Origin of the sequence: Actinocrispum sp. NPDC049592 (assembly GCF_040675465.1) — a bacterium.
Classification (GTDB): Bacteria; Actinomycetota; Actinomycetes; order Mycobacteriales; family Pseudonocardiaceae; genus Kibdelosporangium.
This window is the reverse complement of sequence record NZ_JBFAPA010000016.1, coordinates 171889-287231: the sequence shown is the minus strand read 5'-3', so window position 1 is coordinate 287231 and position 115343 is coordinate 171889. Positions and strand designations below refer to the sequence as shown.

At 68.4% G+C, this 115343-nt stretch carries 99 protein-coding genes, 1 tRNA gene and 1 riboswitch (2 of these 101 only partly in view); of the genes, 55 read left to right on the top strand and 45 right to left on the bottom strand.

From position 1 onward, the window contains the following. The 4 genes from AB0J95_RS34810 to AB0J95_RS34795 form a co-directional block, all read right to left on the bottom strand. A protein-coding gene (locus AB0J95_RS34810) for a discoidin domain-containing protein (RefSeq protein ID WP_364767708.1) crosses the window boundary here: on the bottom strand, positions 1 to 716 show its 5' end (the start). It extends 1492 nt beyond the left edge of the window; the window shows 716 of its 2208 coding nt (coding positions 1-716); its start codon is at positions 714 to 716; its stop codon lies off the left edge, out of view. 814 nt (positions 717 to 1530) lie between these two features. Beyond that, positions 1531 to 2115: a dihydrofolate reductase family protein gene (locus AB0J95_RS34805; protein WP_364767705.1), complete on the bottom strand. Its 585-nt coding sequence runs from the start codon at positions 2113 to 2115 to the stop codon at positions 1531 to 1533. A 68-nt stretch (positions 2116 to 2183) separates the two neighbouring features. After that, positions 2184 to 3179 carry a LacI family DNA-binding transcriptional regulator gene (locus AB0J95_RS34800; protein ID WP_364767702.1) on the bottom strand — a complete coding sequence of 332 codons (996 nt, stop codon included), beginning with the start codon at positions 3177 to 3179 and terminating at the stop codon, positions 2184 to 2186. A 66-nt stretch (positions 3180 to 3245) separates the two neighbouring features. Continuing rightward, positions 3246 to 3890, bottom strand: coding sequence for a winged helix-turn-helix transcriptional regulator (locus AB0J95_RS34795; RefSeq protein ID WP_364767699.1), 645 nt, complete (start codon positions 3888 to 3890; stop codon positions 3246 to 3248). A gap of 83 nt (positions 3891 to 3973) precedes the next feature. Between AB0J95_RS34795 and AB0J95_RS34790 the strand changes: the two genes are divergently transcribed. Together AB0J95_RS34790 and AB0J95_RS34785 are read left to right on the top strand one after the other, a co-directional pair. Further along, positions 3974 to 4480 (top strand): pyridoxamine 5'-phosphate oxidase family protein, encoded by a 507-nt coding sequence (locus AB0J95_RS34790; protein WP_364767696.1) that lies wholly within the window; start codon positions 3974 to 3976, stop codon positions 4478 to 4480. 1 nt (position 4481) lies between these two features. Continuing rightward, entirely contained in the window at positions 4482 to 5168 is a 687-nt protein-coding gene (locus tag AB0J95_RS34785; protein ID WP_364767693.1) for an alpha/beta hydrolase, read from the top strand. Here AB0J95_RS34785 and yidC read toward each other — a convergent pair. The 3 genes from yidC to AB0J95_RS34770 all read right to left on the bottom strand — a co-directional run bounded on the left by yidC (position 5153) and on the right by AB0J95_RS34770 (position 6641). Further along, on the bottom strand, positions 5153 to 5782 hold the full coding sequence (gene yidC, locus AB0J95_RS34780) for a membrane protein insertase YidC (protein ID WP_364767690.1): 630 nt from the start codon (positions 5780 to 5782) through the stop codon (positions 5153 to 5155). The two genes, AB0J95_RS34785 and yidC, sit on opposite strands and share 16 nt — an antisense overlap. A 62-nt stretch (positions 5783 to 5844) precedes the next feature. Then, positions 5845 to 6138 (bottom strand): DUF6412 domain-containing protein, encoded by a 294-nt coding sequence (locus tag AB0J95_RS34775; RefSeq protein WP_364767687.1) that lies wholly within the window; start codon positions 6136 to 6138, stop codon positions 5845 to 5847. A gap of 14 nt (positions 6139 to 6152) precedes the next feature. Further along, the gene (locus AB0J95_RS34770; RefSeq protein WP_364767684.1) at positions 6153 to 6641 is read right to left on the bottom strand and encodes a DUF2000 domain-containing protein; all 489 of its coding nucleotides are present in this window, start codon (positions 6639 to 6641) and stop codon (positions 6153 to 6155) included. Positions 6642 to 6720: 79 nt separating this feature from the next. On the opposite strand from AB0J95_RS34770, the gene AB0J95_RS34765 reads away from it, so the two are divergent. Together AB0J95_RS34765 and AB0J95_RS34760 are read left to right on the top strand one after the other, a co-directional pair. Then, a complete protein-coding gene (locus AB0J95_RS34765; protein WP_364767681.1) occupies positions 6721 to 7182 on the top strand; it encodes an Lrp/AsnC family transcriptional regulator in 462 nt (153 codons plus the stop codon). Positions 7183 to 7223: 41 nt separating this feature from the next. Next, positions 7224 to 7676 carry a PaaI family thioesterase gene (locus tag AB0J95_RS34760; protein WP_364767678.1) on the top strand — a complete coding sequence of 151 codons (453 nt, stop codon included), beginning with the start codon at positions 7224 to 7226 and terminating at the stop codon, positions 7674 to 7676. Positions 7677 to 7682: 6 nt separating this feature from the next. On the opposite strand, the gene AB0J95_RS34755 is transcribed toward AB0J95_RS34760, so the two are convergent. Further along, the gene (locus AB0J95_RS34755; protein ID WP_364767675.1) at positions 7683 to 8186 is read right to left on the bottom strand and encodes a DinB family protein; all 504 of its coding nucleotides are present in this window, start codon (positions 8184 to 8186) and stop codon (positions 7683 to 7685) included. A 126-nt stretch (positions 8187 to 8312) separates the two neighbouring features. On the opposite strand from AB0J95_RS34755, the gene AB0J95_RS34750 reads away from it, so the two are divergent. Next, positions 8313 to 8945 carry a class I SAM-dependent methyltransferase gene (locus AB0J95_RS34750; protein WP_364767672.1) on the top strand — a complete coding sequence of 211 codons (633 nt, stop codon included), beginning with the start codon at positions 8313 to 8315 and terminating at the stop codon, positions 8943 to 8945. On the opposite strand, the gene AB0J95_RS34745 is transcribed toward AB0J95_RS34750, so the two are convergent. Together AB0J95_RS34745 and AB0J95_RS34740 are read right to left on the bottom strand one after the other, a co-directional pair. After that, complete coding sequence (locus AB0J95_RS34745) at positions 8926 to 9363, bottom strand: YdeI/OmpD-associated family protein (protein WP_364767669.1); 438 nt, start codon at positions 9361 to 9363, stop codon at positions 8926 to 8928. The genes AB0J95_RS34750 and AB0J95_RS34745 overlap by 20 nt on opposite strands. Beyond that, positions 9363 to 9974, bottom strand: a complete 612-nt coding sequence (locus tag AB0J95_RS34740; RefSeq protein ID WP_364767666.1) for a DUF998 domain-containing protein — start codon at positions 9972 to 9974, stop codon at positions 9363 to 9365. The genes AB0J95_RS34745 and AB0J95_RS34740 overlap by 1 nt, the downstream gene beginning before the upstream one ends. Before the next feature lie 660 nt (positions 9975 to 10634). On the opposite strand from AB0J95_RS34740, the gene AB0J95_RS34735 reads away from it, so the two are divergent. Next, positions 10635 to 11276, top strand: a complete 642-nt coding sequence (locus AB0J95_RS34735; RefSeq protein ID WP_364767663.1) for a TetR/AcrR family transcriptional regulator — start codon at positions 10635 to 10637, stop codon at positions 11274 to 11276. On the opposite strand, the gene AB0J95_RS34730 is transcribed toward AB0J95_RS34735, so the two are convergent. After that, positions 11248 to 11811: a helix-turn-helix domain-containing protein gene (locus tag AB0J95_RS34730; RefSeq protein ID WP_364767660.1), complete on the bottom strand. Its 564-nt coding sequence runs from the start codon at positions 11809 to 11811 to the stop codon at positions 11248 to 11250. The two genes, AB0J95_RS34735 and AB0J95_RS34730, sit on opposite strands and share 29 nt — an antisense overlap. Before the next feature lie 158 nt (positions 11812 to 11969). Here AB0J95_RS34730 and AB0J95_RS34725 point away from each other — a divergent pair, with 158 nt between their 5' ends. From AB0J95_RS34725 to AB0J95_RS34700, 6 genes are all read left to right on the top strand, one after another. Beyond that, positions 11970 to 13070 carry a glutamate--cysteine ligase gene (locus AB0J95_RS34725; RefSeq protein WP_364767657.1) on the top strand — a complete coding sequence of 367 codons (1101 nt, stop codon included), beginning with the start codon at positions 11970 to 11972 and terminating at the stop codon, positions 13068 to 13070. A 105-nt stretch (positions 13071 to 13175) separates the two neighbouring features. Continuing rightward, positions 13176 to 13994, top strand: coding sequence for a TIM barrel protein (locus AB0J95_RS34720; RefSeq protein WP_364767654.1), 819 nt, complete (start codon positions 13176 to 13178; stop codon positions 13992 to 13994). Positions 13995 to 14012: 18 nt separating this feature from the next. After that, the gene (locus tag AB0J95_RS34715) at positions 14013 to 14888 is read left to right on the top strand and encodes a 2-hydroxy-3-oxopropionate reductase (RefSeq protein ID WP_364767651.1); all 876 of its coding nucleotides are present in this window, start codon (positions 14013 to 14015) and stop codon (positions 14886 to 14888) included. Positions 14889 to 14899: 11 nt separating this feature from the next. Further along, positions 14900 to 16615 (top strand): glyoxylate carboligase, encoded by a 1716-nt coding sequence (gene gcl, locus AB0J95_RS34710; protein WP_364767649.1) that lies wholly within the window; start codon positions 14900 to 14902, stop codon positions 16613 to 16615. 338 nt (positions 16616 to 16953) lie between these two features. Next, positions 16954 to 17020 (top strand) — tRNA-OTHER (locus tag AB0J95_RS34705). Positions 17021 to 17217: 197 nt separating this feature from the next. Next, positions 17218 to 18816 (top strand): TROVE domain-containing protein, encoded by a 1599-nt coding sequence (locus tag AB0J95_RS34700; RefSeq protein ID WP_364767646.1) that lies wholly within the window; start codon positions 17218 to 17220, stop codon positions 18814 to 18816. A 12-nt stretch (positions 18817 to 18828) separates the two neighbouring features. Here AB0J95_RS34700 and AB0J95_RS34695 read toward each other — a convergent pair whose 3' ends face one another. The 7 genes from AB0J95_RS34695 to AB0J95_RS34665 form a co-directional block, all read right to left on the bottom strand. After that, entirely contained in the window at positions 18829 to 19338 is a 510-nt protein-coding gene (locus AB0J95_RS34695) for an isoprenylcysteine carboxylmethyltransferase family protein (protein WP_364767643.1), read from the bottom strand. 68 nt (positions 19339 to 19406) lie between these two features. Continuing rightward, positions 19407 to 19589: a hypothetical protein gene (locus tag AB0J95_RS34690; RefSeq protein ID WP_364767640.1), complete on the bottom strand. Its 183-nt coding sequence runs from the start codon at positions 19587 to 19589 to the stop codon at positions 19407 to 19409. A 65-nt stretch (positions 19590 to 19654) separates the two neighbouring features. Beyond that, positions 19655 to 20521, bottom strand: coding sequence for a DMT family transporter (locus AB0J95_RS34685; protein ID WP_364767637.1), 867 nt, complete (start codon positions 20519 to 20521; stop codon positions 19655 to 19657). Positions 20522 to 20832: 311 nt separating this feature from the next. Then, entirely contained in the window at positions 20833 to 23502 is a 2670-nt protein-coding gene (locus AB0J95_RS34680; RefSeq protein WP_364767634.1) for an FtsX-like permease family protein, read from the bottom strand. Continuing rightward, positions 23499 to 24215 (bottom strand): ABC transporter ATP-binding protein, encoded by a 717-nt coding sequence (locus AB0J95_RS34675; RefSeq protein ID WP_364767631.1) that lies wholly within the window; start codon positions 24213 to 24215, stop codon positions 23499 to 23501. The genes AB0J95_RS34680 and AB0J95_RS34675 overlap by 4 nt, the downstream gene beginning before the upstream one ends. Continuing rightward, entirely contained in the window at positions 24212 to 24781 is a 570-nt protein-coding gene (locus tag AB0J95_RS34670) for a PadR family transcriptional regulator (RefSeq protein ID WP_364767628.1), read from the bottom strand. The genes AB0J95_RS34675 and AB0J95_RS34670 overlap by 4 nt, the downstream gene beginning before the upstream one ends. Before the next feature lie 45 nt (positions 24782 to 24826). Next, a complete protein-coding gene (locus AB0J95_RS34665; RefSeq protein ID WP_364767625.1) occupies positions 24827 to 25897 on the bottom strand; it encodes a M20 family metallopeptidase in 1071 nt (356 codons plus the stop codon). Positions 25898 to 26004: 107 nt separating this feature from the next. Between AB0J95_RS34665 and AB0J95_RS34660 the strand changes: the two genes are divergently transcribed. From AB0J95_RS34660 to AB0J95_RS34650, 3 genes are read left to right on the top strand one after another with little or no spacing between them, the layout of a single operon-like run. Then, entirely contained in the window at positions 26005 to 26571 is a 567-nt protein-coding gene (locus tag AB0J95_RS34660) for a (2Fe-2S)-binding protein (RefSeq protein ID WP_364767622.1), read from the top strand. Beyond that, complete coding sequence (locus tag AB0J95_RS34655; protein WP_364767619.1) at positions 26571 to 27539, top strand: xanthine dehydrogenase family protein subunit M; 969 nt, start codon at positions 26571 to 26573, stop codon at positions 27537 to 27539. Before AB0J95_RS34660 ends, AB0J95_RS34655 begins: the two co-directional genes overlap by 1 nt. Continuing rightward, entirely contained in the window at positions 27536 to 29698 is a 2163-nt protein-coding gene (locus tag AB0J95_RS34650; RefSeq protein ID WP_364767616.1) for a xanthine dehydrogenase family protein molybdopterin-binding subunit, read from the top strand. The genes AB0J95_RS34655 and AB0J95_RS34650 overlap by 4 nt, the downstream gene beginning before the upstream one ends. A gap of 62 nt (positions 29699 to 29760) precedes the next feature. Here AB0J95_RS34650 and AB0J95_RS34645 read toward each other — a convergent pair whose 3' ends face one another. The 6 genes from AB0J95_RS34645 to AB0J95_RS34620 form a co-directional block, all read right to left on the bottom strand. Next, the gene (locus AB0J95_RS34645) at positions 29761 to 32430 is read right to left on the bottom strand and encodes an exo 1,3/1,4-beta-D-glucan glucohydrolase (protein ID WP_364767613.1); all 2670 of its coding nucleotides are present in this window, start codon (positions 32428 to 32430) and stop codon (positions 29761 to 29763) included. A 143-nt stretch (positions 32431 to 32573) separates the two neighbouring features. Next, complete coding sequence (locus tag AB0J95_RS34640) at positions 32574 to 33911, bottom strand: sulfite exporter TauE/SafE family protein (RefSeq protein WP_364767610.1); 1338 nt, start codon at positions 33909 to 33911, stop codon at positions 32574 to 32576. After that, complete coding sequence (locus AB0J95_RS34635) at positions 33908 to 35077, bottom strand: tetratricopeptide repeat protein (protein ID WP_364767607.1); 1170 nt, start codon at positions 35075 to 35077, stop codon at positions 33908 to 33910. The genes AB0J95_RS34640 and AB0J95_RS34635 overlap by 4 nt, the downstream gene beginning before the upstream one ends. Positions 35078 to 35169: 92 nt before the next feature. Next, a complete protein-coding gene (locus tag AB0J95_RS34630; RefSeq protein ID WP_364767604.1) occupies positions 35170 to 36747 on the bottom strand; it encodes a DUF4331 domain-containing protein in 1578 nt (525 codons plus the stop codon). 84 nt (positions 36748 to 36831) lie between these two features. Then, positions 36832 to 37740 carry a hypothetical protein gene (locus AB0J95_RS34625; RefSeq protein WP_364767601.1) on the bottom strand — a complete coding sequence of 303 codons (909 nt, stop codon included), beginning with the start codon at positions 37738 to 37740 and terminating at the stop codon, positions 36832 to 36834. Positions 37741 to 37755: 15 nt separating this feature from the next. Further along, positions 37756 to 37974 (bottom strand): hypothetical protein, encoded by a 219-nt coding sequence (locus AB0J95_RS34620; protein ID WP_364767598.1) that lies wholly within the window; start codon positions 37972 to 37974, stop codon positions 37756 to 37758. A 127-nt stretch (positions 37975 to 38101) separates the two neighbouring features. Here AB0J95_RS34620 and AB0J95_RS34615 point away from each other — a divergent pair, with 127 nt between their 5' ends. Genes AB0J95_RS34615 through AB0J95_RS34605 form a run of 3 tightly spaced genes read left to right on the top strand, consistent with a single transcriptional unit; the run spans position 38102 to position 41300 of the window. Beyond that, on the top strand, positions 38102 to 38794 hold the full coding sequence (locus tag AB0J95_RS34615; protein ID WP_364767595.1) for a hypothetical protein: 693 nt from the start codon (positions 38102 to 38104) through the stop codon (positions 38792 to 38794). Next, positions 38791 to 39594, top strand: coding sequence for a hypothetical protein (locus AB0J95_RS34610; RefSeq protein ID WP_364767592.1), 804 nt, complete (start codon positions 38791 to 38793; stop codon positions 39592 to 39594). Before AB0J95_RS34615 ends, AB0J95_RS34610 begins: the two co-directional genes overlap by 4 nt. Then, complete coding sequence (locus tag AB0J95_RS34605) at positions 39591 to 41300, top strand: serine/threonine-protein kinase (RefSeq protein WP_364767589.1); 1710 nt, start codon at positions 39591 to 39593, stop codon at positions 41298 to 41300. The genes AB0J95_RS34610 and AB0J95_RS34605 overlap by 4 nt, the downstream gene beginning before the upstream one ends. On the opposite strand, the gene AB0J95_RS34600 is transcribed toward AB0J95_RS34605, so the two are convergent. Then, the gene (locus AB0J95_RS34600) at positions 41260 to 42384 is read right to left on the bottom strand and encodes an MAB_1171c family putative transporter (protein WP_364767587.1); all 1125 of its coding nucleotides are present in this window, start codon (positions 42382 to 42384) and stop codon (positions 41260 to 41262) included. The two genes, AB0J95_RS34605 and AB0J95_RS34600, sit on opposite strands and share 41 nt — an antisense overlap. Before the next feature lie 31 nt (positions 42385 to 42415). On the opposite strand from AB0J95_RS34600, the gene AB0J95_RS34595 reads away from it, so the two are divergent. Continuing rightward, the gene (locus AB0J95_RS34595) at positions 42416 to 43039 is read left to right on the top strand and encodes a hypothetical protein (protein WP_364767585.1); all 624 of its coding nucleotides are present in this window, start codon (positions 42416 to 42418) and stop codon (positions 43037 to 43039) included. A 57-nt stretch (positions 43040 to 43096) separates the two neighbouring features. Next, positions 43097 to 43447 carry a fibronectin type III domain-containing protein gene (locus AB0J95_RS34590; RefSeq protein ID WP_364767582.1) on the top strand — a complete coding sequence of 117 codons (351 nt, stop codon included), beginning with the start codon at positions 43097 to 43099 and terminating at the stop codon, positions 43445 to 43447. On the opposite strand, the gene AB0J95_RS34585 is transcribed toward AB0J95_RS34590, so the two are convergent. Together AB0J95_RS34585 and AB0J95_RS34580 are read right to left on the bottom strand one after the other, a co-directional pair. Continuing rightward, complete coding sequence (locus AB0J95_RS34585; RefSeq protein ID WP_364767579.1) at positions 43444 to 44676, bottom strand: enolase C-terminal domain-like protein; 1233 nt, start codon at positions 44674 to 44676, stop codon at positions 43444 to 43446. The genes AB0J95_RS34590 and AB0J95_RS34585 overlap by 4 nt on opposite strands. Further along, on the bottom strand, positions 44673 to 45785 hold the full coding sequence (locus AB0J95_RS34580) for a GntR family transcriptional regulator (protein ID WP_364767576.1): 1113 nt from the start codon (positions 45783 to 45785) through the stop codon (positions 44673 to 44675). Before AB0J95_RS34580 ends, AB0J95_RS34585 begins: the two co-directional genes overlap by 4 nt. Before the next feature lie 85 nt (positions 45786 to 45870). Here AB0J95_RS34580 and AB0J95_RS34575 point away from each other — a divergent pair, with 85 nt between their 5' ends. From AB0J95_RS34575 to AB0J95_RS34555, 5 genes are read left to right on the top strand one after another with little or no spacing between them, the layout of a single operon-like run. After that, the gene (locus tag AB0J95_RS34575) at positions 45871 to 47244 is read left to right on the top strand and encodes an extracellular solute-binding protein (protein WP_364767573.1); all 1374 of its coding nucleotides are present in this window, start codon (positions 45871 to 45873) and stop codon (positions 47242 to 47244) included. After that, positions 47235 to 48140: a sugar ABC transporter permease gene (locus AB0J95_RS34570; RefSeq protein ID WP_364767570.1), complete on the top strand. Its 906-nt coding sequence runs from the start codon at positions 47235 to 47237 to the stop codon at positions 48138 to 48140. Before AB0J95_RS34575 ends, AB0J95_RS34570 begins: the two co-directional genes overlap by 10 nt. Continuing rightward, positions 48137 to 48949, top strand: a complete 813-nt coding sequence (locus AB0J95_RS34565; RefSeq protein WP_364767567.1) for a carbohydrate ABC transporter permease — start codon at positions 48137 to 48139, stop codon at positions 48947 to 48949. The genes AB0J95_RS34570 and AB0J95_RS34565 overlap by 4 nt, the downstream gene beginning before the upstream one ends. Beyond that, a complete protein-coding gene (locus AB0J95_RS34560) occupies positions 48946 to 49758 on the top strand; it encodes an NAD(P)-dependent oxidoreductase (RefSeq protein WP_364767564.1) in 813 nt (270 codons plus the stop codon). The genes AB0J95_RS34565 and AB0J95_RS34560 overlap by 4 nt, the downstream gene beginning before the upstream one ends. 34 nt (positions 49759 to 49792) lie before the next feature. Then, positions 49793 to 50386, top strand: coding sequence for a GNAT family N-acetyltransferase (locus AB0J95_RS34555; RefSeq protein WP_364767561.1), 594 nt, complete (start codon positions 49793 to 49795; stop codon positions 50384 to 50386). Here the strand turns inward: AB0J95_RS34555 and AB0J95_RS34550 are convergent. Next, entirely contained in the window at positions 50383 to 51561 is a 1179-nt protein-coding gene (locus tag AB0J95_RS34550) for a serine/threonine-protein kinase (RefSeq protein WP_364767558.1), read from the bottom strand. The two genes, AB0J95_RS34555 and AB0J95_RS34550, sit on opposite strands and share 4 nt — an antisense overlap. Before the next feature lie 226 nt (positions 51562 to 51787). On the opposite strand from AB0J95_RS34550, the gene AB0J95_RS34545 reads away from it, so the two are divergent. Together AB0J95_RS34545 and AB0J95_RS34540 are read left to right on the top strand one after the other, a co-directional pair. Beyond that, complete coding sequence (locus AB0J95_RS34545; RefSeq protein ID WP_364767814.1) at positions 51788 to 52423, top strand: hypothetical protein; 636 nt, start codon at positions 51788 to 51790, stop codon at positions 52421 to 52423. After that, positions 52324 to 52650, top strand: coding sequence for an HNH endonuclease signature motif containing protein (locus AB0J95_RS34540; RefSeq protein WP_364767555.1), 327 nt, complete (start codon positions 52324 to 52326; stop codon positions 52648 to 52650). Before AB0J95_RS34545 ends, AB0J95_RS34540 begins: the two co-directional genes overlap by 100 nt. Positions 52651 to 52822: 172 nt before the next feature. On the opposite strand, the gene AB0J95_RS34535 is transcribed toward AB0J95_RS34540, so the two are convergent. Then, positions 52823 to 53797, bottom strand: a complete 975-nt coding sequence (locus tag AB0J95_RS34535; RefSeq protein WP_364767552.1) for a 2-dehydropantoate 2-reductase — start codon at positions 53795 to 53797, stop codon at positions 52823 to 52825. Between the two features lie 121 nt (positions 53798 to 53918). On the opposite strand from AB0J95_RS34535, the gene AB0J95_RS34530 reads away from it, so the two are divergent. The 8 genes from AB0J95_RS34530 (at position 53919) to AB0J95_RS34495 (ending at position 64299) form a co-directional block, all read left to right on the top strand. Beyond that, positions 53919 to 55595, top strand: a complete 1677-nt coding sequence (locus AB0J95_RS34530; RefSeq protein WP_364767550.1) for a SelB C-terminal domain-containing protein — start codon at positions 53919 to 53921, stop codon at positions 55593 to 55595. Beyond that, positions 55592 to 55837, top strand: a complete 246-nt coding sequence (locus AB0J95_RS34525) for a DUF6457 domain-containing protein (RefSeq protein WP_364767547.1) — start codon at positions 55592 to 55594, stop codon at positions 55835 to 55837. Before AB0J95_RS34530 ends, AB0J95_RS34525 begins: the two co-directional genes overlap by 4 nt. A 125-nt stretch (positions 55838 to 55962) precedes the next feature. Further along, complete coding sequence (locus AB0J95_RS34520; RefSeq protein ID WP_364767544.1) at positions 55963 to 57687, top strand: thiamine pyrophosphate-binding protein; 1725 nt, start codon at positions 55963 to 55965, stop codon at positions 57685 to 57687. Positions 57688 to 57698: 11 nt separating this feature from the next. Further along, positions 57699 to 58928: a formyl-CoA transferase gene (frc, locus tag AB0J95_RS34515; protein ID WP_364767542.1), complete on the top strand. Its 1230-nt coding sequence runs from the start codon at positions 57699 to 57701 to the stop codon at positions 58926 to 58928. 81 nt (positions 58929 to 59009) lie between these two features. Further along, positions 59010 to 61139 carry an acetate--CoA ligase family protein gene (locus AB0J95_RS34510; protein WP_364767539.1) on the top strand — a complete coding sequence of 710 codons (2130 nt, stop codon included), beginning with the start codon at positions 59010 to 59012 and terminating at the stop codon, positions 61137 to 61139. Between the two features lie 231 nt (positions 61140 to 61370). Beyond that, positions 61371 to 62777: an Nramp family divalent metal transporter gene (locus tag AB0J95_RS34505; protein ID WP_364767536.1), complete on the top strand. Its 1407-nt coding sequence runs from the start codon at positions 61371 to 61373 to the stop codon at positions 62775 to 62777. Continuing rightward, on the top strand, positions 62774 to 63319 hold the full coding sequence (locus AB0J95_RS34500; protein ID WP_364767533.1) for a hypothetical protein: 546 nt from the start codon (positions 62774 to 62776) through the stop codon (positions 63317 to 63319). The genes AB0J95_RS34505 and AB0J95_RS34500 overlap by 4 nt, the downstream gene beginning before the upstream one ends. Then, positions 63316 to 64299, top strand: coding sequence for a TerC family protein (locus AB0J95_RS34495; RefSeq protein ID WP_364767530.1), 984 nt, complete (start codon positions 63316 to 63318; stop codon positions 64297 to 64299). Before AB0J95_RS34500 ends, AB0J95_RS34495 begins: the two co-directional genes overlap by 4 nt. A gap of 22 nt (positions 64300 to 64321) precedes the next feature. Here the strand turns inward: AB0J95_RS34495 and AB0J95_RS34490 are convergent, their stop codons facing one another. Together AB0J95_RS34490 and AB0J95_RS34485 are read right to left on the bottom strand one after the other, a co-directional pair. Beyond that, complete coding sequence (locus AB0J95_RS34490) at positions 64322 to 64498, bottom strand: hypothetical protein (protein WP_364767527.1); 177 nt, start codon at positions 64496 to 64498, stop codon at positions 64322 to 64324. A gap of 109 nt (positions 64499 to 64607) precedes the next feature. Beyond that, on the bottom strand, positions 64608 to 67328 hold the full coding sequence (locus tag AB0J95_RS34485) for a BTAD domain-containing putative transcriptional regulator (RefSeq protein ID WP_364767524.1): 2721 nt from the start codon (positions 67326 to 67328) through the stop codon (positions 64608 to 64610). 460 nt (positions 67329 to 67788) lie between these two features. On the opposite strand from AB0J95_RS34485, the gene AB0J95_RS34480 reads away from it, so the two are divergent. Continuing rightward, on the top strand, positions 67789 to 69159 hold the full coding sequence (locus tag AB0J95_RS34480; protein ID WP_364767521.1) for an OFA family MFS transporter: 1371 nt from the start codon (positions 67789 to 67791) through the stop codon (positions 69157 to 69159). Positions 69160 to 69222: 63 nt separating this feature from the next. Here AB0J95_RS34480 and AB0J95_RS34475 read toward each other — a convergent pair whose 3' ends face one another. Together AB0J95_RS34475 and AB0J95_RS34470 are read right to left on the bottom strand one after the other, a co-directional pair. Further along, a complete protein-coding gene (locus tag AB0J95_RS34475; RefSeq protein ID WP_364767518.1) occupies positions 69223 to 69966 on the bottom strand; it encodes a GntR family transcriptional regulator in 744 nt (247 codons plus the stop codon). Further along, the gene (locus AB0J95_RS34470) at positions 69963 to 71300 is read right to left on the bottom strand and encodes an MFS transporter (RefSeq protein WP_364767515.1); all 1338 of its coding nucleotides are present in this window, start codon (positions 71298 to 71300) and stop codon (positions 69963 to 69965) included. Before AB0J95_RS34470 ends, AB0J95_RS34475 begins: the two co-directional genes overlap by 4 nt. A gap of 50 nt (positions 71301 to 71350) precedes the next feature. Between AB0J95_RS34470 and sucC the strand changes: the two genes are divergently transcribed. From sucC to AB0J95_RS34430, 8 genes are all read left to right on the top strand, one after another. After that, entirely contained in the window at positions 71351 to 72526 is a 1176-nt protein-coding gene (gene sucC, locus AB0J95_RS34465) for an ADP-forming succinate--CoA ligase subunit beta (RefSeq protein ID WP_364767513.1), read from the top strand. Between the two features lies 1 nt (position 72527). Continuing rightward, positions 72528 to 73406 (top strand): succinate--CoA ligase subunit alpha, encoded by an 879-nt coding sequence (gene sucD, locus AB0J95_RS34460; protein ID WP_364767510.1) that lies wholly within the window; start codon positions 72528 to 72530, stop codon positions 73404 to 73406. A 9-nt stretch (positions 73407 to 73415) separates the two neighbouring features. Further along, positions 73416 to 74945: an aldehyde dehydrogenase family protein gene (locus AB0J95_RS34455; RefSeq protein WP_364767507.1), complete on the top strand. Its 1530-nt coding sequence runs from the start codon at positions 73416 to 73418 to the stop codon at positions 74943 to 74945. A 44-nt stretch (positions 74946 to 74989) separates the two neighbouring features. Beyond that, positions 74990 to 75586 (top strand): hypothetical protein, encoded by a 597-nt coding sequence (locus AB0J95_RS34450; protein ID WP_364767504.1) that lies wholly within the window; start codon positions 74990 to 74992, stop codon positions 75584 to 75586. Between the two features lie 39 nt (positions 75587 to 75625). Continuing rightward, positions 75626 to 76795 (top strand): precorrin-6y C5,15-methyltransferase (decarboxylating) subunit CbiE, encoded by a 1170-nt coding sequence (gene cbiE, locus AB0J95_RS34445; protein ID WP_364767501.1) that lies wholly within the window; start codon positions 75626 to 75628, stop codon positions 76793 to 76795. Then, complete coding sequence (gene cobM, locus AB0J95_RS34440) at positions 76792 to 77532, top strand: precorrin-4 C(11)-methyltransferase (RefSeq protein ID WP_364767498.1); 741 nt, start codon at positions 76792 to 76794, stop codon at positions 77530 to 77532. Before cbiE ends, cobM begins: the two co-directional genes overlap by 4 nt. 92 nt (positions 77533 to 77624) lie before the next feature. Continuing rightward, on the top strand, positions 77625 to 77780 hold the full coding sequence (locus AB0J95_RS34435; RefSeq protein ID WP_364767495.1) for a hypothetical protein: 156 nt from the start codon (positions 77625 to 77627) through the stop codon (positions 77778 to 77780). Further along, positions 77758 to 78519 carry a cobalt-precorrin-6A reductase gene (locus AB0J95_RS34430; RefSeq protein ID WP_364767493.1) on the top strand — a complete coding sequence of 254 codons (762 nt, stop codon included), beginning with the start codon at positions 77758 to 77760 and terminating at the stop codon, positions 78517 to 78519. The genes AB0J95_RS34435 and AB0J95_RS34430 overlap by 23 nt, the downstream gene beginning before the upstream one ends. Here the strand turns inward: AB0J95_RS34430 and AB0J95_RS34425 are convergent. Genes AB0J95_RS34425 through AB0J95_RS34415 form a run of 3 tightly spaced genes read right to left on the bottom strand, consistent with a single transcriptional unit; the run spans position 78491 to position 81638 of the window. Further along, positions 78491 to 79972: a precorrin-2 C(20)-methyltransferase gene (locus AB0J95_RS34425; protein ID WP_364767811.1), complete on the bottom strand. Its 1482-nt coding sequence runs from the start codon at positions 79970 to 79972 to the stop codon at positions 78491 to 78493. The two genes, AB0J95_RS34430 and AB0J95_RS34425, sit on opposite strands and share 29 nt — an antisense overlap. Before the next feature lie 5 nt (positions 79973 to 79977). Next, the gene (locus AB0J95_RS34420; protein ID WP_364767490.1) at positions 79978 to 80604 is read right to left on the bottom strand and encodes a precorrin-8X methylmutase; all 627 of its coding nucleotides are present in this window, start codon (positions 80602 to 80604) and stop codon (positions 79978 to 79980) included. Further along, positions 80601 to 81638: a hypothetical protein gene (locus tag AB0J95_RS34415; protein ID WP_364767487.1), complete on the bottom strand. Its 1038-nt coding sequence runs from the start codon at positions 81636 to 81638 to the stop codon at positions 80601 to 80603. Before AB0J95_RS34415 ends, AB0J95_RS34420 begins: the two co-directional genes overlap by 4 nt. Before the next feature lie 54 nt (positions 81639 to 81692). Further along, a riboswitch (cobalamin riboswitch) is annotated at positions 81693 to 81760 on the top strand. Between the two features lie 55 nt (positions 81761 to 81815). On the opposite strand from AB0J95_RS34415, the gene cobN reads away from it, so the two are divergent. The 6 genes from cobN to AB0J95_RS34385 all read left to right on the top strand — a co-directional run bounded on the left by cobN (position 81816) and on the right by AB0J95_RS34385 (position 93189). Beyond that, the gene (cobN, locus tag AB0J95_RS34410) at positions 81816 to 85394 is read left to right on the top strand and encodes a cobaltochelatase subunit CobN (protein WP_364767484.1); all 3579 of its coding nucleotides are present in this window, start codon (positions 81816 to 81818) and stop codon (positions 85392 to 85394) included. Positions 85395 to 85477: 83 nt separating this feature from the next. Next, entirely contained in the window at positions 85478 to 87115 is a 1638-nt protein-coding gene (locus AB0J95_RS34405; RefSeq protein ID WP_364767481.1) for a serine protease, read from the top strand. Next, positions 87112 to 89343 carry a tetratricopeptide repeat protein gene (locus AB0J95_RS34400; RefSeq protein ID WP_364767478.1) on the top strand — a complete coding sequence of 744 codons (2232 nt, stop codon included), beginning with the start codon at positions 87112 to 87114 and terminating at the stop codon, positions 89341 to 89343. The genes AB0J95_RS34405 and AB0J95_RS34400 overlap by 4 nt, the downstream gene beginning before the upstream one ends. Then, positions 89340 to 90767, top strand: coding sequence for a VWA domain-containing protein (locus tag AB0J95_RS34395; RefSeq protein WP_364767475.1), 1428 nt, complete (start codon positions 89340 to 89342; stop codon positions 90765 to 90767). The genes AB0J95_RS34400 and AB0J95_RS34395 overlap by 4 nt, the downstream gene beginning before the upstream one ends. Then, the gene (locus AB0J95_RS34390) at positions 90764 to 91909 is read left to right on the top strand and encodes a hypothetical protein (RefSeq protein ID WP_364767472.1); all 1146 of its coding nucleotides are present in this window, start codon (positions 90764 to 90766) and stop codon (positions 91907 to 91909) included. The genes AB0J95_RS34395 and AB0J95_RS34390 overlap by 4 nt, the downstream gene beginning before the upstream one ends. Further along, positions 91906 to 93189: an ABC transporter substrate-binding protein gene (locus AB0J95_RS34385; protein WP_364767469.1), complete on the top strand. Its 1284-nt coding sequence runs from the start codon at positions 91906 to 91908 to the stop codon at positions 93187 to 93189. Before AB0J95_RS34390 ends, AB0J95_RS34385 begins: the two co-directional genes overlap by 4 nt. A 3-nt stretch (positions 93190 to 93192) precedes the next feature. Here AB0J95_RS34385 and AB0J95_RS34380 read toward each other — a convergent pair whose 3' ends face one another. Further along, positions 93193 to 94629, bottom strand: coding sequence for a phenylacetate--CoA ligase family protein (locus AB0J95_RS34380; protein WP_364767466.1), 1437 nt, complete (start codon positions 94627 to 94629; stop codon positions 93193 to 93195). Positions 94630 to 94657: 28 nt separating this feature from the next. Between AB0J95_RS34380 and AB0J95_RS34375 the strand changes: the two genes are divergently transcribed. Beyond that, positions 94658 to 96400, top strand: a complete 1743-nt coding sequence (locus AB0J95_RS34375; protein ID WP_364767463.1) for an Hsp70 family protein — start codon at positions 94658 to 94660, stop codon at positions 96398 to 96400. On the opposite strand, the gene AB0J95_RS34370 is transcribed toward AB0J95_RS34375, so the two are convergent. Continuing rightward, positions 96397 to 97848, bottom strand: a complete 1452-nt coding sequence (locus AB0J95_RS34370; RefSeq protein ID WP_364767460.1) for a glutamate synthase subunit beta — start codon at positions 97846 to 97848, stop codon at positions 96397 to 96399. The two genes, AB0J95_RS34375 and AB0J95_RS34370, sit on opposite strands and share 4 nt — an antisense overlap. Further along, positions 97841 to 102334: a glutamate synthase large subunit gene (gltB, locus tag AB0J95_RS34365; RefSeq protein ID WP_364767457.1), complete on the bottom strand. Its 4494-nt coding sequence runs from the start codon at positions 102332 to 102334 to the stop codon at positions 97841 to 97843. Before gltB ends, AB0J95_RS34370 begins: the two co-directional genes overlap by 8 nt. Before the next feature lie 459 nt (positions 102335 to 102793). Here gltB and AB0J95_RS34360 point away from each other — a divergent pair, with 459 nt between their 5' ends. Next, positions 102794 to 105853 (top strand): family 78 glycoside hydrolase catalytic domain, encoded by a 3060-nt coding sequence (locus tag AB0J95_RS34360; protein ID WP_364767454.1) that lies wholly within the window; start codon positions 102794 to 102796, stop codon positions 105851 to 105853. Positions 105854 to 105945: 92 nt separating this feature from the next. Continuing rightward, positions 105946 to 106854 (top strand): PAC2 family protein, encoded by a 909-nt coding sequence (locus tag AB0J95_RS34355; RefSeq protein WP_364767451.1) that lies wholly within the window; start codon positions 105946 to 105948, stop codon positions 106852 to 106854. A 203-nt stretch (positions 106855 to 107057) separates the two neighbouring features. On the opposite strand, the gene AB0J95_RS34350 is transcribed toward AB0J95_RS34355, so the two are convergent. Genes AB0J95_RS34350 through AB0J95_RS34340 form a run of 3 tightly spaced genes read right to left on the bottom strand, consistent with a single transcriptional unit; the run spans position 107058 to position 110079 of the window. Then, on the bottom strand, positions 107058 to 108365 hold the full coding sequence (locus tag AB0J95_RS34350; protein WP_364767448.1) for an ABC transporter permease: 1308 nt from the start codon (positions 108363 to 108365) through the stop codon (positions 107058 to 107060). Beyond that, the gene (locus tag AB0J95_RS34345) at positions 108362 to 109102 is read right to left on the bottom strand and encodes an ABC transporter ATP-binding protein (protein ID WP_364767445.1); all 741 of its coding nucleotides are present in this window, start codon (positions 109100 to 109102) and stop codon (positions 108362 to 108364) included. The genes AB0J95_RS34350 and AB0J95_RS34345 overlap by 4 nt, the downstream gene beginning before the upstream one ends. Further along, positions 109099 to 110079 (bottom strand): efflux RND transporter periplasmic adaptor subunit, encoded by a 981-nt coding sequence (locus AB0J95_RS34340; protein WP_364767442.1) that lies wholly within the window; start codon positions 110077 to 110079, stop codon positions 109099 to 109101. Before AB0J95_RS34340 ends, AB0J95_RS34345 begins: the two co-directional genes overlap by 4 nt. Positions 110080 to 110396: 317 nt before the next feature. Here AB0J95_RS34340 and AB0J95_RS34335 point away from each other — a divergent pair, with 317 nt between their 5' ends. Together AB0J95_RS34335 and AB0J95_RS34330 are read left to right on the top strand one after the other, a co-directional pair. Continuing rightward, positions 110397 to 111158 (top strand): hypothetical protein, encoded by a 762-nt coding sequence (locus tag AB0J95_RS34335; protein WP_364767439.1) that lies wholly within the window; start codon positions 110397 to 110399, stop codon positions 111156 to 111158. A 44-nt stretch (positions 111159 to 111202) separates the two neighbouring features. Then, positions 111203 to 112873, top strand: coding sequence for a serine/threonine-protein kinase (locus AB0J95_RS34330; RefSeq protein WP_364767436.1), 1671 nt, complete (start codon positions 111203 to 111205; stop codon positions 112871 to 112873). On the opposite strand, the gene AB0J95_RS34325 is transcribed toward AB0J95_RS34330, so the two are convergent. The 3 genes from AB0J95_RS34325 to argS all read right to left on the bottom strand — a co-directional run. Continuing rightward, positions 112861 to 113718, bottom strand: a complete 858-nt coding sequence (locus tag AB0J95_RS34325) for a PfkB family carbohydrate kinase (RefSeq protein ID WP_364767433.1) — start codon at positions 113716 to 113718, stop codon at positions 112861 to 112863. The genes AB0J95_RS34330 and AB0J95_RS34325 overlap by 13 nt on opposite strands. Then, positions 113715 to 114704 carry an ADP-ribosylglycohydrolase family protein gene (locus AB0J95_RS34320; RefSeq protein WP_364767430.1) on the bottom strand — a complete coding sequence of 330 codons (990 nt, stop codon included), beginning with the start codon at positions 114702 to 114704 and terminating at the stop codon, positions 113715 to 113717. The genes AB0J95_RS34325 and AB0J95_RS34320 overlap by 4 nt, the downstream gene beginning before the upstream one ends. 64 nt (positions 114705 to 114768) lie before the next feature. Then, positions 114769 to 115343, bottom strand: the final stretch of a protein-coding gene (gene argS, locus AB0J95_RS34315; protein WP_364767808.1) for an arginine--tRNA ligase. Its footprint extends 1153 nt past the window's final position; 575 of the gene's 1728 nt are visible here — the last part of the coding sequence; its start codon lies beyond the right edge, outside the window; the stop codon is at positions 114769 to 114771.

Below are 115343 nucleotides of genomic sequence, written 5' to 3'. Positions count from 1 at the left end.
ACCTGCGTGTAGAACCCGAGGTTGACATCGGCGTTGTACGTGCCCGGCTTGAACAGCACCGCGTAGCGCTGGGTGCCGAACTGGTTGGTGTGCTGCTGGGCGGCGATCTGGTTCAGCCTGGCCTGGAACTCGCTCTGCGGCGTGGACGGGCTGATCACGTAGGTGTTCGGGCCGAGATCCGGGTTGCGCGGGTCGGTCGGCGGCACGGTCGGGTCGGTACCGCCGTCGTCCGCGAAAACGCTGAACTCCCACAGGGAGTAGCCCCATTGGGTGGATCGCGCGGTGCCGTTCACGCGGACATACCGGCCGCGGCCGGTGACGTCGATGCTCTGGTTGCCGCCGGTGCTCGTGGTGGTCGAGTAGATCGGGTTCCAGGCGGTGCCGTTGTCCGAGACCTCGATCCGGTACGCGCTCGCGTAGGCGGTCTCCCAGTTCAGGCCGACGCGGCAGATGGTCGTCGTGCTGCCAAGATCGACCTGGAGCGTCTGCGGGTCGCTGAACTGGCTGGACCACCGGGACCCGGTGTTGCCGTCGACCGCGTTGCTCGCGGGGGTACCGGCGTTCTCGGTGGAGGAGGCCACGGCGGGGCGGTTGAGGGCGACGTTGGTGGTGCCGCAGGCGGCGCTGGCGGTCGTCGTGGACAACACCGTCACCGCGCTCAACGCGGTCACGGTCGCCACAGCCAGAGTGGCCCAGCGGCGGTGCTGGAGTCTCATTGTCCTGCCTTCGTAGTCAGGGAAAGGCGAGGTCGGTTGGCTTCTTCTGGTGCAGGTGAAGGTGGGTTGATCGATCCAGAGAGCGCTCTCCCGGAATCGGTTCCGGAACCGGTTACGGGATGTCTGGGAGTTAACAACCTGGACATCCCACCGTCAAGCCCCACGCGCGGAGACCGCTGTCAAGCCTCCGTTGGCCTCCCTGTGGACAACCTCCCGCTGTGGACAACTCAAGATCACCAACGCCTCCGCGCCCCATCCCGTCGCCCCACTGTGGAAACGTGAAAACTGGGGGATCCCCCTGCGGGGGACCCTCGTCGCGGCGTGCCCCGGGGCGGGTGTGGGCGAGCGGGTGTGGGCGAGCGGGTGTGGGGGTGACCTTGGGGAGTGGGGCTTGACGATGGGCGGCTGGTTGGGGCTGCAGGTGGCTGGATTGGGGTCGGCAGGCGCAAGGTGTGGGCTGGGGCGGCTGGGTGTGGGCTGGGGCGGCTGGGTGTGGGCTGGGGCGGCCGGGTGTGGGCTGGGGCGGCCGGGTGTGGGCGGATTGTGGGGTGGGTGGGCGGATGGTGGGGTGGTGGCTTGGGATCGTGCGCGCTGAGGTGCTGGGTGGGTGGGGCGGTTCGATTTGGTGCGGGGACCCCTGCGACGCACAGGCAGGGCGAAAGGCACCGTCAGGGCTGGCGCCCTGCCTCGCGAACGAGCGTATGTGCGCCGCCACCCCGCACAAATCGAACCCTCAGGCCATATTCGGCCCCCTCGGGTTGCCGATGGGCGCGATGCGTGGCGAGTCTTGATTCGGGGGTGTTCGCGGGGAGTGCTAGGCGCGGTCGTAGTGCGCGATGATGATGCCCTTGGTGGTGGGGACGGTGTGGGTGAGGGTGAATTCGGTGAGGGGTGCTGGGGTGGGGAAGAGATGGGTGCCGGTGCCCAGGGTGATGGGGAAGATCAGGAGGGTGTAGTGGTCGATGAGGCCGGCGGCGTGCAGGGTGTGTACCAGGGCGGTGCTGCCGATGATGGACAAGTCGTTGCCGGGCTGGGATTTCAGCGCCGCAACGGTTTCGACGGCGTTGCCGCGCAACAGGATCGAGTTCTGCCACGCGTCCGCGTCCGCGAGAGTCGTTGAAGCGACGTACTTCGTGACCGCGTTCATGTGTGTCGTGAACGGGTTGCCGTCGGTGCGCACGCCCCACGCGGTGATGAAGTCCTGCCAGGTGCGGCGGCCGAACAGCATGTCCCCTGGGTTGTTCATGCCGCGCGCCATTTCCTGGGCCATGACTTCGTCCTGGTAGCGCGTGCCCCAACCGCCGTGGGTGAAGCCGCCCCTGGTGTCCTCGTCGGGGCGGCCGGTGCCTTGCACGACGCCGTCGAGGGTGACGTTCATGGTGACGGTGATCGACCGCATCGGGTGTCCTTTCGCTGTCGCAGCAGGTCACCCACTACACGAACGGCGATCGCCCGGATCGACAGCCGCTACGGCGCGGACTCGCGGACCACCAGTGAGGTCGGGACGATCTGTGGCGCGTCCGGCAGGTCCTCGCCTTCGAGGCGCCCCAGCAACATCCGGGCCGCGGCCTCGCCCATCTCGCGCGACGGCTGCCGCACGGTTGTGAGCGACGGTTGGGTGTGCGCGGCGACGGGGATGTCGTCGAAGCCGATCACGGCGACGTCGTCGGGGGCTTTGAGGCCGGCGTCGCGCAGGGCGTCGAGGACGCCGACGGCCATCAGGTCGTTCTGCGCGAACACGCCGTCGATGGGTTCCCGCAACGCCAGCAGCTGCTCGAAGCAGGCACGCCCGCCGTCTCGCGTGAAGTCGCCCTCGACCTGCAGGCGCGGGTCGAAGTGAACGCCCGCGGCCGACAATGCCTCGAGGAACCCGTCGGTGCGGTCGCGCGTGCAGCCGAACTCGGCGGGCCCGGTGACGATCGCGAGCCGGCGACGCCCCAGCTGCACCAGGTGTTGCGCGGCCTCGGCGGAACCCTCGCGGTTGCTGGTGGCCACCGATGCGAAGCCGCGGTGGTGGCCGCGGTCGTCGATCATCACGACGGGCAGACCGGACTCGTGCAACGTGGTGATGTACGACAGCGAGTTCGGCGGTTCCACCAGCAGCAGGCCGTCGAAGGCGTTGGACGACACATGCTTGGCGAACTGCGTGAGGGAGTCGGCGCCGCGGTTCATCGTGCTCAGCAGCAGGCCGTAGCCGCGCGCCTCCAGCACATCCGCGACACCCTGCAGCACATCACCCATCCAGGGCCAGGTCAGGCCGGGCACGAGCATGCCCACCGTCTGCGTCCGGCCCTTGGCCAGGCCGACCGCCCGCGCGCTCGGGGTGTACCCGGTCGCGGCGATCACCTCCCGGACCCGGATCGCGGTGGCCGCGTCCACGTCCCCCTTGTTGTTCAGCACCCGGGAGACGGTCGCCTTGCTCACCCGCGCCCGGCGGGCGACTTCAGCGATGGTGACGCGCAATGTTCCTGCCTTGAGGTCGGTGACGCCGTCAGGATAGTCATTCCCGCAACCGGCGATCATCAAGTGTCACGATGGCCGCGGAAACAGCGTGAGGAAACGCGCCGCGGCCTCGGTGTCGCCGGTGACACGCAGGTCACCGGCGGAAACGGCATCGGCGAGGGGCCGTCCGCCGAACGTCAGCGACCGGAACGTACCGACGTTCGCGGCCAGGGTCGCGTCTGGATGGTCGGCAGCACCCCGCGTCAGCGTGGCCTGACCGCCGTCCACCGATGCGGTGAAGACGTCATCCTCCAGCTGTAGTTCGTAGACGCCTTGGTGACCGTCGGCGAGGTCGGGCCGGAAGGTCGTCTTCAACGCCAGGATGTAGGCGAACACGCTCAGCTCGGCGGTGGAGACCAGCGGCGTCAGGCTGCCCCACCGGCCCAGTTCGATCAGCACCGGCTCCAGGGCGGCGCCGCGCGGAGTCAGCTCGTACACCCAGGTGTTCGCCGGCGGACCGAGCTTGCGGCGCTGCACGACGCCGTCCTCCTCCAGCTCCTTGAGCCGCTGCGACAGCACGTTCTGGCTCGCCGTCGGCAGGCCCGCGCGCAGGTCGGTGAACCGCTTCGGCCCGTACAGCAGCTCGCGCACGACCAGCAGCGCCCACCGCTGACCCACCACGTTCAACGCCCGCGCGATCCCGCACGGCTCGTCGTAGCTGCGATCCGCCACCGCCGACCCCCTCGAAAACTCGTACTCCTATTTTAGGACCAACTAGTGCTAGTGTAGGACAAAACCCGATGAAGGAGGAAGTCGTGACTCTGGGGACCCTGCCGCAAGGCGACGTGCGACTGCTGGACACCGACATCGCGCAAGGCCTGCTGGCCTCGACCGAACTCGCCCGCGTGGCCTACGTCGCCGCCGATGGCACACCGCGTGTCTTCCCGGTGATGTTCCACTGGAACGGCACCGAGCTCGTGTTCGCCACGTTCGCGGGTGCCGCGAAGATCAAGGCGCTGCGCGCCAAGCCGGACGTGGCCATCACCATCGACACGAACGCGATGCCGCCGCAGCTGCTGCAGCTGCGCGGCCGCGCCGAGGTGACCGATGTGGACGGTCTGGTGCCCGAGTACCTGCTGGCCCACATCCGGTACTCCGGCAGCGAGGAGCAGGGCCGCGCGAACGTGGCCGACGTGGACAAGCCGGGGTTGAAGATGGCGCGCATCGCGATCAGGCCCAGCTGGGTGGGCGTGGTCGACTTCATGACCCGTTTGCCCGGCGGCGCCACGCCCGAGGAGTTCGCGAACCGGGGGCGCGGCTGACATGGCCACGTTCGTGTTGATCGCTGGTGCCGGCGGCGATCCGGCGTACTGGCGCTGGGTGGTGCCGCAGCTGGAGGCACGCGGGCACGAGGCCGTCACGGTCGACCTGCCCGGCGAGGACGACTCGGCCGGTTTCGACGAGTACGCCGACGTCATCGTGGAAACCGTGGGAGACCGCAAGAATGTCGTCCTCGTGGCCCAGTCGCTGGCCGGGTTCTCCGCGCCGATGGCGTGCGACCGGATCGACGCCGCCATGATCATCATGGTCGCCGCGATGACCCCGAAACCCGGCGAGTCCGCGGGGGAGTGGTGGGACGCGAGCGGCCAGACCGAGGCGCGGCGCGCGTCCGACGAGGCGCTCGGCCGCGACCCCGACGCGCCCTTCGACCCGTTTTTCACGTTCCTGCACGACGTTCCGCCCGACCGGCTGGCCGAGCTGCCGCCCGAGGCGGTCCGCCGGCAGTCCGGCACGCCGTTCGAGAAGCCGTGGCCGCTCGCGAAATGGCCGGACGTGCCGACGAGATTCCTGCTGTGCCAGGAGGATCGGCTGTTCCCGGCGGAGTTCCAGCGGCGGATCGTGAAGCAGCGCCTGGGTATCACGCCGGACGAGATGCCGGGCGGGCACCTGCCCGCGTTCGCCCGCCCGGTCGAGCTCGCCGAACGCCTCGTCGGCTACCTGCGCAAGTAGAAACGCTCGACGACGGTCCAGGTCGTCGTTGTGACGAGGTAGATCCCGGCCGCCAGCGGGATCACCGCGGCGGCCAGCGAAGTGCCGAACGGCAGCAGCCGCAGGAGCTTGGGCGACTCCTGCGGCACCGCACGCGACGAGAACCAGCCGACCACGAGCAGCGCGGCGAACAGGCCGACGAACACCAGCGACCCGGTCGACAGGAAGTGCGCGCCGAACGCGGTGCCGAACAACGTCTGGGACATCAGGTCGTTCGGCAGGCCGTTGATCGTGCCGGACGAGAACAGCCGGTACATCACCATGAAGAACGGCAGCTGCAGCAGCATCGGCAGGCAGCCGGCGAACAGCGATGTGCCGGAATCCTGGTACAGCGTCATCAGTTCGCGTTGCAGCCGCTCGGGATCGCGCTTGTGCTTCTCGCGCAGCTCGGTGGCCTGCGGGGCGAGCGCCGCGCGGGCCTTCTCGCCGCGAACGGCCATGCGGGCCAACGGATGCAGCATCAGCCGCACGCCGACGGTGAACAGGACGATGGCCAGCGCGACGCCGGTCGCGCCGGCCAGCCAGGAAACCACGTGGTACGCGCCTTCCGCGGGCACGTCAAGGAAAGCGAACATGGGGCAGCACTCCGTCATGTCAAAGTGGCAAGGACAGGCGGATGCGGCTGACTTGGAAACCGTTAGACAGCCGCGAATGCGGCCGACGGCGCTCTCGGACGTGGCTTGCCGGAGGCGTCCGGGTCACGCAGGCGGAGGAAAACGCTTTCGCGCGCCCGTTGTCGCAGCGAGACCCCGCGAACCTGAGCGGGCGCCGCCGCGGGCGCGGGCAGGCAGATCGACAGAACCAGGGCCAGACCGGCGGTCAACGCCGTGACCAGAACGAACTGCCCGGACCCGTCGAACCCCAGCAGGACGAACGCGAGCGGCAGCACGACAGCCAGCAACAGCTGCCACCTCACCCCGAACGTCCCCATGCGCCCAGCGTACTTCAGGGCATCAGCTCGAGGCGCTTCACGAGTTTGCTGATCTTGTTGCGGGGGCCGATGATGCTCACCGCGCGGGTGGCCAGGTCGGCGGGTTTGGTCTCGGCCAGCTGGGCCAGGAACTCGTCGTAGACGCGGGTGGTCTGCGCGATCAAGGGCATGTCCACGACGTGGACGCCTTCGCTGGCAACGGCTTTCTCCCGGACCTCGGCCAGTTCCGCAGGCGCGGCGGTCAGGATCGTGCAGCCCGCCCACGGCAGGCCGGGGTGCGGGTGCCCGGCGGCGTCGGCGCCGGAGGGCCCGATCAGGCCGGCGACCGAGGCGCCGGTGCCCGCGGCGATGCAGGCCACCGCGTTGACCATCTGCCCGGCCGGGATGGTGGCGTCCACGACCACGACCCACTTGAGCCGGGCGGCGCGGGTGGGCTCGCTGGTGACGATCTCCTCCGGCGCGAAACCAAATGTGCCTTCAGCCACGACAGACCTCTCGTTCATACGGCTATCACCAAGAACGCTAGGCGTTGTGACGTGCTACTTTCCACCCTGGCGAACTTAATTCGGCAGGGAGCGGCAAATGGCCGATCTGGACGAACTTGATGCGGCGATCCTGCGAGAACTGCAGGCCGACGCGCGGCGGACCAACCGCGACATCGCGGAGGCGGTAGGGGTTGCCCCCTCCACCGCACTCGAACGCACCCGTGGACTCCGAGAGCGGGGGATCATTCGTGGCGCCGTTCTGGACGTCGATCTCGCCGCGATTGGACGCGGCGTCCAAGCGCTTATCGCCGTTCGAATCCGGCCGCCGAACCGGGCGTACATCGACGCGTTCCGGAATTGGATCTCCCGCGAACCGGAGACTATTGGTGTTTTCGTTGTCACGGGTAGTGAGGACTTCCTCATTCACGTGGCGGTACGCGACAACCAAGATCTGTACGCATTCGTGATCGACCGCCTCACGCAGCGCCCGGAGGTGGCCGATGTGCGCACGAGTGTGGTGTACGAGCACCTGCGTAACACCCAGATCCAACCCCGTTGAATGGTGCCTTTCACCTAGGTGTTTCGGGCATAGTGGACACCATGGCAACGGGATTCTTCTGGGACATGATGGCCGGCCGCACCCCACCGCCCGCCGCCGCGGCAACATTGGGCTGGAAATTGCGGGAGGTGGATCCGGAGACGGGCACGATAGAGGTGGAGTTCGCGGCGAGTGACGCGTTCACCAATCCGGCCGGACATGTGCAGGGCGGTTTTCTGGCGGCGATGCTCGACGACACGATGGGCCCGGCGCTGGCCGCGACCCTCGGGCCCGGCCTGTTCGCCCCGACCCTGGACCTGCACGTGCAGTTCCTGCGCCCGGCCTGGCCCGGCACGCTGATCGGCAAGGCGAACGTCGTGCGCCGCGGCAAGCAGATCTGCCAGCTGCGCGGCGAGCTGACCGACGACCGCGGGCGGGTGATCGCCACCGCCACGGCCACGGCCATGGTGCAGACGGGCGAGCGCATGGGCCGGCCCGCCCGCAGTCCCAACTGAGCCGGCTCAGCCCATGGTCTTCTGGCCGTCGATGGCCTCGCGCAGGATGTCGGCGTGGCCGGAGTGCTGGGCGGTCTCCGCGATGATGTGCGCGATCACCCGGCGCGCCGACCAGCGGGCGCCCGGCTCGAACCACGGCTGGCGGGGCAGCTCGTGCGAGGAGTCCAGATCCACGGTGGCGATGAGCTCATCGGTGCGCCGCGCCACCTCCTGGTAGAACGCGATGTGCCCGGCGAGCGTCTCGCCCTCCAGCATCTTGAAGCCGCCCACCCAGTCCACCTCGTGCTTGGTCATGCCGTCGGCGCCCTCGACGATGAAGTCGGCCCAGCCGCGCTCGACCGTCGCGACGTGCTTGATCAGCCCACCCAGGCACAGCTCGCTGACGGTGGTGCGCTGCCCGGCCTGCTCGTCGGTGAGGCCTTGGACGGTGTGCAGCAGGAAGCCGCGGGACTTGGCCAGGACCGCCAGCAGGTCCGCACGCTCGCCGGTCAGGGTGGTGGTGGAGGTCATGGTCCGTGCCTCTTTCGGTCGTTCTTGGCTGTTGGGACCAACCCTAGAGGCCATTGCGGTCAGTTCTCGGCCGCAATGGCGAACGAGTTTTCCGGTACGGTTCAGCCGGCACACATGGGGGGCGAAATGACTGCACCAGACCCGCTCGACGACCCCACCGGATGGTTCGAGCACCGGTACTCCCAGGCCGAACAGGGCCAGGCGACCATCCCGTGGGACCGCGGCGAACCACGCTACCTGCTCACCGAGTGGGCCCGTGACCTCGACGGCAACGGCAAGCAGGCGATCGTGGTCGGCTGTGGCCTCGGCTCGGACGCGGACTTCCTGGCGGGGCTCGGGTTCGACACCGTGGCGTTCGACGCCTCGGTCACCGCGATCAAACTGGCCCGCGACCGGTTCCCGGGGTCCAAAGTGGCCTTCCTGACCGCCGACCTGCTGCAGCTGCCGGAGGACTGGCGCGGCGCGTTCGACCTCGTCGTGGAGATCCAGACGGTGCAGTCGATCCCGCTGCACCTGCGGGAGTCGGCGATCGCGCGGATCGGTTCGCTGGTCGCGCCGGGCGGGACGCTGTTCGTGGCGGCCGGGGTGCGCGAAGAGGGCGAGCCGCTGGACGGCCCGCCCTGGCGCCTCACGTTCGACGAGGTGTCGTCGTTCGCCTCGGGCGATCTGCAGCTGTCGCAGGAGATCACTGTGCACCCGGATCCAGACATGCCGGACGTCCGGCGGTGGCTGGCGATCTTCACCCGCGCAGCGTCGTAACGGCCTTCTCGATCCTGCGCACCCGGGTCTCCGGCTTCTTGGCGTCCTCAATGGACCGCACCCACTCCTTCTGGTGGGTGAACGGCAGCTTGTCGAACGCCTTGCGCGCGGCGGGTTCCGCGTCGAGCGCCGCACCGAGGTCAGCCGGCACCTCGACCACCCGAGGCTCGGTGTCCAGCTCGAGGTCGACGTCGATCTGGTCGCCCGCTTGGACTCCGGCGGCGGTCCGGTGCTCCGCACTCAACGGCACCATGAACCGCCCACCCATCCGCGACACCGTGCTGCGGTAGGTGTAGTTCTCGATCTTGACCTTCACCGCCGGCCGCTTGCTGTCACCCAGCGCCTCGACCACCTCGTCCGGCACCGGTACCCCCGTCGCCGTCTTGCCGCTCAGCTCGATCGTCGCCCGAAACCTCATCACGCCTCCCGATACAACCGAACCGACACCACCGACAACCACACCGAAGCCAGCACGACCGCGGCCGTGAACGCCAGATTCATCGCCACACTGCCACCTCCGGACGCGATCCCGGCGAACGCCGCCAAGAAAACCACGCCCGTGACGCGGGAGAACCACACCATGCCGGAGCGCCTCGCGAGGGCGAAGCAGGCCGCGACCAGGCAGGCGAAACCGATGCCGGCGACGACGAAGTGCAGGGTGCCGTGCCAGGTCACTTCGGTGCTTTCGCCTTGCGGGAAGCCTGCTGCTGGGTCTGCCCTGAAGATTCCCGCGCCTATGAGGCCTGCGCCGTAGCCCGCCAGGAGAAGGTGGCCGTGCTTGATGCCCATTCTGCGCATGCCTTGGGTTGCCGCTACCACCATCATGCCGCTGAGGATGAGGTTCAGGGTGTGGATCCAGCCCAGGCTTCCGTTGGCCAGCAGGCTCCAGGGGTGTTTGGTGAGGTCGAAGCCTTGCCTGGTGACGGCTTCGATCAGGGAGACCACGACGTAGAACGGGCCTGCCAGGACTCCGTAGCCGAGCAGGGACTTGGTCACGCTGGTTGTCGGGTCGCATGCGACTGCGGTCATGACTCTCTCCTTGTGGGTCTTCGGGTACTAGGCGGTCCAGTTCCCGTGGGCGGTACTGGACGGTCTAGTCGGTGGCTGGGGTACTGGACCGTCTAGTACTGATCGGGGCCGGGTCAGTGGCCTTGTGGATGGAACTAGACGGTCCAGTACTGCTTGTAGGCCGGGGTGGCCTGTGATGCGTCGGGGGTCCAGGCTGGAAGGCGGAACTAGACCGTCTAGTACTGCTGGCGGGGCGGGGCGGAGGGGCGGTCCGGGTCGCCTCGCAGGGTGGGAACTGGGCAGTCCAGTACGGCGCAACTGGACTGCCCAGTACCGCGGAACTGGACCGTCTAGTACCGCGCAACTGGACTGCCTAGTACTGCGGAACTGGACCGTCTAGTACCGCGGAACTGGACTGCCTAGTACTGCTTGCGGGCGGAAGGTTGGAGCGCATCGCGTCGCGAGGCAGGAGACTGGACCGTCCAGTACTGCAGAACTAGACCGTCTAGTACTACCGCTCCGCGCCGCGACGATCGGGTCTGTCGAGGCTTGAGTTGATCAGTAGGGGGTGAGAACTGGCTGGTCAAGCCTGGGTGGGTACTAGACCGTTCAGTACTCGTTTTCGGAACTAGACCGTACAGTACTGTTGCGAGTACTGATCCGTCTAGTACTGTTTTCGTCATGACCCTGGAACACACCGAAGAGGGCCGGTCCGCCCGCAAGCGCAGGATGATCATGGAAGCGGCCACCACGCTGTTCCTGCGGAACGGCTACCAGGGCACGAGCATGGACGAGATCGCCACCCTCGCCGCGGCCTCCAAACAGACCCTCTACAAGCACTTCGCCGACAAGGAAGCCCTCTTCAGCGCAATCGTCCTTGGCGTCGCGGGCACGGTCGAGTCCTTCCTGGAGCGCATCGCCACCACCCTCGCCGAGCCGAAGCACCTGTACGCCGACCTCCAGGACATCGCCCGCCACTACATCAAGACCGTGATGCAGCCCCAGGTCCTGCAGATGCGCCGCCTGCTCATCGGTGAGTCGGCGCGCTTCCCCGAGCTCACCCGCGAGTACTACGAGAAGGCCCCCGAGCGGGTCCTCGCCGCGCTCGCGCCAGAGCTCAAGGACCTGGACAAGCGCGGCCTGCTCAAAGTCGACGACCCCGTCCTGGCGGCCAAGCACTTCGCGTTCCTCATCCTCGGCACCCCGCTGGACAAGGCGATGTTCTACGGCGACGAGATCGGTTACTCCGAGGAGGAGCTCATGCGGCTGGCCGATGAGGGTGTGAAGGCGTTCCTCAGGGCCTACCGCGCAGACCCGTCATAGCCAGCGACAGCAACCGGTCCACGTACCCGCGTCCGCCGGGCATCTGGTCGACGGCCAATGCCACGCCGCTGACCACCGCGAACAGGTCGTTGGCCGTGATGTCCGTGCGGATCGCGCCCGCTTCCTGGGCTCGGGCCAGCAGCTCGGCTCCGGCGGCCTGCATGGCCGATGCGGCGGTGAACAGGTCGGATTTCCTGTGGTACAAGGCATTGGTCACCGATGCGGGCAGGCCTTGGTAGCTGCACGAGCGGTCGACGTACTCGCGCAGCCACGTGATCAGCGCCTGCTCCGGGGGCAATGTCCGCGCCAGCTCGCCTGCTCGGTCGCGCAGCTGCTCGACCCCGTTGCGCAGCAAGGTCTCCAGCAGCGCCTCGCGGGTGGGGAAGTGCCGGTACAGGGTGCCGATTCCCACGCCTGCCTGCCGGGCCACCTCTCGTAACGAGGCCTCGGTGCCCTCCTTGCCGAACACCTCGCGGGCCGCGTTCAGCAGGAGTTCCTTGTTGCGCCGGGCATCCACGCGCAGCCGGTCGGCCATGTGTCCTCCAAGGACAGGAGCGTCGCTCCGGCAGGAGCCTACGCCGGGTCGTGGCGGTCATGATCGCCCAGACGGCGGCAACCGGGGAAGTCATAGGTTTGAAAGCCGTTGCTCCGGGAGACCTAGTGGGCATGGATCTTGGCGGACGCACTGCCTGAATGCTCGAGCCGGGGATGACTGTGGGCGTGGAGGAAGAGTTCCTCCTCGTCGATTCGCGCACCCGCCGGGCGGTCCCGCGAGCGGCCGCCGTGCTGGCCCACGCGCCTATGCGTCAGCTGCCCATTGGCGCCACGTTGCAACGCGAGTTACAGAGCTGCCAGGTCGAGCTGGCCACTGGGGTGTGCACGAACCTGGCCGTGCTGAGGCAGCAGCTGCTCGCCGGGCGCCAGCTGCTGGGGGTCGCCGCGCGGCGGGAGAACGCCGTGTTGATCTCGTCCGGCACGCCGGTGCTGGCGAGCGACGACCCGCCGGTGACCACCGGCACGCGGTTCGAGGCGATCAGTGACACGTATGCGGGCCAGGCCGCCAAGTACCAGTCGTCCGGGTGCCACGTGCATGTCGGCGTGCCCGACCGGGAGACCGCTGTCTCGGTGATCAACCACATGCGCCCGTGGTTACCGACTTTGCTGGCGCTGTCGGTGAACTCACCGTTCGACGACGGCACCGACACCGGTTACGGCAGCTGGCGGACCGTCCAGCAGGCAGGCTATCCCGGGTCGGGCATCCCGCCGTGGTTCGCCTCCGCGGCCGCGTACGACCAGCAGGTGGCGTGGCTCGTCGGGGCCGGTGCGTTGGTCGACCCGTCGATGACCTTCTGGGTGGCGCGGCCCTCGCCCCGGTTCCCGACCGTCGAGGTCCGCATCGCCGACGCGGCCAGCACCGTGGACGAAGCCGTCCTGCAGGCCGCGTTGACGCGCGCGCTCGTGCGGACCGCGTTGACCGACATCGCCGCGGGCCATCCGGCGCCCGCGATCAGCGACCAGATGCTGGCGGCCGCGTTGTGGTCGGCCGCGCGCTACGGGCTCGCGGGACCGGGGATCGACCCGGAGTTCGGCAAGCAGGTTCCGGCCGAGGAACTGGTCATGCGCCTGCTCGCGTGGGTCGGGCCGGCCCTCGCCGAGACGGGGGACTGGGACCGGACCCAGGAAGTGGTCAAGGACCTGCTCGCCGACGGGACCGGCGCCGAGCGCCAGCGCAATGTCGCCGCGGACGGTGTGGTCGCGATCGTCGACATGCTCGCTGAGGCCGTCGAGCAGTAGGAACTCTCCTTCGCGCTGGGCTGTGGTTGACACATGCCCTCAGGTCGAACTACCGTTTCGTTAGATGGAAGGTGGATTCCACAATACGAAATGACCTGAGGAGCTGTGGTGGACCCTCGCTTCCGGTACGACGTGAACTGCTCGATCCTGTTCACCGAACTGGACCTGCTCGACCGGGCCGGTGCGGCCAAGGCCGCGGGCTTCCGCGCGGTCGAGTTCTGGTGGCCGTTCCCGGCCGCCGTGCCGTCACCGTCCGATGTGGACGCCTTCGTGCGGTCCGTCCGGGACGAGGGCGTCCGGCTGGCCGGCCTGAACTTCTTCGCCGGTGACATGCCCGGCGGCGAGCGCGGCGTGCTGTCCGACCCCGCGCGCTCGGTGGAGTTCCGGGACAACGTGGACGTCGCCGTGGAGATCGCCGACAAGCTCGGCTGCAAGACGTTCAACGCGCTGTACGGCAACCGGGTCGAGGGCGTACCCGAGTCCGAACAGGACGAAGTCGCGCGCGAGAACCTTGCCCTGGCGGCGAAAGCGGCGAGCCAGATCGGGGCGGCCGTGGTGGTCGAGCCGTTGAGCGGCGCGCCCGCGTACCCGATCAAGACCGCGGCCGAGGCGCTCGCGGTGATCCAGCGGGTGTCCGGGGAGGCCGGGGTGGACAACCTGGCGCTGCTGGCGGACCTGTACCACCTGGCCGTCAACGGTGACGATCCCGCCGAGGTGATCTCGCGGCACGCCGAGCGGATCGGTCACGTGCAGATCGCCGACGCGCCCGGCCGCAACGAGCCGGGCACCGGCGACCTGGACCTCCAGGGTCTGCTGGACCTGTTGGCGGACAACGGTTACAGCGGATACATCGGTCTCGAGTACAAGCCCAGCGGCGCCAGCGCCGACAGTTTCGAGTGGTTGCCGCGCGACCTTCGCGCCTGAGCATCGGGAGAGGAAGCCATGACAACAGTGGGATTCATCGGTCTGGGCATCATGGGCGGCCCGATGGCCGGGCACCTGGTGACCGCGGGCCACGAGGTGATCGGGTTCGACGTGGTGCCCGAGTCGCTGACCAGGCTGGCCGACGCGGGCGGCAAGGCGGCGGGCTCGGTGGCCGAGGCGGTCGCGTCCGCCGAGGTCGTGATCACCATGCTGCCCAACCACCCGCACGTCGAGTCGGTCGTGCTGGGTTCGGATGGCGTGCTGGCCAACGCGGCCGAGGGGACGCTGCTGATCGACATGAGCACGATCCGGCCGGAGAGCTCGCTGGCCATCGCGGAAGCCGCCAAGGCCAAGCAAATCCGCGTGCTGGACGCGCCGGTGTCCGGTGGCGAGGCGGGTGCGAAGGGCGCGTCACTGTCCATTATGGTCGGCGGTGAGGCAGCCGACTTCGAGGCGGCCAAGCCGTTGTTCGACGTACTCGGCAAGACTGTTGTGCACGTCGGCCCCCATGGCGCCGGGCAAGTTGTGAAAGCTGCCAACCAGCTCGTCGTCGGCGGGACGTATGCCCTTGTGGCAGAGGCGATCGTGCTGCTCGAAGCGTCCGGAGTGGACGCCGGGACCGGGCTCGACGTGCTCGCCGGCGGGCTGGCCGCGAGCCGGATCCTCGACCTCAAACGGGAGACCATGGTCGCCCGGCAGTTCGCCCCCGGGTTCCGGATCGACCTGCACCACAAGGACATGGGCATCGCGCTGGCCGCCGCACGGCAGGCCGGTGTGAGCCTCCCAGTCACCGGGCTGGTCGCCCAGCTCGTGGCCGCCGCACGCGCGATGGGCCACGGTGGTCTCGACCACTCCGCCCTGCTGAAAGTCACCGAAGCACTGTCCGGCCGCTGAAAGGGCATCCGATGGCAAGAATCCCCGTTATGCAGGCGGTCGTCGAGGTCCTCAAGTCCGAGGGCGTGGACACCGCGTTCGGCTGCCCCGGCGCCGCGATCCTGCCGCTGTACAAGGCCATGGAGGTGGTCGGCGGCATCGAGCACCTGATCGTCCGGCACGAGGAGGGTGCCACCCACATGGCCGACGGGTGGGCGCGCACCAACGGCAAGGTCGGTATCGCTATCGGCACCTCGGGGCCGGCCGGTACCAACATGATCACGGGTCTTTACACCGCGCAGGCGGACTCGATTCCGATGATCTGTATCACTGGGCAGGCCGTTTCCTCGAAGCTGCACCAGGAGGCGTTCCAGGCGGTGGACATCGTGGAGATCGCCAAGCCTGTTACCAAGTGGGCGGTGCAGGTGAAGGAGGCGGCGCAGGCGCCTTGGATCTTCCGGGAGGCGTTCCGGGTCGCACGGTCCGGGCGGCCGGGTCCGGTGCTCATCGACCTGCCGCTGGACGTGCAGAAGCAGGAGATCGAGTGGGACGCTTCCATCGACTCTCCGCTGCCGGTGCCTTCTGTCGAGCCGCACGCTCCGCGGGTTGAGCGGGCGCTCGACATGTTGCTGGCGGCTTCGAAGCCGTTGATTCTGGCTGGTGGCGGAGTCATTCTCGGTGAGGCTTCGGCTGAGGTGCTGGAGTTGGCCGAGTACCTGCAGATCCCGGTGCAGGCGACGTTGATGGGTAAGGGCGCGGTGGATGAGGACCACCCGCTGTACGCTGGTATGACTGGGATCCAGACTTCTCAGCGGTACGGCAACGCGTCCTTCTTGGAGTCGGATCTGGTGCTGGCGCTGGGTGCGCGGTTCGGTGATCGGCACACCGGTGATCTTGAGACTTACCGCGGGGAGCGGAAGTTCATTCACGTGGACATCGAGCCGACCCAGATCGGGAAGGTGTTCGGGCCGGATCTGGGTATCGTTTCGGACACCAAGTTGTTCCTGCGGGCCATTTTGCGGTTGGCTCGGGCGCGTGGGGCTGGGCGGTCGGCTGGTGAGTGGGTTGCGCGGGTGCAGGAGTTGAAGGCGACGCTGACCCGGCGGGAGGACTTCGACACCGTGCCGGTGAAGGCGCCGCGGGTGTTCAAGGAGATCAACGAGTTCTATGGGCCGGATACCTACTTCGTGACCGCCATTGGGCTCTACCAGATCTGGTCGGGGCAGCATCAGGTGGCGCACAAGCCGCGGCACTACCAGGTTTGTGGGCAGGCTGGGCCTTTGGGGTGGGAGATTCCTGCTGCTATCGGTGTGAAGAAGGCGCTGAAGGAGACGGAGCCGCAGGCTGAGGTTGTTGGTGTGGTGGGGGACTACTCATTCCAGTTCCTGGTGGAGGAGTTGGCTGTGGCGGCGCAGTATGACGTGCCGTTCGTGCTGATCATGTTGAACAACGAGTACCTGGGTTTGATTCGGATGGCCCAGGACCATGGTGGATACGACATGAACTACGAGGTCGACATCCACTACGACATCACCGGGTCGGACAACGTCAAGATCATGGAGGCTTACGGGTGTTCTGGGCGGCGCGTGACTCAGCCCGGTGAGATCGCGGATACCCTTGCATGGGCTCGGAAGCAGGCGGAGGCTACGAGCCGGCCTGTGCTGGTCGAGATCATGATTGAACGCGAGGCGAACACCGCTAACGGGGTTTCCATCGCGAACGTCAAGGAGTTTGAGCCTCTTCCGTAGGGTGGCTGTCTTCGGCCCGGCGCTCTCTTTGGGGGTGTCGGGCCGTTGGCTTGGACGCTCTTGAAGAGATGTCCTCGCCGGACGGCAGGCCGCCGAGAGGGGCAAGGGATCCTTCGGATCTTGCGGGTTGGGAGGGACAGAACACGAAGGACAGCTCTATGGCGCGTGCGCGGGTTGCGGTGGGTGGGATGTGGATAATGGATTGCGGGGTGGTGGATGTTCGCTAGTCTTCTTGGCAGCACCTCCGGTGCGGGGCTTGGCGGTTACTTCGATCTGGGGTTGAACGTGACCGTGGGGCTGCTTTGATCTCGGGGGTCGAAAACTTCAGAAGAGTGCCCGGTGCGCAGGAAACGGTTACTTCCACTTCGAATGGGCAGGTCGCAGGTTCGACTCCTGCCGCCACCACAACTCCGCGGACGTGTGTCCGCGGAGCGCGGACCGAGTCGTGTGGGGAACTTTGGGGGCCGACCCCCACGCCCCCCGCGATTCGCCATGGTGGCGTAGCTCAGCGGCCAGAGCAGCTAATGTCACCGTCTCCGACTTTGATCTCGGGCCCTCTTCTGTTGCTTTCGGCCCCTCCTGGAAACCCTTGGGGGTGGAGTATGGCCAAGTTCAATGCTGTTCGGACCAAGGCGAAGGCGACTTCGCCGGTGTACTCCGAGAAGCGGCCGTCGGGTCGTACTCATCAGGGTGCTGCTGGGTATGCGCGGGACACCAAGTCGGAGCTTTTTCTTCTCGCCGTGACGAACATGGTGGGGGAGAAGACGTTCTATGAGGATGGTGCGGCGCGGGACGAGCGGTATGCGCGGCTCGTCCGTCAGGCTGCCGTTGAGGATCCGGAGTGGACTGCGCGGCTGCTCAAGTGGTTGCGGTCGGAGGGGAACCTGCGGTCCGCGGCGCTTGTGGGTGCGGCGGAGTTCGCGAAGGCCCGGCTGGAGGCGGGGCTCGATGGGATGTCGCGGCAGGTTGTTGCTTCCGTTCTGCAGCGCGCGGACGAGCCCGGGGAGATGTTGGCGTACTGGATCTCGGCGTATGGCAAGGCGATTCCCAAGCCGGTCAAGCGGGGTGTCGCGGACGCCGTGCGGCGGTTGTACGACGAGCGTGCGTTGCTCAAGTACGACACCGACAGCAAGGGATTCCGGTTCGGTGACGTGATCGACCTGGTCCACCCGGCGAACAACGGGCCCGCGCAGGCGGAGTTGTACCGGCATGCGTTGGACCGCCGGCATGGGCGCGACAACCCCGTCCCTGCTCAGCTCACCATGCTGCGTAAGCGGAGTGAGCTCATGCAGCTCAAGGTCACCAAGCGGGCCAAGGTGATCCGGACCAAGGACGGCCGGAACACCCTGCGCGAGGCGGGGATGACCTGGGAGTCGCTGGCTGGATGGCTACAGGGGCCGATGGACGCACGGGCGTGGGAAGCGATGATCCCGTCGATGGGTTACATGGCGTTGTTGCGTAACCTGCGGAACTTCGACCAGGCCGGGGTGTCCGACGAGGTGGCCAAGGCTGTTGCGGACCGGCTCGCCGACCCGCAGCAGGTCGCGCGGTCGCGTCAGCTGCCGTTGCGGTTCCTGTCGGCCTACCGGGCGGCGCCGTCGCTGCGGTGGGGGTGGGCGCTGGAGCAGGCGATCACGTTGTCACTGGCGAACGTTCCCGCGCTGCAGGGACGGACGCTGGTCCTTGTGGACACCTCCGGGTCGATGAACTCGGCGCTGTCGCAGGGAAGCGAGCTCATGCGGTGGGACGCGGCCGCCGTCTTCGGGATCGCGCTCGGCCTGCGGTGCGCGGACGCGGACGTGGTGTCGTTCTCGGGCGGCGGGTCGTGGAACGGCCGGGAGTTCGAGCTCAGCCGCCAGTTCCCGTTGCACGGCAAGGAGTCGCTGCTCAAGGCGGTCGAGCGGTGGAAGACCGGCGGGTACTTCCTCAACGGCGGCACCGACACCGTTGCCGCCCTGAAGAAGCACTACGCGAAGCACGACCGGGTCGTCATCGTCACCGACGAGCAGGCCGGGTACGGCGACGTCGGCAAGGCACTGCCGTTGACGGTTCCGATGTACACCTGGAACCTGGCCGGCTACCGGATGGGCCACGCGCCCAGCGGATCGCACGACCGGCATGCTTTCGGTGGCCTCACCGACCAGGCGTTCCGGATGATCCCGTTGCTGGAGGCCGGAAAGAGTGCCAGCTGGCCGTTCTGAGTCCAACAACCGCTAGGAGGGGGCGCTGGGTGGTTGCCACGGCTTGAGCCGCGGCAACCACCCGGGCACGGCATCCCGGTAAGTTTCATACTGGGAGCCGAAGTTGCGCGCCAGCGACGGTTCCTCATGCCAGTGCACCATCGCGAAGAACGCGCCGGACACCGCCGCCGCGTACAGAAACACCCATGGCTGCCCGAAAACCAGCGCCTGCCCGACGATCGCGCCGAGCACGCACAGGTACATCGGGTTGCGCACGTACCGGTACAACCCGCCCACCACGAGGTTTCTCGGCGGGGCGATCGGCGCGGGAGTGCCAATGCCCTCCACGACGAACCGGATGAACGCCGCCACGAGCACGGCCACCGACGGCACCAGGACCACCCAGCCCAGCACGCGCAGCGGCGGCCAGACCGGCTCGAACACCCACCCGGTGATCAACCAGGGGAGCAGGCCGGCGACGATTCCCGGTGCCAGTACGAAGAACACAGCCGAACCCACAGCGGCGACGACTCTGTTGCGCACAGAACCATTCTCAGCCCGGACCAACTCCTCCGGCCCGGAAGTCACCCGGTTGGCCGGTGTACTCCCCACTATCGGGCTACCGAGACCACCTCCGCGGGACCGCTGGGTGCCCGCGACGCCCACTCCGCCGCCTCCTCGGCCGACGACACCTCGATCAGCAGATGATCATCCCGGGCCTCCAACAACACCCCGGCGAGGCTCAGGCGGCGGGCGTACTCGGCGGACAGGTCACCTTTGATCATGTAGCGCATGAGAAAAGCTCCTCTCGTTCGTACGTACGTCGAACGAGAGGAGCCGTCCTCGACAGCGAAAGTCCCTAGACCGAGACGAGTTCCCGGACCGGGTGCTCGGGCTCGGTGCGCACGTGGTGGTGCGGAGCCAGGCGGGCCAGGATGACCACCCCGGCGATGGTGACCGCGCAGGCGAGCAGCGCGCCCATCCCGGACAGGAACGAGTCGGGCAGCTGCTCGTTCAGCACGAGCACCCCGATCAGCGAACCCGTGATCGGGTCGGCGACCAGCAGGGTCGCGTAGCTGAGCGCGAACCGGCCGGTGCGGTAGGCGTTCTGCTGGAACATCAGGCCCATGACGCAGAAGACCACCGCGAGACCGCCGACCCAGAACACCGTCCCGGACACCTCGCGCAGCGCGGTGCTGCCGCTCACCCGCACCAGCGCGGCGAACACGCCGTAGCCGATACCGGAACCGATCGCCAGGAACAGCGCGTTGACCGCGCCCAGGCTGCGGCGTGCCATCACGGCGGCGCCACCGAGCAGCGCGAACGCGCAGCCGCACAGAACGATCGCGGACGGGCCGTCCAGGGTGGGCGGAGCCGACTCGTGCGGGAGCAGCATCAACAGGCTGACCAGCCCGGTGCTCACCGCGAGGGCGCCCACGATCTCAAGCTTCTTGACCCGCCTGCGGTCGATGGCGGCGGCGATCAGCACAGCGATCGGCAGGCCGCTCATGCCAAGGGGCTGCACCACCGTGAGCGGGCCGTTGGCCAGCGCGATGATGTGCATCGCGGCGCCGCCGAACGTCGTCAGCGCGCCCAGCAGCCACTTCGGTGTGCGGATGAGGTGTGTCAGCAGGCGGAGGAAGCTCTGGTTCTGGCAGTGGCCGGCCGCGTTCTGCTGCAGTGCGGCACCTAGTGCTACGAGCGGCGCGCCAGCCACGGCCGCCACCAACCACAGCGTCACCGGGTTGCGTCCAGAGTGAGGATCATGTCATTCCCACGTTGGGTAAGGAGTGATCGGTTCGAGATCGAATCGAAATGCACACCGGCACCCTAATGGGTGACCCCTAAGGGACGTGTGAGCCGGGGTACCGGTTGCTTACCCCGCTGACCTGCCTGTCAAACGATTATCCGCTGAACAGCGGCCGAGGACTCAGGGAGATGTGATCCAGGACACACCTGGATTCATCATTTACATGAACCTATTCATTTCCTGTCGATTTCCGGCGGCGCCGTTGCCGGCGCCGCCGGAATCGCAGATCAGAGCCGGTCCTCGATCGGCAGCCGGGATCGGGTGAGCAGGCCCGCGCCGAGCATCGCGGCCACCGGCACGACGATCACCGTGATAAGGACACTGATCCACGGAATGACGATCGGAAACGATGGTGGCGCCGGCCAGACCCCGTCCAGGCCCTGGTTGAACGCCGTCAGCACGGCCACTGCGGCACCCATACCGGTGACCGCCCCGAGGGTGGAACCCAGCCCGGCGATCACTCCGGACTGACTGAGCGACAACAACCGCCGCACCCGCGGGGAGGCGCCGATCGCGGCCAGCGTGCTCAGGTCGGCCTTGCCGTCCGCCGCGGCCAGACCGGTGGCCAGCGCGGCCGCGCCGAGCGTGACGATCGCGGCCACGATGACCAGCACGGTGAGCGTGCTGTTCTGCGAGTCGCTGCCGCGTTCGACGTACGTGCGGAACTCGTTGCCCAGGATGGATCGCAACCGGTCCGACTCGTTCACCGTGGGCATCCGGGTGGAGGTCGCCAACGCGCCCAGCGGCTTGACGCCCAGCCCGAGCGACCGGGCCGTTTCCGGGGTCATCATCGTGATCCCGGCCCGTGGGCGGTGTGGCAGCGCGACCGCGGGCGCGGTCACGGTCTGGTTCGGATCGCTCTGCCTGCCGACCATCATCAGCGTCAGCGTCACCGACCCGTTGTCGACGGTGGTCGCGTCGTCCACGACCACCTTGCCCTCGCGCAGGGCCGCGCTCGCGATGGCGGCGTCCTCGTCCGAGACACCGCTGACCGCGCCCGCCGCCTCCGGCTGGATGGCCACGGCCAGGCTCATGCCGAGGCCGCCGACCGAGAGCACGCCGAAGTAGTTGTTGTCCTCCCGGATGTTGGCGCACTTCGGGTCCTGGGCGGCGGCCTTCTGCTCATCCGTGGTCAGCTCACGCATTTTGCCGACGTACGGGCAGGCGCGGTCCGCCGGCACCTTCGGGAACGGCAGGCAGGCCAGACCGCCGCAGTCCAGGCCGGACACCTGGAACACGTCCTTGACCGGCATGGCCGCCCGCAGCGCGCTGTCCGCCTGCTGGAACGAAGGCAGCTTGTCGGTCTGTGCGCCCATGACGAACACGTTGCCCAGCGCCATGGACGTGGTCTCGTGCTCGCGCTGGTCGATGGACACCATGGCGATCGCGGCCGTCAGGCTGCCGATGACCGCCGCCGCCACCGCGGCGATCGCCGGTGCCGCGGCGGTCCGGTTGCGGGAGGCGTCCCGCAAGGCCAGCCGCGCGACCGGCGGCAGCCAGCGGCCGAGCCGGGCCACCAGGCCGACCAGCGAAGGCGTGAGGAACACCAACGCCAGCTCGACGACCACCAGACCACTGAGCACGAGGCCGGTCTCCGTCTGCAGCGCGCCGAACGCGGACATGCCGACGCCGATCAGGCCGATGGCGGCGCCCGCGATCGGCCAGCGCCGCCGGGTCCGCGTGATGCCCCGCCGCCCGGCCAACGCCATCACCACGTTCTGCCGCGAGGAGATCCACGCGGGCACGAGTGCGGCGAGCACGCCGGTCGCGACGGCCGCCAGCGTCAGAATCAGGACCGACACCAGGGAGATCTGCAGGGAACCGGCGCGCTGACGAGTCAGCGTGTCCTCGATGACCGGGATGAACACGGCCGCGCCGGCGGTCCCGAGCCCCACCCCGAGCACCGCGGCGAACGTGCCGTGCACGACCCCGTCGGCCAGCACGATCCGCCGGACCTGCGCCGGAGTTCCCCCGGAAGCCGCGACCAGGGCGAGGTCCCGGCGCCGCCGCTTGGCGCCGACCGCGAACGCCGCCCCGGCCAGCAGCATGACCTCGATCAGCGCCAGGCCGCCGACCAGCACGAGAGCGGTGTTGTCGCGGGCGCCGCGGCCGATCGGCAGGTCGTACTCCTCGGCCTTGGGCGGCGGGTTGACCAGCACGTCTCGTGACACGGCCACGATCCCGTGCGTGTTGAGCTGCTTGACCTCGTTCCAGGACAACGGGTTCGGTGTGCCCACGAGCCACCTGGCGTCCTGGCGGTCCACTCCGGACTTCAAGCGGTGCACGACGATCGTGCTCGCGTCCAGGTTCTGCGGGTCCTCGACGATCCCGGTCACGGTGAACGTCTGCGAATCGTCGGCCGTCTTGAACGTGCCGCCCACACCGACGCCGAGCCGGGTACTTGCCGCGGGTGTCAACGAGACTTCGTTGTCAGCACTGGGAGCCCGGCCGGACACCGGGCGCAGAATGCCCTCTGCCAACGGGTTCGCGTAGTCCAGCTGGCGGGCGGTCAGGCTGCCGATGCCGTCGGCGGTGTGCACGTCCAGCTGCGACTTCAGGTCCGGGATCGCTTTCGTCCCAGCGGGGAACTGGGCTAGCAGCTGCTGTTCGGCCGGCGTGTCAGGGGACGGGATGGCCTCGTTGACCGGATACGCGTTCAGGTAACCGGGTTCCTGGCGCACGGCCGAGTCGAACGGCCAGACGACCGCGGCCTGGCCGGTGCCCATCAGCCGGGTGGCCTGCTCGGCCGGGGACAGCTCGAACGTGTCGAAGTTGATGGTCATGAACACCAGCGCCATCACCGGCACCGTGATCATGGCGACGATCAGGGCCGACCGGCCCTTGGCGCGCTTGGCCTCCCGCCAGGCGACGCGGATCGCGGTGCGCCAGCCGGTCACCGGGTACCGCCCAGCAACGCCTCGGGCTGGTCCAGCGGGCCGGACGTGTCGACCACGACCCCGTCCCGCAGGAACACCACCCGGTCTGCCCAGGCGGCGTGCCGGGCGTCGTGGGTGACCAGGATCCCGGCGGCGCCGGAGTCTATTTTGGACCGCAGCAGCCGCAGAACCGTCTCGCCCGTCTGGGAGTCCAGCGCACCGGTGGGTTCGTCGGCGAGCACCAGCCGGCGTTCCCCGATGAGCGCGCGGGCGATCGCCACCCGCTGCTGCTGGCCGCCGGAGAGCTCGTCCGGAAACCGGTCGGCGTGATCGTCCAGGCCGACCTCGGCGAGCGCGGCAACAGCTGTCTGGCGGGCTTTGCGCACGCTGACGCCGTCGAGTTCCATCGGCAGCGAGATGTTCTCCGCCGCGGTCAGGCTGGCCAGCAGGTTCAGGCTCTGGAACACGTACCCGATCCGCTTGCGCCGCAACGAGGCCAGGTCGCGCAGCTTGCACTCGCTCAACGGGGTGCCGTCGACGACGACCTCGCCGCTGGACGGCCGGTCCAGCCCGCCCGCCAGGTTGAGCAGGGTCGACTTGCCCGACCCGGACGGCCCCATCACCGCGACCAGCTCACCCGAGGCGACGCTCAGCGTGACCCCCCTCAGCGCGTGGACCTCGGTCTCGCCGTGGCCGTGGACCCGGTGGACGTCCCTGAGTTCGAGGACACTCATTTGCTGACCCCCTCCTGGTCGTGAGCGGTGGACTCGATCGGCGCGGCCGGCAGCGGGGCGTAGCGGACCAGGCTGGCCTCGCAGTGGTCCAGCCAGCGGACCTCGGCCTCGGCCTGGAAGATCATCGCGTCCAGTACGAGCCGCCAGGCCAGGTCGCCGTTCCCGGCGCCGGACTTCAGCCGGGTGTACTCCTGCAGGGTGCGCATGGTGGCGGTGCGCTGGGTCTGCATGACCGTTCGCGCGTCGACGCCCGGTGTGGTCAGCGCCAGCGCCAGCTTGATGGCCAGCTCGTCGCGGGGCCGGTCGGACCGGCTGATCGGCGTGCCGAACCAGCCGGCCAGGTCGGCCCGGCCGGCCTCGGTGATCTCGTAAGGCCGCTGCCCACCCTCGTTCTCCGGCAACGCCCGGACCAGCTCGTCGCGCTCCAGCCGGGACAGCGTGGTGTACACCTGCCCGATGTTCAGCGGCCAGGTGCCGCCGGTGGACTCTTCGAAGGCGACCCGGAGCTGGTAGCCGTACATCGGCCCACGCTCGAGGAGGGCCAGGAGGCCGTGCTTGATGGACATATACTGAGTATGCATACCCAGTATGCTGCCCGCAAGAATCCCAGGTCAGACGCTCTGCAGGAACTCCCGGAGGGCTTGGTAGTACGGATCGATGGTGGTCACGTCGACGTACTCGTCCGGACCGTGCAGGCCCTGCCCGCCGACGCCGAAGATGACCGCGTCGATGCCCCGCTGGTAGTAGAACCGCCCGTCCGCGGCGCCGTGCTTGCGCAGGATGCTCGGGTCGTAGCCCTGGTTGCGCACGGCCTGCTCGATCAGCCGCACCTGGCGGCTGCCGGGGTCGGCCTTGTGCGGCGGGTCGAGGTGGTACACCGACACGGTGACCCCGGGGTCACAGAAAGTCTGCAGGTAGTCGGCGATCTCCGCCTCGGTGCGGCCGTCGAAGTCGGTGTCCTTCGGCGGGTAGCGGATGTCGAGGAACGCCGTCGCGTCCGCGGGGACCTGGTTGAGCGCGGTGTTCGAGGTCTCGATCTTGGCGACGTTCACCGTCGTGCGCCAGGCCTCCTCCGTCGGCACGGGATAGCGCGCGAGCACCTTCTCGACGCTGCGCATGACCGGGAGCAGGGCGTTGTCGGCGTTCCACTGGTACGCGCTGTGCCCGGCCCGGCCGATCGCGTGCAGGTCGGCGTTGAAGATGCCCTTCGACTCGGTGACCAGCCGCAGCCCGCTCTGCTCGCCGATCACCACGAAGTCGGCCGAGACGCCCTGTTGCAGCTGGTGGCGGGTGCCGTCGCGGCCGCCGACCTCCTCGTCGGTGACCAGCTGCAACGCGAACGGCCCGCGCACCTCGCGGAACACCAGGGCCTCCACCAGACCGGCGACCTTCATGTCCTGCGCGCCCCGCGCGTACAGCCGATCGCCCTCCAGCCGGGGGACGAACTGGTCCGGGGTGGCCGGCACGACGTCGAGATGAGCGTTGAGGATGACCGGGAAGTGCCTGCGCCGCGGGCCTTCGTAGACCAGCGCGCTGGGTTTGCCGTTCGACTCGAAGCGTTCGACGGTGAACCCGGGCCCCACCAGGTCCAGCACGTACTCCAGGGCGCGGTGCAGCTCGTCGGGGCGGTCGGCGGTGGAGGGGATCGACAGCAGGCCGATGGCCTCGGGAATCAGATCCATCCGGTCACGTTAGTCCTGTGCACGAGGAGTGACCGCCCGGCTTCGGACGGCTAGACTCGCCTGGACGCCGCCACTTGGTTCCGCCGCACGAACACTGTGGAGGTCCTATGGCTGACGGCTTGTCCAGGCGGCAACTGTTCGGGCGCGCGGCCGTGGTGTCGGCCGGCGTCGCGCTGGCCGCCCCCGCGACCGCCGAAGCAGCTGCAGATGATGGCACCGTTGAAGTTTCCTTTGTGCTCAACGGCAAGCCGCAGACGCTGACTGTCGATCCCCGGGTCACGCTGCTCGACGCCTTACGTGAGCGCCTGCACCAGACCGGTACCAAGAAGGGCTGTGACCGGGGTCAGTGCGGCGCCTGCACCGTGCACATCGACGGCAGGCGGGTGGTCTCGTGCCTGACCCTCGCGGTGACGGTGCGGGGCAAGCAGGTCACGACGATCGAGGGGCTCGCTGAGGGGGAGACCCTGCATCCGGTGCAGGAGGCGTTCATCGCCTGCGACGCGTTCCAGTGCGGGTTCTGCACGTCCGGCCAGATCATGTCGGCGGCCGCGGTGATCGCCGAGGGGCGCGCTCGGACCGACGCGGAGATCAGCGAGGCGATGTCCGGCAACATCTGCCGCTGCGGGGCGTATCCGAACATCGTCGCGGCCATCCGCCAGGCGGGTGGTGCGTGATGCAGGGGTTCGACTACAAGGCGCCTTCGTCGGCCGCCGATGCGTTGGCTCTGGCGGGGGAGCGGTCGGCGTTCCTAGCCGGTGGCACGACTCTGGTCGACCTGATGAAGCTCGACGTGGTCACACCGGAGCGGGTCATCGACATCAACTCCGTCCCTCTCCGGGGGATCACGCATGATCGTGACGTCCTGGTGATCGGTGCTCTGGAGCGGATGAGCGATGTCGCCGTGCACCGCGATGTGGTGACGCAGTATCCGGTGCTTGCGCAGGCGTTGCTGGCCAGTGCTTCCGGGCAGTTGCGGAACATGGCCAGCATGGGCGGGAACCTGTTGCAGCGCAGCCGGTGTGACTACTTCCGGGATGTGCGGACGCCGTGCAACAAGCGAACTCCGGGCAGCGGGTGCCCGGCGCAGACGGGGGACAACCGGGGGCACGCCATCCTGGGGACGAGTTCTTCCTGTGTGTCCACGCATCCGAGCGATCTCGCGGTGGCTTTGACGGCTCTCGACGCTTCGGTCGTGCTGCAGTCCCGGTCCGGGTCTCGAACCGTGGGGCTGGCGGACTTCTACCGGCTGCCGGGCGACACGCCTTGGGTGGAGAACGTGCTCGAGCCGGGCGAACTGATCGCCGCGATCCGGGTGCCCCGGCTGGTGTGGGCGCGCAACTCGGCCTACGTCAAGATCCGGGACCGCTCGTCCTATGAGTTCGCCTTGACTTCCGCAGCGGTCGCTCTGGACACCGTTGCCGGGGTCGTCCGGGATGCGCGGGTTGCTGTTGGGGGCGTGGGGACTCGGCCGTGGCGATTGCCCCAAGTGGAGGCCGCTCTTCGCGGGAAGCCTGCCACGGAAGAGAACTTCGCTGCGGCGGCTCTTCTGTCCGTGGCGGGTGCTCGGCCGTTGGCACACAACGCCTTCAAGGTCACGCTGGTGCAGCGGACGATCGTGCGAGCCCTGGCAGGTGTGCGATGAGCCCGCTGGGACAGCCGGTCGACCGGGTCGACGGCCACCTCAAGGTCACCGGAACAGCCTCCTATGTGGCCGACTTCCAGGTCGATCGCCTTGCGTACGGCTATGTTGTGACGAGCACGATCGCGCGCGGGACGATCACCGGGATGGTCGTCGACGACGCACTACGGGCGCCCGGCGTGCTCGCCGTGTACAGCCCGGACAACCCGCTGAAGTTGTTCGCGTACACCCAGGCCCAGAACGACGAGACCCGGCCGCCGTTGCAGGACAAGGTGATCCGGTACTACGGGCAGCTCATCGCCTTGGTGGTCGCCGAAACCTTCGAACAGGCCAGGGATGCGGCCGGGTTGATCCGGACCACGTATGACGCTCAGCCTCCGGCGACCTCGTTCCCCAGCGGGACAGCGGTGAACCCGCCGAGCGGGTCGCCGGTGCAGGACATCCTGGCTCCGGGGGTGCCGTCGATCGACGCCGCACTGGCGGCCTCCGAGGTGACTGTCTCGGCGACGTACACGACGTCGGTGAACAACCACAACGCGATGGAGCCGCACGCGACCCTGGCCGCGTGGACCAACGACCACCTGCAGATCTACACGGTGAGCCAAGGCGTCCGGCTCGTCACGCAGCGGCTGTCGACCACACTCGGCATCGACCAGAACAAGATCCACGTCTACAACCCTTATGTGGGCGGCGGTTTCGGCAACAAGTGGGGCAACTGGGCGCACACGCCGGTCACCGCCGCCGCGGCCCGGGCGCTCGGACGTCCAATCAAGACTGTGCTGACCCGCGAGCAGACGTTCACGATCGTCGGGCACCGGCCGGCTTCGCGGCAGGAAGTCACGCTGGGTGCCAAGCGGGACGGGACACTGACGGCGGTCAAGAACGACGGCGTGTCGTCGATGTCCCCGGCCAGCAACTTCTTCGAGCCGGTGGCCAACCTGTCGGCGACTCTGTACGCGAGCCAGAACATCCACGTATCCCGGCGCGTGATTCCGTTGGATGCGCCGCCGACGACCATCATGCGAGCCCCGCAGGAGGCGTCCGGGTCTTTCGCGCTGGAGAGTGCGTTGGACGAGCTGGCCGAGAAGCTGGGCATGGACCCATTGGCGCTGCGGCAGAAGAACAACTCGCCGGTGAACCCCGGGAACGGGCGGCCTTGGTCGAGCAAGCACCTGGACGAGTGTTACCGGCGAGGGGCCGAGAAGTTCGGCTGGTCCCGGCGCGACCCCGTGCCTGGCTCGATGCGGGATGGGGACTGGCTGGTCGGTCTGGGCATGGCCACGTCGACCTATCCGGCGTCACGCGGGGATGCCTCGGTGAAGGCGCGGTTCCAGGCGGATGGGACCGTGGTCGTCGCCGGGACCGCAGCTGATCTCGGCACCGCACAGTCCACTGTGTTCGCCATCCTGGCGGCGGACCGGTTGGGAATTCCGGTGTCGCGCGTGATCCCCGAGCTCGGCGACTCGTCCGCGCCGACCGCGGCCAACGCGGGCGGATCCGGGTCGACCTCGACGAACGGCCCGGCGGTCCAGCTTGCCTGTGACGCGGCCGTGGCGACGCTGATCAAGTTCGCCACCGGGACGCCGTACTTCCCGACGGAACCCAAGTACGTCGACGGTTCACTCGTGCTGGGCTCGACGTCGATGACCTTCGGTGCGTTCCTGTCCGCAATGGACGTTCCCGGCGTGGAGGCGGTCGCCGCGTCGCCGCGCGCGAACGATCCGGTGCATGCGTTCCGCTCGTGGGGCGCGACCTTCTGCGAGGTGCGGGTCAACCGGTGGACGGCCGAGCCTCGGGTGTCCCGGTTCGTGTGCGTTGTGGACGCCGGGCAGATCGTCAACCCCAAGACCGCGCACAGCCAGATCGTGGGCGGGCTGATCATGGGCACCGGCCAGGCTTTGCTGGAGGAGACCCGGCTGGAGCCCAGCGGCCGGTTCGCCAACGCCAACCTGGCCACGTACCTGGTGCCGGTCAACGCCGACACGCCGGTGTTCGACGTCGAGTTCCTGGACTACCCGGACACGTTCCTGAGTCCGCTGGGCGCCAGGGGAATCGGCGAGTTCGGCATCGTCGGTGCCGCGGCGGCCATCGCGAACGCCATCCACCACGCCACCGGGAAACGGGTCCGGGACTTGCCGATCACGATCGACAAGCTCCTTTAGGACCCAGGAGAAAAGCGATGGGGGCCTGACCGCAGCCAGGCCCCCATCGCCACCCTCTTCGATTATTGGTCTACGAGGTCACCGCACTTCTGGGCATCTGGGTCCGCACCGCCCTTGGGCACCCAGCGCACGTTGGCGAACGAAGCGGTGAACGCGCCCTCGGTGTAGACGAGGAACGGCGTGTTCACGTTCTCCAGGTCCAGGCCCTTGTCGGCGAAGCAGACGATCGGGATCTTGACCGTCGACTTCTGACCGACTGGAAGGTTCTGGAACAGCTTCGTGGCAACGGTCTCACCCTGGCACGGGTACACGCAGTGCGTGCTGATCACCGTTCTGGCCGCGGGTGGCGAGTTGACGATGACGTCGAACTCCAGGGCCGCGTTGGCGTTCAGGTAGCTGCGGAGATCATCGCCCTGTGCCGGGTTCTGCATGTAGATCTGACCGGGGCCGGAACCGGTCCAGGTCGTCTTCAGCCCGTCGCCCTGGACGTTCACGTCCACCGGCACGGTGTTGATGTTGGCGTGCGCGGCCTGGCCGTCCGGGCCGATCTCGGTGCCGCCCCAGTTCTCCGGGGAGCCGATGAAGGCCTTGTACGGAGCCACATCGGTGCGGTTGTAGATCTCCAGGTCCTCAGTGGCCGTACCGCCACCGCCGCCTCCGCTGCAGGACACCGGCGCGGTCTCGTCGAGCGTGCCGACGTTGCCGGTCTGCCTGCTGCTCAGGCCGTAGCCGAACGGGAACAACGGGTCGTAGCCGGGGTCACGCGGGTTCAGCGGGGTCTGGCAGGCGGTCTTGGGCCAGCTGTAGGACAGCTTGCCGGAGAAGTCCTGCCAGTTGCGGCCGCGCACCAGCATGTCCGCGACGCCCTCACCCTCAGTGCCGGGCAGCCAGGACGCCACGAACGCGTCGGACCGGTTCAACTCCTTGTTCGTCCACAGCGGACGGCCGCTCATGAACACGGTCACCACCGGGGCGCCCTTGCCGTGCACCTTGTCCAGCACGGCCAGGTCGGCCGGGTACAGCTTGGCCGCCTCGAGCGAACGCTTGCCCAGGTCGCCGACGCCTTCCGCGTACGGGGTCTCGCCGATGACCGCGATGACGGCGTCGTACTGCGACGGGTCAACGCCGTCGGCCGTGGCGCTGTAGGTGACGTTGGCATCGCCCAAAGCCTGCTTGAGACCGGCCAGGACCGTTGTGCCGTTGGGGAAGTCGGCGTTGGTGTTGCCGGTCCCCTGCCAGGACAACGTCCAGCCACCGGTCTGGTTCTGCATGCTGTCCGCGGACTTGCCGACCACGAGCACCTTCGACTTCGGCTTGAGCGGCAGGACCTTGTTGTTGTTCTTCAACAGCACCTGCGACTCGCGCACGGCCTTGCGGGCCAGCTGCTTGTCCAGCAGGGCGTTCGCGTCACCCGCGTACTGGCGCTGCGACGGCTTCCTGCTGTCCAGGACGCCCGCCCGCAGCTTGACCCGCAGGATCCGCTTGACCGCGTCGTCGATCCGGGCCATCGGGATCTGGCCGCCCTCGACCTGCGCGATGGTGTTGGTGATGAAGGCCTTCCAGTCGTTCGGAACCATCACCATGTCGATGCCCGCGTTGATCGCCTGCGGGCAGCTGGCGTTGGTGCAGCCGGGGACCTGGCCGATGGCGTTCCAGTCGGACACCACGAGGCCGTCGAAGCCCATCTTCTGCTTGAGGATCCCGGTGACGACCTTCTGGCTGCCGGTCACCTTGCCCTCGTTGATGCCCAGGTCCGGGTTGGTCCAGCTGTTGAACGAGACCATCACCGACTGCGCGCCCGCCGCGAGCGCACCGTAGTAGCCCTGGCCGTGCAGGTTGATCATGTCGGCTTCGGAGTAGGCGTTGACGCCCTGGTCCTTGCCGCCGGTCGTGCCGCCGTCACCGATGAAGTGCTTGGCGGTGGCGATCACGCCGTTGCGGTCCAGCCGGAAGGAGTTGTTGTCCTGCAGGCCCCGGATCGCCTCGTAGCCGTAGGCGCGGGTGATCGTGGGGTTCTCGGAGAAGCCCTCGTAGGTGCGGCCCCAGCGGTCGTCCTGCACCACCGCGAGGGTCGGCGCGAACGCCCAGTCCTGGCCGGTGGCGCGGATCTGGCGGGCGGTGGCCTCGCCGATGTCGCGGATCAGGCACGAGTCCCGCGCGGCGCCGAGGCCGATGTTGTGCGGGAACAGCGTCGTGCCGAAGACGTTGTTGTTGCCGTGCACGGCGTCGATGCCCCAGATCACCGGGATGCGCGTGCGGGTGGCCTTGGACGCCGTCCAGTAGGCGTCGGCGAGGGTGAGCCAGTCCGTGGTGGTGGCGTGCTTGTTGGCGGCAGGCCACGAGCCGCCGCCGTTGAGCACGGAACCGATGTTGTACTGGGTGACCTCGGCCGGGGTGATCGCGGAGATCTCCGGCTGGGTCATCTGCCCGACCTTCTCGGCCAGGCTCATGCCGTTGACGATCTGGCTGATCCGCCATTCGTCCCAGAAGTTGCGGTCCATCTTGCTGTCGACCTTCGGCCAGTCGCTCAGCGTGGGCAGGGACTGCTCGATCCTGGCGCAGCCGTGGTCCATGTTCGGCTGGCCGATCACCGGTTGCCGGTCGTGACCGTGGCCGTAACTCTGCGGATCCGCGGCCGCGGCGCTGGGCGTACCGGCCGCCAGGACCGCGCCGATGAGCGTGATCAGCGCTCCTCGGTAGGTTCCTGACCTGGCTCTGAGTCTGGTGCTCATGGTGGGTCCGTTCTGCAGGCGCGACAACAATGGCGGCAGGGCCTGAGCGATCCTGTATCCCGGGTCACACCGGAGTCAAGAGCCGATGGAAGCGCTCTCGCGATGGTGAGGAACTTTCTTCACGCCTGAAAAAATGTGGAAGGCTAACCGGCGACCGCCCGGACGGCAAGTCCCGCACCGACAACGAGCACCATCACCGAGGTCAGCACAGGGGTCACCTTGGCGTATCCGCGCAGCTTTCCCTCGAACCGGTCGCGCAGTTTCACCAGCACCAGGCCGGCGACCATGAGCATCGCCGCCATGCCGATCCCGTAGCCCAGGACCAGCAGAACCCCGAACCAGGTGCGCCCCAGCGCAATCGCGCCGAGCAGAACTACCAGGGCAGAAGGACTGGGGACCAGACCACCCGCGAGGCCCATCCCGATCAGCCCGCTCCTGCTGAACCGGTTCCCATGCCCATGCCCATGCCCATGACCATGTCCGTGCCCATGGCTATGTCCATGTCCGTGCCCGCGTTGTTTCACTTGTTTCAGCGCGGATCGCACGAGGAACACGCCGATCGCGGCGATCAGGACGCCGCTGGCGATTCCTAGCCATTTCAGGACGGCCTCGCCCGCCAGGGCGCTCGACGCGGAGATCAGCAGGCCGAGAACGAGCACGCCGGCGGTGTGGGTGAGCGTCACGGTCGCGCCGACGATGACGGCGTCTTTCGCCGTTCCCTCCCGGCCGACAAGATAGGCCGCGATGACCGTCTTGCCGTGCCCTGGCAAGGCCGCGTGCGATGCACCCAGCACAAGCGACAGCAGGACAGCGAGAACGCCGAGCAGGGGCGTGAGATTGGGGCGGCCGACCAGGTTCGTGAACCACTCGGTCAGCGCGAAGCCGCTGTCCCGCTGTTCGGTGGCCGCGCCTGCCGTCGTGCTCGCGCCCGGCTCGGCCTTGAGGGACACCTCGCGGACGTCGAGCGGGGACGACAGCAGATCGTCCGGGTAGCGGCGGAGTTCGTCACTGACGGTCTGGGTGGGAACTGTGGAGTCAAGCTTGACGTCAGTACCAACAGCAGTGATCTCGTGCCAGCCAACGCGGTCGGACCGGTACTCGTCGCGGAAGCTCAGCGTGACCGGGCTGCTGATGTCGGCTGGGGCGGTCAGCTCACACGTCAGTCTCGTGGTCGGCAGGTCCGCTTGGCCATTCGGACGCTCCACTTGGGCCGTTCGGACCCGGAAGGCCAGCGTCCGGGAATCCACAGTGGAGCGGAGGGCGCCGGCGAGGTTCGTGCACTCGCGCCGGGCGTCGAGGTTGCTTTCCTGGAGGGTGGGAATCTCGGCGAGGTCCACGATGGACTTCACGTCGACCCGGTCCGGGTGCAGATGGAGAGCGTCGTAGTGGTTGACGCTGAAGTTGCCGAGCGGGTGCGCCATCGCCACACCCGCGGTCAGCAGCATGCCCAATAGGGTCAGGCCCAGGATCTTGCGGATCATCTGGCACCGGCCATGATCGCGTTGCGGTGTCCGACGACGACCGGGTTACGCCAGCCGTTGGCCACGGCCTTGTCCGCGTACACCAGGGCTTCAGCGTCCCGGCCGTTCACATGCAACGCCCACGCCATCGCGTCGGCGACGAAAACGCTTTGCCTGCGGCCCCATTCGGCCTCCGCACGACGCAGCGCCTCGGCCTTGTCACCGTGGTCGGCCGCGATCAGCGAGGCGCTCAGGTCGTCGGTCGCGCCCTGCGACTCCAGAAGCTTCTGCTGCTGGGCGACGATCGCGAGCTGCTTGGCGGCCTCGTCCGGGTTTCCGGCCTTGGTCAGCAGTTCCGCATACTCCACAAAGTACTGCGGCAGGGGAGCGCGGGCGACGACCTCGCGGTAGATGTCCAGGGCCTCGTCGGTGTGTCCGCGGGCGGCGGCCACTTTGGCCTTGCCCTGCTGGAGAGCCGGATCGTTCGGGCTGGCGGTGATGCCTTGCTCGTACTGGTCGGCGGCCTCGTCGAGCTTGCCCGCGTTGAACGCCAGCTCACCAAGGTAGTAGCGGCAGTAGGCGGTCTCGTCGGCCGAAGTGGCCGAGGACAGCGCGCGCTCCAGAGCGCTCCGGGCCTCGTTCTCCTGGCCGTGCAGCTCAAAATGATACGACGCGCGGGTGAAGGCAGCGACATTCGGCTTCAGATCGAGCATCCGCTGCACTGCGTCGGCCGCGCCCTTGTCGTCTCCCAGCTGTGTCAACGCATCCGCCAGCACACCGTAGACCTCAGCGGTGCCAGGCTGGACAGCTTCCGCCTTGAGCGCCCATTCCTTGGCCTTGCCGAAGTCGTGCCTCGCGTTGGCCAGCGCGCCCATGCCGACCATCGCCGGGCCGTTGCCGTCTGCCTGCAACGCCAACGACTTCTCCAGCGCACCCTGAGCCTTGGTGTAGTACGTGGGGTCGGCGGTGACCCTCGCAAGCTCCACATAGGACCCGCCCAGGTCGGCCCAGCCGGTGAAGTCGCCCGCAACGCGGTGCAGTTTCGCTTGCAGGGCTTGGACATGGTCGAGCAGGCGGGTCTGCCGGCTGACCGGTTGGGCGGTGGCTTCGGGAGTGGGGGACCGGGTCAGGCTGACCGCGGCGATGATCACGAGCGCCCCGGCGAACAGGGCGAGGAACACCTTCATTGCTGGACACCTTCGCTGTTTTCGGGCGCGCCAAGGATGCCTGGGGGTGTGGGTGGGGCCACACCCCCAGGACTTTTCAGGGGTGGCTGTGACTACGGGATGGCGCGGTGGCGGGCCTTCTGGCCACGCTTGCGCCACATCCACACGCCGCCGCCGATCAGGCCGAGGGCCCCGGCGGCTCCGCCCAGCATCGCGCCGGCGGGCATCTCCTCGATCACGTTGGCGCTGGGCGCCACGTTGGCGGTCGTCGTCTGCGAGTTGACGGCCGAGTTGTTCGGCAACGCGATGTACGGGAACTTCTGCTCGAACGCCTTGTCGTTGGCGTCCACCTTGTCCCCGGCGGCGAGCTCGGGAACGATCTTTCCGCTCTGCGCGGCGCCTTCCAGCGCCTGCAGCTCGATGTCGACCACGTCGTCGGTCAGCCGGCGGCCGTTCGGGAACCCTTGCAGGTCACCGCCGAGCACACCGAGCCGGTTGGGCTGCGCGGCCGGCGCGATGGACGTGTTGAGCCGCAGCATCTCCGAGGGCACGAAGTTCTTGGCCTTGACGTCCATGTTGTTCAGCTGCGAGTTCAGGTCGGCCTTGATCGGGCCGCCCGCCTTGGTGGTGATCCCGGTCAGGAAGATCTCGACCAGGTCGTTGCGCGGGGTCATCGGCGCCTTGAGCTTGTAGATCGACTCGATCAGCCTGGGCACCTCGGGGTTGGTGACCCGGTCCAGCAACGGCTTGACCGTCCCGTCCTTGTCCGGCGTGAGGCCGTTGAACGCGTCCTTCAGGGCCACGGAGGACACAACTTCGTTCACCAACGGGTTGCCCAGCCGGGAAACCTGCACGAACGGGCCCTCCGGCTCCGCCTTTCCGGGCGAGAGCTTCAGCGACCGCCGCTCGGTGTCGCTCCAGATGCCGACCACCGGGTTGCGCTTCGGGTCGCCCTTGAAGGCCAGTTCCTTCTTGGGAATCTGCAGCGCGATGGTGTTGACGTTGTAGCCGCGCAACGTGTCCTGGCCGACCTCGGACAGGTTCCCGCCGTACAGCAGGTCGAACACGCGCAGGTCGAGGAAGAACGAGTCGTCCGCGGCACCCACGTAGGTCTGCCCGCCGCCGGGCAGCTTGGTGATGGCCTGGTCGCGCAGCTTGCTGTAGTCCGGCATGGACGCGGGGCCCACATTGGACGGTGCCACCTTGCCCTTGTTCACCAGGGTCTTGTTCTTGCCCTCGTAGTCCCAGACCTCGAGCTTGTAGTTCTGGCGGAACAACAGGTTCTCGTCGTCCAGGGACGTGACCGGGCCGTTGTTGTACAGGAAGGTGCTCTTGCCGCGCCGGTCGTCGGTGTCGAACGTCCAGCGGTAGGTCAGGTCCGGCTTGGCATCGCCGTCGTTGTCGATGTTGATGTCGTAGCGGGCGTCGTTGGCCCACGGGTAGAAGTTGGGTCCGCCGTTCGGCTCCTGCAGACCGAACCAGTTGGCGATTATGGTGACCGTGTCCGGGTTGTCAGGGCTGACGAACGCGTACACATCGGTGTTGTCCACGGCCGGGTCAGCCGCGATGAGCGGCGCTTCCCGGTGGCTGGAGGCGTTGGCGCTGCCCGGGACGAACCCCGCGAACGCCGCCCCGAACAGCAGCGCCCCAGCCATGACGAGCGGCTTGGTCCTGCCGCGTAAGGAATACATGACAATCCTCCCCGCACCCGATTGCGATGCCGGGCGCACCCAGCATTCGGTGTCGGGTCCGGGGAGGATTGCGCGAGTTCGAAGTTAGTTAAAACGGAGTACAGCCACACCCGCCAGGACGAAGAACACCAACACGATCATGGTCCCGCTGTGCCCACCCGTCGAGCTGGTCACGATCTGGTCGACCGCCCCGGTCAGCACCACACCGCAGTTCGCGGTGACCTCGTGCCGGCCGGCCTGGATGCGGGTGAACTCCACCGGCGCCCTGAACGTGCCGTCCGCCTCCGCGACCGTGGAGCCGACCCGCTCGCCGCCCGAGGTGAGCGTGACCGGCGCGCCCGGTGAACATCCCTTGCCAGAGGCGGAAAGCCGATCACCGGGGCTGATCGCGGGCTTGTCCAGGACCAGGTCGCTGTCGGACGGCGGCGCGCTCGTCACGTCCGTTATGGACGGTGGTGGCGGCTCGGTCGTCGTGGTGGGCGGGGTGGTGGTCGTCGGCGGAGTCGTTGTGGTGACCGGCGGACGGCTGGGGTTGCCCGGGTTTCCCGGAGGCGGGTTGCCCGGGTTGCCGGGCGGGGGTGGGCCGGACACCGGCGGTGGGTCCGAAGGTGGATTGCTCGGCGGGTTGGAAGGTGGGCTGGACGGCGGGGTGAGCACGGTGAACGGCTTGCGCGCCAGTGGCTTGCCGACGCACACCATGACGATCAGCGTGCTGCCCGGCTTGGCGTCCGTGGGCACGTTCGCGCCCATCGAGCCGCTGGACGCGTGCGTCGTCGCGATGGTCGTGCCGCCGAGGGTGAAGCTCACGTTGTCACAGTTGGCGCCCGACCAGATCAGCTTGAAACCGGCGCCTGGCAGTCCCGAGTTCGGGCTCGCGTCAACGGACGGCGGTGGCGGCTGGGTCGAGCTCTGCGCGTTCGCGAGGGGCGCAGCCGCCACTGCCAGTGCCAGGCCAGCGGTCAGCCCGCCGGCGGCCCGTAACACCGTCCGCATTTCCACCTCTGCAGGTCAGTTGAACCGAATCACCGCCACACCGGCCAGGATGAAGAACACGAGCACGATCATCGTGCTGCTGTGCCCGCCGGTGGAACTGGTGACGATCTGGTCCACCGCTCCGGCCAGCTTGACCCCGCACTCCGTGGTGACCTCGTGCCTGCCGGCCCGGATCCGGGTGAACTCCACCGGTGCGCTGAAGTTCCCGTCGGCGTCGGCGACAGTACCTCCCACCCGCTCCCCATCGGAGATCAGGGTGACCGGCGCCCCAGGCGAACACCCGCGTCCGGTGGCGGACAACGGGTCGCCGGGGTTGATCGCGGGCTTGTCGAGTTCCAGCGCTCCGCCGGTTGGAGTAGTAGTGCTCGTCGGCGTGTCCGTTGTGGACGTTGGCGGCGGCTCGGTGGTCGTGGTGGGCGGGGTGGTCGTGGTCGGCGGAGTCGTTGTGGTGACTGGCGGCCGGGTTACCGGTGGCCGGGTGACCGGTGGGTTGGTAACCGGCGGGATGGTCACTGGGGGATTTGTTACCGGCGGAGTGATCGGTGGTGTGACGGGTGGGGTGATCGGTGGCGTCGACGGACCGGGCACCGTGAATGTGGCGCTCGCGGAAAGTCCCTCACAGTTCCCGATGGTGATGGATCCGGTGACCGTATGGGCGCCGGGTTTTGCCCCATCGGGCACTTTTACGGTGATCGACCCGGAGCCCTCCGACCCCGGAGCGGCCTGCCCGACGGTGGTGGAGTCGAAGGTGAAGATGATGTTGCGGCAGGCCCGCTCCACCAAAAAGAAGCCGGACCAGTTGATTGTGAACGCACTGCCCGGCAAACCCTTGTCAGGCTTGAGGTTTATCACCTGCCGGGGTGCGGGCTGGGTGCTGGACTGGGCTTCTGCCAGGGGCGCTGTGGCCAGCGCGATCGCCAGGCCGGTGGCCACGCCACCGGCGATCCGCAACACCGTTCGCATCGTTACCTCTATCGCGCATGCCGCCGGAAAACTCCCGCACGTTGTAGCATTCCCGTCCAGTCCTCACACTCGACCAACGGGATACCCATGAGACGCGTGATTGCGGCGGGGGTTGCGCTTGCCGCATGTGCCGTCCTGTTCGGCGCCGCCCCTGCATCCGCTGCCGAACCGCTTCAGCTGACGGTCAGCCTGGACGGTCGTGACATCAACGGAAACACCGTCACGATCGACCCGGCGAAGTCCGCCGAGCTGTCGGTGACCGCGATCAACAACTCCGACTCAGTGGTACGAGTGCGAAGCGTGCGCGTGTCCGGAGTGGCCCTCGCGCTCACCTTCTTCTCCTATGACACCACGATGCCGTTCGACGTGCCCGCCAAGAGCCGGGTCACCCGCACGCTGGTGCTGGACTTCACCGACCTCGGTGGCCAGGCGATCGGCCTGCTGCCCACCACCGTTGACATCGTTGGCGCACAGCGGGAAGACCTCGGCAGTGTGAGCACGGTCAGTGACGTGCGCGGTTCACTGTGGTCGGTGTACGGCGTCTTCGGGCTCGCGATGCTGGTGATCACCGCGTTCTTGTGGGCCACTGCGTTGCTCGCACTGGCCCGGCATCGGCTGGCGCCCAACCGGTGGCGGCGCGCGCTGCGCTTCCTGCCCGCCGGGATCGGCACCGGGCTCGTGGCGGTCATCACGCTGTCGGTGCTGAAGCTCGTGCCGCCGGAGCCCGCGATCGAGATCCCGGTGGTGATCGGCACCGCGGCCATCGGCCTGATCCTCGGTTACCTGACGCCGCACCCGATCCCGCCGCTGCCGCCATCGTCCACACCGGATGATCCCACGGTGGACCTGCGCACCCGCAGGCTGGAGAACACCACCGAGGGCTTCGCATGACGGCTCCGTACAGCATGGTGAACGCCTTGCCGCAGTACGCCATCGGCGCCAAGATCGGCGAGGGCGGGATGGGCGAGGTGTTCGCCGGCGTGCACCGGTCGCTCGGCCGTCACGTTGCCATCAAACAGCTGCCGAACGCGGTGGCGGACAACGCGACGGCCGGTGTGCAGTTCGACCGCGAGGCGCGCGTGCTGGCCAGCCTGGACCACCCGCACATCGTGCCGGTGTACGACTACGTGCAGAACCTGCTCGTGATGGAGAAGCTCGACGGGGGCACGGTGTTCGACCGGTTCCACGCCGGGCGGATCAACGCCGAGCAGGCCTGCGCGATCACCCTGGCGATGCTGGCCGGGCTGCACGAGGCGCACAACGCCGGGGTGCTGCACCTGGACGTCAAGCCGAAGAACCTGTTGTTCAACGGCAAGGGCGTGGTGAAGGTCGCCGACTTCGGCATCGCCCGGGTGGTCAGTGAAGGGGCCACTCTGGTCACGCACAGCGGCGAAGTCCTTGGCACGCCCGCGTACATCGCGCCGGAGCAGGCATCCGGTTCCGCGCTGAGCCCGGCCGCCGACGTGTACGCGGCCGGGACCGTGCTCTACGAGCTGCTCACCGGCGACATCCCGTTCGACCGCAGCCGGGGCGGGCTGGCCCTGGTCCGCCAGCACATGTTCGCCGATCCCGCGCCCATCCAAGGGGTTGCGGAGCCGCTGGCGTCGGTTGTCATGCGCAGCATCGCGCGTGAGCAGTCGGACCGCTACCGCGAGGCCGAATCGTTCGCGGTGGACCTGGCCGGCGCGGCGACCGCGGTGTACGGGCAGGGCTGGCTGGAACGGTCCGGAATCCCGGTACTGCACCTGACACCCCGGGTGTTGTCCGCGCTCAGCGGCAACTCCTACCGCGAGGGCCCGACCGTTGTCACACCGAAGGTCCACGGCGCCACCGCCGACCGGACCCTGGCCGTGCCCGGCATGGACCTCCAGGTCGAACCGACGCCGAGCCGGGCCTGGATCCCTGGTGTGCTGGCGGGTCTGGCGCTGGTCGCGGTCGTGGTGGTCGCGCTGATCTCGCCGGGCCGGTTGCCGCACCAGGAGATCACCGGCGCGAACGTGTCGGTGGCCGGCGCGCCCGCGGTCGGGCCCGCCACCCTGGACCTGAGCAAACCCATTGAGATCAAAGGCAAAGGTCCGATCAGCGGACCGGTCCAGCTGACCATCTCCGGCGCCTCGGTGCCGATCAGCTCGGGCAACCAGCAGGTGCGGACCGACCAGGACGGCAACTTCACCGCGCACATCGAGATGCCCGGGATCACCCGGTGGATCGTCGGCGGCGCGGTGACCGGCGAGGTCAAGTACTCGAAGCCGGACAACACGACCGTCGTGCAGGAGCTCACCGTGCGCACGGTCCAGCACCCGCTGGCCAGCGCGATGGGCACCGGGAGTCTCCTGCTGGGCCTGTTCGCGCTGGCGTACCTGGAGTCCACCGTCCGGACGCTGCGCCGCGGCTACCGGCGGCCGTCGGCCAAGTACAGCTCGCTGGTGCTGGGCGCGTTGTTCGGGATCACGGCCTGGCTGCTGATCTCGGTGCTGTCCGACCACGAGGTCGACGCGATCTATGGCCTGGGTGCGGGGATCGCGGGGGCGATCGGCGCGTTCTGCCTTGTGCTGGCTACTGAACGGTCTGTGCGCGCAGCGCGTGGGACAAGGTGACCAGCTCGGCCACGTCGGCGTCCAGGCCGTTGCGCTCCGGGATGGCGACCGGGACGGCCTGCGTGGCCGGTTGGTCGCCGGATGCGTGCGCCCGCAAGGCCTCGCGCAGGTTCGCGGCGAGATCGGCGCCGTTCCCGTTGAGGTACGGGCTGATCCGGACGAGGCCGTCGCGGCACTCGATGACCCGCCGGTAGTAGCGGCGGTGCACGCCGCGCAGGCTCAGGTCTCGCCACTTGGTCACCGGGACGCGGCTCAGCGCGTCCTCCGGGAACTGCGCGTTCAGCTCAGTCCACAGTGGACTAAGCTCGCGGTAGGCCCGCAGGTGGTGCCACCACACCCGCAGCGCGGCCAGGCGCATCATCGCCGCCGGGTAGACCACCCCGATCAGGCACAGCGCGATCCCGGGCAACAACAGGAACGTGGCGCCGTAGTAGCCCAGCGTCGTCTCGGCGGCGCCGTCGGCGGACAGCTCCGGCGGGGCGGCATCGCCACCGGCCCAGCGGATGATGATCGCGGGCACGAACACGCAGTCGGCCGCCGTGATCCCGAACAGGCCGACCGAGGAGATCCGCAGGCCCAGCGCGAGCCTCGGCTCGGCCTTCCGGGCGTAGCGCAGCGCCCAGACGGCGGTGGCCGCGCAGCCGAATGCCAGGTAGAGGTCGGCGGTCGACCAGAACACGGCGACGCTCGTGACGGTGTGGTCCCGGGTCCGCGTCCCGGCTGGGGTCAGGATCACCGCGACGGTCAGCACCGCCAAGGCCAGGCCCAGCGGGATGGTCAGCCGGCGGAACCGGCGCCACGCGATGTCCCGGTCAGCGGCACTGAACAGGAAGAACCCGATCAGGCAGTTCATCCCGACCAGCAGCACCACGTGCTGGACCAGCCGCAGCTCCAGCGGCGGCACGCCCAGGAACGACTGCTCGTGGTCGGCGGCGATGCCCAGCGGGAACGCCAGCGCCCAGCACGCGAACAACGCGGTCAGCGAACCCAGCGCCAGGTTGCCGGGTGTGCGGGCCAGTCGCGCGGCCATCAACCCCAGCACGAGGACCGAACCCACCCCGTATGCCACCAGCAGCACGGTCACGCAGAGCACCGTACCTCCTTAGGATGGACAGATGAACGGCCGGGCGTTTCTGGAGAAAGTCGTCAAGGAGCAGTGGGACGGCGGCAAGGGCAAGGTCAACCGGTGGGAGCTGCAGGGACTGGCGCGTGGCCTGGTCGCCGCGGGGGTGCTGGACCAGCAGGACGCCGACCGCATCATGACTTGGTTGCGCACCAAGATGACCGAGGCCGGAATGCTCCGGACTGTCCGATTTGATCCGTCCCCGCCGGTCAGCCGCCCGCCCGTGGTGGAGGTCGACTCGGTCAAGGTGGACGCGCCGGTGCCGGAGCTGCTGCGGGTGGTTCCGTTGGCGGGCCGGACGTTCACCGTCAACGGCGTGACGACCTCGTTGGTGAGCCTGGAGGTCTGGTCCACCATGCTGATCGTGCGGACCGCCCGGCCCGAGGACCGCGAGCAGCAGCCGGTGTTCCTGGACGAACGGCTGCGTTGGCGCGGCTGGGACGACGCGGGTACCGAGTACCGCAGCAACAGCGGCGCGGACGCGCACTGGAACAGCCTGGTCGTGGACAGCCGGATGTACGAACCCGGGCCGCCGGACGAGGCGGAACTGTTCACCATGGTGGTCGAACATCCCGACCATCAGGCGGTTGTCGAGATTCCGTTGCGCAACCCCTGAACCTGCTCAAGAACAGCCGCGTACTACTCGGGTGGATTGTTTCCCATCCTGAGGGGCGTGGCGAAGATGATGAAGCGAGTGGGAATGATCGTCGCGGGGGTTCTGCTGTTGTTCACGCAGAACGCGTGGGCGGCCGGACCGGCGCCGTCGAATCTCCGGCAGACCGGGGTTTTCGCCGGACAGCCGGTTCTCGGCTGGGACGCGCCCGCGGCGGTCGTCTCCTATTACCGGGTTCTGGTCGACGGTTCCCAGGCCTACCGGCCGAGGGTGCCCAGCGTGAAAGTCGATGACCTGGTCAAATACTGTCATGTGCTGCGTGGGCACACTTATTCGATCTCCGTGCAGGCGGTCGACCCGACCGGCGCCCGGTCCGAGACGAGCGAGTCTCTGCAGGTCACAGTCGCCTAGGGGCGATGTGCGCTGCCGTCCGTTGCCCGCAGCAGGGCCCAGCGATCGTGGTCGCCGGGTTCGGGCGGCGGATACCTCCGCGCTTTCTTCTCGTCGAACTCGACTCCCAGACCGGGGGTGAGTGAAGGGTGCAATTGGCCTTGTTCCGGGACGGGAGTTCCGGGGAAGACATCCAGGGTGGCCTCGGTGGGTGTGGCGGCCTCCTGGATTCCGAAACTGTGCGCGGAAATGTCCAGCGCCAGATTCGCCGCCTGGCCAATTGGGCTGACGTCACCCGGCCCGTGCGGCGCGATTCGGATACCGTTGAGTTCACACGCGGCGACGAGCTTGCGCACCGGGGTGAGCCCACCAAGGGCGGGTATCCGAATGCGGGCGAAATCGATCAGCCGCCGTTGCACCAGGGGGAGGAACTGGGACACGTCATGGAATAGCTCACCCATTGCCAGGGGAACGCCGCACGCCCGCAGCCCGGCGAAATGCGCGGCATCCTCCGGCGCGAGGACGTCCTCCGCGAAGAACAGGTGAAGATCCTCAACCGCAGCGAGGAATCGGCGCGCCTGCGCGGGCGTGAGACGCTCGTGCACGTCGTGGAGGAGTTCGGTGCCGTCCGGCACCCCCTGCCGGACGGCACCCAGCACCTCGGGCACCATCCTGAGGTAGGCCAGGGAGTCCCAATGGCCGTCGCGACCGCGGGACAGCGGCCCGGCGCCGTAGGTGTCGGTCCCCGGCACGGAAACCTGCACTCGCACATGCCGGAACCCGCGGGTCACGGCCGCTTCGACCAGGTCGATGATCTCGTCGGCCTCGGAGCCGTGCACGTGCGTGTAGGCGGCGGCGCCTTCGCGAACCCGCCCGCCCAGCAACGAGAACAGCGGCAGCCCCGCGGCTTTCGCCTTGATGTCCCACAACGCCACGTCGATCCCGGCCAGCGCGTTGCCCTCGATCGACCCGCCGCGCCAGTAGCCGGAGTTGAGCAGCAGCCGGTGGATGTCCTCGATGTCCCCGGGATCGCGGCCGAGCAGCATCGGCCCGAGGTAGTCGTCGATCACGGACCTGACCGCGAGCGTCCTTTGCGGATCACTGGCGCAGCCCAGGCCGTAGAGCCCGGGCTGGCTGGTCTCCACCCGGACGACCAAGTACGGCGGACCTTGGGGAGCGGTAAGGAAAGTCCGGACGGCGGTCACCTTGGTTCCGGTCGAGGTCCAGGGTGCTTCGGCCAGGACGGTCACGGCTGATCCCGGGGCGCGCCGACGACCCGCAGGTGCCCGGGCGCCGACTCCCTGGTGCGCAACGAGATCGGCAGGACGACGAGCTCCGGGTTCCACTCTGGACTGTCGCTGGTCACGCGGGAGTGCAGCAGCCGCATGGCCTGCCGTCCCATGTCGCGGGACGGTAGGACCACCGCGGCCACAGTCAACGGCAGCACGTCGAACGGTCCGGCGTCGTCCATTCCGGCCAGGTCGACATCTCCGGGAATGTCGAGACCCAGTGCGGCCAGATCGTGCGCGGCGGTAGCCAGGATGTACCCGTTGGCGCACAGGAAGACCGTCGGCGGCTGGGGTCCGTTCAGCAGTTCGCGCAGGATGGTCCGGCGCTGTTCGACCGGCTGGCTGCGGTAGGTGCGCAGCACAGTCAGGTCCGGGCGGACCGGGATGTTGTTCTCGCGCAACGCATGCAGGTGCCCGGCGAGCCGGTCGCGGACACTGGTGGCGTCGGTCTCGTCCCACAGGGTCGCGATCGTGCGGTGCCCCAACGCGATCAGCTCGGCGGTCAGCTCCTTGCCCGCGCCGAAGTTGTCCGCCACAACGGCATCCGTGGCCAGGTCCGGGCGGTAGCGGTCGACCATCACCAGCGGGACCCGCTGGGAGTGGATGTCGGCGTAGACATCGGCGACCTGGCTGCCCTCGGCGGGGTAGATGATGATGCCGCTGACGTTGTGCGCCAAGGCTTGCCGCAGCGCGTTCTCCTCGCGGGCGACATCGCCCTCGCAGTGCGTCAGGTACAGGCGATAGCCCAGCTCGGCGCAGGTCGCCTCGACCCCCGCGAGCAGTTGGGTCACGTGCGGGCCGTGGTACTGCAGGATGCACGCGATCGTCCGATCACCGGCCTGCGGTTTGCGTTCCGCGACGAACGTGCCTTGCCCGCGCCGCCGGACCACATGTCCCTCGGCGGCGAGCTCGTTGAGCGCACGAACCGCGGTGGCGTGACTGACCCCGAAGCGTTCGCAGATCTCACGCTGGGTCACGAACGGCTTGCCAGGGGAGTACTCGCCGGCCGCGATCGCGGCCAGCAGTTCCCGCTTCACCTGCTGGTAGAGCGGCGGTCGGGCAGCTGTCACCGTCGTAGCTTAACAGGTTATGGGACATTGACATGTTAAATCCTCCGACCCTATGGTCTGAGTCACACAGGCATCGGGAGGACACGTGGGCACTCCTCGGCTCTTGGCCGCGATAACGACGTCGGTTGCTTTACTCCTCAGCAGCGTCGCCTGCAGCAGTTCCTCGGACGGCCCAACCGGTTCCGGGGCCACGCTGGAGATGTGGACGTTCAAGCAGACCCACGTCAAACCCCTGCAGGCGGCCGCCGCGAGCTTCAAGGAGAAGACCGGCATCACCGTGAACATCACCGCCTACACCCCGGATGACGCCTTCAAGAGCAAGGTGATGAGCGCCGCGGCCACCAAGAACGTGGCGGACGTTCTGGAGGTGCACGCGGCAGGCGAGGATTTCGTGCTTGGCGGCGCCGGAATCCTCGCCGACATAACGTCCAATGTGGACTCGGCGTGGCAGGCGCGGTTCCTCAAGGGGACCGCGGACGCCGGGCGGGTCTCGCCGGAGCGCTACCAGCGATCGCTCGCGCCCAAGGCGGCGGATGTGGGCATCAAGACCGGTCAGCTGTTCAGCATCCCGTTCACCTCAGGCACTTTCGGGATCGTCTACGCCAGCAAGGCGAAGCTGACCGCGGCCGGGCTGAACCCCGCCGCGCCGCCCAAGACCTGGGCCGAACTGATCTCGTGGCTGCGGGCGACCACCGCGAAGGACCCGCAGAACGGCGGGATCACCATCGGGCTCAAGGCCTCCAGCACCGGGTTCAACTGGATCCTGCAGCCGCTGGCCTACGCCTACCTCGGCAAGGATCGCTACGAAGCCTTGTTCGGCAAGGACTCCGGCAAGATCTGGGGCAACGCCGACGGCGAGCAGGTGCTGGCCCTGTACGACAAACTCACGCCCTACTGGACCCCGGGCAGCCAGACCCTCGGCATCGACGACGCCGACCGGGCGTTCGCGCAGGGCAAGTCCGCGTTCGACGTCGGCGGCACGTTCACCCTCGCGGCCATCCAGCAGAACGGCATGAACCCCAGCGATCTCATCGCTTTCGGGCTGCCGCCCGCCGAGGGTGGCCAGGTCACCGACCTGAAGCTGGCCCCCTTGGCTCTGACCGGCCTTTCGGTGTCGGCGACTTCGAAACAACCCGAGGCGGCCATCAAGTGGCTGGACTACCTGACTTCCGTGGACCAGGCGGGCGCGTTCGCCAAGGCCTCACTGGACCTGCCCGGAGTCGATCTCGGCGCCAAGGCGGCCTCGTTGCTGGGGCCGGATCTGGCCGCACTGCAGAAGGTCTTCGACGCGCCCGGGCCGAACACGTACAACCCCGATGACATGTCCAAGTACCAGAGCCCCGTCTACGACCAGGCCATCGCCGGGGACGCGCTGGTGAAGATGTCGCCGCTCAAACAGGTCTCGGTGGCCGACACGAACAAGCAGCTCGGCCAGATCATCTCCGACTCGTGGAAGTGAAACGCCTGCGCAAGGCCCTGACGGGGTACGCGTTCATCCTGCCGGCCCTGGTGCTGTTCGCGGTGATGGGCGTGTACACCGTCGGGTACGGGCTGTTGCTGAGCTTTGCCCGGTGGAACGGCTTCAGTCCACACTGGACCTGGGTGGGCGTCGGCAACTACCTCGACGTGATCTACCGCGACCCCAACGTGGCGCCGTACGTGCGGGACGCGGCTGTGCACACGGTGGTCGTGATGATCGCGGTGCCGCTGCTGGCGGTGATCGCCGGCCTGCCGATCGCCATCGCGCTGAACCGGATCCGGTTGTTTCGCACGACTTTGCGGACAGTGTTCTTCCTGCCTTATGTCACCACTGGGATCGCCATCTTCTACGGCTGGACTTATGTCCTGCAGCCAGAGGGTTCGTTGAACTTCATCCTGCGGGGTCTTGGTCTGGGAACTCTGGCTCAGCCGCAAGGGTTTCTCGGGAACCCGAACACGGCGTTGGCCACGTTGATCGTGGTGATGGCGTGGTCGTCCATCCCAGTGGCGATTCTGCTGTTCCTGACCGGGTTGCAGGCCATCGATCCGGCGGTGATCGACGCGGCCACCGTCGATGGGGCGACCGGGTTCCGGATGACGTCGTCGGTGATCTGGCCGTTGCTGCGGCCGATCACAGCGGCGGTGATCCTGTTGAACCTGCGGGATGCCTTGCAGGGGTTCCAGATGTTCCTGCTGATGACCAACGGCGGTCCCGGCGGGCACACCAACGTGCTGGGGCTGGAGATCTACAAGCAGGCGTTCTTCAAGGAACTGCGGCCGACGCTGGGTTTGGCGAGCGCGCTGGGCTGGCTGTTGTTCGTGGTCGCGATCATCCTGGCCGCGATCAACGTCCGGGTGCTGCGGAGCCGCACGTGAGAGCCCGCGTCGTTGCGTACGTCGTGCTCGGGATCTACGCCGTGATCAGCGTGTACCCGTTCGCCTGGATGGTGTCCGGCGCGTTCAAGGACAGCCAGGAGGTGCTGCGCGGCGGCGAGCTGATCCCGGCTCATCCGACTTTGTCCACGTTCGCGCAGACCTGGAACGAGCTGGACTTCCTGCGGTACTTCGGGAACAGCCTCGTGGTCACGGCGGCGACCGTGGCCGGAGTGCTGGTGGTCTACTCCTTGGCGGCGTACGCGTTCGCCGTGCTGGAGTTCCCGGGGCGCAAGGCTTTGTACGCCGGGTTCATCTCGCTGCTGTTCGTGCCTGGGGTCACGGTGTTGCTGCCGATCGTGATCCTGCAGCAGGAGCTGGGCATTCTGGGCACGCAGTTCGGGCTGGTGCTGCCGTTCGTCAACGGCACGGCTCCGCTGTCGATCCTGTTGCTGACCAACAGCTTCCGGGCGGTGCCTGGTGAGCTTCGGGAGTCGGCGCGGATGGACGGGGCCAGCGAGGTGCGCGCGTTCCTGTCGATCTACCTGCCGGTCTGCCGGCCTGCGTTGGCCGCGATCGCTCTCCTGACCGCGGTGCCGACGTGGAACGAGTACGTGCTGAGCCGGGTCTCGTTGAACGACCCCTCGGTGTACACGTTGCCGTTGGGCCTGCAGACGCTGACCTCGTCGACCTCGCCGCAGTACAACGTGATCATGGCGGCGTCACTGATCATCGTCGTGCCGGTGGTGCTGTTGTTCGTGCTGCTGCAGCGATACTTCGTCAACGGACTCGTGGGAGCGGTCAAAGGGTGAAGGTTCTGCTCACCGGCGCCGGGGGAGCGCTGGGTTCGGTCGTGTCGCTTTGTCTCACCGAAGCGGGCCATGACGTCGTGCCGCATGACCGCCAGAACGGGGATCTGCGGTCGTTGCCGCACGTCAGGGAGGTCGTCGACGGGGTGAGCGCGGTGGTGCACGCGGCCGCCATACCGTCCCCAAAGGACGGTCCGGACGACGAGATCTTCCAGAACAATGTCCAGACCACCTACAACGTCCTGGACACCGCCGGGCGTTTCGGGGTGCCGCGGATCGTGTACGTTTCCAGCGCTTCCGCGGTCGGTCTAGCCTGGTCAGAGCTTGGCGTGTCGCCGGTATCGGTGCCCGTGACCGAGGACCATCCATATGTCGGCGAGGATGTCTACGGGTTGTCCAAACAGATCGGCGAGACCATCGCTGCGGCCACCAGTCGTCGGTGGGGCGCGACCGTCGTGAGCTTGCGCTTTCCCTTCATCGGCAGCGGGGAACGGCTGCTCTCGCACCTGAGCTGGGTGCATGCCGATCATGGCGTGGACCGGGGTGGGTTGTGGGCCTGGCTGGACATGCGGGACGCCGCTCGGGCCGTGTTGGCCGCGCTCACGGCTTCGTTGACGGGTCACCACATTGTGAACGTGGCCGCGCCGGACACGACGGCGTTGATCCCGACTGCCGAGTTGTTGCGGACTTACCACCCTGGGGTAAGAGTGGACCGGGAGCTTGGTGAGTTCGAGTCGCTGTACGCACGGGACCGGAGTCGGTCGCTGCTCGGCTTCGAACCCCTGTATGGGTGGCGATCGCTTCATGGATAGCGCCCCGCGTCGGCGCCTTATGTAGGTTGACCTGGTGAGTCACATCAGGGCTGCCCGGCCGGACGACAGGGACGCGCTGTACGAGATCTGCCTGCGGACCGCCGACGCGGGGGAGGACGCCACGAGCCAGTACGACGATCCCGAGGTCGTGGGGCATATCTTCGTCGGCCCGTACGCGGTTTTCGAGCCTTCGCTGGCGTTCGTCGTCGAGGATGACGAGGGGGTCGCCGGGTACGCGGTGGGTGCTCGGGACAGCCGCGCGTTCGAGGCGTTGCTGGAGCGGGAATGGTGGCCGGCGCTGCGGGAGCGGTATCCGTCGCCGGGGCCGGCGGACCGGGCCGACCACGCGATGATCCAGGGGTTCCACCAGCCGCACGTCGCGGACTCGGCGTTGCTGGCGGAGTTCCCGTCCCACCTGCACATCAACCTGCTCCCGCGGCTACAGGGTCAGGGCATGGGCGGGAAGATCATGCACACTTTGTTCGACGCCTTGCGGGAGCAGGGTTCACCAGGGGTTCATCTGCAGGTGTGGCGGCAGAACGAGCGGGCCATCGGGTTCTACCGGCACATCGGGTTCGTCGAGCTGGGCTCGGAGCCCGACGGTTTCACTTACGGGTACCGTCTTTAGTCCTCGTCCTGCTTCTTGCTGGTCTTCTTCGAAGAGCCCTTGCCCCGGTTGCCGTGCTGCTGTTGTTGCGGCTGCTGGGCTGTCGTCGTCTTGACCACTGTGGACGTTGAGTCGACCTGGGCTGGTGGCTGCTGAACCGGTGTGGCGGCCGGTGAGGAGGGTGCCGGAGAGGTTGCTGAGGGAGGCTGCTGCGTGGGAGCGGAATCGGGCGGCTGGTGGGTCTTCGCGAGAGCCAGGGCGACCGACCCGGCCGCGACCAGGGCGAGGGCGGCGACCGCCGCCTTACGTCTCCGCGGTGGTTCCGGGAGGGGCTCCAGGATCGGCTCGGTGTCGACCTCCGGGATGAGCACCGGCTCGGCGCCACGCAGCGTCGGCTTCTCGGCAGGCAGGATCTGGCTGGGGTCGCGCAGAAGCTCGGCACAGCGCTGGGCGGTGGGGCGGCGTTTCGGTGGCAGCGCGGTCATCATCCGCAGCAACACGCCCATCTCGGGAGACACGTGCTCGGGCACGTTCACCGGGCGGTTGAGCCGGGCCAGCGCGGCCTCGACATCCGGGCCGCCGTACTCCCGTTTGCCGGTCAGGCATTCCAGCAGCACCAAGCCCAGCGCGTAGATGTCGACGGGGTGGCCGATCTCCTCGTCGCCGCGGACCTGCTCGGGCGCCAGGTAGCTGAGAGTGCCGACCACCTCGCCGGTCGCGGTCATCGCGGTGGCGTCGTTCTGTTTCGCGATACCGAAATCGGCGAGGTACGGCGTGTCGTCCGCGTCCAGCAGGATGTTCGACGGCTTCACGTCCCGGTGGGTGATCCCGTGTTCGTGCACGTAGGCGAGGGTGTCCGCGAGCTGCGCGCCGATCTGGCGGACCTCCTCCTCGGGCAAGGGAATGCGCTGCTTGAGCGTGGGACCGTCGACCAGGTGCAAGATCAGGAACGGTGCTCCGTCCTCGGTGACACCAGTGTCGTAGACCGTGACCAGACCCGGATGGGACAGGCAGGCCAGGGTCTTGGCCTCCTCGGTGAAGCGTTTGCGGGCGATATCGTCGGAGTACGACTGGAACAGCTTGATCGCCACAGGGCGCTGCAGGCGGACATCCCACGCCCGGCGCACCTCGGCCACGCCACCCCGGCCCACCACCGCACCCAGGCGGTACCGGTTCTCCAGCAGGTTCTCGGCCACGTTGGCGGATAGCCGTTTCCGGGCCGGGGTAAACGTTGTTTCCAGGCGGAGTAAGAGTGCGCTCCCGGGCCTGCGGGCTTGCCGCCGTCGTCGATCCGGTACTCGTCGGTGAACCGGGCTTCCAGGATTTCGCGGGTTCCCGCTGCTAGCGGGCTTGTGCGGAGAGTGACGAGCCTGAGATGCGCAGGGTCCGTGGTGGGGCATTGTTCGCGGTCTGCGGGGTTGATTGCGGGTAGCAGACATCGCCTGCGTAGACCGCGAGCTGGCCGGTGTTGAGGGCTCTCGTGATCGCGTTTGGCAGTTCAGCGATATCGAGAAGGTGTCGCTGGCTCAGGGGATCGCGGCTCAGGTCTGGCAGTTGCATGCGCGGCTGGTGGAAGTCGTGTCGCACATGGACAACGGCGGTATTGGTACGAATCGGGGTACTCCAGCACCGCTGCGTTGTTGGTGCATGTGCTACGGATTCCGCGTCGATTTGCCGAGTCTCGAGCTGGAGAAGCGTGTGCTGGCTGAGTCGGTGATGCTGGAACAGGCTGCCGAGGACGACCCCAACGCGTTGGCGCGGTTCGGCTTGCGTGTGCGTGCCATGGTCGATCCCGACGGCCCGCCACCGGTCGACCCTGAACCCGCACGGCAGACTCAGGTGTTTCGCTACGGGATCGCCGGGATCCTCAAGCGTGCCGCCAACTGCCCGGACATGCCCTTGAACCCCTCGACATCGCCGTGGGCGCCCACAGCACTCCGGCACACATCCGGCGCGGGTTGGTCTTGCGGGACGAGGGGTGTGCGTTTCCTGGGTGTGCGAAGCCTGCGAGTGTCTGCGACGCCCACCACATTCAGCACTGGGCTGACAACGGCGTGACCCACATCGACAACCTCGTGCTGCTTTGTCCGCACCACCACCGGCTGATCACAACAGCGACTGGACAGTCCAAGTCCTCAACAACCGCCCGGTCTTCGTCCCACCTGCTTATGTCGACCCTCGTCAACAGCCTCGGACCAACTCGTTCCGAAGACCGCTTCCCGCTGCTGCGTAGGGCGTGGGTCAAGAGCCGACGTGTGTGTGGAGGAGTATGTTTCCTCGTATAGGGGAAATGTCCGGGCTCTTCCCAGTGGCGCGACCGTCAGGGTGGTCGGGATCGCTCCGATCCGGAACGTCCCGGCCAACCCGTTCTCCATTGTGGACAGATCGTGCCTGAGTTCCTCGCACTCGGCGAGGGATCCTGTGCGCCCAGGTCAGTACAGCAACATCAACCGAAGGTCATGCGGCGATCAGCTGCTCGTTCAACAGGTCGGCCACGGCGGCGATCGCGCGCAACGTGGGCACCTCGGCGCCGGTCAGATCGGCCAGCTCCACCACTGCCTTGATGATCACGTCCAGCTCAAGGGGCTTGCCCTTCTCCAGATCCTGGAGAGTGGACGTCTTGTGGTCACCGGCACGCTCGGCGCCGGCCAGCCGGCGCTCGATGGAGATCTCCGGACGCGACCCGACCCGGCCCGCCACCTCCAGCGTCTCGCTCATCATCCGCACCACCAACTGGCGTGCGGCGTCATGCTTGCAGATCGAAGCCATGGTGGCCCGGGACAAGGCGCTGATCGGGTTGAACGCGATATTGCCCATCAGCTTGATCCAGATGTCGTTGCGCAGATCCGCCTCCACCGGGCACTTCAACCCGCCGGCGACCATCGCGTCGGAGAACTCCTTGCACCGCGACGACATCGTCCCATCCGGCTCCCCGATGGAGAACCGCGTGCCCTCCAGGTGCCGGATCACGCCCGGCTCCTCGATCTCGGTCGCCGCGTAGACCACGCAGCCGACGGCACGTTCCACAGGCAGCGCCTCGCTGACCGCGCCGTCCGGATCCACACTCTGGATTCGGTGTCCCTCGTACGGCCCGGGCAACCCGTGGAAATACCAGTAAGGAATGCCGTTCTGAGCCGTGATGAGCGTGGTGGTCTCATGCAGCAGCGGCGCGACCATGGACCCCGCCGCTGCGTACTGGTTGGCCTTCAGACCGAGGAAGACGTGGTCGACCGGCCCCACTTCCTCAGGATTGTCGGTCGCGTGCGGGGTCACCTCGAAGTCCCCTCGGGGACTGAGTACCTTGAGCCCGGACGAACGGATCGCCTGCAGATGAGCACCGCGGGCGATCAGATGAACCTCGACTCCAGCACGATGGAGTCCGGCTCCGACATACGCGCCGATAGCACCGGCGCCAAGAACAGCAACTCTCACGGGCGGCTCCGTTCTTGCGTCGATAGTGTATTCAGTATACCGTATGAAGACCTTCGGTCAACGGTGTCGAGGAGGCATGTGAGATGCCTGGTTCGCTGTACGAGCGCGCCCGATGTGGGTGATGGCCACGGCCGGCCATGCCGACCACGGCAAGTCGACACTGGTTCAACGGCTCACCGGAATGCCGCCACTGCTGGGGTCGTCCTGGACCGCCCTTCCCTCCGGGCGCCGGGTCGAGTTCGTGGACATGCCCGCCGCGACGACGCTGGCCGGGCTCTGCCCGGTCACAGCGGTGCTCTTCGTGGTGGCCGCGGATGCCGGCTGGATGCCACAGTCGAGTGAACACCTGGCGGCGCTGCAGGCCTTGGGCATCAAGAAGGGCCTGCTGGTGATCACCCGCTGCGACCTGGCCGACCCGCTGCCCGCGTTGCGCAGGGCTCGCGTCCACTTAGCCGGGACGGATCTCGCCGAGGCCGAGCAGGTCACGGTCAGTTCGGTGACCGGCCAAGGGATCGAGGACCTGCGAGCCGCGCTGGACCGGCTCGCCGACCAGATGCCGTTACCCGACCCCACCGGCGCGGTCCGGCTGTGGATCGACGAGGCCGACGGCGACGGCGTCACCGGCACCCTCCCGGTCGGTACATTGCATACCGGCGACGAGCTCGTGGTTGCCCCGACCGGCCGCCGCGTGCAGGTCCAGTCGTTGCGCTGGCTCGGCCAGGCCACGGCCGAGGTCGCCGGCGCCGGGCGGGTCGCGGTGAACCTCAACGGCATCAACCCGCGCCGCGTCCGCCCCGGCCAGGCCCTGGTCACCGCGGGCAACTGGCGGTTCGTGTCCGTCCTGGACGTACGGCTGAACATGCTCGACCGCACCGGGATGCCCGCGCGGGAACTGGTGCTGCACATCGGGTCCGCGGCGATCCCCGCGCGAGTCCAGTACCTGGGCCCGAATGTGGCCCGGCTGAGCCTGCAATCGCCGTTGCCGCTGCGGATCGGCGACTACGGACTCCTGCACGACCCCGCGCGCCACCAGGTGGTTGCGGGCGTGACGGTGCTCGACATCCTCCCGCCGGACCTGCAACGCGATGGGGCAGTGGTGGAACGCGCCGTGGAACTGTCCAAACGCGACATCACCACCGACGGCATGACCGAGCTGCGCCGCCGCGGGATGGTCCGCAAGGGCGACCTGATCGCGATGGGCTGCACGGTCCCGCGCGCGCCCGCGGTGGGGGAGTGGCTGTTCGACCCGGACCGGTTCCAGAAGCTGCGCAGCGCCCTGCTGGACGCGGTGAAGGACTACGCGGCCACCCACCCCGACGACCCTGCGATGCCCAAACCCGAGGCGGCACAAGCACTTGCGCTGCCGGACCGGCGCCTGGTCGAACCGCTGGCCCGGGCCTCGCGCGGCCTGGGCATCCGGATGCTGGCCGGACGGCTCGTGCTGGGCCCGAAGGACGCGCTGGAGACGTTGTCCGAGGAGCTGGCGCTCGACCCGTTCGCCGCCCCGGAACAGCCCCGCCTGTCCGAGCTCGGCCTGACTCCCAAGCGGCTCAACGCCGCCGTCGCCCGGGGACAACTCATGCGTCTGGCGGATGGGGTCTATCTCCGCCCGGACGCGGTGGACCTGGCCAAGGCGGCCCTGCGGGACCTGCCCGAGCTGTTCACCGTCTCGCAGGTGCGGACCGCGCTGAAGACAAGTCGTCGAGTGGCTGTGCCACTGCTGGAACTGCTGGACGCCCAGGGGGTGACCGAGCGACTCGACGCCAGCCAACGACGGCTGAAGGGACAGCGGACGTGAAGGTCATCGAGGAGTGGACCGACCTGGTCGCGGCTGATCTTGGCGTCCGGCCGGAGGAACTGGACGCGGCGAGCATGCTCGCCGTCGCCCGGCACGTGGCGCGGGACGTCTGCGGTGCGGCCGCGCCCTTGACCTTTTACCTGGTGGGAGTCGCTGTGGGCCGGGGCATGGCGCCGGCCGACGCGGTCGCGCGGGTGGCCACGCTGGTGGAGCGCTGGCGCGGCTACGACTGGCGCGACTGAGGACCAGGGGCTCTGGACAAAGAGACAGGAACAGGTCCACTATGAAGTACATACGGTATGCAGTATGCGAGATGGCATTATGCAGTGCGGTAACCAGCGGATTCGAACCGAGGAGATGACCACACATGGCACAAACGGCCCAGACGGTGCCCGAGAACGCCGCATCGAACGGTGCCGCTGAGCCCGAGGTGATCTCAGGTGGTCACCTCGTGGCGAAGGCGCTCAAGGCCGAAGGCGTGGACGTCATCTTCACGCTCTGCGGCGGGCACATCATCGACATCTACGACGGCTGCGTGGACGAGGGCATCGAGGTCGTCGACGTACGCCACGAGCAGGTCGCGGCGCACGCGGCCGACGGCTACGCCCGCATCACCGGCAAGCCCGGCTGCGCGGTCGTCACGGCCGGCCCGGGCACCACCGACGCGGTGACCGGCGTGGCCAACGCGCTGCGCGCGGAGAGCCCGATGCTGCTGATCGGCGGCCAGGGGGCGCTGAGCCAGCACAAGATGGGCTCGCTGCAGGACCTCCCGCACGTCGACATGATGACCCCGATCACCAAGTTCGCCGCGACGGTGCCGCACACCGAGCGCGTCGCCGACCTGGTGTCGATGGCCTTCCGGGAGAGCGTCGCCGGTGCGCCCGGGCCGTCGTTCCTGGAGATCCCGCGCGACATCCTCGACGCGAAGGTGCCGCTGTCCAAGGCCCGCATCCCCGAGGCCGGCCGCTACCGCGCCTCGACCCGGTCCATCGGCGACCCGGCGGACATCGAGCGGCTGGCGGACCTCATCGTGCGGTCCGAGAAGCCGTGTGTGCTGCTGGGCAGCCAGGTCTGGACCACGCGCGGCAGCGACGACGCCATCGAGTTCGTCCGCTCGCTGAACATCCCCGCGTTCATGAACGGCTCCGGCCGCGGCACGCTGCCCCCGGGCGACCCGCACCACCTGCAGCTGGCCCGCCGCTACGCGTTCCAGAACGCCGACCTGATCATCATCGTCGGCACCCCGTTCGACTTCCGGATGGGTTACGGCAAGCGGCTTTCGCCCACCGCCACGGTCGTCCAGATCGACCTGGACTACCGCACGGTCGGCAAGAACCGGGACATCGACCTGGGCATCGTCGGCGACGCCGGCGCGGTGCTTGCGGCCGTCACCCAGGCCGCCTCGGGCCGCGTCTCCAACGGCGCCGCCAACCGCAAGTCCTGGCTGGAGGAGCTGCGCGCGGTCGAGGACGCGGCGTTCCAGAAGCGCCTGCCGCGCCAGCTGTCGGACGCCAGCCCGATCGACCCGTACCGGCTGGTGCACGAGATCAACGAGTTCCTCACCGAGGACTCCATCTACATCGGCGACGGCGGCGACATCGTCACCTTCTCCGGCCAGGTCGTGCAGCCCAAGTCGCCCGGCCACTGGATGGACCCGGGTCCACTCGGGACACTCGGCGTCGGCGTTCCCTTTGTCCTGGCCGCGAAGTACGCCCGCCCGGACAAGGAGGTCGTGGCCCTGTTCGGCGACGGCGCCTTCTCGCTGACCGGCTGGGACTTCGAGACCCTGGTCCGGTTCAACCTGCCGTTCGTCGGCATCGTCGGCAACAACTCCTCGATGAACCAGATCCGCTACGGGCAGATCCAGAAGTACGGCGCCCCGCGCGGCCGCATCGGCAACACCCTCGGCGACGTCCGCTACGACGAGTTCGCCCGGATGCTCGGTGGCTATGGCGAGGAAGTGCGTGACGCAGGAGACATCGGGCCCGCCCTGCTGCGCGCCCGCGAGTCCGGCAAGCCGTCGCTGATCAACGTCTGGGTCGACCCGGAGGTCTACGCCCCCGGAACGATGAACCAGACCATGTACAAGTAGGAGGGCTTCTGATGGGCAAAGCACTGGAAGGCGTGCGCGTCCTGGACTTCACCCACGTCCAGTCCGGGCCCTCCGCCACCCAGATCCTGGCATGGCTGGGTGCGGACGTGGTCAAGGTGGAGTCGCCGACCGGCGACATCACCCGCAAGCAGCTGCGGGACCTGCCGGACGCCGACAGCCTCTACTTCACGATGCTCAACTGCAACAAGCGGTCCATCACGCTGAACATGAAGAGCGAGCGCGGCAAGCAGCTGTTCGTCGACATGATCGGCAAGTTCGACGTCATGGTGGAGAACTTCGGCCCCGGCGCGGTGGACCGGATGGGCTTCCCGTGGGAGCGCCTGCAGGAGCTGAACCCCAGGCTCATCTACGCCTCCATCAAGGGTTTCGGCGAAGGTCCTTACACGCACTACAAGGCGTACGAAGTCGTTGCTCAGGCCATGGGCGGCTCGATGAGCACCACCGGCTTCGAAGAGGGCCCGCCGCTGGCCACGGGCGCGCAGATCGGTGACTCCGGCACCGGGATGCACGCCGTGGCCGGCATTCTCGCCGCGCTGTTCCAGCGCGAGCACACCGGCCGCGGCCAGCGGGTGACCGTCGCGATGCAGCACTCGGTGCTCAACCTGTGCCGGGTCAAGCTGCGCGACCAGCAGCGGCTGGCGCACGGTCCGTTGAAGGAGTACCCGAACAAGGAATTCGGTTCCACGGTTCCGCGCTCCGGCAACGCTTCCGGCGGCGGTCAGCCGGGCTGGGCGGTCAAGTGCGCGCCCGGCGGGCCGAACGACTACGTCTACGTGATCGTGCAACCCGTCGGCTGGGAACCGATCACCAAGCTGATCGGCCGCGAGGACCTGACCGAGGACCCCGAGTGGGCCACCCCGGAGGCGCGGCTGGACAAGCTGGACAAGATGTTCCAGCTGATCGAGGAGTGGTCGGTCAGCCACAGCAAGTACGACGTGCTGGCGATGCTGAACAAGCACAACATCCCTTGTGGGCCGATTCTGTCCACCGAGGAGATCATCGCCGACGAGTCGTTGCGCGCCAACGACATGGTCGTCGACGTGCCGCACCCGCAACGGGGCACGTTCACCACCGTCGGCATGCCGATCAAGCTGTCCGACTCGCCCGCGAAGGTCGAGCGCTCGCCGCTGCTGGGTGAGCACAACAAGGATATCTACGTCCAGGAACTGGGCGTCGCCGAGGCGGAGCTGGACGAGCTCGCCGCGAACGGAGTGATCTAGGGCTATGACCGAGCTTGCGAGGGCATCATTCAATACAGTGCCGAGCTCATGCAACGACGCCCAGCGCGGCTGGGAGCGAGCATGAGCTACGACGCCGAGACCGTCCGGGAGATCCTCGACAAGGTGCGGGCCGAGGGCCGGGAGGCGCTGACCGCGCCCGAGGGCAAGCGCGTGTGCGACGCCTACGGCATCCCGACCCCGGGCGAGGGCCTGGCCGCCACCGCTGAGGAAGCGGTGGCACTGGCGGAGAAGATCGGCTTCCCGGTGGTGCTGAAGATCGTCTCGCCGGACATCCTGCACAAGACCGAGGCCGGTGGCGTGCTGGTCGGCGTGTCCACTTCGGACGACGTATCGGCCGGCTTCGACAGGATCGTCGCCAACGCCAAGGCCTACAACGCCTCCGCGCACATCGAGGGCGTGCAGGTGCAGCAGATGGTCGGCGGTGGCCAGGAGGTCATCATCGGCGCCACCACCGACCCGACCTTCGGCAAGGTGGTCGCGTTCGGTCTCGGCGGCGTGCTCGTGGAGGTGCTCAAGGACATCACCTTCCGGCTGGCCCCGCTCGACCAGGGCCAGGCACTGTCCATGTTGGACGGTATCGCCGCGGCCGATGTGCTCAAGGGCGCGCGCGGCGCCGACCCGGTGGACGCCGACACGCTCGCCGACGTGATCAGGCGGGTGTCCGAACTGGTCACCGACTTCCCGGAGATCGCCGAGTTCGACCTGAACCCGGTGTTCGCCTCCAAGGACGGCGCGGTCGCCGCGGACGTGCGGATCATCCTGCAGGCGGGGCCGGTCGAGGAGAAAAGGCGCATCCCGCAGGAGGAGATCCTGCGCGTGATGACCCGGTTGATGAACCCGAAGGCCGTTGCCGTGATCGGCGCCTCCGACCAGGAGGGCAAGATCGGCAACTCGGTGATGCGCAACCTCATCAACGGCGGCTACCAGGGCGGCATCTTCCCCATCAACCCCAAGGCCGACGAAATCCTCGGCAAGAAGGCGTACGCGTCTGTCAAGGACATCCCGGGCGAGGTCGATGTCGCCGTCTTCGCCATCCCCGCGAAGTTCGTACCCGCGGCGCTGGAGGAGTGCGGCGACAAAGGCATTCCCGCCGCGGTGCTGATTCCGTCCGGCTTCGCCGAGACCGGGAATCACGAACTGCAGGACGAGATCGTCGAGATCGCGCAGCGGCGCGGAATCCGGATGCTCGGGCCGAACATCTACGGCTACTACTACACACCGCAGAACCTGTGCGCGACTTTCTGCACGCCGTATGACGTGAAGGGCGGCGTGGCGTTGTCGTCGCAGAGCGGCGGCATCGGTATGGCCATTCTGGGTTTCGCGCGGTCGACCAAGATGGGTGTGTCGGCGATCGTCGGCCTGGGCAACAAAGCCGATGTGGACGAGGACGACCTGCTCACCTACTTCGGTCAGGACGACAACACCAACGTCGTCGCGATGCACCTGGAGGACCTGAAGGACGGGCGTGCGTTCGTCGAGGCCGCCCAGCGCACGGTCACCAAGAAGCCGATCATCGTGCTGAAAGCCGGTCGTACCGCGATGGGTGCGCGTGCGGCCAGCTCGCACACCGGCGCGCTCGCCGGTGACGACAAGGTGTACGACGACATCCTCAAGCAGGCGGGCGTGATCCGCGCGTACGGCCTGAACGACATGCTCGAGTACGCCCGGGGTGTGCCGCTTCTGCCTACGCCGCAAGGCGAGAACGTCGTGATCATCACCGGTGCTGGTGGATCCGGGGTGCTTCTATCAGACTCGGTGGTCAATGAGGGACTGTCCCTGATGGACATCCCGCCGGACCTCGACGAGGCCTTCCGCAAGTTCATCCCGCCGTTCGGCGCGGCCGGAAACCCCATTGACATCACCGGAGGCGAGCCGCCGTCGACCTACGAGGCGACGATCCGGCTCGGACTCGAGGATCCCCGTATCCATTCCTTGATCCTCGGGTACTGGCACACCATCGTCACGCCGCCTATGGTGTTTGCCGAGCTGACGGCGCGAGTGGTGGAGGAAGCCAGGGCAAAGGGAATCGACAAGCCCGTCGTGGCCTCACTCGCCGGAGACGTCGAAGTGGAGCGCGCCTGCGAATACCTGTACGACAGGCGGATCGTGGCCTATCCGTACACCACGGAGAAGCCCGTCGCGGTACTGGGCGCGAAGTACCGGTGGGCCCGCGCGGCCGGGCTGCTGTAGATCTCGCTGGAGTCGGCACCAGACCCCCGTGAGTGTCTCGGCGAGCCCGCCGGGGCACTCACGGGTTTCAGGGGATTTTCCACAGGGAGAAGCAAAAGGGGGTGTCCGACCGGACGGTGCATCGAAATTCCTCAATGGAGAGGTTCAGCAATGGATTCTTCGAACACCCCGGCAGCCGGGCCGCGATTAGCCGGCGTTGAGCGAGTGTGGCGGGCCGGTCGGCTCGATCCCATGCCCATCCGCCCCCTGCCCGAAGCGCCGCCGTCGATCCACCTGCTCGGACCGACGGTCTTCCTGGTGGCGCTGGGCGTCGGGATGGGCGAGTCCTACATGTGGCCGCGCCTGGTGCTGGTCTTCGGGCCGGAGATCAGGTGGCTGTTCCTCATCGGTGTCACCCTGCAGGCGGTGGTGATGCTGGAGATGGCCCGCTACGCGATGGCGACCGGCGAGAGCATCTTCGCCGGGGCGGCACGCGTGTTCAAACCGATCATGTGGTTCTTCTTCGTCGTGGCGATCCTGGTCTACATCTGGCCTGGACACCTGTCGGCCGGGGCCGCCGCCTTCGAGGAGATCACCGGAATACCCTGGGTCGTGACCGCCTGCGTCGGCCTGATCCTGGTGGGGATCCTGTTCAGCCTCGCCAGGGTGATCTACAACCTGCTGGAGAACGTGCTGGCGATCCTCATCGGTGTGTTGGTGGTGGGCACCGCTGTGATCGCCTCGCTGGTGGGCAACTGGGCGGACCTGTTGTCCACGATCGGCGGGATGTTCCACTTCGGATACTTCCCGTCCGGTGCGATGAACGACGTCTGGTTCCCGATCGTGGTCGGCTCGATCGCGTTCGCGGGACCGTCCGGGATGCAGCAGATGTGGTACACGCTGCACCTGCGGGACAGTGGCGCCGGCATGGGCGCGCACATCCCGCAGGTCCGGGGTATCCGGCACGCCGGCGACGAGGAGGAGATGCCGGCCCGCGGGTTCATGTTCGACACCGACAACCCCGACGAGATGCGCAAGTGGCGGGGCTGGCGCAGGTGGGTCACCTTCGACGCCCTGCTGCTGTTCTGGGGCATCACGATGCTGGTGACCATCTCGTTCACCGTGCTGGCCCAGTCGGCGGCCCGGGCCAACCCGGACGTGCGCGGCCTGATCGAGTCGGGTGACCGCTCCGCGGCGCTGTCGGCGATGTCCGACGCGTTCTCGGTCGCGGGCGGTCCGGTGCTGGGCAGCGTGTTCTTCGGGTTCATCGCGCTGATCGGGCTGAACGCCACGCTCGGGCTGTTCGACTCGTTCTCGCGCGGCCAGGCGGACATGACGTACTTCTTCGTCAAGGGCGCCAAGCGGTTCAAGATGTCGCACCTGTACGCGGGCTTCCTCTGGGGCCTGATCACGTTCGGGATCCTCATTCTGTTGTTCGGGCCCGCGGACGGACCGGAGTCCATCTTGGACATCCTGGCGTTCCTGTCCACGTTCGCGATGGGCTCGTACTGCGTGGTCCTGTTGCTGGTCAACAACAAGATGCTGCCCAAGCCGATCAGGCCGAAGTGGTACACCAACGCGATCATCGGGTTCGGCGCCGTGTTCTACCTCGGCATGCTGTTCTACTGCCTGCTCCGGTTCGGGGTGGCAGTCGGATGACGCGTTTCGTGGTGCCGCGCCTCGAACGCTCCCGGTTCGAAGTCGCCCTGCCGGGCTTCGCGGTCGGGTTCATCGCGGGCTCGGTGGCCGGGCTGATGGCAGGTCTCGTCGGCCAGCCCATCGCCTGGGCCGTGCTGGCGTCGCTCACCCTCGGCGTGCCGCTGGGTGTGTTCGGCGCGGTGTACAGCCTTCTGCTGGCGGGCGGGCACGTCCGGGTCGGCGGGTTCGCCCCGGCCGCGCTGTTCTGGCTGTTCGCGTTCCCGCTGTCGCGGCTCACCCAGGAGGTGCTCACCCACCTCGTGCTGACCGGCAGGGTCACGTTCCCCGCCGATGTCCCCGGTTTCCTGGCCTACCAGGGCATCATCAGCGCGGGGTTCGCGATCGGGTTCCTCTGGCTGCACGAACGCATCGCGCCGCAGTGGTGGCGGCGGATCTCTGGGCACAACCCGGTGGCCGCCCGGGTTTACTCACGTTACGCCGCGCACGCCCAGTCGTTGCGGACTGTCCGCGAGCGCAGACGGGAGGGAAGCAAGACCCGATGAATCTGCCAGTGTGGGTCTGGCCGGTCACCGTGGCCGGCCTGACCGCCATGATCCTGGTCGACTTCTACCTTGTGTCCAGAAACCCACGAAAGCCGTCCTTGCGGGAATGCACCCTCTGGGTCGCCTGCTATGTCGGGCTTGCCATCCTGTTCGGACTCGGCGTGCTGCTTTTCGCCGGGCCGCGGTACGGCGGCGAGTTCTTCGCCGGGTGGGTCACCGAGTACTCGTTGTCGGTCGACAACCTCTTCGTGTTCGTGATCATCATGAGCACGTTCGCCGTCCCCAAGGATTACCAGCAGAAGGTGCTGTCCATCGGGATCGTGCTGGCGTTGTTCATGCGCGGGGCGTTCATCGCCGTCGGCGCTGAGGCGGTGACCCGGTTCGACTGGCTGTTCTACCTTTTCGGCGCGTTCCTCGTTTTCACCGCGTGGAAGCTCATGCGGCACGGGGACTCCGGCGAGGAGGAGTTCAGCGAGAACGCCGTCCTGCGCCTGGCGAAACGGTTCCTGCCGGCGACGGAGACGTACGCCGGGGCGGCCCTGACCACCAGGGTGGGCGGGCGCAGGCTGGTCACGCCGATGCTGATCGTGATGGTGGCGATCGGTACCACGGACCTGCTGTTCGCGCTCGACTCCATCCCGGCGATCTTCGGCCTCACCAAGGAGCCGTACCTCGTGTTCACCGCGAACGCCTTCGCGCTGATGGGCCTTCGGCAGTTGTTCTTCCTGATCGGCGGGCTTCTGGACAAGCTCGTCTACCTCAGCAAGGGCCTTGCCGTAGTGCTGGCTTTCATCGGCGTGAAGCTGGTGGGAGAGGCACTGCACTCCGACGGTGTGGCGTGGGCTCCGCAGATCCCGATCCTGCTCTCCCTGGGGATCATCGTCGGCACCCTGGCAGTGACGACGGTGGCCAGTTTGGTCAAGGTCCGTTCGCTGCGGAGATCGGAGGCGGAAACCGTCTCAGTGTCGTCGAGGGACTGAGCGACCCACCACCCGGCAGGCGTCAGGAGCTGATGTTCCTGGCGTCTGCCTGTGTGCGCAGGTAATCCTCGACCTCGTCGGGAAGACCCTGCTCGGCGCGCACCAGCGCGGTGGACAATCCGGTTCCCATCAGCCGCCCGTCCGCACTGGCTCCGAGCGGGCGAAGGAGAGACCCGAAGATCCCTCGCAACCTCTTCATCGGCAGTCACTCCAGTTCATAGTTCCTGTCGACTGACTACAGCATACAATCCTGAGCTTTGCTCTGTACAGTGGGTAGTGTCACATCACGCTATGTGTCCAGTTTGCCGCTATTGGTCAATCTCGACGGCATTGTCCGGTTTCGCGGAGGTTTCCAAGGCGGCCAGTTTCGCCAGTGTCGACTCACGTTCCGGCGCCTTGGTGACATCCCAGATCGCCACCGCCTCCTCCCAGGCTAGGCGAGCCGCCCCGGTGTCGCCGATCGCCAGCTGGACGTCACCCAGATGCTCCAGCACCTCGGCCTGCTTGGTGATGTCCCCGAGCTCCCGGTCGATGGCCAGCGCCCGCTGGTAGCACTCGATCGCCATGGCGTGGTCGCCGAGGTGGGAGTGCGCATACCCGATGCTGTCCAGCGTGTCCGCCTCGCTGAGCCGGGCGCCCAGCTGGATGTGCAGGTCGAGCGCCTGCTCGCACCACTTCAGGGCCTCCCGGTGGTTGCCCAGCTTGGTGTGGCACCAGCCGATGGCGTTGAGCGAGTCGGCGGTCCCGTCCATCCGGTCGGTGCCGGAGTAGAGCTCATAGGCCTTCTCGGCGTGCCGCAACGCCTCGGCGACCCTGCCCTGGCGCAGCAGGGAGCTGAGGATGCTCAGCTCGGAGTGGCCCTGCTGCGCCCGGGTGGGCGCGCGCTCGGCCGCGATGGCCAGGTGGTGGTTGGCCTCGTCGTAGCGGCCCAGCCGGGAGTTGGCGCTGCCGGTGTTGCGGTGCATGTGCATCAACGCGAAGTCGTCGTCGAGCTGCCGCGCCGCGGCCAGCCCGATCCCGAGCACCGCGAGCTGGTCCAGCCACAGCGCGCGTCGGTCCTGGAAGTTGGCCATGACCATGGCCAGCTGCCAGCAGTGCCGCCACATGCCGTTGTCGTAGGCCACCGACACCGCCGCGACGAGCGTGGCGTACTCGGTGACCAGGTAGGTCATCGCTTCCACCCGGTCGGCCAGCTCGGTCAGGACGACCCCCGGCTGGGCGGGCGTCAACCCCAGCTCCACGCGATGCGGGTGGAACAGGGAGGCGGCGTGGTCCGCGGTGTGCAGGTAGTGGTCCAGCATCCGGGTCCGTGCCTGCTCACCGTTCGTGGTGCACGTCCGCGCATACGCCCGCAACAGGTCGTGGAAGGTGTACCGGCCCGGGCGGTGCTCCCGGAGCAGGTTCGCGTCGCACAGCTCGCGCAGCAGCCGCCGGGCGACGGCCGGGTTCGTGCCGATCATGCTCGTCGCCGCGGCGAGCGAGAAGTCGGTGTCCGGGTGCACGCCGAGCAGGCCGAACGCCTCGGCCGCCGCCGGGCTCAAGGCCCGTACCGACCAGGAGAACACCGAATGCAGGTCGGGGGAGTCGTGCAGCTGCGTGGCCAGCTCGGCGAGCGGGAAGTCCGGCCGGATCGCCGCGCGGGCGGCCACCACGGCCAGCGCGAGCGGCAACCGGGCACACCGGGCGACGATCTCGCCGACCGCGCCCGGATCGGTCTCGACCCGTTGTGCGCCAAGACGTTCGGTCAGCAGCTGGACGGCTTCGTCCTGGCCGGGCAGTTCCAGGGTGAGCGGACGGGCATTGGTCGTGGCCACCAGGTCGGTCAGCTGGTTGCGGCTGGTGATCACCACGACGCAGCTCGCCGAGCCGGGCAGCAGCGGCCGTACCTGCTCGGCGTCCCTCGCGTTGTCCAGCAGCACGAGCATCCGCCGGTCGGCCAACAGGCTCCGGTACAGGCCCGCCTGGGCCTCCAGCGTGGTTGGCAGCCGTTGCGGGGACACGCCGAGCGCGTCGAGGAACCCTCGCAGCGCCTCCTCCGGCCGCACCACCGACCCGGTCGCGTCGAAACCGCGCAGGTTCACGTACAGCTGGCCGTCCGGGAACTGCGCGGCGGCTCGATGGGCCCAGTGCACGACCAGCGTCGTCTTGCCGATGCCCGCCATCCCGGCGACCGAGGAGATCACCATCGGGCCGTGGCCGGCCGACAGCAGGGTGTCCAGCCGGCGCAGGTAGTCCTGCCGTCCGGTGAACCCGGCGATGTCCGCGGGCAGCTGCCGGGGCACGGGCTGACCCGTCCCCGGGGCGTCGCCGCGCAGGATCCGCTGGTGCAGGTCCTGCAGCGGGGCGCCGGGCTCCACCCCGAGCCGGTCGACCAGTTCGCGGCGGACGGTCTGGTAGTGCTCCAGCGCCTCGGCCCGGCGGCCGGCGCCGTCCAGCGCCTGGATGAGCTGTGCCGCGAGGCGTTCGTCCAGCGGATCGGCCGCGGCCAGCTCGGTCAGCGGGGCGACCAGTTCGGCGTGCCTGCCGCGGCGCAGCTGGATGTCGTGGAACGCCAGCTGGGCGGCCACGCGGTCCCGGCGCAGCGCCTCCCGTCGGGCGGCCAGCCACTCACCGTCCACAGTGGCGAACGCCTCGCCGTGCCACTCGCCGAGCGCCTCGGCCAGCAGGACGGCGGCCTCGTCGTCGGTGGCCGCGCGGGCGGCTTCGTACCGGCGCTGGAACCGGTGCAGGTCGACCAGGTCCGGGTCGGCGGTGAGCAGGTACCCACCGGCGTGCCGCTCGACGGACACCTTGTCGCTGTCGCCCAGCGCGGTGCGCAGCCGGGAGACATAGGTGTGCAGGGTCTGGCGGGGCGACCGGGGCAGCTGCTCGCCCCAGACCCGGTCCGCGAGGGTGTCCATCGGGACGGTCCGGTTGACCTCGACGAGCAGCACGGCGAGCAGGCTGAGCAGGCGCTGCTGGTGGATCCGCACCGGGTGGCCGCCGATGGTCACCCCGACCTCGCCGAGCAGCTGGAATCGCACCTCCACCCGGGCAGACTAGTGACTCCCGCCCGGGAAGGGCGGAGGAACACCGGCTCACCGGAGGTGAACGAATCTCCGGCACCAGAGCATCTATCGTTCAAAACGGACGAGACGGGCAAAAGCCGTGAATACGAAGTAAACCGCTCAAGGGGGATGATTTTTCGCCCGATTTGGGATGCTTTGCGTAACTCTGCAGAATTCTTATCTTTTCTTTCTGGACATCTTGGGTGACGGGGGCCACTATCGGGTGAGTCCCATTGAGGTGTATGCAGTCTACAAGCCACAGATGGGGTCGGGTCGCGGTGCTGCGCCAGGTCGGGTGACACCGCGCTTGGCGTTGGCGGACAAGAAAACCGGTCTGCTTCGCCGGCCTGCGGTCGTAGGCAGGCCGGGAGCGGCGAGCGCCGTTCCCGGCTCGAGAACTGACCAATCCGATTCATGGGGTAGTCGGTCGGGAGAGGCTTGCATGGCGACCAGTTTTCAGGAAATCACGAACGAGAACGGCCGGGTGTTCCGCGTGGGGGAGACCCCACACGACATCATGGGCCGCTCCAGGGCATGGATGGTCTTCCTGCCCTGGGTAGCGATGATGGCAGTCAGCGTTTTCGAGTACGGCTGGAGTGCCGCCGTCGACACCCTGCAAGAGGTGCACGGGTGGTCACTGGGCCAGGTGTTCTGGCTGGCCAGCGTGTGGGCGGTGTTCCAGGCGGGAGTGGCCTTCCCGGCAGGCCGGCTCAGGGAGAAGGGCGTCTTCTCCGCGAAGGCCATGATGCTCACCGCGGCGGCGTGCGCGGGTATCGGGTACTTCACGATCGCCCACAGCGGCAACCTGCTGCTCGCGTTCATCGGCTATTCGGTCTTCGGTGGCACCGGTGCCGGTCTCGTCTACGCCACCTGCATCAACATGGTCGGTAAGTGGTACCCGGACAAGCGGGGTGCGCGGACCGGCTTCGTCAACGGCGGCTTCGCCTACGGCACAGTGCCTTTCATCTTCGTGTTCAGGTACGCGTTCGACGCGGGCAACTACTCCACGGTGCTCGACCTGATCGGCCTGTACATGCTCATCGTGGTCGCCGTGTGCGGCTTCCTGTTCAAGGACCCGCCCAAGAACTGGTGGCCGGCCGAGGTCGACCCGCTGAACTGGAAGGGTGCCAGCAAGAGCGCCAGCTCGCTGGCCAAGAACCCGCCCGCGGTCCGGCAGTACACGCCCAAGGAGGCGTTCAAGACCGGAATGCTGCCGCTGATGTGGATCTGCCTGGTGATCATCGGTGGCGTGTCGCTGTTCGGCATCAACTACCAGGCCCAGTTCGCCAAGGCGAGTGGGTTCGGGCCGTTCGTCATCGCCTCGTCGCTCGGTGTGCTGTCGGTGGTCAACGGAACCGGGCGGGCCCTGGTCGGCTGGCTGTCGGACAAGCTGGGCCGCCGCCAGACGCTGACGCTGGTCCTGTTCATCGCCGCGATCGCCCAGTTCGGGGTGATGTGGTCGGGCAACACCGGCAACCTGCCGCTGTTCATGATCTTCGCGTTCATCAACGGCTTCGGCGGCGGCGCGTTCTACCCGCTGTTCGCCATGCTGGTGCCGGACTACTTCGGTGAGAACAACAACGCGTCCAACTACGGCGCCGTCTACAGCGCGAAGCTGGTCGGCGGGGTCGGCGGCGGTGGTCTCGCGGCCGGCGTGATCGTCGCGTGGGGTTACACCGGCGCTTACATCCTCGCCGGGTGTCTCGCATTGCTGGCGACCGGCCTGACGCTGTTCCTGCGTCAGCCGGGCCGCAAGGCCGGTGCGGCCGAGGAGGCCCCCGCGGTGGCGACCAGCATCGCCACGGCGTCATAGGGGAGTAGAAAGGCAAGGGCCCCCGCCAGGACCAGTGGCGGGGGCCCTTGCCTCATCGGCGCACTACGACTGTTCGGCCTCGGCCGTGCGCTGGTCGTGGTAGGCCTGACGGGTCCGCTCGGTGTGCCGGTTCATGATCATGCTGGCCAGGTCGGCGTCGTGCGCGGCGATCGCCTTGATCAGCTCGGCGTGCTCGCTCCACGCGTCGTGGCCGCGGGGACGGGCGATCGGCCGGTAGTACCACCGCACCCGGCGGTCCACCAGCGCGATGTGCTCGGCCAGCACCGAGTTGCCGGACAGGGTCGTGATGAACGCGTGCAGCGCCGCGTTCGCCGCCACCATCCCCTCGGCGTCGTCGGCGTTCATCGCGTCCACACCGTCCTGCTGGAGCTCCCAGAGGCGCCGTACGTCGTCCTCGGTGGCCCGTGCGGCGGCCAGCCGGGCGGAGTGCGTCTCGAGCACCGACCGGACGCTGAGCAGCTGGTCGGCCTCCTCCTCGGTGGGGGTGTGCACGAAGGCGCCCTGGGCGGGCCGCAGGTCGACCCACCCCTCGGTCTGCAGCCGCTGCAGCGCCTCGCGGACCGGCTGGCGGCTGACCCCCAGGTACTGGGCCAGCTCCAGCTCGACGAGGTGCTGCCCCGGCTGCAGGGTGCCGTTGATGATCAGCTCGATCAGCGCGGTGTGCACGGCCTCACGCAGAGGAGCGGGCCGCTCAACCCGTTGGGTGGCGGCTCCGCTCAACGCGCCGCGGCCGCCTCTTCTCCCGCTGCCGATCGGCTCGGACAGCGGGATGGCGGGCTCGTTCACGGCCTTGTTCCTCCCGAACCAAGGGACGACATTGTGTCTACAACATACATTATTGGGAGCGTGGATACGTGGCCTGGACGACGCAAACGCAGGCCCAGTATCGCCGATCCCAGGGCGACAATCCCGGATATCAGGAAAACGCCCGGAAATCCCCATCCCGCGACCGCCGCGGAGGCGAGGCCCACACCAATGATCCCACCGAATGCCTTAGCGCTGTAAACCACCGCATGGGTCTTCGCGATGTCCTTGTCGCCGAAAAACTCACGCGCGAGGCTGGCGAATAGGGGGTAGAACGCGCCGCCGCCCGCACCGGCGAGGATGGCCGCGAGCAGCAACAGGAACACCGAATGCGAGGCGGCCGCGCCGGCCAGGCAGACCTGCCCGACCGCCTGGGCTGCCAGCACAGCGGCCAGCGCGCGGCGGCGGCCCAGCCGCTCGGACACCCGGATGGCCAGGGAACGACCGGCCCCGTTGGCGCCCAACAAGATCGCCGTGCCGGCCGCGATCACGGCCAGGCCGATGCCCAGTCGCACACCGAGCGTGGCGAAGAACGTCACAGTGAAGAGTGAAACCGCGCTGGCGGCGAGCAACACCAGGTACATCAACGGAAGTACGCCGGTCCGCATGGCCTCGGCGAACGAGAACTGCCGGGTCGGCCTGGCCGGGCTGCGCCTGCGGTCGCGCGCCCACTCCTGCGGGTCGATCTCCGGCGGCCACCAGTTCGGCGGCGGGTCGGCCAGGAACAGGCCGGTTCCGGCCACCACCAGGCCAACCAGGACAGCGGCGACGTCCAGCGCGACGGCAGGCGGGGTGAACAGGAACGCGACCGCGAAAGGCACTGCGCCGTATGCGAAGGCGCCGGTGACAAAGCTGACCCGGGCGGCCATCCGCTCCGGGAACCACTTCGCCACGGTCGACGAGCAGGTGGCGTAGACCAGCCCGGCACCGGTACCGCCGAGCACCGAGTACCCGAGCAGGGCGCCGAGGTAGGAGTCGAAGTGCGCCAAGGACACCATGCCCGCCAGCATCAGCACGGCTCCGGTGACCATCACCCCGCGCGGCCCGAGCCGGCCGCGCTCACGGAGATAAGCGGTGGGGAACCCGGCCAGCGCCTGGAACACCGCCCAGACCGCGAGCAGCCAGAGGGTGGCGCCGACCGACCAGCCGCGGTCGGTGAGCTTGGGTACCAGAGAGCCGAAGCCGTACTGCATCACCCCAGTCGCGGCCATCGCGGCCCAGGGCAGCCAGGCCATCCAGGCCCTGGATCGACCGATCAGAGCTTCCGGTTCGGGGCCCACCTGGTAGGTCCGGCCGAAGCAGTCTCGTACCGACATAGTGCCCTCCCTCTGGACAGGCATGGTCCATACTGCATACAGTCTACAACGTGGACCTGTACGAGTATCAAGCCAAAGAGCTCTTTTCGAAGCACGGCGTTCCGACGGGCCCGCAACGGGTCGTCGCCAACCCCACGGACGCCGTAGCCGCCGCCCGGATCCTCGGCCTGCCTGTGGTGATCAAGGCCCAAGTCAAGGTGGGCGGGCGCGGCAAGGCCGGCGGTGTCAAGCTGGCCAGGACCACCGACGAGGTGACCACGCACGCCGAAGCCATCCTGGGCCTGGACATCAAGGGCCACCTGGTGCGCAAGGTGATGGTGACGCCCGCGTCGGACATCGTTCGGGAGTACTACTTCTCCTTCCTGCTGGACCGCGCGAACCGCACGTTCCTCGCGCTGGCGTCGGCCAGCGGTGGCGTGGACATCGAGGAGAACCCGGACACCCTGGCGCGCATCCCGGTGGACGCCGTCGAAGGCGTGGATCTGGCCAAGGCACGCGAGATCGCCGAAGCCGCGGGCCTGCCGGAGGCGGCCGCGCCGGTGCTAGTCCAACTGTGGAAGGTGTTCACCGCCGAGGAGGCCACGCTCGTCGAGGTGAACCCGCTGATCTCCGGCTCCCGGGGCGAGATCGTCGCGCTGGACGGCAAGGTCACGTTGGATGACAACGCTTCCTTCCGCCACCCCGGGCACGCGGACCTCGTCGACACGGCCGCGGAGGACCCGCTGGAGGCCGCGGCGAAGGCCAAGGACCTCAACTACGTCAAGCTGGACGGCCAGGTCGGCATCATCGGCAACGGGGCCGGGCTGGTTATGTCCACATTGGACGTCGTCGCGTACGCGGGCGAACAGCACGGCGGTGTGAAGCCCGCGAACTTCCTGGACATCGGTGGCGGTGCGTCCGCGGACGTGATGGCCAACGGGCTGGAGATCATTCTGTCCGACCCGGATGTGCGCAGCGTGCTGGTGAACGTTTTCGGTGGCATCACGGCTTGTGACGCTGTTGCCAACGGGATCGTGCAGGCGGTCAAGTTCCTCGGCAAGGTGGACAGGCCACTTGTGGTTCGGTTGGACGGCAACAACGCCGAGGAGGGACGTCGTATCCTCGCCGAGGCCGCGCTGCCGGGCGTCTTCCAGATCGAGACCATGGACGAAGCCGCGGACACTGCGGCCAAGCTAGCCTCCGAAGATTCGCTTGCGGGGTCGAGCTTCAGCACAGGTGGGGTGTGACATGGCGATCTTCATCAACTCCGGCAGCCGGGTGATCGTGCAGGGCATGACCGGGTCCGAGGGCCGCAAGCACACCGCCCGGATGCTCGCCGCCGGTACCACCATTGTCGGCGGCGTGACGCCGGGTAAGGGCGGTCAGACTGTCCAGATCGGACAGTCTGACATCCCCGTGTACGACAGCGTCGCCAAGGCGATGGCGGACACCGGCGCGGACACGACGGTGATCTTCGTGCCGCCGAAGTTCGCCAAGGGCGCCGTGGTGGAGGCGATCGACGCGGAGATCGGGCTCGCGGTGGTGATCACCGAGGGCATCCCGGTGCACGACTCGGCGTACTTCTGGGCACACGCTGTCGCCAAAGGAAACCGTACGCGCATCATCGGTCCGAACTGCCCGGGCGTGATCTCGCCGGGCAAGGCCAATGCCGGGATCATCCCGGCGGACATCACCACGGCCGGCCGGATCGGCCTGGTGTCCAAGTCGGGAACCCTGACCTACCAACTGATGTACGAACTGCGGGACATCGGTTTCTCGACGGCTGTGGGCATCGGCGGCGATCCGGTGATCGGCACGACGCACATCGACGCGCTGGCCGCGTTCCAGGACGACCCGGAGACCGAGCTGATCGTGATGATCGGCGAGATCGGCGGGGACGCCGAAGAGCGTGCGGCCGCGTTCGTCAAGGAGAATGTGACAAAGCCCGTTGTCGGCTACGTTGCGGGCTTTACCGCTCCAGAAGGCAAAACCATGGGGCACGCCGGTGCTATCGTCTCAGGATCGGCCGGCACCGCCGCCGCCAAAGCCCAGGCCCTCGAGGCGGCCGGGGTGAAAGTCGGCAAGACCCCTAGCGAGACTGCGACTCTGGCCCGTCAACTGCTGTAAGGGGACGCGATGATCCTCAAGCCAGGCACGAGCTGGGCGGATGCCTACGCCCGCTGCGTCCGGGTTGCGCCCGAGGCCTTTTCGGCCGAACGGGTGGCGAACTTCTGGGGCGGCGGCTGGCATTTCGACGGTCAGCCCAGCTCGGCGACCTCCCCGGTCGACGGTACCGCCATCCAGGGCACGCCAAGGCTCGACGCGGCGACCGCCGCGCAAGCCGTTGCGGCGAGCATGGATGCGCACCGGGCCTGGCGGGATGTCCCGCTGCCGGAACGAAAAGCCCGCGTGACGGCCGTACTGGACGCGTGGACCGAGCACCGCGAGCTGATGGGCCTGCTGCTGGTCTGGGAGATCGGCAAGCCGTGGCGGCTGGCCATGGCCGATGTGGACCGTTGCATCGACGGGGTGCGGTGGTACGTCGAGGAGATCGACCGGATGGTCGGCGGCCGCGTCCCGCTGGACGGCCCGGTCAGCAACATCGCCAGCTGGAACTACCCGATGAGCGTGCTCGCGCACGCGATGCTGGTGCAGGTCCTCGCGGGCAACGCGGTGATCGCCAAGACTCCGACCGATGGCGGCCTGTGCTGCCTGACCTTGGCGACCGCACTGGCCGCCCGCGAGGGCCTGCCCGTTACGCTGGTCAGCGGCAGCGGGTCCGAGCTGTCCACAGTGCTGGTGCGCGGTGACGACATCGGCTGTGTGTCCTTTGTGGGCGGACGGGACGTCGGCGGCCAGATCGCCGGGTCGCTCGCGGACCTGGGCAAGCGGCACATCCTCGAGCAGGAGGGCCTGAACTGCTGGGGCGTCTGGGAGTTCGGCGACTGGGACAGGCTGGCCGGCCAGATCCGCAAGACGTTCGACTACGCCAAGCAGCGCTGCACGGCGTACCCGCGGTTCGTGGTGCAGCGCTCGCTGTTCGACAAGTTCCTGCACACCTACCTCCCGGCGGTCGCGTCCATCCGGTTCGGACACCCGCTCGCGGTTGCCGCGCCGGACGATGAGCCGCCGGCGCTGGACTTCGGCCCGGTGATCAACGCGGCCAAGGCCAAAGAGCTCAACGACCTGGTGGAGGAGGCGATCCACCGGGGCGCGGTGCCGTTGTACCGCGGTTCGGTGGCGGACGGCACTTTCCTGCCCGGTCAGGACACCAGCGCCTACCTCGCCCCGGTGGCGCTGCTCGCGCCACCCCGGTCCTCGCCGCTGTTCCACGCCGAACCCTTTGGTCCGGTGGACACCATTGTCGTGGTGGACACCGAAGCGGAGCTGCTGGCGGCGATGAACGCCAGCAACGGCGCCCTGGTGGCGACACTGTCCTGCGACGAGGAGCGCACCGCCCAACGGTTGGCCAGCGAGGTGCGTGCGTTCAAGGTCGGCATCAACGGGCCACGGTCCCGTGGTGACCGGGATGAGTTGTTCGGTGGGCTGGGCGCTTCCTGGCGGGGCGCCTACGTCGGCGGCGAGCTGCTGGTCCGCGCTGTGACCCAGGGCCCCGCCGACGAACGCCTGCCGGGCAACTTCCCGAACTACACACTCCAGCCATGAATATTCCGCTAGGTGCGGCCGGGTGCCCTGGTTAGTCTGCCGCCGTGAATGACGATCGTCAGGCCGTCTGGGCGGCGGCAGAACAGGCAGTGCGGGATGTGCTCGGCATCGAGCCGACCGAAGAGGCGCTGCTGGAACGAGTCGGCAGGCAGTTGCCAGAAGAAGAAGTCGCGGCCATCGTGGCCGCTGTCGAGCGGGCGAGGCGCAGGAACTACGCGCTCGCGGCTGTGGCCGCGTCGTCGCTGGCCATGGACCACCTGGGGGCTGGCTGGTGGTTCGAGGAACGGAAGGGGACGAACGTCTTCGGACCCCTCGACGATCCGTCGCCGTCCGCGTACGTCCGGTCCGGGGCCGACATCGAGCGGCTGGCCTCTTGGGCGGCGGACGATGTGGCTGTTCTCCTGTGGGGACCGGCGGCCGCCTACATCGACCTGAACGACCCCCGCGCGGCCGAGATCTACGTGGTGCCGCCAGGCACACGGCCCGGTGATCGGCTGTTGCTGTGGTTCGATCCGGGGTCCCTTGTGTACGCCATCGCCGAGGAGACCGGCGTCCGGCTCGACGGCAACGTGTTCTTCTCGCCGACCGAGCGGATCTGGGGAGACTGGCTGGGCGCCACGAACCCGGAGCGGATTGCCTGATCGTGCCCTCCGTGTGCGAAGGTGGGCGCGGAGGGATGCATGATCACGGTGGTGGGTATCGGGGCTGATGGCTGGTCGGGGTTGACCGCCGAGGCCCAGCGGGCGATCGCGGATGCCGAGGTGGTGATCGGCAGCACACGTCAGCTGGAGCTGGTGCCTGCTTCTGTCGGGGCCCAGCGGGTGGCGTGGCCGTCGCCGATGATGCCTGCTGTGCCTGGGATTCTCGCCGAGCACGCGGCGAAGTCGGTGTGTGTGCTGGCGAGTGGGGACCCGATGTTCTACGGGATCGGGTCGAAGATCCCTGCCGACCGGGTGATCCCGCACGTGTCCTCGGTGTCGCTGGCCTGTGCGCGACTGGGGTGGGCACTGGAAGATGTGCAGGTGGTGCGGCAGTTTTCCGCTCTGGGAGCTGCCATTCACCCGGGGCGCAAGGTGCTTGTGTTGTCGGCGGACGCCTCTTCGCCTGCGGAGGTCGCCGCTTTGCTGGTGGCGCGCGGGTATGGGGACAGTGTGCTGGAGATCTTGTCCCACCTGGGCGGCCCCGACGAGAAGCGGATCACCTCGACGGCGGCCGATTTCGCCGGGCCCGTGGACGCGTTGAACGTGGTCGCCATCGAGTGTGTGGGGACAGCGCTACTGCCGACCGTGCCGGGATTGGCCGACTCCGAGTACGAGTCGGACGGGCAGCTGACCAAGCGGGAGGTCCGGGCGATCACGCTGGCGCGGCTGATGCCCATTCCCGGGCAGCTGCTGTGGGACGTAGGTGGGGGATCGGGGAGCATCGCCATCGAGTGGGCGCGGGTGCATCCTTCGTGCCGGGCGGTGTCCATCGAGAAGTCCGCTGAACGGGCCGAGCGGATCAAGCGGAACGTCGAGTCGCTGGGCGTGCCCGGGGTCGGGGTGGTCGTGGGGACGGCTCCGGCGGCGTTGGACGGCCTGGCCGCGCCGGACGCGGTGTTCATCGGCGGCGGGGTGACCGTGCCCGGGATGGTGGAACGCTGCTGGGCGGCGTTGCGGCCGGGCGGCCGGCTCGTGGTGAACGCGGTCACTGTGGAGTCCGAGGCCGTCGTGGCAAGATGGCACGCCGACCTCGGCGGTGATCTGGTCCGGATCTCGATCAGCCGGGGCTCGCCGGTCGGCGGGTTCACCGGGTGGCGGCCGATGATGCCGGTGACGACCTGGGTGATCGCAAAGGAGAACGTGTCTTGACCGTGCATTTCATCGGGGCCGGGCCGGGCGCCGCCGACCTGATCACCGTGCGCGGCCGGGACCTGATCGCGGCCAGCCCGGTCTGCCTGTACGCTGGCGCGCTTGTGCCCGTTGAGCTGCTGGAGTTCTGCCCGCCGGGGGCCCGGCTGGTGGACACGGCGAACCTCAACCTCGACCAGATCGTCGACGAGATGGCCGGCGCGCACGCCGCCGGGCACGACGTGGCCCGGCTCCACTCGGGGGATCCGTCGATCTACAGCGCCATGGCGGAGCAGATGCGCCGGCTGGATGCGCTCCCAGTGCCGTATTCGGTGACACCGGGGGTCCCGGCCTACGCCGCGGCGGCGGCGACTTTGCGCCGCGAGCTGACCGTCCCCGGCCTCGGCCAGACCGTCGTGCTGACCCGCGCCTCGGCCAGGGCCACCCCGATGCCGCCCGGCGAAACCCTTGGGACTCTTGGCAAGAGCGGCGCCACGATGGTGCTTCACCTTGCCGTCCAACGGATCGACGAGGTGGTCGCCGAGCTGCTGCCGAACTACGGTCCGGGGTGTCCGGTCGCGGTGGTCGCGAATGCCAGCCGCCCCAACGAGATCACCCTGCGCGGCACTTTGTCGGACATCGCCGCGCAGGTTCACGAATCGGGGATCAAACGCACCGCGGTCATCATCGTCGGGCCGGTGCTGACCGCCACGGAGTTCTGTGACAGCCATTTGTATTCAGTAGACCGTTTGCGCTGACCGGGTGATCCTGAAGAATTACCCACACCAAAAGTCATCGGCAAGCGCTACCTTCAGTCCCGCTCCACTCAAATGCTCGTTAGGGGAGAGTCGTGGCGCCACTGGAGAAAGACATCCGGACCTTGACCACGCCCGAAGAGGACCTCGTGCACGACATCGCGGCGCTCATTCGCGACATCGACCGCGATCCGTGCGTGCTGCCCGAGCCGCGCGCCGACGTGCGCGGTGCCCGTCGCCTGCGCTGGTGACCTGCGCGTGACCGCTGTGCTCATCCTCGGCGGGACCGGGGAGGGACGGCGGCTGGCCGATCAATGTGTTGGTTTGAGTGGGATAAGCGTTGTTTCCTCTTTGGCCGGTCGGGTTCGTTCGCCCAAAGTGCCCCAGGGAGAAGTGCGGATCGGTGGTTTCGGGGGCGAGACCGGTTTTCGCGACTGGGTGATCGGTCACGGAATTGATGCCGTTGTTGACGCTACGCATCCGTTCGCGTCGGTAATGACCGGGACGGCCGCGAAGGTCACCGGTGAACTGGGGATTCCCTTCGTCGTGCTGCGCAGGCCCGGCTGGGCCGAGCAGCCGGGCGACCGCTGGCACTGGGTGGACAGCGTCGCCGCGGCGGCCGAGGCCCTCGGTGACGAAACGGCGTTCCTGACGACTGGGCGCGAGGAGCTCAAGGCGTTCGCGCATCTGCCGAACCGGTTCGTGGTCCGCAGCGTGGACCCGCCCGAGCCGCCCATGCCGTCGAACCTCTACACAGTTCTGGACCGCGGACCGTTCACTGTGGAGGGTGAACGGCGGCTGATGCGAGAACACGCGATCGAAGTGCTGGTGACCAAGGACAGCGGCGGCGACATGACCAGCGCCAAGCTGCAGGCCGCGCGGGAGCTGCGGCTGCCGGTGATCATGGTGCGCCGGCCGCCGCTGCCCGATGTCGAGACCGTGGACAGCGTGGCGGCGGCCGTCAGGTGGCTGGGTACCGTCGCGGGGTGAAGACCTTGCCGGTGCCGGTCAGCTGAGTCGTCGAGGACCCGATCAGCAGCAGGCAGCGCATGTCCACTGCGGACGGATCGAGCGCGCCGAGCTCCACGATGGTGATCGACTCGTTCGGCCCGCCCACGTCCCGGCCGATCACCACGGGCGTCGACGGCGACCGGTGCTCCAGCAACAGGTCCCGGGCGGCGGCCACCTGCCAGGTGCGGTCCTTCGAGGCCGGGTTGTAGATCGCGACCACCAGGTCGGCCTGGGCGGCCAGGGACAGCCGGGACGCGATGACCTCCCACGGCTTGAGCCGGTCCGACAGCGACAGCACGCAGTAGTCGTGCCCGAGCGGCGCGCCAACCCGGCTGGCGACGGCGTTCGCAGCCGTCACACCGGGCAGCACCGACACTGGAACGGCCGGGTACTCGGTCGCCGCCTCCATGACCGCGCTGGCCATCGCGAACACCCCGGGATCACCGGACGACACGACGGCCACGCGAGCGCCGTCCCGCGCCAGGTCCAGGGCGAACACGGCTCGCTCGGCCTCGACCTTGTTGTCCGAGGAATGCCGTCGCTGCCTCGGGTTCACCGGCACACGGTCGAGGTAGGTCTTGTAGCCGACCAGATCCGTGGCCGTGGACAGGGCTTCCTGGGCTTCCGGCGTGAGCCACTCGCGGCCCGCGGGGCCGAGGCCGACCACGACGACCGACCCCGCAGCGGGCTCGGCGGCGGGAGTGGCCTTGGGCAGAGCGGCCCTGCTGGCCAGGATCGCGAGCGAGAAATAGGGCACCGTCGACGGATCGACTTCGGCCAGCGGCTCGGTGCGTTGCTTGTCGGTGGTGGCTCGTTCGACGTACCAGGCGTCCTCAAGCCGTCCAGCCTCGGCGAGGGCGGCACGGACGTTCGAGAAAGTGCGGCCCAGCTTGAGGATCGCCGCCGAGTCGGTGTTCTTCAGGCGCTCTGCCAACACATCGGGCGGCAGGGTGCCGGGCAGCACGGTGAGGATCTCGTCGCGTTCCACCAGCGGACGGCCGAGTTCGGCGGCGGCGGCGCTGACCGAGGTGACCCCGGGCACGACCTGAGTCGGGTACTTGTGCGCGAGCCGCTTGTGCAGGTGCATGTACGAGCCGTAGAAGAACGGGTCGCCCTCACCCAGCACCACGACATCGCGGCCCGCATCCAGGTGCGCGGACAGGCGTTCGGCGCAGGAGACGTAGAAATCGTCAAGCGCCCCTTGGTATCCGCCGGGATGGTCGGTGGTCTCGGTGGTGATCGGGTACATCAGCGGCTCCTCGATCTGGCCGGGCCGCATGTACCCGGCCGCGATCGAGCGCGCGATGGACCGCCCGTGCCGGGCCATGTGGTACGCGATCACGTCGGCCGACCCGATCAGCCGGGCCGCCTTGACGGTAATGAGTTCCGGGTCGCCTGGGCCGAGCCCAACACCCCACAGCCGGCCGGTCACCACCGTCACTCCTCCTCACTCGCGATCGCGTTCACCGCGGCGGCGGTGATGGCACTGCCACCCCGCCGGCCGCGAACCACCAGATACTCCAGGCCCAGGTCGTTGGCCGCCAAGGCATCCTTGGACTCGGCCGCCCCGACGAACCCGACCGGGATGCCGAGCACCGCGGCGGGCTTGGGCGCCCCGCCCGCGATCATGTCCAGCAGGTGGAACAAGGCGGTGGGCGCGTTCCCAATCGCCACAACCGAACCACCAAGCCGGTCACGCAGAAGTTCAAACCCCGCAACGCTCCTGGTGTTGCTCAGCTCCGCGGCCAGCGCGGGCACCCGGGGGTCGGCGAGCATGCACACGACCTCGTTGTCGGCGGGCAACCGGCGTCGAGTCACACCGGCGGCGACCATCTGCGCATCACACAGGATCGGTGCGCCAGCACGCAAAGCGGCGCGCGCGGCCGCGACGGCGTTGGGCGAGAACGAGATGTCGCGGACCAGGTCGACCATGCCGCAGGCGTGCACCATCCGGACCGCGACCTGGGCGACGTCCGCGGGTAATCCGCCGAGGTCCGCCTCCGCGCGGATGGTGGCGAACGACTGGCGGTAGATCTCCGCCCCGTCCCGGACATAGCTCGTCACTCGACCCTCCGATATCCCTCGCCGGTGGCGATCATGTCTACTGCTCCGGCTGGTCGTCCGCACCGCCGCTCACATCCCGACCAGTGCACGGGAAGCGTGTCCTTCCGCGTGCCAACCCATTCGGCGGCGTCCGCGCGGACGTCCGCGAGCGATTTGGCGCAGCCCGGCCGGCCTGTGCACGCGGTGACCCCATTCCACGGTGAGGCCGGCGAGGTGATCAGGCCGGTGCCGTCGAGTGACGGCCGTCCAGGCACGACCACACTTCGCCACGGCGTCAGCCGCAACCAGGGGAACGAGCCCAACGCCTCAGCCTGCGCGGCGGTCAACCGTCCCAACGGCGCTCCGACCACGGACACGTCACCGTACGGCCCAGGCAGCAAAGGCTCCGGCGGCGGCACCGAAATCCGTTCCGCACCAGGCACTCCCACGGCCTCGATGACCCGCGCCACCCCGTCCGGCACCTCGGCGAGCCGCCACGCGTCACCCCGGATGGCCAGAAACCGCCGTGCCGCAGTGACAACGGCCGCGACCGGGTCCGCCACCCGGATGCCCGTGTCGGTCCCGGCCAGCAAAAGCGCGGCCCCGACCAGCCCGATGTCGCCGTTGAGCCCGGCCACGTCCGCGCCGATCGTGACCAGGAACCGCCCAGGCAGCCCGGCGAGGTCACCAGCAGCGCAAAGTGCCGCGTCGATGGCGTCCACAAGGTGTTGATCATCACCCAGCGGGGACGCGATGATGTTGCGCACACGCTCGTGGCTGAGCGACGGCAACAGCCCGGCCCGCCACAACCGGTCAGCCAGTTCGAGGGGCGCCGACGGGCCCAGGCCGCGGATCTGCAGGTTCGCCCGCGAGGTCAGTTCCAGGCCGCCGTCGCCGAGTGCCGAGGACGCCTCGAAAACCGTCCTGAACTGGGCGTTCGTCAGCGTTCCGCCGGGTACCCGGATGCGCGCCAGCCCACCGTCGGCGGCCTGGTGCACGGCGATCGCACCTGGGCACGCGTCCGGCCGCGCGCGGTCGGGTGATGAAGCGGACATGGGCTGGAGCCTACGTCCTCAGCAGGTATGGTCAGTTCGAACGAGCGGTAGAGGGAGGAAGCCGGTGCGAGACCGGCGCGGTCCCGCCACTGTGACCGGGGCGACCCGGGAGCCAGACACTCCGGCCGCCGTCCCTGCGTCTCGGGGCGAGGACCTCGGGGGAGTGGAGCGTGCCGCGTGATCGTGCTGCTGTCGACGTCCGACACCGACCTTCTGTCCGCGCGGGCCAGTGGCGCCGGCTTCCGGCTCGGCAACCCGGCCCGGCTGGAAGTGGCCGACCTGCCTGACCTCGTCGACGGCGCTGACCTGGTGGTCGTGCGCATTCTCGGCGGCCGGCGGGCCTGGGAGGAGGGCCTGGACGCGCTGCTCGCGGGGCCCCGCCCGGTGGTCGTTCTCGGCGGTGAGCAGGCGCCGGACGCGGAGCTGATGGAGCTGTCGACCGTTCCGGCGGGTGTGTGCGCGGAGGCGCACGCGTACCTCGCGCACGGCGGCCCGGCGAACCTGACTGAGCTGTTCAACTTCCTGTCCGACACCGTGCTGCTGACCGGTATCGGCTTCAATCCACCTGCTGCCACCCCGACCTGGGGCCTGCTCGAGCGTGCGGCCAAAGGCACTGGTCCGACGGTCGCTGTGCTGTACTACCGCGCTCACCACATGGCCGGGAACACGGCCTTCGTGCACACCTTGAGCGACGCGATCGAGGCCGCCGGCGGCCAGGCGTTGCCGGTCTACTGCTCGTCGTTGCGCACAGCGGAACCGGAACTCCTTGCCATCCTGGGCAAAGCGGACGCGCTCGTGGTCACCGTGCTGGCCGCCGGGGGAACCAAACCGGCCGCGGCCTCGGCCGGTGGGGACGAGGAAGCCTGGGATGTTGGTGCGCTGGCCGCGTTGGACGTGCCCATCCTGCAAGGCCTCTGCCTGACCACGAGCCGCGCGAGTTGGGACGAGAACGACGACGGGCTGTCCCCGCTGGACACCGCGACCCAGGTGGCGATCCCCGAGTTCGACGGCCGGATCATCACGGTCCCGTTCTCGTTCAAGGAGATCGACCCGGACGGCCTCACGGTGTACGTCGCCGACGAGGAACGAGCCGCGCGCGTGGCCGGAATCGCCGTCCGGCATGCCTCTCTGCGGCACATCCCGACGGCCGAGCGCAAGATCGTCCTGATGCTGTCGGCCTACCCGACCAAGCACTCGCGGATCGGCAACGCGGTCGGCCTGGACACCCCGGCGAGCGTGGTGCGGCTGCTCAAGGCGATGCGCGAACGCGGCTACGACGTGGGCGAACTGCCTGGCGTCGAGGCGCAGGACGGCGACGCGCTGATCCACGCCCTGATCGCGGCCGGTGGCCAGGACGCCGACTGGCTGACCGAGGACCAGCTCACCACCAACCCGGTGCGCATCGCCGCGGCGAAATACCGAGCGTGGTTCGCGACCCTGCCGGACGACACGCGCGCCGAGATCGAGCGGCACTGGGGCGCCCCGCCCGGCGACCTGTTCGTCGACCGGTCGCGGGACTCCGACGGCGAGATCGTGCTGGCCGCCTTGCGGGCCAACAACATCGTCGTGATGGTGCAGCCGCCGCGCGGGTTCGGCGAGAACCCGATCGCCATCTACCACGATCCCGACCTGCCGCCGAGCCACCACTACCTGGCCGCGTACCGCTGGCTGCAGGACGAGTTCGGCGCGCACGCGATGGTCCACGTCGGCAAGCACGGGAACCTGGAGTGGTTGCCCGGCAAGACAGTCGGCATGTCCGCGGGCTGCGGGCCGGACGCCGCACTCGGCGACATGCCGTTGATCTACCCGTTCCTGGTCAACGACCCGGGCGAGGGCACGCAGGCCAAACGCCGTGCGCACGCGACGCTGGTCGATCACCTTGTGCCGCCGATGTCCCGCGCCGACAGCTACGGCGATATCGCGCGGCTGGAGCAGTTGCTCGACGAGCACGCGAACATCGCCGCGATGGACCCGGCCAAGCTGCCCGCGGTCCGCGCGCAGATCTGGACGCTGATCCAGGCCGCCAAGCTGGACCACGACCTGGGTTTCGAGGACCGCCCCCACGACGCCGAGTTCGACGAGTTCATCCTGCACGTCGACGGCTGGCTGTGTGAGATCAAGGACGTGCAGATCCGCGACGGCCTGCACATCCTCGGTGTGGCGCCGGAGGGTGAGGCGCGGGTCAACCTGGTGCTGGCCATGTTGCAGGCACGGCAGATGTGGGGCGGCCAGGCCGCCGCGCTGCCCGGTCTGCGCGAGGCGCTGGGTCTGTCCGAAATGGACAACAACCGCGAGGCCACCGACGCGATCGAGGCCCAGGCCCGGGCTCTGGTCGAGGGCATGGAGGCCGCCGGGTGGTCCACGGACGCGGTTTCGGCCATCGTGCAGGACGTTCTCGGCCGGGAAGACGAGGTGGTGGGCGGGATCCTGGTGTTCGCCGCGACCGAAGTCGTACCTCGCCTGGCGAAGACCACCGACGAGCTGGACCACGTGCTGCACGCGTTGGACGGCGGGTACATCCCGGCCGGTCCGTCCGGTTCACCGTTGCGTGGCCTGATCAACGTGCTGCCGACCGGGCGCAACTTCTATTCGGTCGACCCCAAGGCCGTGCCGTCCCGGCTGGCCTGGGAGACCGGTCAGGCGATGGCCGACTCGCTGCTGGCCCGGTACCGCAAGGACACCGGCGAATGGCCGCCATCGGTCGGGCTTTCCGTGTGGGGCACCAGCGCGATGCGCACCGCGGGCGACGACATCGCCGAAGTGCTTGCGCTGCTGGGTGTCCGCCCGCTCTGGGACGACCAAAGCCGCCGGGTCACCGGGCTCGAGGTGATCTCGCCGGAGGAACTCGGCCGGCCGAGGATCGACGTCACCGTCCGGATCTCCGGGTTCTTCCGCGACGCCTTCCCGCACGTGGTGGCGTTGCTCGACGACGCCGTCCAACTCGTTGCCACGCTGGACGAACCGGACGGACAGAACTTCGTTCGCGCGCACACCAAGGCGTCCCAGGCCGAGCACGGCGATTCCCGGCGCGCGACAATGCGGATCTTCGGCTCCAAGCCGGGCGCGTACGGCGCCGGGCTGCTGCCGTTGATCGACTCCCGCAACTGGCGCGACGACGCCGACCTGGCCGAGGTCTACGCGGTCTGGGGCGGCTACGCCTACGGCCGTGACCTCGACGGAGTCCAGGCGCGGCCGGACATGGAGACCGCGTACAAGCGGATCGCGGTGGCGGCCAAGAACATCGACACCCGCGAGCACGACATCGCCGACTCCGACGACTACTTCCAGTACCACGGCGGGATGATCGCGACTGTGCGTGCCCTGACCGGCAAGGCGCCGGCCGCCTATGTGGGTGACAGCACCCGGCCGGACGCGGTGCGGACCCGCACGTTGAACGAGGAGACAACAAGGATCTTCCGTGCGCGCGTGGTCAACCCCCGCTGGCTGACGGCCATGCGCAAGCACGGTTACAAGGGCGCGTTCGAACTACAGGCCACTGTGGACTACCTGTTCGGCTACGACGCCACCACCGGTGTCGTCGCCGACTGGATGTACGAACAGCTCGCCGCCAGCTATGTCCTCGATGAGGAGAACAAGAAGTTCCTGTCCGAGGCCAACCCCTGGGCGCTGCACGGGATCTCCGAGCGGTTGCTCGAAGCGGCCGACCGCGGAATGTGGCAGCACCCCGAGCAGTCGACGCTCGACGCGTTGCGCGCGGTCTACCTGGCCACCGAAGGTGATCTCGAAGGTCGCTGAGCAGCAGGGAAATATTGGGCCATTTGAGGGACGAGTCGGCGAACCGGCCACATCGCTGCTGGTGAACCCGTAAGGTGTCGGCCGTGCTGGCTGACTATGGGAGTTCGCCAGGGCCCGCGCGGTTCATCGATCCGTGGCGGGTGCGCATCCGCCTCGGGGAGGGGCAGAAGGTACCGGCCGGTGCCGGAGTGCTGCTCGGCAACCGGAATGTGCTGACCTGCGCGCATGTGCTCGACGGTGAGGACGACGAGGTCCTCGTCGACTTCGTCGGTGTGCGAAACGGCGGCACCGGCATCGCGCGGGTGGTCCCCGGCTGTTTCGTCCCGCCGATGGACGACCAGCGAGGCGATGTGGCCCTGCTGCGGCTGGACCGGCCGCCGGCCGATGGCATCGGGACGCAGCTGCGCCGGACCGCGCTCAGCTGGGATCGCGCCGTGCGCACGTTCGGGTTTCCGCTGGACGTGCGGCTGCGTGATGTGTGGCATGGGGTCTGGGCGCGCGCGACGCTGGCCGGTGAGGCCGGGCCGGGCATGGAATGGCTGCAGATGAACGCCCGCTCGATGACCGAGCAGCGGGTCCGCGGCGGGTTCAGCGGCGCCGGGGTGGCCGACGAGCAGACCGGTGCCGTGCTGGGCATCGTCGTCGGTGAGTACAACGAACAGAGCGCGAGCCTCTCGTGGATGATCCCGGTCGAGACGATTCTCTACTACCTGCCCCAGGTCGCCGAGTGGGTGTCCGGGGAGGGCCCGGCCGACCCGGTGTTCAGCCGCCCGGTCGGACCGGCCGCCGACCAGGCCGGGATCACCAAGGACCTGATCGAGTGGCTCGGCAGCCGTGGCACCGGTGACGTGGTGCGGATCGTGGTCGGCCCGGAACTGGCCGCGCTGCAACGAATCGTGCCGATGACCAGCCGGGAGCACCGGCCCGCCTCGGTGGACGGCCCGGCGCCCGCGGTCGGCAGCATCGACCTGGCGCTGGACGCGACCGGCAAGAGCCTGGACGAGATCTCCCGGCGGATCGTCGGCCGGACCGGCATCGCGCTGGACGAGTCCAGCACGCCGAGCGACCAGGTCCGCGCCGGGCTGCCGCCGATGACCGTGGTGGTGTTCGGCGTCGACGAGGCCCGGCAGCCGGAAGTCCTGGTGGAGGAGGTGCTCCGGCCGCTGGCCGAGCGCGGCACCCGGCTGGTGCTGGGTTTCCATCGCGCGTCCTCGCGAAGTCTCGCGCTGGCAAGGTCGTGGGAGGTGGGCACCGTGCCCTACCGGCTCGACCGGCTGGCCGACCGGATCGCGGATCTCGGCCAGGCCGAGCAGGACCTGGCCGCCCGCCGGGCACGGCTGGGCGAGACGGGCTCCGGTCTGGTGCACGCCCCGAAACTGCGGCTGCGGCTGAGCGCGATCCGCCAGGCCGGTAGTGGTCCACAGTGGACGGAAGCGCTCGACTCGCTGGAACGTTCGGTGACCCGGGCCGAGCGCCGGATCGCGGACGCGAGGGCACGGCCGGACGCGAACCTCGCCGCCCGCGACGAGCAACGCGGGCTGCTGGACGTCTACCGGACCGAGGCGGTCCAGGGCGGCGTCGTCGAGCAACCGGCTCTGGTGCGGCTCTACCAGGACGCCTATGACCTGCTTCACCTGCCACCACTGAACTTACCGGCCGCCCGCGCCGCCGTGCGGGCCTATGGGGACGCCGTCCGGCGTGCGTTGGAGGACAAGTCATGAGGCCGTGCAACCGGCCATCCTGCGAGGGAACGATCGACGCGACCGGGTTCTGCACGGTCTGCTTCCGGCAACCGGCGAAGACAGCGCCGCCGCCGAAACAGCCGGAACCACAACAGAAGCCGCCGGACCCGCCGTCCTCCCGTACGGTCGTGGTGAACGCGGGCGGCGACGACACCCTGTCACTGCCGATCTTCTCCTTCCCCGACCCGTCCAGCCGGATCATCCAGAACCCGGACGCGCCCGACCGCGGTCACAAGTGCAGCAACTGCGGCAAGCAGATCAACCACGGTTACGGCGGCCAGCCGCCGCTCAGCGAAGGCTTCTGCCCGCACTGCCGTCACCCGTTCTCCTTCCTGCCCAGCCTGCACACGGGCGATCTGGTGCACCGGCAGTACGAGATCCTGGGGTGCTTCGCCCGCGGCGGCTTCGGCTGGGTCTACCTGGCCAGGGACAAACGGCTCGGCGGCAACCTGGTCGTCCTCAAAGGACTGATCGACGCCGCCGACAGCGACATCGCCAGGGCCGAGCGGGACGCGCTGATCCGGATGGACCACCAGAACATCGTGCGGATCTTCAACTTCGTCGAGCACGAGGACAAGCGCACCGGCGAGACGCGCGAGTACATCGTGATGGAGTACGTCGACGGCCTGGTGCTGAGCGAGATCCAGAAGGCGGCGCACGACGGCCGTACGCCGCTGGGCGAACCGTTGCGGATCGAGCACATCATCGCCTGCGGCCTGCAGGTGCTGTCCGCGTTCGAGTACCTGCACGGCCGCGGGTTGCTGTACTGCGACATGAAGCCGGACAACGTGATCCTGCGGCCGGGCACCCGGGGGGAGACCAGCGACAGCCGGATCAAGCTGATCGACATGGGGGCTGTCCGCCGCACCGGCCAGAAGACCGGGAAGATCATCCACACGCACGGTTTCCTGCCCGAGGGGGAGATCACCAAACTGTCCGAGCAGTCGGACATCCACACCCTCGCGGTGACGCTGGAGCGCCTTTTCCACGCCACCCGCGACTGGGTCGACCTGGGGTCGGCGAAGAGCCCGATCGCGGTGGGGCTCGCGTCCTTCGACCGGTTGCGCAAACGGGCCCAGCACGAGGATCCGCAGCGGCGGTTCGGCAGCGCGGCCGAGATGGCCGAGCAGCTGCGCGGTGTGCACCGGGAGATCTCCGCCCTGCGCGAGCAGCGCGAACGTCCGACACCGTCCACTCTGTTCGCACCGACCGCGGTGCTGCTGGACGCCGGGCTGGGAGTCGTTCCCTCACTGGAACGCTGGACGCACGGCGACAGCACCACCGGGACCGGCGCGCCGCTGGTCCACGGGCTGCCCGAGCCGGTGATGGTCGCAAGTGGACTGCCGACACCGCACGTGGATCCGGCCGACAGCGCCGCCGGTGAGGTCCTCGCGGCGACCGCGGGCGAACCGGAGGCGCGCCGGTTGCTGGACAAGCTGGCGGCCGCCAAGCCGGGCACGCCGGAACTGTGTTTCGTCCGCTGCCGTGCGCAGATCGAGCTGGGCGACCTGGCGGGGGCCGAGAAAAGCCTAGCCCAGGTGCCGAAGTCGGTCAGGGACTGGCGGATTGCCTGGCACCAGGCGTTGCTGAAGCTGGCCACCGGCAAAACCGAAGCGGCGCAGGCGTACTTCGAGACCGTCTACGACCTCGTGCCCGGTGAGTCCGCGCCCAAACTGGCCCTCGGCTACTGCGCCGAGTACCTGGAGGACCACGAGACCGCGGAACGCCTGTACACCGCGGTGTGGCGGCGGGACCACTCGCAGGGCAGCGCCGCGTTCGGCCTGGCCCGGATCAACCTGGCCCGGCTGAACCGCAAGGGCGCGGTGGACATCCTGGACGAGGTGCCCAAGGTGTCCCGGCACTACGACGCCGCGGCGGCCGCCGCGGTGATCGTCCTTTCCGGACAGTTGAGCCGGCCCGGCGGCGGGACCGAGCCGCCCTCACCGGGTTCGTTGACCGCGGCGGCCGCGCGGCTGCCCACGTTGTACGTCGACGACGAGGCCCGGGTCCGGCTGACCGCGATCATCTACGAGGCGGCGTTCGTGCTGGCTCAGCAGGAACAGCCGACGTCACTGGGGGAGGAACAGGAGCTGAGAAGACACCTGGCGAGGTCGTACCGGGCGATGGCCGGGCAGGCGCGCACCGCCGAGGACCACAACGTGCTGATCGACCTCAAGAACGAGATCCGGCCGTGGAGCTTGCGATGACCGGCCCGGTGTTCGGCATGACCGTCGGCCAGAACAAGTATCTGGCCACAGTGGACGATGAGATGCACGCCGTGCTGCGGGTCACCGCACAGGGTCTGGACGCGGCGGCCGACGGCGGCGCGACCGAGGCAGCCGAGGTCATCGCGATCGACTGCTCCGGGTCGATGGGCTACCCGCCGACCAAGATCAGCGCGGCCCGGCACGCGACCGCCGCCGCCATCGACGCCCTGCGCGACGGCGTCCACTTCGCGGTGATCGAGGGCACCGACATCGCGACCGTGGCCTACCCGCGCCAACAACGCCTGGTGCCCGCGTCCAGGGAGACCCGCGAGGCGGCCAAGGCGGCGGTGAAACGCTTGCAGCCCAACGGTGGCACCGCGATGGGCAGCTGGCTGTGGCTGGCCCGGTCCTTGCTGGCCGCCCACCCGGCCGCGGTGCGGCACGTGATGCTGCTCAGCGACGGCCGCAACGAGACCGAGACCCGGGCCGAGCTGGAGCGGGTGCTCGCCAGGTGCGAGGGCGAGTTCGTCTGCGACGCGAGGGGAATCGGCGACAACTGGTCGCCGGAGGAGCTGCTGCGGATCGTGTCCGTGCTGCACGGCTCGGCGGACGGCATCCGTGAGCACGGCGACCTGGTTGCCGACTTCGCCGAGATGATGCACTCGGCGATGAGCAAGGTCGTGCCGGACCTGCGGCTGCAGATCATGACCCCGCCGTACGCGCGGGTCCGGTTCGTCAAGCAGACCTTCCCGGTGGAGGCCGACCTGACCGAGTTCGGCACCCCCATGGACAACGCCACAACCGTGTACTCCACCGGGTCCTGGGGCGATGAGCGCCGCGAGTTCCACATCTGCCTGCAGGTGGCGCGCGGGGACATGCCGGCGGACGAGGACATCCTGGCCGCCCGGGTCTCGCTGGCCGCGGTCCGGGACGGCGAGGACATCGGCGCGGACGCCCCACCGGTGGCGATCCGGGTGCACTGGACCGGCGACCTGACCAAGTCCAGCGTGATCAACAGCGCGGTCGCGCGGGCGCTGGGGCAGACCGAGCTGGGCGAGACCGTGATGGCCGGGTGCGAGGCGTACGACGCCGGGAACCTGGACCTGGCGGCCCAGCGCTGGGGCCAGGCCCTCAAGCTCGCTCTGGACCTGCACAACGACAAGATCGCCGAACGCATGCGCAGGCTGATCGACGAGGACCCGGACGGCACCGCGCATGTCAAGCCGGACCTGCGGCCGGAGGACCTGATGCGGGCCGCGATGAGCTCGGTGTTCTCCACCCTCGGCCCGGAGGACGAGGACGGCGCCGCGGCACCGGATGCGCCATCCGGGCCGGACCGCAAGTGCCCCAACTGTGACCGGATCTCGCCCGCCACGGACAACTTCTGCCAAGGCTGCGGAACCTCGTTCGAGGACGACGAATGACGGTCACGGCCGAGCGGGTCAAGGTCACGCCCCGGAGCACGACCAAGCGGCGGCTGCAGCGGTGGGTCGTGGGCCTGCTGGCGGTCTCGGTGGTGCTCGTCGGGCTGTCCTGGTGGTTCTACGAGGATGTGCACCGGACCATCGACACGGTCCGCACCAAGGCCGCACCGGCCCAACTCGCCGCGGCCGCGGCGAAATCGGCCCTGGCCAAGGCCGACTACCTGGCGCTGCACAGTTTCCCGGTGCGGGACCAGACCGGTACCCCGGCGCAGGAGCTGTCCGGGTGGCCGGGTGACCAGTACCAGAACCAGATCGCGGTGGTCAGCCAGAGCCTCGCCCAGGTGGCCGAGGACAACCTGGCCGGTGACGCGGGCAGCCAGCAGATCCAGCTCGTCGAAGGCCTGCTGGTGGCCTACACCGGGTGGATCGAACAGGCCGACATGCATCGCCGCGAGGGTTCCGACGTACTGGCCACAGTGGACATCTGGTACGCGTCCCGTTTGTTGAACACAACGGACACCGGGGTCCTCGCCCAGATGGACCTCCTGCTGAAGACCCAGCAGGAGGCCATGGACGACCAGCTGCCCAGCGGGTTCACCGGGATCGTGCGGACTGTCCTGCTGGGGCTGTCCTTCCTGGCGCTCGCCGCGATGCTCGTGCTGGTGCAGGTGTTCCTGCGGTGGCGGTTCCGTCGCTCGGTGAACATCTACCTCGGCGCGGCAACGGTCCTGCTGGTGGGGTTCGCCGTGTTCCCGGTGGTCACCGTTGTGGCGCAAGGACAGCTGAGCTCGGCCACCGGCGAACTACGTGACGTCGTCGACGTATGGCAGTCGCGAACCGCCGACACGGTCGGCGCCGGTCAGCAGCAGCTGAACTCGATCATGGTCCCGGTCTGCCGCGACGGTTGCGGTGAGACGGTCGCGCGGTTCGGCGGGACCGCTGCGCCACCCTGGTCGGGGCGGCAGCCGGCGTTGAACGATCCCGACATCGGGACCAAGACCAAGCAAGCCAACCAAAGGATCGCCGACGCCGGGGTGGCCGGTCTCGACCTGGTGCTCGTGCTCGCCGGGCTGGCGCTGATCGCGCTGGTGGTGGCCGGGTTCTGGCGGCGGATCCTGGAATACAGGTTTGAGGCACGATGAGATTCCTGCCCTTGCTGCTCGCCGTTGTGCTGGTGGTCCCGGCCTGTTCGGCCACCGGGTCGTCCGGCACGGTCACCGTTCTCGCGTCCTGGCTGCAGAACAAGGACGGGACCGGCGAGGGCGACCGGTTCCGTGAGGTGCTGGACGCGTTCGAGAGCAAGGAGAACATCAAGGTCAACTATGTCGGCACGCGCGCGCTGACCCAGGTGCTGCAGTCGGAGGTGCTGAAGGGCACGCCGCCGGACATCGCGGTGCTGTCCAGCCCGGGCGAGCTGGCCTCGTTGGCACGTCAGCAGTACGTCAAACCGCTCGACACCATCGTGGCGCAACCCGAGGACCAGTACAGCAAGCAGTGGCAGGAACTGGAGAAAGTGGGGCGGGACAAGCGGTACGGCGTCGCGATCAAGGCCGACCTGAAGAGCCTGGTCTGGTTCAACCCGAGCCGCACGCCCAGACCGCCGGACGGTTTCGGCCTCACCGGGTACACGTGGTGCGGCGGCCTCGGCGGCACCCCAGACTCCGGCTGGCCGGGCACCGACTGGATCGAGGACATCCTGCTGCACCAGGCCGGCCCGGAAGCGTACCGGAAATGGGCGTCCGGTCAGCCGCAGGCGCCGTCGACCCTCGCCGTGCCGCCGGTGTGGAACAACGACATCGTCCGTCGCGCTTGGTCGACGTGGGGCGAGGTGCTGGCCAAGTCGAACCCGCGATCGGTGCTGCTGACCGATTTCGGGGACGCCGGGCGGCCGCTGTTCGCGGGCACCCCGGGGTGCGGGCTCGACCACCAGCCGTCGTTCATCGCCGGTGTGTACCAGGGGTATGACGAGAAACCGTTGCCTGGCAAAGACTTTGACTTCACCGCGTTCCCGGGGTTGGGCTCAACGACCAAGTCCTGGGAGGTGTCGGCGGACATGGCGGCGATGTTCAACGACACCGAGCCGGCCCGCAAGCTGATCAGCTTCCTGGCCGGCCCGGAGGCGCAACGCATCTGGCCCGGCCGCGGCGGTGCGTTCTCGGTGAACCGCAAGGTCGAGCCGGCGGTCTACCCGAACGACGTGAGCAAGCGGATCGCGGGCACGCTCACGGCGTCGGACACGTTGTGCTTCGACGCGTCCGACTTGATGCCCGCGACCGTCCGGACCGCCTTCTACCGCGCCGTGCTGGAATACGTGAACGCACCCGACCGCGAGCAACGGCTGCCCGGGTTGCTCGCCGAACTCGACCAGGTCAGCGCCAGCCTCAGTGACGAATGGCTCGAAGTCCGCTGCGGCACCGGATGATCGTCAGGATGGCCTGGTGTAACGGTGTTTGACGCCCACCGGGAAGTACTCCGGGTCGCCTGCCGGGCGGAGCACGACTTCGGGGAGCTGGCGTTCCGCGGGGACGTAGTGCGCGAACTCGCTGTTGAGCCGGAGCAGCTGGGCGCGGATCGACTCGGCGATGGTGGCGGCGTCCGCATCCTCGGCGGCCTGCTCGACGGTGACCCGCAGGCGCCGGTCGCGGTCACTGTCCTCATAGGTCTCCAGCACGAACTTGCCGGTGACCCAGCCGCTGATCTCCGGTTGTTCCAGGCCGACCGTGACGTTCTCCGGGTAGATGTTCGCGCCGAAGAACGACACGGTGAACAGCGACCGCCCGAACACGAACACGAACGGCAGCCGCGGCCCGTCCAGCGGCGTGAACCCGTTGCGCTCGCAGAACTCCAGCATGTCCTGGTGCGGGATCAGGCCGCCCTCGTCGGCGATGTGGTAGCGGACCAGCGGAACACCGTTGTCCCCGGAGAACAACAGCGTCCCGTCCTTGGCCTCGAAGAACCGGCTCGCCGGGTCGTACTGGACCAGCGTCGGCAACCGCGAGTCACCGAACAGCTCCCGCGCCAGCTCGGGCCGGGTGGCCAGGAACCGCCGGATCGACACCGACATCGGCGTTTCGTTGCCCAGCACGCCCGCGTCGGCCGTGCCGTAGAGCGATGCCATGTCCCGCACCGGATCCGCGACCCCCGCACGCGAGGCCACGAGGGTGCGCCACTCCTCGCTGAACACCTCGCCCGCGAAGACCATCTTGACCGGGTATGACCCGATGCCCGAGTCCACCACGTCCTTGAGGAACGGCGGGTAGCCCAGCAGCACGACCTGGTCGAAATGCGGGGCCAGCTCGGGCAGGACGCGCAGGATCTCGGCCTTGTTGTTGCCGGGCGCCACAACCGTGATCCGGTAGCCCTTGGTGGCGAGGTGGCGGACACACGCCATCGTGAACAGGCCGCCCACCCAGGTCCCGAGCGGGAAGCAGACCACGGCCAGCGTGCTGACCTCCTGCGACTGGAACCCGTCCCGGAACACCTGCTCGAACCGGGCAGCGATGTGCAGCTCGTCGGTGACGAACCGCGGCCAGATGGTCGGCGTCCCGGACGACCCGGACGACACCGCGATCATGTCGCAACCATCCAGCCGCCCATCCCGGCACATCTGCGCCAGCGGGTATTTCCGCTGGTAGTTGTCCTTTGTGGTGAGTGGCAGGCGCTCGAAATCGGCCTGTGTCCGCACATCGGCGGGGTCGATCGCGTGATCGGCCAGGAACCGCTGGTAGGCGGGAACGGTCGATGCGACTGTCCGGAACAGGCCAACCGGGTCCAGCGCGGGCCGCAGATCCGCGAAGAAGTCCTCGTAAGCGCTGATCACCTGGGCGGGCCGGGTCGCGTCCATCCCCCGATTGTCCTCCATCCGGTGGAGGCTCGGTTAGGCTGCCGCGGTGCGGACCCTGGCTGTAGACCTCGGCACCTCGAATACCGTGGCAGCGTTACGGATCGGCTCGAGCGAACCGCGGTTGCTGCGGTTGTCGGGCGAACAGACGTTGTCCTCGGCGGTGTGGCTGGACCGCAACGGCCAGCTCGTCGTCGGCCGGGACGCCGAACGCCAGGCCAGGCTGGATGCCGCCCGCTTCGAGCCGACGCCCAAGCTGCGCGTCGGCGAAGGCCAGGTGCTGCTGGGCAACCAGGCCGTGCCAGTCGTCAACCTGTTGGCGGCGTTGCTCGGTCAGGTTCTGGCCGAGGCGCGCCGGGAAGGTGGTGAACCGGATCAGTTCGTGCTCACCCATCCCGCGGCCTGGGGCAAGAGCCGCCGCGATGTGCTGATGGAGGCCACGCGGCTGGCGGGAGTGCGATGTCCGGTTCGTCTGATGCCTGAGCCGGTGGCCGCCGCGGGAAGGTTTGTCACGCTGCCGGATGTGCGGCTGCAGCCCGGGCAGGCGTTGGCAGTGCTGGACGTCGGCGGCGGCACGACCGATGTCGCCGTGGTGAAACAGGGCCCGGGCGGGTGGGAGGTGCTGGCCGACGGCGGGACCGACATCGGCGGCCGCGACCTGGACTTCGAGCTGCTCCGGCACCTGCGCACCGGCGATCCACTGTGGACCGAGCTGGAGCGTCCGGCCACACCGGCCGCCCGCCGGGTCGCGCGTACCCTCGCCGAGGACGTCCGCGCGGCGAAGGAAGCGTTGTCCCGGTACGCGCATACCGACATCCCGATGCCCCCGCCCTTGCCGGACGCGCATTTGACCCGCGGTGAGTTCGAGACCTTGGTGCGTCCCTTGCTCACCAAGGTCGTGGACGTGCTGAGCGAGGTCCTTGGCCGCGCCCGGCCGGGTCCGCTCGCGGGCGTGTTCCTGGTCGGTGGCTGCACCCGGGTCCCGTTGCTGGCCTCACTCGTCACCGAACGGACTGGCCTGCAACCGATCGTGCTCGAGTCGCCAGAGTGCACTGTCGCTTTGGGAGCGCTGGCCGAGGCCCGCCAGCCGCCGCCGTCCCAAGAGACCACGGTCGTCCAGCGCAGGCCGTGGACACCGCCGCAACCCATCCAGCCGCCGCCCCCACCGCCAGTACCACCAGTCGCACCGAAGAAGAACTGGCTGCCCGTCGCGGTCATCGGCCTGGTGGTCGTGGCCGTGGCAACGTTGGTCGTTGTCCTGACAGCGCAGTCCGGTGGGGAAACGCCGACCGGCAACGGTTCGACGACGGCGGTTCCCGCCGCGCCGGACAGCGCGGCCGCCGACCGCCGCAAGCTTTTCGGGGCGGACGAGGAACTGCTGCGGCTTGCTGTGCCCGCGATCGACAACGCGGACCGATGCGTGAACGCGAAGGGCTCGCTCACCGACAAGTACAGCTCCCGCACCCAGGTCCAGTGCACGATGGTCAACGGCAACAAGGAACTCATCATCGAGTTCATGTCCGGTGACAGCAGGACGTCGTGTAACAAGGCAGTCGAGGACATCGACTTCAAGAGCCAGAAGTCCGGTACCTGGACCGGGAACGGCCGTTCCGGGCGCTGGAAGGACATCACCTTCACCCCGGTCGACCTTCCCGGACAGACCGTGCCCGGCGTCTACTACGAGACAGACGCGGGCACGGCCTGCGCGGTCCTCAACCCATCAGCGGAGGCGACATCGGTGACCGGCGCCGGCCTCCACGAGTTCTGGGCGAAGTCAGCCCAGCCCCACTAGGCGATGGGGCGGTCCGTGGGGGCGATGGGAGCGGGCAGCACGGTGCGGCCGGACAGGTAGGCATCGACGCCGGCCGCGGCGCTGCGGCCCTCCGCGATGGCCCACACGATCAGCGACTGGCCGCGGCCCATGTCGCCCGCGACGAACACGCCATCGACGTTGGTGGCGAAGGATTCGTCGCGGGCGACATTGCCTCTGGGGTCATAGCCGACCCCAAGATCATCGAGCAGGCCCTCGTGCTGCGGGCCGAGGAAGCCCATCGCGAGGGTGACCAGCTGCGCCGGGATCTCCCGTTCGGTGCCGTCCACCGGCGTGAACCGCCCGTCTTCCATCTTGACGTCGACCAGCTGCAACGCTCGCAGGTTGCCGTCGTCGTCGCCGATGAACTCCACGGTGGACACCGAGTAGATCCGCTCGCCGCCCTCCTCGTGCGCCGAGGACACCCGGTAGATCATCGGGTAGGTCGGCCACGGGTGGTGCGGTGACCGGATCTCCGGCGGCCGCGGCATGATCTCCAGCTGTGTCACCGAAGCCGCGCCCTGGCGGTGTGCGGTGCCGACGCAGTCCGCCCCGGTGTCACCGCCGCCGATCACCACGACGTGCTTGCCCTCGGCGCTGATCGGCGAGGTCCGCAGGTCCCCGCGCGCGACCCGGTTGGCCGGCGGCAGGTACTCCATGGCCTGGTAGACGCCTTTGAGCGAGCGCCCGGGGATCGGGAGGTCACGCGCCGCCGTCGCGCCGCCGGCCAGCACCACGGCGTCGAAAGTGGACTTGAGCTCCTCGACCGTGATGTCCACGCCGACGTTCACGCTCGTGCGGAACTGTGTCCCCTCGGCGCGCATCTGGTCCAGCCGCCGGTCCAGGCGCCACTTCTCCATCTTGAACTCGGGAATCCCGTACCGCAGCAGGCCGCCGATCGCGTCGGCCCGCTCGAACACCGTGACATCGTGCCCGGCGCGGGTCAGCTGCTGCGCTGCGGCCAACCCGGCCGGGCCCGACCCGACCACGGCCACCGACTTGCCCGACTTGGCGACGGGCGGCTGGGCGGTGACCCAGCCCTCGTCCCAGGCACGGTCGATGATCGAGATCTCGACCCGCTTGATCGTGACGGGATCGCCGTTGATCCCCACCACGCAAGCGGTCTCGCACGGCGCCGGGCACAGGGTCCCGGTGAACTCGGGGAAGTTGTTGGTGGCGTGCAGCCGTTCGGCCGCCTGCTGCCAGTCCTTGCGCCAGACCAGGTTGTTCCACTCGGGGATCAGGTTCCCCAAGGGACAGCCCTGGTGGCAGAACGGGATGCCGCAGTCCATGCACCGGCCGGCCTGCCGCTGGGTGCGTTCGGTCGCGAAGTCCTCGTAGACCTCACGCCAGTCCTGCAGCCGCAGGAACACCGGCCGGGTGCTCGCGTTCTCGCGTGGCGTGGTGAGAAAACCCTTGGGGTCAGCCATGTGCCGCCTCCATGATCGCCTCGTTCACGTCCCGCCCGTCCCGCTCGGCGCTGGCCCGCGCGGCCAGCACCCGCTTGTAGTCCTTCGGCATCACCTTCGTGAACCGTGCCGGATCCCAGTCCAGCAACAGATCTCGCGCCACCGCGGAGTCCGTCTCGGCCAGGTGGCGTTCCACGACCTCACGCAGGAACACCCGGTCGGACTCGTCCAGCGGGTCGAGGTCGACCATCTCCCGGTTCACCCGCAGCTCGGCGAGGTCCAGCACATACGCCGCGCCACCGGACATCCCGGCCGCGAAGTTGCGGCCGGTCTTGCCCAGCACCACGACCCGGCCGCCGGTCATGTACTCGCAGCCGTGGTCGCCCACGCCCTCGACGACCGCCAGCGCGCCGGAGTTGCGGACGCAGAACCGCTCGCCGACCTTGCCCCGGATGAAGATCTCGCCCGAGGTGGCGCCGTAGCAGATCACGTTGCCGGCGATGATGTTCTCCTCGGCCGCGAACGGCGCCGACGGGTCGGGCCGCACGGTGATCCGGCCGCCGGACAGTCCTTTCGCGACATAGTCGTTCGCGTCGCCGATCAGCCGCAAGGTCACGCCCGACGGGATGAACGCGCCGAACGACTGCCCGGCGCTGCCGGTGAACGTGATGTCGATCGTGTCGTCCGGCAGGCCCGCGCCGCCCCACAGCCGGGTGACCTCGGAGCCGAGCATGGTGCCGACCGTCCGGTTCACGTTGCGCACCGGCAGTTCCAGCCGCACTCGGTCCCCTGAGGACAGTGCGCCCTCGGCGAGCTGGATCAGCGTGTTGTCCAACGCCTTGTGCAGACCGTGGTCCTGCGAGGTGGTCTGGTGGCGGGACGCGCGCGGCGGCAGCTCGGGGACGTGGAAGATCGGCGAGAGGTCCAGCCCGGCCGCCTTCCAGTGGTCCACGGCCTTGCGGGTGTCCAGCAGCTCGGCGTGTCCGATGGCCTCGGCCAGCGACCGGAAACCCAGCTGTGCCAGGTACTCCCGGACCTCCTGGGCGACGAACTCCATGAAGTTCACCACGTACTCGGCCTTGCCGGTGAACTTCTCGCGCAGCACCGGGTTCTGCGTGGCCACGCCCACTGGGCAGGTGTCCAGGTGGCAGACCCGCATCATGATGCAGCCGGACACCACCAGCGGTGCGGTGGCGAAGCCGAACTCCTCCGCGCCCAGCAGCGCGGCGATGATCACGTCCCGGCCGGTCTTGAGCTGCCCGTCGGTCTGGACCACGATCCGGTCACGCAACCTGTTGGCCAGCAACGTCTGCTGCGTCTCGGCGAGACCAAGCTCCCACGGTCCACCGGCGTGCTTGATGGACGACAGGGGAGAGGCGCCGGTTCCGCCGTCATGCCCGGAGATCAGCACGACGTCGGCATGGGCTTTGGACACACCGGCCGCGACCGTGCCAACGCCCACTTCGGACACCAGCTTGACGTGGATCCGCGCCTTGGGGTTGGCGTTCTTCAGGTCGTGGATCAGCTGGGCGAGGTCCTCGATGGAGTAGATGTCGTGGTGCGGCGGCGGAGAAATGAGCCCCACCCCGGGCGTGGAGTGCCGCGTGCGGGCGATCCACGGGTACACCTTGGCGCCGGGCAGCTGGCCGCCCTCGCCGGGCTTGGCGCCCTGGGCCATCTTGATCTGCAGGTCGTCCGCGTTCACCAGGTACTCGCTGGTCACGCCGAACCGTCCACTCGCGACCTGCTTGATCGCCGAGCGGCGCAGGTCGCCGTTGGCGTCCTGGGTGTAACGGTCCGGGTCCTCGCCGCCCTCGCCGGTGTTCGACTTGCCGCCGAGCCGGTTCATCGCGATCGCCAGGACCTCGTGCATCTCCTTGGAGATCGAGCCGTAGGAGATGGCACCGGTGGCGAACCGCTTGACGATGTCGCTGACCGGCTCGACCTCCTCGATGGGAACGGGGGTGCGCTCCTTGAAGTCGAACAGGCCGCGCAGCGTCATCAGCCGCTTGGACTGGTCGTCGACCGCCTTGGTGTACTCCTTGAAGATCTCGTAGCGCCCAGAGCGGGTGGAGTGCTGGAGCTTGAACACCGTCTGCGGGTTGAACAGGTGCGCCTCGCCCTCGCGGCGCCACTGGTAGTCGCCGCCGGTGTCCAGCTCGCGATGGCTGGCGCGGACCCCGTCCGGCGGGAAGGCCTTGCGGTGCCGCTGGGCCACTTCCTCGGCCAGCACGTCGAACCCGACCCCGCCGAGGCGGGAGGTGGTTCCGGTGAAACAGCTGTCGATGACCTCGTCGCCCAGGCCGATCGCTTCGAAGATCTGCGCGCCGGTGTAGGAGGCCACTGTGGACACGCCCATCTTGGACATGGTCTTGCGGACACCCTTGCCCAGCGCCTTGATCAGGTTGCGGGTGGCCGTGCCGGACAGCTCCGGCAGCACCATCTCCTCGACGCTCGCCATGGCCAGGTACGGGTTCACCGCGGCGGCGCCGTACCCGATCAGCAGCGCGATGTGGTGCACCTCGCGGGCATCCCCGGCCTCCACGAGCAACCCGACCCGGGTACGGGTCTTCTCGCGGATCAGGTGGTGGTGCACCGCTCCGGTCAGCAACAGCGACGGGATCGGCGCGTGGCCGTCGTCCACACCTCGGTCGGACAGCACGATCAGCCGCGCGCCCTGCTCGATGGCGTCGGACACCTCGGCACGGATCTCGTCCAGCCTGCGCCGCAACGCCGCCCCGCCACCGTTCACCTCGTACGTTCCGCGTGCCGTGAACGTCCGGAAGCCGGGCATGTCGCCGTCGTCGTTGATGTGCACGATCTTGGCGAGGTCGTCGTTGTCCAACACCGGGAACGACAACGTGATCCGCCGGCAGGCGCCCGGGATCGTGGACAGCAGGTTGGGTTCCGAGCCGACGGACGTGTGCAGCGAGGTGATCAGTTCCTCGCGGATGGAGTCCAGCGGCGGGTTGGTCACCTGAGCGAACAGCTGGGTGAAGTAGTCGAACAGCTGCCGTGGCCGCTCGGACAACGGCGCCAGCGGCGAGTCGTTGCCCATCGAGCCGATCGGTTCGCCGCCGGTGGCCGCCATCGGGCGCAGGAGGACGTTCAGCTCCTCCTCGGTGTACCCGAACGCCTGCTGGCGGCGGACCAGCGAGGCGTGCGTCGGTACCTCACGCTCGCGCGGCGGCAGCTCGTCGAGCCGGATGATGCCGGCGTGCAGCCATTCGTCGTACGGGTGCTCGGCGGCGAGCTCGTTCTTGATCTCGTCGTCGTCGATGATCCGGTGCGACACGGTGTCCACAAGGAACATCCGGCCGGGCTCCAGGCGGCCCTTGCGGACCACCGAGGAGGGCTCCAGCTCGAGCAGGCCGGCCTCGCTGCCCAGCACGACCAGACCGTCCTCGGTGACCCAGTAGCGGGCCGGGCGCAGGCCGTTGCGGTCCAGCACGGCACCGATCAGCGAGCCGTCGGTGAACGCGACCAGCGCGGGCCCGTCCCACGGCTCCATCAGGGTGGAGTGGTACTCGTAGAAGGCCCGGCGGGCCGGGTCCATCTCCTCGTGGTTCTCCCATGCCTCCGGGATCATCATCAGCACCGCGTGCGGCAGGCTGCGGCCGCCCAGGTGGAGCAGCTCGAGCACCTCGTCGAACGACGCGGAGTCACTGGCACCACGGGTGATCACCGGCAGGATCCGCTGCAGATCCCCAGGAATGACGTCACTTACGAGCATCGACTCGCGTGCGTCCATCCAGTTGCGGTTGCCACGCAACGTGTTGATCTCGCCGTTGTGGGCGACGTACCGGTACGGGTGCGCCAGCGGCCAGGAGGGGAAGGTGTTGGTGGAGAACCGGGAGTGCACCAGGCCGATCGCGGAGGCCACCCGCTCGTCGGTGAGGTCGGGGAAGAACCGGTCGACCTGGGTCTCGGTCAGCATGCCCTTGTAAACGATCGTTCGCGAGGACAGGCTGGGGAAGTAGATGTCCGTTGCGTGCTCGACCCGCTTGCGGACGCAGAACGCCAAGCGCTCCAACGCAAGCCCGGTGAGCCCGTTGTCGGCGGTGAGGAACAGCTGCTGGAAGACCGGCATCGCGGTCGCCGCGGTGGGACCGACGTGCTGGGCGTCCACCGGGAGATCACGCCAGCCCAGGACCCGGGCGCCCTCCTCGGCCGCGATGGCCTCGGCTCTGGCGACCGCCTCGGCGCGGGCTTCGGCGTCCACCGGCAGGAAAGCGATCCCGACGATGTACTCACCCGCCTGGGGGAGCGGGAAGTCCACGACTCCGGCGAAGAACTCGTGCGGCACCTGGATCAGCAGCCCGGCGCCGTCGCCGGTGTCGGGTTCCGCGCCCCTGGCGCCCCGGTGCTCGAGATTCCGCAGCGCGGTGAGCGCTTTCGCGACGATGTCGTGACTTCTGCGGCCGGCGAGATCGGCGACGAACGACACCCCGCAGGCGTCGTGCCCGTACTGCTCGTCGTACAGGCCCTCGGTCTTGGAACGGGTCACAGCAGCGGCCCTCCCAGAATATGAATGGGGCTGGTGCCGCACGTCGTTGTGCGAGATGGTGGTGGTGCTGTATCCCGGATGACGGGACGCCAGTCAGCGCAGGGAAGGCCGGGAGGTCATCCCGGCGTTCTCATGACAGTAATGTGAACACACGGTTATACCTGATGTCACGTGGGAAATCCCACGCATCTGTTGACACCTGGCTTTCCAGGGTGTCGCATCGCAGCACGTCGTTCCACGATGTGGACTACCGGCCCGGCGCCTTTCATTGGATCGCGTTGGCACCATTGACAAAACCCTGTCTCACTGCGGCCCGCCCGTTTCTTGTGCCGTTCAGTGGTTCGACCGTACGATGGACCCGGCGCTATTGAAACGTTTCAACTCTGAGTCGACTTTTCAGTGAGGAGTGGAACGATGGGCGAGGGTGTGAACAGGCGCGTTTTCCTGCGGGGGGCTGCAGTGTCGACTGGTGGGCTGGCATTCGGGCGCAGCATGGACCGGGTCGTGGGGGCGTTGTCCGTTGACCGGGTGGCCGTCGAGTACGCGGATACGTTGCTGGGGACCGATGTTGCGGTGCCCCGGTTGTCGTGGGTGCTCGGTGCGGAGGCGAACGGCCTGCGGCAGACGGCCTATCAGGTTCGGGTGAACGGGGTCTGGGACTCTGGCAAGGTTTGCTGCGACCAGTCGGTCAATGTCCCTTATGCCGGACCGCCGTTGCGGCCGCACACCCGGTACTCGTGGCAGGTGCGGGTGTGGGATCCGCGCGACCGGGCGTCGGACTGGAGCTCGCTGAGCTGGTGGGAGACCGGGTTCCTGGGCACGCCGTGGCAGGCGTGCTGGATCGGTTCCGCCGCACCGGCGGCCCCGCCCGGGTTGGACGGCGCCTCCTGGATCTGGTCGCCGGGCGCCACGACGTCGACCGCGCCCATCGGTCCGCGCTGGTTCCGTGCCGCCGGCGACGTTCCGGCCGGCACGGCCACGATCGTCGCCACCGCGGACGACGACTTCACGCTTTACGTTGATGGGCAACAGGTCCTGAACGCGCCGGAGGCCACCGATAGCTGGCGCACCGGGTTGCTGGCGGAAGTCCCGGTGCAGGGCCGGATCGTGCTCGCGGCCGTCGCCACCAACCGCGGGTCGAGCGGGTCCGGCAACCCGGCCGGGCTGTTGGTGCGGGTGATTGTCAACGGGCAGAACGTGCTCGTGACCGACGCTCGCTGGAAGGTCACGGACACCGAGCAAAGCGGGTGGCAGCAGCCGGGGTTCGACGACAGCGCCTGGTCTCCGGTCGCCGTGCTCGCGCCTTACGGCCAAGGATTGTGGGGCGCGAACGTGTCCGTGCGCGCACCGGAGGCTCCGGCTCCGGTGTTGCGCAAGGAGTTCGCTGTGGGCAAGACGGTTTCGTCCGCTCGGTTGTACATCAGCGGCTTGGCCTACTACGAGGCCGTCATCAACGGAAAGCGCGTGGGCGCCCAGGTCCTTGACCCTGGCTACACCAACTACAACAAGACCGTTCTTTACGCGACCCACGACGTTACAACGCTTTTGACGTCCGGCGGGAACGCCATCGAAGTGACACTGGGCCGTGGGTTCTACGCGATGACCACGCCCAACGTCTGGAACTGGCACCGGCCGAGCTGGCGCGGTGAGCCGAAACTGCTGGCACAACTGGAGATCGACTACACCGACGGCACGCACGCGACCATCGCCACCGGCTCGGACTGGCAGATCGCCGACAGCCGCACCATTACCAACTCCCAGTACGCGGGAGAAACCTACGACGCTCGAAAGACTCTCGCGTGGCGGCCCGTCCAGATCGTCGACAGTCCACAGGGGACGCTCGTGGCGCAGCAGCACGAGCCGATCGAGGTTGTTGAAACGGTCACGGCAACGGTCACGGAGCTCAAGCCGGGCCTGTGGATCGCGGACATGGGTCGCACGATGGCAGGCTGGACCCGGCTCACGGTGACCGCGCCCTCGGGAACCGTTGTCCGCCTGCAGCACGGGGAGAAGCTGAACGCCGACGGAACGGTCGTGTGGGAGAACAACCTCGTGCCCGGGCGGCACCAGACCGACGAATACATCTGCGCGGGGACGGGTTCGGAAACTTGGGAGCCGCGGTTCTCCTACAAGGGTTTCCGGTATGTCCAGATCACCGGGGCCAAGCCGGGTCTCGTCGAAGGCCGCGTTGTGCACACGAAAGTGCCGGAGACCGGGACTTTCCGGTGTTCCGAGCCGTTCTTCGAACAACTCGACCGGGCGATGCGCCGGACCCTGCAGAACAACATGCACGGCATTCCCACCGATACCCCGATGTACGAGAAGAACGGCTGGACCGGCGACGCGCAACTTGGTGCGCCGACGATGATGTTCGCCTATGGTGTGCCACGGTTCCTGACCAAGTGGTTGCGGGACTTGAAGGACAGCCAGACCGACGCCGGGCAGCTGCCGGTGATCGTGCCGAGCGGTGGCTGGGGATATGGTGATCTGGGGCCGTCGCCAGAGTGGACGACGGTGTATCCGTTCCTGCTCAGGCAGATGTACCGGATCTACGGTGACGCCGCCGTGGTCGCCGAGCATTGGGGCCCACTGACCAGGTATCTCGACTGGGAGATCGCGCGTCTGCAGAACAACCTGGCGATCACGGCTTTGGGCGATTACCTGCCGCCCGGCTACGGCGGAAACCCGCCCGAGGACACGCGTCTGACTGCGACGGCTTACCTGCACCGGTCCTTGATCAGTACCGCCGAGCTGGGGGAGATGCTGGGGCACAACGATGTCGCCACCCGGTATCGCGGAGTCGCCCAAGCCTGCAAGGACGCGTTGAACGCGACTTTTCTGCAGGATGGCCGCTATCGGACCGCGAAGGACCCGGACTACCGGCAGACCTCCAACGCGATCCCGTTGATGTTCGGCCTTGTCCCACCGGGTTCGGTGGATTCCGTGGTGACGCACCTGGTGGGGGACATCCGGGCGCGCGGCAACCACCTGAACACCGGCGCGCTGGGCACGAGCGTCCTGCTGCCGGTGCTCGCCGCCCACGGCCACGCGGATGTCGCCTACGCCATCGCGACCCAGCGGACCTACCCCAGCTGGGGGTACTGGTTCGACCAGGGCGCCGACACCATGTGGGAGATGTGGCCGGCGACCTCGCGTTCACGGGACCATTACTTCCAGGGAACGGTCGTGCAATGGCTGTACGAGAACGTTGCTGGACTGCGCCCGGGGGACGCCGGGTACCAGCGGTTCACCGTCCGGCCGGACGCGCGGGTGGGCGTGAGCTGGGCGCAGGCGTCGATCCGGACCGTGCGCGGGGACGCGTCCGTGGCGTGGAACGTCGTCGGCCGCACGTTCCACCTCACCGTGCAGGTGCCCGTCGGCTCGACCGCGGAGGTCTCCGTGCCGGGCGTGGCCAGCGCGCCAAGTGGCACGCGTTTCCTGCGCGCCGAGCCCGGTTTCCAGGTCCACCTGGCGCCCGCCGGGCGCTGGAGTTTCACCGGTGAGATTGATCACCCCTAGCGATCCCCTGTTTCCCGCGAGCCGGAATGGATATGGGTGAACCGCGCGTTGTAATAGTTGACGTGAAGTGAACGCGGCGTGCTTGGAGGCCCGTGGTGCTGGAGCCGGAGAACTTGTACGAGGTCGACTCGGATGTGCCCGACCTGACGGGAGCCGTCCTGCTGCACCACCTCGACGGCTTCATGGACGCGGGTTCGGCGGGCGCGACCCTGGTCGGGGAGCTGCTGTCCGCGCACACCCACCGGGTCGTCGCGCGGTTCGACCTGGACACCCTCCTGGACTACCGCTCGCGGCGCCCGATGATGACCTTCGCGTCGGACCACTGGGAGGACTACCAGGCCCCCGAGCTGGCCGTGCACCTGATGCACGACGCGACGGACACCCCCTTCCTCCTGCTCACGGGCCCCGAACCGGACTTCCGCTGGGAGGCGTTCACCGACGCGGTGCGCCAGCTGATCGACCGCTGGGGCGTCCGCCTCACGGTGGGCTTCCACGGCATCCCGATGGGCATCCCCCACACCCGCCCCCTCGGGGTGACGGCCCACGCGACCCGCACAGACCTCGTCTCGGGCTACGAAACCTTCTTCAACCGAGTCCAAGTCCCCGGCAACGTGTCCGGACTGCTCGAATACCGCCTCGGCCAAGCCCGCCACGACGCCATGGGCTTCGCCGCCCACGTCCCCCACTACCTGACGCAGTCGACCTACCCAGCCGCCGCCCTGGTCCTCCTCGACGCGATCACCAAAGCCACAAACCTGGTCCTCCCCGCCACCACCCTCACGGAAGCCTCGCGCCGCGCCGACGCCGAAATCCAGCGCCAAGTCAGCGAGTCCGACCAGGTAGCCGAGATCGTGGCCTCCCTCGAGCGCCAGTACGACGCTTTCATAGACGCCAAGGACAAAGAAAAGAACCTCCTCATGGACCCCGACAGCATCCCCTCCGCCGACGAGCTGGGCGCGGAGCTGGAACGTTACCTCGCAGAGCAGAACAAGTCAGACTGAGCGACCCAGACACAAGCGCGAGGCTCAGTAGGCGACGCCATTAAGCTGATGCTGTTGGCGGGTTCGATGCCACGAAGGGCGAACAGTCACACGACGACCAGCGGATGCCAGGTGCTTCCTGCCTGACCAACAGGCGCCCTGGAAGCCCAAGCCGCCCCGACAAGCGAACTGCGCGTGCCCCACGTCGACCTAAGGCCCCGCGCCTAGGCGCGCATAACGGTCGCGATAGGAATCCGCGCAGCCCGGATCGCAGGAATCAGCCCACCCAACAGCCCGGCAACGAGCCCAGCGATCACGCCGGCCACCCCAGCCTGCCAAGGAAAGTCGATAGTCCGCAAAGAGGGGAACCGCCCAGCGAACAAAGAAGCCCCGAAGCGGAGTCCGAGGGCTCCCACGCCGATGGCGGCAGCGGCGGTCATGAGACCAGTCAACAGGGTCTCCGCCAGGACGATGCCCGCCAGCAGAACCCGAGGAGTCCCAACAGCCCGGCGGAGGGCGAACTCCTCGATGCGCTCACCAACGGTCGCAAGCCCAACGTTGAGAATCCCCGCGGTCCCGATCAAAAGCACCAACCCGGCCATCCCCAGGAATATCAGCCGCATCAGGGCCAGCTGCGATTCGACATCCTCATGCGAGTTGATCGTCTGAGTATGGATGCTGCGAGCATCTACTCCCGCCGCAGTCAGACGGGCGCGAATCGTCTGCTCAACATCAGTCGCGGTCGGCGACAGCAACAGAGTCATCCCACCGCGATAGCTGTTCTGCCCCAACCCCGTAGCAGGCATCCAGTTCAGCAACTCATCCACACGAACATAGGCTGTCGGCTGATATGAGTCGCCGTCGTCGATCACGCCCATGATTCTGGGGGTGGAGTCAGCAGTCGCTCCGGGAACACGCATCTGGGCGGGCACGTGGTAGCGGTTGAACCCCTTAGCCGCCTCCTTGTTCAACACGATTCGCGGCGCATAAGAAGGCGACGACGCGAAGTCCAGCCACGCCCCCGAGTCATGCCGAAACGGCCGGAACTCCCGAACATCCCCAGACAAAGCCACCAGCGAAAGCTCAATAGCCTGACCAGGAGGCACCGGAGCCGAGGTGTCCTCGCCGCACTCACCATTCGACCGGCACACGAACCGAGGCCCACCCCCGCCGCGCTGATCGAAAGGCGCCCCACCCGGGTTCACCGGCGACACATTCGGCTCACCAATAGTCGCCTGCACCTGCATCGTCGCCACCGCGTCAGGCCGCCCGCGCAACGCGTCCAGCACGATCGGCGCGACCTTCTCATCCGGCGGCAGGTACATCTGCAGCGTGCCGTCCTTGGCCATCCGCAGTTCGGCGTCGTTCAACAACTCCCGCTGCGCGAACTCCGACCCGGTCTGCACCGCCACGACCGCGAGCACCCCGAGGAAAAGCGACAGCATCGACAACAAAGTGCGCAGCTTGCGGGCCCGAATTCCCTGCCCGCCGATGATGAGAGCGGACCGCAACCGTCCGGACAGCCCGATCACACGCCCACCTGCGCAGACCCCGAAGCAGAAGCCGAAGCCGAAGCGGCTCCCAAAGGAGAAGCCGTTCCGAGCCGGCCGTCGGTCAACCGCAGCACCCGCCCCATCCGAGCCGCGTGATCCCGGTCGTGCGTCACCAGAATCAGCCCACACCCCCGCGCGGTGGTCGACTGCAGAGCATCCACCACCAGGTTCCCCGTCTCGGTGTCCAACGCACCGGTCGGCTCATCCGCCAGGATGATCTGCGGCTCCCGCACCAAAGCCCGCGCGATCGCGACCCGCTGCTGCTCACCACCGGATAACCGCGGCGGCTTGTGCTTGGCGAGATGCGCGATCCCGACCTGCTCCAACGCCGTCATCACGCGCGCCCGGCGCTTGCGCCGCGGCAGCCAGCCCTGGCCGTTGACCAACGCCATCGCCACGTTCTGCGCCGCAGTGAGGTTCTTCAGAAGAAAGAACCGCTGGAACACGAACCCGAACCGCTCACTGCGCAACGCCGCCGCCCGCCGCTCGGAGACGCGGGAGATGTCGTCGCCGCCCAGCAGGTACGTGCCGGTGTCCGGCCGGTCGAACAACCCGATCAGGCTGAGCAAAGTGGACTTTCCCGAGCCGGACCGGCCGAGGATGGCCACACTTTCTCCACTGTGGACGGTCAGGTCCACGCCCGCCAGGATGGTCCGCGGCTCCTTCTGCCCGCGCAGCACCTTGGTGATGGCCTGCAACTCGATCAGCGGCGTCACTTGCCCAGCCCGCCGTTCCCGTTGTCCGGCCCCGGAGGCAGGTTCGGCCCCGGCACGGCGACCGTCTCGTCGCCGGTCAGGCCCGACTTGATCTGGATGACCTTGCCGTCGGTCAGGCCCAGCTCGACGTCCTTGGTCTGCCGCGACCCGTCCGCCGACAGCACGTCGACCTTGCCCTTGCCCTGCGCGCCTGCCACCGCCTCGACCGGCAGGACCATGACGTTCGTGGCCTTCTCGGTGATCACCTCGACGGTCGCGGCGGCGCCGTTGATCAGCTTCACGTCCGCGGGCGCCGTGCACACCAGGCGCATCCCGGTGGCCTCGGACGGGTCCGGCTTCTTGTCCTGCTGCGGCGCCCCGCCGGGACCGGGAAGCGGCGGACCGGCCGGGCCGGGGGCGCCGGTGGGACCGGCCGGGGGAGTGGACGGCGGGGGCGGCTCGGGGATCGAGCCCGCGGGCAGCGCGGCGATCGTGCCGAGCACGGTGCACGGGAACGGCCCCGGGCCGCTCTTGATCTGGGCCTGTACCGAGGAAAGCGCGTCGGACAGCTTGTACGCCTGGTCGCCGGTGATGTCCGCGACGATGCCGTAGCCGATGTACTTGGCCGACGCGACCGGCATGCCCACGGTCACCGTCGACTTGTCGTCCACCAGCCGCCCGGCGAACACCGACCCGGCGGGCACCTCGATCGAGGTCGACTTCACCGTGCCCACCTTGGTCGGCTTCACCGGTGTCTTGTCCGGAGCCTTGACGTCCAGGTACCGGATCTGGCCCGCGACTGGGGCGACGATCCCGAACACCGGGTTGATGGTCACCTTCCCGGTCAGGCTGACCTTGTTGGTCAGGTCCTGCCGGGACGGCTTCGCCGAGGTCATCGTCGTGCCGCGCGGGGCGAGGCCTGGGCTGGGTTTCTCCGGCGCCTGCGTGCTGCACGCGGCCAGGACGAGCGCGAGCCCGAGCACGGGAACAATTCGCACCTGTTTTACCCCCCAGGTCCGTTTTGGTGATTCTTTCACTGTGCCAGACGCTTTCCGGCGCTGTGACGTTGCATCCCAGACCCACTTGATCTTGCAGTCCGCGGTTGGATGGGAGAGGCTGGTGGGCGTGCAGGTGCGCACAGAGGAGGGGGACACTGAGCGATCAAACCGTCACTGAGGGCAATGACATTGATTCTCAGGTAGAACGGCTACCCCAGAGCGTCCCGCAGGCAGAGCATTCCGAGTACCGGACCAGGGCGCGTCGCTGGCTGGCCTCGACCGGCCCGCAAGCCCCGCTCAACCAACGGCTGACCGTCATGCGCGGCTATCTCAAGCTGCTGGCGGCCGGGGTCTGGGGCGCCGACGAGAGCTGGCGCGGCGACGTCCGCGACCTGGTGCTCGCCCTGCGGCCGGCCGACGAGGACCCGTCGGACGAGCAGCTGTCCATGATCGCCATCGGCCTGGCCCTGTTGCTGCAGGACGCGAACCTGCACGGCGGCGCGGGCCCGGACCTGATCGCCCGCTCGGCGTGGGAGGCCTGCCAGGAGTGGGTCGCCTTCGCCGAGGAGGAGACCATCTTCCGGTTCCTGGTGTCCTCGACCGAGCTGCACGCCCGGGTGGTCACCGAGTCGGAGGTACGCGACCTGGTCGCGCTGGCGATGGCGGCCGCGGACGACCCGAACGCGGAGATCCTGGCCGCGCTGGACGCCGAGGGCTGGCACGTCGAGCTGATCGACAACGTGTGGGTGATCGACGGCGACTTCCGCACCCCGCTGCGGGTCGCGGCCCGCGCGGCGACGCTGATCACGAGCCCGTGCGTGGTGCTGGCGCGCAACACCAAGAAGTCGACCGTGCTGCTGTGGCGCGGGGACACCCTCGCCATGGCCGAGTCGACCGTGCCGCGCTGGCGGATCTACCGGATCGTGCCGCCGACCACCCCGCAGTCGAAGTTCGGCGGCGGCGAGGGCCTGCCCTCGACCAGGGACATCCACCCGCTCGCGCCGGCGCCGGAACAGGTCCGCGCGCTCGCGGAGGCCGCGGGCGTTCAGTTGCCGATGCTGCTGGCCGCGTTGCGCTGACCGCCCGATAGCATGCCCTCCTCGAACGCGACTGGGGGTGTGCCGTGAGAGTTGTGGCTGGTAGGTATGCCATCCGCGACGAACTTGGCCGGGGCGGCATGGGTGTCGTGTGGCGCGCCGACGACCAGGTGATCGGCCGCCAGGTCGCGCTCAAGGAGATCTCCACGCCGCACGGGCTGTCCACGTCCGAGAGCAACATCTACCTGGAGCGGGTGCTGCGCGAGGCGCGCACCGCCGGCCGGCTCAACGACCCGGCCGTGGTCACGGTGTACGACGTGGTGTCCGAGGGTGGCGTCACGTTCATCGTGATGGAACTGGTCGAGGCGCCGACCCTGGCCGACCTCATCGCCGAGCAGGGCGCGCTTTCCGCCGACCGTGTCGCCGCGCTGGGCGTACAGGTGCTGGGGGCGTTGGAGACCGCGCACGCCGCCGGGATCGTGCACCGGGACGTCAAGCCCAGCAACATCATGGTGCTGCCCGGCGACCGGGTGAAGCTGGCCGACTTCGGCATCGCGCGGGCGATGGACGACCCGAACCTGACCATGACCGGCGGCATCATGGGCTCGCCCGGGTACATGTCGCCGGAGCTGTTCACCGGCTCGCCGCCGTCGCCCGCCGCAGACCTGTGGGCCTTGGGCGCCACGCTGTTCCACGCCGTCGAGGGGTACTCGCCGTTCAACCGCGAGACGACAGCGGCGACCATGCACGCGATCCTTTACGACGAGCCGGGTCTGAGCCGCTGCACGGGCCCGCTGGCCGACGTGATCATGGGCCTGCTCACCCAGCCCGCCGAGAACCGGCTGACCGCCACCCAGGCCCGCGAGCAGCTCAAGGCCATCCAGACCGGCGACTCGACGCAGGTCGTGGAGCCGCCGACGGTCCGGGTACAAGCGGTGCGGCGCAACACGTTGCCGCGCGAGCCGTGGCAGGACGGGTTCGCCGAGGAGCAGCCGCCGCCGGCCGCGCCCGCGCCGGTGCACTGGGCCGGGTCCGACGAGTGGGAACCGAAGCGCAAGCCCGCGAACAAACGGGTGCTGTTGTTGGCCGGGGCGTCCGGCCTGGTGGTGGCCGCGCTGGTCACCGTCTTCCTGGTCACGCCGACGTCATCGTCCGGCGAGGCAGGCCCGGCGCCTGGAACGTCCACTGTGGTCGCCGTCGCCGAGACCCCGACCAGCACCGCTTCTTCCGTGTCCGCAAGCGTTTCCGCGCCACCGACGACATCGTCCACTGTGCCCGCTCCGGGAACGGTCACCGTCACCAAGTCGGCGAGCCAGGCCCCGCCTCCCGGGCAACCGGTCCCGCCAGGACAAACGCCGCCGCCCTCGTCGCCCGCGCCGCCGCCGCGCACCCTCGTCACGCTGACCCGGTTCGTCAACCCGAAGGGCCCGCACATGAGCGCGACCGCCGGGGTTCCGGCGCCGGCGGGCTACAACAAGGAGTTCCCGATCGGGTCGCTGGTCGCCGCGTCGGAAGCCGGTACCCGCAAGCTGTACGCCTGCCAGGTCAACACCAGCGACGACCACTTCACCTCGGCGGACGCCAAGTGCGAGGGCCACAAGGTGCTCGGCACGCTCGGCTTCGCCTTCACCGCGGCCCCGGCCGGGGTGGGATCGCACCCGATCTACCGCTGCACCTACTCCGGCGGTCACTTCGACTCGATCCACGCCGACTGCGAGGGCTACAACAAGGAGTTCGTGCTCGGCTACCTGCTCTGAACGAGCTCGTTGACCTCGGACCAGGTGGGCGCGGTCGCCGGGCCGAACCGGGTCACCGAGATCGCGGCGGCCGCGTTGGCGCGCAGCGCGGCCGTCTCCAAGGTGTTGCCCAGCAACAGTTCCGCGGCCAGGACCCCGCAGTGGGTGTCCCCGGCGCCGTTGGTGTCCACCGGGTCCACCGGGAACCCGGGGATGCGCAGCTCGACGCCGTCGCGGATGAGCACGCAGCCCTTGGCGCCGTCGCGCAGCACCCGGATCGGGAAGTCCACTTCGGACAGTGCCTTGGCCTCGGTCGCGTTGCAGCTCAGGATGTCCACGTGCGGGGCGAGCGCGCGCCACACGTCCAGCGGGACGTCCGCGGCCAGCGGGCTCGGGTCCAGCAGCACGCGGGCGTCGCCGACCTGCGGCAGCCACTCGATCAGCGCGGCCCGGTTGACCTCGTGGGTCAGGCTGTACCCGGTCACGTAGAGGATGTCGCTGGGCTGCAACGGCACCGGCCGGACCACGCCCTCCGCGCCCGGGCTGGTGATGAACGTTCTCTCGCCGGAGGCGTCCAGGATCACGAAGCAGACCCCGGTGTCCTCGGCGGTCGCCTTGTGCGCGAGCACGATGCCCTCGGCGGCCATGGTCTCCCGGACGCCCGGGTCGAACCGGCCGGTGCCGTGACTGCCCGCGTAGACGACGTCGGCGCCGGAGCGCGCGGCCGCGGCCATCACGTTGAACCCGCCGCCGACGAACTGCTGGAAGTCCGACGCGAGGATGTCGCCGCCGACCGGGGGCATCGCCTCGACCCGCATGACCAGGTCGATCACCACCTGGCCGGTGTGCACGAGCCGCCCGTTCATCGCAGCTTCAGCAGGTCGTCGACGAGCGTTTCAAGATCAAGTCCGTTCACCCGTCTCACTGTATCGACCAGTTCGCCGGGCAATCCTTCGACTCCGTACTGTGCGCCCAGGATGGCCCCGCACATGGCCGCGACGGTGTCCGTGTCGCCGCCGATCTCGGCCGCCAGGGTCAGCGCCTCGACGGGGGAGTCACCGAGGGATTCGGCCAACGCGATCGCCGCGACAACGGACTCCTGTGCGGCTACTGAGGTTCCGATGACCTCGGCGATCGCGTCGGCCAGGTGTGCGGCGTCCATTCCGCGCACCCACTGACGGGCCCAGCGGATCCGGGGCGAGATTTCCCCGCCGGGCATCCAATGGCCGTGCCGCGCGCCCGCTTCGGCGGCGCGTTCGGCCTCGTCCAGCGCGACGGTCAGGGAGGCGCCGTCGATGCTGGTGGAGACCGCGGCCGCGATGGCGGAGGCGGCCGCGATCCCCAGACTGGTGTTGTGCGTGACCTGGCTGGCCTGGACGACCGCGTCGACGAGGCCGGCGCCGGGCCGGACCGCGATGCCGATCGGGGTCACCCGCATCGCCGCGCCGTTGGTGTCGCCGGTGCTGCCCGCCTCGCCGGGGTCGGCGCCCGCGGCGAGCTGGTCGAGCGCGCGCTTGGTGGACGGCCCGAGCAGGTCCAGCGATCCACGCCGGAGCATGTCGGCCTCCCACGCGCGCAACGCCTCGGCGAACGCGTGCGGGTCGATCCGGCCGGCGCCCTCGACGAACAACCGGGCGAGCAGGATGGCCTGCTCGGTGTCGTCGGTGATCGTGCCGGCGGGCATTCCCGGCGCGACCGGCTGGTCGTCGGCCGCGTCCAGCAGCGTTGTCACCCGGCCGTAGCGCTGGGCGATCTGGTCACGTGACATCGCCTGAGTGGGCATCCCCAGGGCGTCACCGAGCGCAAGGCCGTAGAACGCGCCCAGGGCTCGCTGCCGCACCTGTTCAGGCATGTCTAAACATGTATCGCACCTCAAGCACTACGTCAACCGGGTGATAACCCTCAGTTGACGAGTGTCACAGCCGGTTCGGCGCCTTGATGCCGAGCAGCTCAAGGCCGAGCGTCAGGACGCGCGAGACGAGGGTGATCAACGCCAGCCGCGAGGCCTGCACCGGCGGTTCGGCCTTGAGCACCGGGCAGTTCTCGTAGAACGAGCTCAGCGAGGTGGCCAGGTCGTACAGGTACGTCGTGAGCTTGTGCGGGGCGTACAGCTCGATCGCGGTCTGCACCGCGGCCGGGAACTGGGCCAGCCGCAACGCCAGCGCGCGCTCGGCGGGCTCGGTCAGCGTGATCTCGCCGGGCTCGGCCGTGGCCTTGCGCAGGATGGAGAGGATCCGCGTGTTGGCGTACTGCAGGTAGACGGCCGTGTTGCCGTCCATGGCCAGCATCTTCTCCCAGGAGAACACGTAGTCCTTCTCCCGGTCGTTGGACAGGTCGGCGTACTTCACCGCACCGAGGCCGACCGCGCGGGCCAGCTCGGCGCGCTCCTGCGGGTCCTCGATCTCGCCGCGTTCCTCGACGATCCTGGCCGCGCGCTCGATCGCCTCGGTCAGCAGCTCCATCAGCTTGAGCGAACCGCCCGCGCGGGTGC

Bases quoted from the DNA above. Each gene is read 5' to 3' on its own strand.
- gcl (WP_364767649.1), top strand. From the start codon at position 14,900: ATGGCAAGAATCCCCGTTATGCAGGCGGTCGTCGAGGTCCTCAAGTCC.
- AB0J95_RS34690 (WP_364767640.1), bottom strand. From the start codon at position 19,589: ATGCGCTACATGATCAAAGGTGACCTGTCCGCCGAGTACGCCCGCCGC.
- AB0J95_RS34740 (WP_364767666.1), bottom strand. From the start codon at position 9,974: ATGACCGCAGTCGCATGCGACCCGACAACCAGCGTGACCAAGTCCCTG.
- AB0J95_RS34595 (WP_364767585.1), top strand. From the start codon at position 42,416: ATGAACGGCCGGGCGTTTCTGGAGAAAGTCGTCAAGGAGCAGTGGGAC.
- AB0J95_RS34530 (WP_364767550.1), top strand. From the start codon at position 53,919: ATGGCCACGGCCGGCCATGCCGACCACGGCAAGTCGACACTGGTTCAA.
- AB0J95_RS34775 (WP_364767687.1), bottom strand. From the start codon at position 6,138: ATGGGGACGTTCGGGGTGAGGTGGCAGCTGTTGCTGGCTGTCGTGCTG.
- AB0J95_RS34805 (WP_364767705.1), bottom strand. From the start codon at position 2,115: ATGCGGTCGATCACCGTCACCATGAACGTCACCCTCGACGGCGTCGTG.
- AB0J95_RS34490 (WP_364767527.1), bottom strand. From the start codon at position 64,498: ATGAAGAGGTTGCGAGGGATCTTCGGGTCTCTCCTTCGCCCGCTCGGA.
- AB0J95_RS34715 (WP_364767651.1), top strand. From the start codon at position 14,013: ATGACAACAGTGGGATTCATCGGTCTGGGCATCATGGGCGGCCCGATG.
- yidC (WP_364767690.1), bottom strand. From the start codon at position 5,782: ATGTTCGCTTTCCTTGACGTGCCCGCGGAAGGCGCGTACCACGTGGTT.
- AB0J95_RS34665 (WP_364767625.1), bottom strand. From the start codon at position 25,897: ATGGATCTGATTCCCGAGGCCATCGGCCTGCTGTCGATCCCCTCCACC.
- AB0J95_RS34520 (WP_364767544.1), top strand. From the start codon at position 55,963: ATGGCACAAACGGCCCAGACGGTGCCCGAGAACGCCGCATCGAACGGT.
- AB0J95_RS34655 (WP_364767619.1), top strand. From the start codon at position 26,571: ATGCAGGGGTTCGACTACAAGGCGCCTTCGTCGGCCGCCGATGCGTTG.
- AB0J95_RS34320 (WP_364767430.1), bottom strand. From the start codon at position 114,704: ATGCCTGAACAGGTGCGGCAGCGAGCCCTGGGCGCGTTCTACGGCCTT.
- AB0J95_RS34395 (WP_364767475.1), top strand. From the start codon at position 89,340: ATGACCGGCCCGGTGTTCGGCATGACCGTCGGCCAGAACAAGTATCTG.
- AB0J95_RS34480 (WP_364767521.1), top strand. From the start codon at position 67,789: ATGGCGACCAGTTTTCAGGAAATCACGAACGAGAACGGCCGGGTGTTC.
- AB0J95_RS34610 (WP_364767592.1), top strand. From the start codon at position 38,791: ATGAGACGCGTGATTGCGGCGGGGGTTGCGCTTGCCGCATGTGCCGTC.
- AB0J95_RS34785 (WP_364767693.1), top strand. From the start codon at position 4,482: ATGGCCACGTTCGTGTTGATCGCTGGTGCCGGCGGCGATCCGGCGTAC.
- AB0J95_RS34605 (WP_364767589.1), top strand. From the start codon at position 39,591: ATGACGGCTCCGTACAGCATGGTGAACGCCTTGCCGCAGTACGCCATC.
- AB0J95_RS34650 (WP_364767616.1), top strand. From the start codon at position 27,536: ATGAGCCCGCTGGGACAGCCGGTCGACCGGGTCGACGGCCACCTCAAG.
- AB0J95_RS34510 (WP_364767539.1), top strand. From the start codon at position 59,010: ATGAGCTACGACGCCGAGACCGTCCGGGAGATCCTCGACAAGGTGCGG.
- AB0J95_RS34770 (WP_364767684.1), bottom strand. From the start codon at position 6,641: ATGAACGAGAGGTCTGTCGTGGCTGAAGGCACATTTGGTTTCGCGCCG.
- sucD (WP_364767510.1), top strand. From the start codon at position 72,528: ATGGCGATCTTCATCAACTCCGGCAGCCGGGTGATCGTGCAGGGCATG.
- cbiE (WP_364767501.1), top strand. From the start codon at position 75,626: ATGATCACGGTGGTGGGTATCGGGGCTGATGGCTGGTCGGGGTTGACC.
- AB0J95_RS34470 (WP_364767515.1), bottom strand. From the start codon at position 71,300: ATGTCGGTACGAGACTGCTTCGGCCGGACCTACCAGGTGGGCCCCGAA.
- AB0J95_RS34735 (WP_364767663.1), top strand. From the start codon at position 10,635: ATGACCCTGGAACACACCGAAGAGGGCCGGTCCGCCCGCAAGCGCAGG.
- AB0J95_RS34325 (WP_364767433.1), bottom strand. From the start codon at position 113,718: ATGAACGGGCGGCTCGTGCACACCGGCCAGGTGGTGATCGACCTGGTC.
- AB0J95_RS34495 (WP_364767530.1), top strand. From the start codon at position 63,316: ATGAATCTGCCAGTGTGGGTCTGGCCGGTCACCGTGGCCGGCCTGACC.
- frc (WP_364767542.1), top strand. From the start codon at position 57,699: ATGGGCAAAGCACTGGAAGGCGTGCGCGTCCTGGACTTCACCCACGTC.
- AB0J95_RS34455 (WP_364767507.1), top strand. From the start codon at position 73,416: ATGATCCTCAAGCCAGGCACGAGCTGGGCGGATGCCTACGCCCGCTGC.
- AB0J95_RS34630 (WP_364767604.1), bottom strand. From the start codon at position 36,747: ATGTATTCCTTACGCGGCAGGACCAAGCCGCTCGTCATGGCTGGGGCG.
- AB0J95_RS34385 (WP_364767469.1), top strand. From the start codon at position 91,906: ATGAGATTCCTGCCCTTGCTGCTCGCCGTTGTGCTGGTGGTCCCGGCC.
- AB0J95_RS34750 (WP_364767672.1), top strand. From the start codon at position 8,313: ATGACTGCACCAGACCCGCTCGACGACCCCACCGGATGGTTCGAGCAC.
- AB0J95_RS34760 (WP_364767678.1), top strand. From the start codon at position 7,224: ATGGCAACGGGATTCTTCTGGGACATGATGGCCGGCCGCACCCCACCG.
- AB0J95_RS34380 (WP_364767466.1), bottom strand. From the start codon at position 94,629: ATGGAGGACAATCGGGGGATGGACGCGACCCGGCCCGCCCAGGTGATC.
- AB0J95_RS34500 (WP_364767533.1), top strand. From the start codon at position 62,774: ATGACGCGTTTCGTGGTGCCGCGCCTCGAACGCTCCCGGTTCGAAGTC.
- AB0J95_RS34660 (WP_364767622.1), top strand. From the start codon at position 26,005: ATGGCTGACGGCTTGTCCAGGCGGCAACTGTTCGGGCGCGCGGCCGTG.
- AB0J95_RS34675 (WP_364767631.1), bottom strand. From the start codon at position 24,215: ATGAGTGTCCTCGAACTCAGGGACGTCCACCGGGTCCACGGCCACGGC.
- AB0J95_RS34415 (WP_364767487.1), bottom strand. From the start codon at position 81,638: ATGTCCGCTTCATCACCCGACCGCGCGCGGCCGGACGCGTGCCCAGGT.
- AB0J95_RS34725 (WP_364767657.1), top strand. From the start codon at position 11,970: ATGCTCGAGCCGGGGATGACTGTGGGCGTGGAGGAAGAGTTCCTCCTC.
- AB0J95_RS34335 (WP_364767439.1), top strand. From the start codon at position 110,397: ATGCGCGGCTATCTCAAGCTGCTGGCGGCCGGGGTCTGGGGCGCCGAC.
- AB0J95_RS34745 (WP_364767669.1), bottom strand. From the start codon at position 9,363: ATGAGGTTTCGGGCGACGATCGAGCTGAGCGGCAAGACGGCGACGGGG.
- AB0J95_RS34700 (WP_364767646.1), top strand. From the start codon at position 17,218: ATGGCCAAGTTCAATGCTGTTCGGACCAAGGCGAAGGCGACTTCGCCG.
- AB0J95_RS34370 (WP_364767460.1), bottom strand. From the start codon at position 97,848: ATGGCTGACCCCAAGGGTTTTCTCACCACGCCACGCGAGAACGCGAGC.
- AB0J95_RS34755 (WP_364767675.1), bottom strand. From the start codon at position 8,186: ATGACCTCCACCACCACCCTGACCGGCGAGCGTGCGGACCTGCTGGCG.
- AB0J95_RS34765 (WP_364767681.1), top strand. From the start codon at position 6,721: ATGGCCGATCTGGACGAACTTGATGCGGCGATCCTGCGAGAACTGCAG.
- AB0J95_RS34730 (WP_364767660.1), bottom strand. From the start codon at position 11,811: ATGGCCGACCGGCTGCGCGTGGATGCCCGGCGCAACAAGGAACTCCTG.
- AB0J95_RS34640 (WP_364767610.1), bottom strand. From the start codon at position 33,911: ATGATCCGCAAGATCCTGGGCCTGACCCTATTGGGCATGCTGCTGACC.
- AB0J95_RS34400 (WP_364767478.1), top strand. From the start codon at position 87,112: ATGAGGCCGTGCAACCGGCCATCCTGCGAGGGAACGATCGACGCGACC.
- AB0J95_RS34505 (WP_364767536.1), top strand. From the start codon at position 61,371: ATGCCCATCCGCCCCCTGCCCGAAGCGCCGCCGTCGATCCACCTGCTC.
- AB0J95_RS34390 (WP_364767472.1), top strand. From the start codon at position 90,764: ATGACGGTCACGGCCGAGCGGGTCAAGGTCACGCCCCGGAGCACGACC.
- AB0J95_RS34625 (WP_364767601.1), bottom strand. From the start codon at position 37,740: ATGCGGACGGTGTTACGGGCCGCCGGCGGGCTGACCGCTGGCCTGGCA.
- AB0J95_RS34645 (WP_364767613.1), bottom strand. From the start codon at position 32,430: ATGAGCACCAGACTCAGAGCCAGGTCAGGAACCTACCGAGGAGCGCTG.
- AB0J95_RS34670 (WP_364767628.1), bottom strand. From the start codon at position 24,781: ATGTCCATCAAGCACGGCCTCCTGGCCCTCCTCGAGCGTGGGCCGATG.
- AB0J95_RS34635 (WP_364767607.1), bottom strand. From the start codon at position 35,077: ATGAAGGTGTTCCTCGCCCTGTTCGCCGGGGCGCTCGTGATCATCGCC.